This is a genomic window from Pseudomonas sp. GW823-FHT02C02 (assembly GCF_058797635.1).
The window spans coordinates 172,337-287,406 of the sequence record NZ_JBXAJV010000002.1; the positions used below are offsets into that span (position 1 = coordinate 172,337).

At 59.8% G+C, this 115,070-nt stretch carries 94 protein-coding genes, 4 tRNA genes and 2 pseudogenes (2 of these 100 running past the window's edge); 52 read left to right on the top strand and 48 right to left on the bottom strand.

What is annotated here, in order from left to right; all coding sequences use genetic code 11:
* The 7 genes and pseudogenes from AC1ROI_RS03510 to AC1ROI_RS03540 form a co-directional block, all read left to right on the top strand.
* On the top strand, positions 1-4,751 hold the final stretch of the coding sequence (locus tag AC1ROI_RS03510; RefSeq protein WP_102593392.1) for a peroxidase family protein. It extends 6,235 nt beyond the left edge of the window; the window shows 4,751 of its 10,986 coding nt (coding positions 6,236-10,986); the start codon falls outside the window, past its left edge; it ends in the stop codon at positions 4,749-4,751.
* A gap of 214 nt (positions 4,752-4,965) precedes the next feature.
* Positions 4,966-5,370 (top strand): hypothetical protein, encoded by a 405-nt coding sequence (locus tag AC1ROI_RS03515; protein WP_156375902.1) that lies wholly within the window; start codon positions 4,966-4,968, stop codon positions 5,368-5,370.
* An 86-nt stretch (positions 5,371-5,456) separates the two neighbouring features.
* Positions 5,457-5,616 (top strand): annotated as a pseudogene (locus tag AC1ROI_RS03520) (two-component sensor histidine kinase); the annotation flags it as partial.
* A gap of 182 nt (positions 5,617-5,798) precedes the next feature.
* Positions 5,799-8,606, top strand: a complete 2,808-nt coding sequence (locus tag AC1ROI_RS03525) for a multicopper oxidase domain-containing protein (protein WP_102593393.1) — start codon at positions 5,799-5,801, stop codon at positions 8,604-8,606.
* A 17-nt stretch (positions 8,607-8,623) separates the two neighbouring features.
* A complete protein-coding gene (locus tag AC1ROI_RS03530; RefSeq protein ID WP_102593394.1) occupies positions 8,624-9,634 on the top strand; it encodes an SCO family protein in 1,011 nt (336 codons plus the stop codon).
* Positions 9,635-9,726: 92 nt separating this feature from the next.
* A complete protein-coding gene (locus AC1ROI_RS03535; RefSeq protein WP_102593395.1) occupies positions 9,727-11,223 on the top strand; it encodes a sensor histidine kinase in 1,497 nt (498 codons plus the stop codon).
* Positions 11,224-11,414: 191 nt separating this feature from the next.
* Positions 11,415-11,978 carry a DUF4174 domain-containing protein gene (locus tag AC1ROI_RS03540; RefSeq protein WP_083377207.1) on the top strand — a complete coding sequence of 188 codons (564 nt, stop codon included), beginning with the start codon at positions 11,415-11,417 and terminating at the stop codon, positions 11,976-11,978.
* A gap of 177 nt (positions 11,979-12,155) precedes the next feature.
* Here AC1ROI_RS03540 and AC1ROI_RS03545 read toward each other — a convergent pair whose 3' ends face one another.
* The 3 genes from AC1ROI_RS03545 to AC1ROI_RS03555 form a co-directional block, all read right to left on the bottom strand.
* On the bottom strand, positions 12,156-14,393 hold the full coding sequence (locus AC1ROI_RS03545) for an autotransporter outer membrane beta-barrel domain-containing protein (RefSeq protein ID WP_102593396.1): 2,238 nt from the start codon (positions 14,391-14,393) through the stop codon (positions 12,156-12,158).
* Positions 14,394-14,489: 96 nt separating this feature from the next.
* A complete protein-coding gene (locus AC1ROI_RS03550; protein ID WP_102593397.1) occupies positions 14,490-18,065 on the bottom strand; it encodes an ATP-binding protein in 3,576 nt (1,191 codons plus the stop codon).
* 3 nt (positions 18,066-18,068) lie between these two features.
* Positions 18,069-18,692, bottom strand: coding sequence for a response regulator transcription factor (locus AC1ROI_RS03555; protein ID WP_083377204.1), 624 nt, complete (start codon positions 18,690-18,692; stop codon positions 18,069-18,071).
* Positions 18,693-19,106: 414 nt separating this feature from the next.
* On the opposite strand from AC1ROI_RS03555, the gene AC1ROI_RS03560 reads away from it, so the two are divergent.
* A complete protein-coding gene (locus AC1ROI_RS03560) occupies positions 19,107-19,484 on the top strand; it encodes a DUF6124 family protein (protein ID WP_042932867.1) in 378 nt (125 codons plus the stop codon).
* Between the two features lie 78 nt (positions 19,485-19,562).
* Here the strand turns inward: AC1ROI_RS03560 and ampC are convergent, their stop codons facing one another.
* Positions 19,563-20,729, bottom strand: a complete 1,167-nt coding sequence (gene ampC / locus AC1ROI_RS03565) for a class C beta-lactamase (protein ID WP_102593398.1) — start codon at positions 20,727-20,729, stop codon at positions 19,563-19,565.
* A 160-nt stretch (positions 20,730-20,889) separates the two neighbouring features.
* Between ampC and AC1ROI_RS03570 the strand changes: the two genes are divergently transcribed.
* Positions 20,890-21,768, top strand: a complete 879-nt coding sequence (locus AC1ROI_RS03570) for a LysR family transcriptional regulator (RefSeq protein ID WP_102593399.1) — start codon at positions 20,890-20,892, stop codon at positions 21,766-21,768.
* A 130-nt stretch (positions 21,769-21,898) separates the two neighbouring features.
* Here AC1ROI_RS03570 and gudD read toward each other — a convergent pair whose 3' ends face one another.
* The gene (gene gudD / locus AC1ROI_RS03575) at positions 21,899-23,242 is read right to left on the bottom strand and encodes a glucarate dehydratase (RefSeq protein ID WP_010458646.1); all 1,344 of its coding nucleotides are present in this window, start codon (positions 23,240-23,242) and stop codon (positions 21,899-21,901) included.
* A gap of 24 nt (positions 23,243-23,266) precedes the next feature.
* Positions 23,267-24,613, bottom strand: coding sequence for an MFS transporter (locus AC1ROI_RS03580; RefSeq protein WP_042932191.1), 1,347 nt, complete (start codon positions 24,611-24,613; stop codon positions 23,267-23,269).
* A gap of 281 nt (positions 24,614-24,894) precedes the next feature.
* Here AC1ROI_RS03580 and AC1ROI_RS03585 point away from each other — a divergent pair, with 281 nt between their 5' ends.
* A complete protein-coding gene (locus AC1ROI_RS03585; protein ID WP_102593400.1) occupies positions 24,895-25,608 on the top strand; it encodes a FadR/GntR family transcriptional regulator in 714 nt (237 codons plus the stop codon).
* A gap of 92 nt (positions 25,609-25,700) precedes the next feature.
* Complete coding sequence (locus tag AC1ROI_RS03590) at positions 25,701-25,931, top strand: hypothetical protein (RefSeq protein ID WP_010458652.1); 231 nt, start codon at positions 25,701-25,703, stop codon at positions 25,929-25,931.
* Positions 25,932-25,962: 31 nt separating this feature from the next.
* On the opposite strand, the gene AC1ROI_RS03595 is transcribed toward AC1ROI_RS03590, so the two are convergent.
* Positions 25,963-27,396 carry a hypothetical protein gene (locus AC1ROI_RS03595; RefSeq protein WP_146012952.1) on the bottom strand — a complete coding sequence of 478 codons (1,434 nt, stop codon included), beginning with the start codon at positions 27,394-27,396 and terminating at the stop codon, positions 25,963-25,965.
* A gap of 86 nt (positions 27,397-27,482) precedes the next feature.
* Positions 27,483-28,388 (bottom strand): DMT family transporter, encoded by a 906-nt coding sequence (locus AC1ROI_RS03600; protein ID WP_102593402.1) that lies wholly within the window; start codon positions 28,386-28,388, stop codon positions 27,483-27,485.
* 96 nt (positions 28,389-28,484) lie between these two features.
* Here AC1ROI_RS03600 and AC1ROI_RS03605 point away from each other — a divergent pair, with 96 nt between their 5' ends.
* On the top strand, positions 28,485-29,348 hold the full coding sequence (locus tag AC1ROI_RS03605) for a LysR substrate-binding domain-containing protein (RefSeq protein ID WP_077749988.1): 864 nt from the start codon (positions 28,485-28,487) through the stop codon (positions 29,346-29,348).
* A gap of 33 nt (positions 29,349-29,381) precedes the next feature.
* On the opposite strand, the gene trhP is transcribed toward AC1ROI_RS03605, so the two are convergent.
* Entirely contained in the window at positions 29,382-30,704 is a 1,323-nt protein-coding gene (gene trhP / locus AC1ROI_RS03610; RefSeq protein ID WP_010458660.1) for a prephenate-dependent tRNA uridine(34) hydroxylase TrhP, read from the bottom strand.
* 164 nt (positions 30,705-30,868) lie between these two features.
* On the opposite strand from trhP, the gene AC1ROI_RS03615 reads away from it, so the two are divergent.
* Complete coding sequence (locus tag AC1ROI_RS03615) at positions 30,869-31,930, top strand: AI-2E family transporter (protein WP_077749986.1); 1,062 nt, start codon at positions 30,869-30,871, stop codon at positions 31,928-31,930.
* Here the strand turns inward: AC1ROI_RS03615 and AC1ROI_RS03620 are convergent.
* The 3 genes from AC1ROI_RS03620 to AC1ROI_RS03630 form a co-directional block, all read right to left on the bottom strand.
* Complete coding sequence (locus AC1ROI_RS03620) at positions 31,927-32,109, bottom strand: hypothetical protein (protein ID WP_010458664.1); 183 nt, start codon at positions 32,107-32,109, stop codon at positions 31,927-31,929. The genes AC1ROI_RS03615 and AC1ROI_RS03620 overlap by 4 nt on opposite strands.
* Before the next feature lie 100 nt (positions 32,110-32,209).
* A complete protein-coding gene (locus AC1ROI_RS03625) occupies positions 32,210-32,404 on the bottom strand; it encodes a hypothetical protein (RefSeq protein WP_003179723.1) in 195 nt (64 codons plus the stop codon).
* A gap of 235 nt (positions 32,405-32,639) precedes the next feature.
* Positions 32,640-33,005, bottom strand: a complete 366-nt coding sequence (locus AC1ROI_RS03630; RefSeq protein ID WP_010458670.1) for a hypothetical protein — start codon at positions 33,003-33,005, stop codon at positions 32,640-32,642.
* Positions 33,006-33,250: 245 nt separating this feature from the next.
* Between AC1ROI_RS03630 and AC1ROI_RS03635 the strand changes: the two genes are divergently transcribed.
* Together AC1ROI_RS03635 and AC1ROI_RS03640 are read left to right on the top strand one after the other, a co-directional pair.
* Entirely contained in the window at positions 33,251-34,069 is an 819-nt protein-coding gene (locus tag AC1ROI_RS03635; protein ID WP_102599597.1) for a shikimate 5-dehydrogenase, read from the top strand.
* Between the two features lie 219 nt (positions 34,070-34,288).
* Positions 34,289-34,807: a cupin domain-containing protein gene (locus AC1ROI_RS03640; protein WP_010458675.1), complete on the top strand. Its 519-nt coding sequence runs from the start codon at positions 34,289-34,291 to the stop codon at positions 34,805-34,807.
* A 111-nt stretch (positions 34,808-34,918) separates the two neighbouring features.
* On the opposite strand, the gene AC1ROI_RS03645 is transcribed toward AC1ROI_RS03640, so the two are convergent.
* Positions 34,919-35,566: a YceH family protein gene (locus AC1ROI_RS03645; RefSeq protein ID WP_010458677.1), complete on the bottom strand. Its 648-nt coding sequence runs from the start codon at positions 35,564-35,566 to the stop codon at positions 34,919-34,921.
* A 139-nt stretch (positions 35,567-35,705) separates the two neighbouring features.
* On the opposite strand from AC1ROI_RS03645, the gene AC1ROI_RS03650 reads away from it, so the two are divergent.
* On the top strand, positions 35,706-36,215 hold the full coding sequence (locus AC1ROI_RS03650; RefSeq protein WP_010458678.1) for a DUF1993 domain-containing protein: 510 nt from the start codon (positions 35,706-35,708) through the stop codon (positions 36,213-36,215).
* Between the two features lie 186 nt (positions 36,216-36,401).
* Here AC1ROI_RS03650 and sstT read toward each other — a convergent pair whose 3' ends face one another.
* Positions 36,402-37,634 carry a serine/threonine transporter SstT gene (sstT, locus tag AC1ROI_RS03655; protein ID WP_102593403.1) on the bottom strand — a complete coding sequence of 411 codons (1,233 nt, stop codon included), beginning with the start codon at positions 37,632-37,634 and terminating at the stop codon, positions 36,402-36,404.
* A gap of 279 nt (positions 37,635-37,913) precedes the next feature.
* Between sstT and AC1ROI_RS03660 the strand changes: the two genes are divergently transcribed.
* Positions 37,914-39,068 carry an MFS transporter gene (locus tag AC1ROI_RS03660; protein ID WP_010458683.1) on the top strand — a complete coding sequence of 385 codons (1,155 nt, stop codon included), beginning with the start codon at positions 37,914-37,916 and terminating at the stop codon, positions 39,066-39,068.
* A 3-nt stretch (positions 39,069-39,071) separates the two neighbouring features.
* Here the strand turns inward: AC1ROI_RS03660 and nhaR are convergent, their stop codons facing one another.
* On the bottom strand, positions 39,072-39,971 hold the full coding sequence (gene nhaR, locus AC1ROI_RS03665; RefSeq protein ID WP_102593404.1) for a transcriptional activator NhaR: 900 nt from the start codon (positions 39,969-39,971) through the stop codon (positions 39,072-39,074).
* 135 nt (positions 39,972-40,106) lie between these two features.
* Between nhaR and AC1ROI_RS03670 the strand changes: the two genes are divergently transcribed.
* Both AC1ROI_RS03670 and AC1ROI_RS03675 read left to right on the top strand, forming a co-directional pair.
* On the top strand, positions 40,107-40,349 hold the full coding sequence (locus AC1ROI_RS03670; RefSeq protein ID WP_102593405.1) for a hypothetical protein: 243 nt from the start codon (positions 40,107-40,109) through the stop codon (positions 40,347-40,349).
* Positions 40,350-40,377: 28 nt separating this feature from the next.
* Positions 40,378-41,127 (top strand): TerC family protein, encoded by a 750-nt coding sequence (locus AC1ROI_RS03675; RefSeq protein WP_010458689.1) that lies wholly within the window; start codon positions 40,378-40,380, stop codon positions 41,125-41,127.
* 74 nt (positions 41,128-41,201) lie between these two features.
* On the opposite strand, the gene AC1ROI_RS03680 is transcribed toward AC1ROI_RS03675, so the two are convergent.
* A complete protein-coding gene (locus AC1ROI_RS03680) occupies positions 41,202-41,372 on the bottom strand; it encodes a hypothetical protein (RefSeq protein ID WP_178082292.1) in 171 nt (56 codons plus the stop codon).
* Positions 41,373-41,539: 167 nt separating this feature from the next.
* Between AC1ROI_RS03680 and AC1ROI_RS03685 the strand changes: the two are divergent.
* From AC1ROI_RS03685 to AC1ROI_RS03695, 3 genes and pseudogenes are all read left to right on the top strand, one after another.
* Positions 41,540-42,267: pseudogene (locus tag AC1ROI_RS03685) on the top strand (cysteine peptidase family C39 domain-containing protein).
* Positions 42,268-42,361: 94 nt separating this feature from the next.
* Positions 42,362-42,568 carry a DUF6021 family protein gene (locus tag AC1ROI_RS03690; RefSeq protein ID WP_010458694.1) on the top strand — a complete coding sequence of 69 codons (207 nt, stop codon included), beginning with the start codon at positions 42,362-42,364 and terminating at the stop codon, positions 42,566-42,568.
* 17 nt (positions 42,569-42,585) lie between these two features.
* Positions 42,586-42,801, top strand: a complete 216-nt coding sequence (locus AC1ROI_RS03695; protein WP_010458697.1) for a hypothetical protein — start codon at positions 42,586-42,588, stop codon at positions 42,799-42,801.
* A gap of 55 nt (positions 42,802-42,856) precedes the next feature.
* Here AC1ROI_RS03695 and pbpG read toward each other — a convergent pair whose 3' ends face one another.
* Positions 42,857-43,795, bottom strand: a complete 939-nt coding sequence (gene pbpG, locus AC1ROI_RS03700; protein WP_010458699.1) for a D-alanyl-D-alanine endopeptidase — start codon at positions 43,793-43,795, stop codon at positions 42,857-42,859.
* Positions 43,796-44,032: 237 nt separating this feature from the next.
* Positions 44,033-44,887 carry a bifunctional methylenetetrahydrofolate dehydrogenase/methenyltetrahydrofolate cyclohydrolase FolD gene (folD, locus tag AC1ROI_RS03705; protein WP_010458702.1) on the bottom strand — a complete coding sequence of 285 codons (855 nt, stop codon included), beginning with the start codon at positions 44,885-44,887 and terminating at the stop codon, positions 44,033-44,035.
* A 275-nt stretch (positions 44,888-45,162) separates the two neighbouring features.
* Between folD and AC1ROI_RS03710 the strand changes: the two genes are divergently transcribed.
* From AC1ROI_RS03710 to AC1ROI_RS03760, 11 genes are all read left to right on the top strand, one after another.
* Positions 45,163-45,239 (top strand) — tRNA-Arg (locus AC1ROI_RS03710).
* Between the two features lie 32 nt (positions 45,240-45,271).
* A tRNA-His gene (locus AC1ROI_RS03715) sits at positions 45,272-45,347 on the top strand.
* Positions 45,348-45,403: 56 nt separating this feature from the next.
* Positions 45,404-45,488 (top strand) — tRNA-Leu (locus tag AC1ROI_RS03720).
* Positions 45,489-45,566: 78 nt separating this feature from the next.
* Positions 45,567-45,639 (top strand) — tRNA-His (locus AC1ROI_RS03725).
* A 406-nt stretch (positions 45,640-46,045) separates the two neighbouring features.
* Entirely contained in the window at positions 46,046-47,356 is a 1,311-nt protein-coding gene (tig, locus tag AC1ROI_RS03730) for a trigger factor (RefSeq protein ID WP_010458704.1), read from the top strand.
* Between the two features lie 93 nt (positions 47,357-47,449).
* Entirely contained in the window at positions 47,450-48,085 is a 636-nt protein-coding gene (gene clpP, locus AC1ROI_RS03735) for an ATP-dependent Clp endopeptidase proteolytic subunit ClpP (protein WP_010458706.1), read from the top strand.
* 112 nt (positions 48,086-48,197) lie between these two features.
* Positions 48,198-49,481 carry an ATP-dependent Clp protease ATP-binding subunit ClpX gene (gene clpX, locus AC1ROI_RS03740; protein WP_007946893.1) on the top strand — a complete coding sequence of 428 codons (1,284 nt, stop codon included), beginning with the start codon at positions 48,198-48,200 and terminating at the stop codon, positions 49,479-49,481.
* 162 nt (positions 49,482-49,643) lie between these two features.
* Positions 49,644-52,040, top strand: a complete 2,397-nt coding sequence (gene lon, locus AC1ROI_RS03745) for an endopeptidase La (protein WP_010458711.1) — start codon at positions 49,644-49,646, stop codon at positions 52,038-52,040.
* Positions 52,041-52,187: 147 nt separating this feature from the next.
* Positions 52,188-52,460: an HU family DNA-binding protein gene (locus AC1ROI_RS03750; RefSeq protein WP_002552737.1), complete on the top strand. Its 273-nt coding sequence runs from the start codon at positions 52,188-52,190 to the stop codon at positions 52,458-52,460.
* A 233-nt stretch (positions 52,461-52,693) separates the two neighbouring features.
* A complete protein-coding gene (locus AC1ROI_RS03755; RefSeq protein WP_083377196.1) occupies positions 52,694-54,565 on the top strand; it encodes a SurA N-terminal domain-containing protein in 1,872 nt (623 codons plus the stop codon).
* A gap of 229 nt (positions 54,566-54,794) precedes the next feature.
* Positions 54,795-55,631, top strand: coding sequence for a DUF2242 domain-containing protein (locus AC1ROI_RS03760; protein ID WP_010458715.1), 837 nt, complete (start codon positions 54,795-54,797; stop codon positions 55,629-55,631).
* Between the two features lie 345 nt (positions 55,632-55,976).
* Here AC1ROI_RS03760 and AC1ROI_RS03765 read toward each other — a convergent pair whose 3' ends face one another.
* Both AC1ROI_RS03765 and AC1ROI_RS03770 read right to left on the bottom strand, forming a co-directional pair.
* Entirely contained in the window at positions 55,977-57,017 is a 1,041-nt protein-coding gene (locus AC1ROI_RS03765; RefSeq protein ID WP_102593407.1) for an AraC family transcriptional regulator, read from the bottom strand.
* 3 nt (positions 57,018-57,020) lie between these two features.
* The gene (locus AC1ROI_RS03770) at positions 57,021-58,151 is read right to left on the bottom strand and encodes a carbon-nitrogen hydrolase family protein (RefSeq protein WP_102593408.1); all 1,131 of its coding nucleotides are present in this window, start codon (positions 58,149-58,151) and stop codon (positions 57,021-57,023) included.
* A 208-nt stretch (positions 58,152-58,359) separates the two neighbouring features.
* Between AC1ROI_RS03770 and AC1ROI_RS03775 the strand changes: the two genes are divergently transcribed.
* Positions 58,360-60,399: an oxidoreductase gene (locus AC1ROI_RS03775; protein ID WP_077749744.1), complete on the top strand. Its 2,040-nt coding sequence runs from the start codon at positions 58,360-58,362 to the stop codon at positions 60,397-60,399.
* A gap of 190 nt (positions 60,400-60,589) precedes the next feature.
* Positions 60,590-61,516, top strand: coding sequence for a 1-aminocyclopropane-1-carboxylate deaminase/D-cysteine desulfhydrase (locus AC1ROI_RS03780; protein ID WP_102593409.1), 927 nt, complete (start codon positions 60,590-60,592; stop codon positions 61,514-61,516).
* A gap of 29 nt (positions 61,517-61,545) precedes the next feature.
* Here AC1ROI_RS03780 and AC1ROI_RS03785 read toward each other — a convergent pair whose 3' ends face one another.
* The 3 genes from AC1ROI_RS03785 to AC1ROI_RS03795 form a co-directional block, all read right to left on the bottom strand.
* Positions 61,546-62,094, bottom strand: a complete 549-nt coding sequence (locus AC1ROI_RS03785) for a cytochrome b (protein ID WP_010458728.1) — start codon at positions 62,092-62,094, stop codon at positions 61,546-61,548.
* Positions 62,095-62,282: 188 nt separating this feature from the next.
* Positions 62,283-63,110, bottom strand: coding sequence for a phosphonoacetaldehyde hydrolase (phnX, locus tag AC1ROI_RS03790; RefSeq protein ID WP_102593410.1), 828 nt, complete (start codon positions 63,108-63,110; stop codon positions 62,283-62,285).
* A gap of 125 nt (positions 63,111-63,235) precedes the next feature.
* Entirely contained in the window at positions 63,236-64,345 is a 1,110-nt protein-coding gene (locus tag AC1ROI_RS03795; RefSeq protein WP_102593411.1) for a 2-aminoethylphosphonate--pyruvate transaminase, read from the bottom strand.
* A gap of 115 nt (positions 64,346-64,460) precedes the next feature.
* Between AC1ROI_RS03795 and AC1ROI_RS03800 the strand changes: the two genes are divergently transcribed.
* Positions 64,461-65,324 (top strand): LysR substrate-binding domain-containing protein, encoded by an 864-nt coding sequence (locus tag AC1ROI_RS03800; RefSeq protein WP_010458735.1) that lies wholly within the window; start codon positions 64,461-64,463, stop codon positions 65,322-65,324.
* 120 nt (positions 65,325-65,444) lie between these two features.
* Here the strand turns inward: AC1ROI_RS03800 and AC1ROI_RS03805 are convergent, their stop codons facing one another.
* The gene (locus tag AC1ROI_RS03805; protein ID WP_077749747.1) at positions 65,445-66,317 is read right to left on the bottom strand and encodes a LysR family transcriptional regulator; all 873 of its coding nucleotides are present in this window, start codon (positions 66,315-66,317) and stop codon (positions 65,445-65,447) included.
* Between the two features lie 268 nt (positions 66,318-66,585).
* Between AC1ROI_RS03805 and AC1ROI_RS03810 the strand changes: the two genes are divergently transcribed.
* Entirely contained in the window at positions 66,586-67,905 is a 1,320-nt protein-coding gene (locus tag AC1ROI_RS03810) for an MFS transporter (protein ID WP_083377191.1), read from the top strand.
* 164 nt (positions 67,906-68,069) lie between these two features.
* Here the strand turns inward: AC1ROI_RS03810 and AC1ROI_RS03815 are convergent, their stop codons facing one another.
* Entirely contained in the window at positions 68,070-69,380 is a 1,311-nt protein-coding gene (locus AC1ROI_RS03815) for a type VI secretion system Vgr family protein (protein ID WP_102593412.1), read from the bottom strand.
* A 231-nt stretch (positions 69,381-69,611) separates the two neighbouring features.
* On the opposite strand from AC1ROI_RS03815, the gene AC1ROI_RS03820 reads away from it, so the two are divergent.
* On the top strand, positions 69,612-70,319 hold the full coding sequence (locus AC1ROI_RS03820) for a YebC/PmpR family DNA-binding transcriptional regulator (RefSeq protein WP_010458744.1): 708 nt from the start codon (positions 69,612-69,614) through the stop codon (positions 70,317-70,319).
* Positions 70,320-70,427: 108 nt separating this feature from the next.
* On the opposite strand, the gene AC1ROI_RS03825 is transcribed toward AC1ROI_RS03820, so the two are convergent.
* The 8 genes from AC1ROI_RS03825 to AC1ROI_RS03860 form a co-directional block, all read right to left on the bottom strand.
* Complete coding sequence (locus AC1ROI_RS03825; protein ID WP_083377189.1) at positions 70,428-71,744, bottom strand: leucine-rich repeat-containing protein kinase family protein; 1,317 nt, start codon at positions 71,742-71,744, stop codon at positions 70,428-70,430.
* A gap of 224 nt (positions 71,745-71,968) precedes the next feature.
* The gene (locus tag AC1ROI_RS03830; RefSeq protein WP_010458748.1) at positions 71,969-73,015 is read right to left on the bottom strand and encodes an ABC transporter substrate-binding protein; all 1,047 of its coding nucleotides are present in this window, start codon (positions 73,013-73,015) and stop codon (positions 71,969-71,971) included.
* Between the two features lie 18 nt (positions 73,016-73,033).
* Positions 73,034-74,149: an NAD(P)/FAD-dependent oxidoreductase gene (locus AC1ROI_RS03835; protein ID WP_010458750.1), complete on the bottom strand. Its 1,116-nt coding sequence runs from the start codon at positions 74,147-74,149 to the stop codon at positions 73,034-73,036.
* Positions 74,146-75,501: an FAD/NAD(P)-dependent oxidoreductase gene (locus tag AC1ROI_RS03840; protein ID WP_077749752.1), complete on the bottom strand. Its 1,356-nt coding sequence runs from the start codon at positions 75,499-75,501 to the stop codon at positions 74,146-74,148. Before AC1ROI_RS03840 ends, AC1ROI_RS03835 begins: the two co-directional genes overlap by 4 nt.
* Positions 75,502-75,655: 154 nt before the next feature.
* Positions 75,656-75,946: a (2Fe-2S)-binding protein gene (locus AC1ROI_RS03845; RefSeq protein ID WP_083377186.1), complete on the bottom strand. Its 291-nt coding sequence runs from the start codon at positions 75,944-75,946 to the stop codon at positions 75,656-75,658.
* 7 nt (positions 75,947-75,953) lie between these two features.
* Positions 75,954-76,748: an ABC transporter permease gene (locus AC1ROI_RS03850; protein ID WP_077749753.1), complete on the bottom strand. Its 795-nt coding sequence runs from the start codon at positions 76,746-76,748 to the stop codon at positions 75,954-75,956.
* A gap of 6 nt (positions 76,749-76,754) precedes the next feature.
* Positions 76,755-77,624, bottom strand: a complete 870-nt coding sequence (locus AC1ROI_RS03855; protein WP_010458758.1) for an ABC transporter permease — start codon at positions 77,622-77,624, stop codon at positions 76,755-76,757.
* On the bottom strand, positions 77,621-78,640 hold the full coding sequence (locus AC1ROI_RS03860; RefSeq protein ID WP_010458760.1) for an ABC transporter ATP-binding protein: 1,020 nt from the start codon (positions 78,638-78,640) through the stop codon (positions 77,621-77,623). Before AC1ROI_RS03860 ends, AC1ROI_RS03855 begins: the two co-directional genes overlap by 4 nt.
* A 244-nt stretch (positions 78,641-78,884) precedes the next feature.
* Between AC1ROI_RS03860 and AC1ROI_RS03865 the strand changes: the two genes are divergently transcribed.
* Entirely contained in the window at positions 78,885-79,721 is an 837-nt protein-coding gene (locus AC1ROI_RS03865) for an IclR family transcriptional regulator (protein ID WP_102595254.1), read from the top strand.
* 64 nt (positions 79,722-79,785) lie between these two features.
* On the opposite strand, the gene AC1ROI_RS03870 is transcribed toward AC1ROI_RS03865, so the two are convergent.
* Together AC1ROI_RS03870 and AC1ROI_RS03875 are read right to left on the bottom strand one after the other, a co-directional pair.
* Positions 79,786-80,538, bottom strand: a complete 753-nt coding sequence (locus AC1ROI_RS03870) for an anti-sigma factor family protein (protein WP_102595255.1) — start codon at positions 80,536-80,538, stop codon at positions 79,786-79,788.
* Positions 80,535-81,041 carry an RNA polymerase sigma factor gene (locus AC1ROI_RS03875; RefSeq protein WP_010458766.1) on the bottom strand — a complete coding sequence of 169 codons (507 nt, stop codon included), beginning with the start codon at positions 81,039-81,041 and terminating at the stop codon, positions 80,535-80,537. The genes AC1ROI_RS03870 and AC1ROI_RS03875 overlap by 4 nt, the downstream gene beginning before the upstream one ends.
* A 158-nt stretch (positions 81,042-81,199) precedes the next feature.
* Here AC1ROI_RS03875 and AC1ROI_RS03880 point away from each other — a divergent pair, with 158 nt between their 5' ends.
* Positions 81,200-82,291: a catalase family peroxidase gene (locus tag AC1ROI_RS03880; RefSeq protein ID WP_077749755.1), complete on the top strand. Its 1,092-nt coding sequence runs from the start codon at positions 81,200-81,202 to the stop codon at positions 82,289-82,291.
* Complete coding sequence (locus tag AC1ROI_RS03885) at positions 82,288-82,833, top strand: cytochrome b (RefSeq protein ID WP_010458769.1); 546 nt, start codon at positions 82,288-82,290, stop codon at positions 82,831-82,833. Before AC1ROI_RS03880 ends, AC1ROI_RS03885 begins: the two co-directional genes overlap by 4 nt.
* A gap of 43 nt (positions 82,834-82,876) precedes the next feature.
* On the opposite strand, the gene AC1ROI_RS03890 is transcribed toward AC1ROI_RS03885, so the two are convergent.
* Both AC1ROI_RS03890 and AC1ROI_RS03895 read right to left on the bottom strand, forming a co-directional pair.
* The gene (locus AC1ROI_RS03890) at positions 82,877-84,028 is read right to left on the bottom strand and encodes a M14 family metallopeptidase (RefSeq protein WP_102595256.1); all 1,152 of its coding nucleotides are present in this window, start codon (positions 84,026-84,028) and stop codon (positions 82,877-82,879) included.
* Positions 84,029-84,511: 483 nt separating this feature from the next.
* The gene (locus tag AC1ROI_RS03895; protein WP_010458773.1) at positions 84,512-84,850 is read right to left on the bottom strand and encodes a DUF6124 family protein; all 339 of its coding nucleotides are present in this window, start codon (positions 84,848-84,850) and stop codon (positions 84,512-84,514) included.
* Between the two features lie 129 nt (positions 84,851-84,979).
* Between AC1ROI_RS03895 and AC1ROI_RS03900 the strand changes: the two genes are divergently transcribed.
* Positions 84,980-85,627, top strand: coding sequence for a LexA family protein (locus AC1ROI_RS03900; RefSeq protein WP_077749758.1), 648 nt, complete (start codon positions 84,980-84,982; stop codon positions 85,625-85,627).
* Positions 85,628-85,666: 39 nt separating this feature from the next.
* Here the strand turns inward: AC1ROI_RS03900 and AC1ROI_RS03905 are convergent, their stop codons facing one another.
* The 4 genes from AC1ROI_RS03905 to AC1ROI_RS03920 form a co-directional block, all read right to left on the bottom strand.
* Positions 85,667-87,622 (bottom strand): acetyl/propionyl/methylcrotonyl-CoA carboxylase subunit alpha, encoded by a 1,956-nt coding sequence (locus AC1ROI_RS03905; RefSeq protein WP_102595257.1) that lies wholly within the window; start codon positions 87,620-87,622, stop codon positions 85,667-85,669.
* On the bottom strand, positions 87,622-88,437 hold the full coding sequence (locus AC1ROI_RS03910; protein ID WP_102595258.1) for a gamma-carboxygeranoyl-CoA hydratase: 816 nt from the start codon (positions 88,435-88,437) through the stop codon (positions 87,622-87,624). The genes AC1ROI_RS03905 and AC1ROI_RS03910 overlap by 1 nt, the downstream gene beginning before the upstream one ends.
* Positions 88,438-88,562: 125 nt before the next feature.
* Complete coding sequence (locus AC1ROI_RS03915) at positions 88,563-90,167, bottom strand: carboxyl transferase domain-containing protein (protein ID WP_010458780.1); 1,605 nt, start codon at positions 90,165-90,167, stop codon at positions 88,563-88,565.
* 105 nt (positions 90,168-90,272) lie between these two features.
* The gene (locus AC1ROI_RS03920; protein WP_077749759.1) at positions 90,273-91,436 is read right to left on the bottom strand and encodes an isovaleryl-CoA dehydrogenase; all 1,164 of its coding nucleotides are present in this window, start codon (positions 91,434-91,436) and stop codon (positions 90,273-90,275) included.
* Positions 91,437-91,729: 293 nt separating this feature from the next.
* Here AC1ROI_RS03920 and AC1ROI_RS03925 point away from each other — a divergent pair, with 293 nt between their 5' ends.
* Positions 91,730-93,427 (top strand): AMP-binding protein, encoded by a 1,698-nt coding sequence (locus tag AC1ROI_RS03925; protein WP_102595259.1) that lies wholly within the window; start codon positions 91,730-91,732, stop codon positions 93,425-93,427.
* Positions 93,428-94,037: 610 nt separating this feature from the next.
* Here the strand turns inward: AC1ROI_RS03925 and AC1ROI_RS03930 are convergent.
* From AC1ROI_RS03930 to AC1ROI_RS03940, 3 genes are all read right to left on the bottom strand, one after another.
* Positions 94,038-94,937, bottom strand: coding sequence for a hydroxymethylglutaryl-CoA lyase (locus AC1ROI_RS03930; protein ID WP_077749761.1), 900 nt, complete (start codon positions 94,935-94,937; stop codon positions 94,038-94,040).
* A 149-nt stretch (positions 94,938-95,086) separates the two neighbouring features.
* A complete protein-coding gene (locus AC1ROI_RS03935; RefSeq protein WP_010458788.1) occupies positions 95,087-95,488 on the bottom strand; it encodes a MerR family transcriptional regulator in 402 nt (133 codons plus the stop codon).
* Positions 95,489-95,691: 203 nt separating this feature from the next.
* Positions 95,692-96,621 carry a LysR family transcriptional regulator gene (locus AC1ROI_RS03940; protein ID WP_008148497.1) on the bottom strand — a complete coding sequence of 310 codons (930 nt, stop codon included), beginning with the start codon at positions 96,619-96,621 and terminating at the stop codon, positions 95,692-95,694.
* Between the two features lie 153 nt (positions 96,622-96,774).
* On the opposite strand from AC1ROI_RS03940, the gene AC1ROI_RS03945 reads away from it, so the two are divergent.
* Positions 96,775-98,004, top strand: a complete 1,230-nt coding sequence (locus tag AC1ROI_RS03945) for an acyl-CoA dehydrogenase (RefSeq protein WP_102595260.1) — start codon at positions 96,775-96,777, stop codon at positions 98,002-98,004.
* 114 nt (positions 98,005-98,118) lie between these two features.
* Here the strand turns inward: AC1ROI_RS03945 and AC1ROI_RS03950 are convergent, their stop codons facing one another.
* Positions 98,119-99,459: a substrate-binding domain-containing protein gene (locus AC1ROI_RS03950; RefSeq protein ID WP_102595261.1), complete on the bottom strand. Its 1,341-nt coding sequence runs from the start codon at positions 99,457-99,459 to the stop codon at positions 98,119-98,121.
* Positions 99,460-99,652: 193 nt separating this feature from the next.
* Positions 99,653-100,465: an exodeoxyribonuclease III gene (xthA, locus tag AC1ROI_RS03955; RefSeq protein WP_010458795.1), complete on the bottom strand. Its 813-nt coding sequence runs from the start codon at positions 100,463-100,465 to the stop codon at positions 99,653-99,655.
* A gap of 331 nt (positions 100,466-100,796) precedes the next feature.
* Between xthA and AC1ROI_RS03960 the strand changes: the two genes are divergently transcribed.
* The 7 genes from AC1ROI_RS03960 (at position 100,797) to AC1ROI_RS03990 (ending at position 111,980) form a co-directional block, all read left to right on the top strand.
* Positions 100,797-101,447: a GNAT family N-acetyltransferase gene (locus AC1ROI_RS03960; protein ID WP_010458800.1), complete on the top strand. Its 651-nt coding sequence runs from the start codon at positions 100,797-100,799 to the stop codon at positions 101,445-101,447.
* A 76-nt stretch (positions 101,448-101,523) separates the two neighbouring features.
* Entirely contained in the window at positions 101,524-103,251 is a 1,728-nt protein-coding gene (locus tag AC1ROI_RS03965; RefSeq protein WP_102595262.1) for an autotransporter assembly complex protein TamA, read from the top strand.
* Positions 103,248-106,916: a translocation/assembly module TamB domain-containing protein gene (locus AC1ROI_RS03970; RefSeq protein ID WP_102595263.1), complete on the top strand. Its 3,669-nt coding sequence runs from the start codon at positions 103,248-103,250 to the stop codon at positions 106,914-106,916. Before AC1ROI_RS03965 ends, AC1ROI_RS03970 begins: the two co-directional genes overlap by 4 nt.
* A gap of 249 nt (positions 106,917-107,165) precedes the next feature.
* Positions 107,166-107,639: a MarR family winged helix-turn-helix transcriptional regulator gene (locus tag AC1ROI_RS03975; protein WP_010458806.1), complete on the top strand. Its 474-nt coding sequence runs from the start codon at positions 107,166-107,168 to the stop codon at positions 107,637-107,639.
* A complete protein-coding gene (locus AC1ROI_RS03980) occupies positions 107,636-109,105 on the top strand; it encodes an efflux transporter outer membrane subunit (protein WP_083377177.1) in 1,470 nt (489 codons plus the stop codon). Before AC1ROI_RS03975 ends, AC1ROI_RS03980 begins: the two co-directional genes overlap by 4 nt.
* A 15-nt stretch (positions 109,106-109,120) precedes the next feature.
* On the top strand, positions 109,121-110,323 hold the full coding sequence (locus AC1ROI_RS03985; protein ID WP_102595264.1) for an HlyD family secretion protein: 1,203 nt from the start codon (positions 109,121-109,123) through the stop codon (positions 110,321-110,323).
* Positions 110,324-110,450: 127 nt separating this feature from the next.
* The gene (locus AC1ROI_RS03990) at positions 110,451-111,980 is read left to right on the top strand and encodes a DHA2 family efflux MFS transporter permease subunit (RefSeq protein ID WP_077749769.1); all 1,530 of its coding nucleotides are present in this window, start codon (positions 110,451-110,453) and stop codon (positions 111,978-111,980) included.
* Positions 111,981-112,378: 398 nt separating this feature from the next.
* Here the strand turns inward: AC1ROI_RS03990 and lpxH are convergent, their stop codons facing one another.
* Both lpxH and AC1ROI_RS04000 read right to left on the bottom strand, forming a co-directional pair.
* On the bottom strand, positions 112,379-113,131 hold the full coding sequence (gene lpxH, locus AC1ROI_RS03995) for a UDP-2,3-diacylglucosamine diphosphatase (protein ID WP_102595561.1): 753 nt from the start codon (positions 113,129-113,131) through the stop codon (positions 112,379-112,381).
* Positions 113,128-113,634, bottom strand: coding sequence for a peptidylprolyl isomerase (locus AC1ROI_RS04000; RefSeq protein WP_010458815.1), 507 nt, complete (start codon positions 113,632-113,634; stop codon positions 113,128-113,130). The genes lpxH and AC1ROI_RS04000 overlap by 4 nt, the downstream gene beginning before the upstream one ends.
* 260 nt (positions 113,635-113,894) lie before the next feature.
* On the opposite strand from AC1ROI_RS04000, the gene AC1ROI_RS04005 reads away from it, so the two are divergent.
* On the top strand, positions 113,895-115,070 hold the 5' portion of the coding sequence (locus AC1ROI_RS04005) for a glutamine--tRNA ligase/YqeY domain fusion protein (protein WP_102595562.1). Its footprint extends 522 nt past the window's final position; 1,176 of the gene's 1,698 nt are visible here — the first part of the coding sequence; it begins with the start codon at positions 113,895-113,897; its stop codon lies off the right edge, out of view.

The following is a 115,070-nucleotide window of genomic DNA, read 5'->3' on the forward strand; positions in this document are numbered from 1 at the left end:
ACCGGTTTGGCCACTCGATGCTGACCGAGACCGTCGATCGCTTCGACGTCGACTTCAACGTGATCGGCGATCCGAACAGCGCTGATCCTGATCAGCAACTCGGCCTGATCGCGGCGTTCCTCAACCCGTTGGCGTATGCCGCCAGTGGCGTGACGCCCGAAGATGCGACCAGTGCGATCGTGCGTGGGATGACTCGGCAAGCCGGTAACGAAATCGACGAGTTCGTCACCGAGGCGCTGCGCAACAACCTGCTCGGCCTGCCGCTCGACCTGCCGGCGATCAACATTGCCCGTGGCCGCGACGTGGGGATTCCTTCGCTCAATGCGGTCCGCCGCGACATCTACAGCCAAACCGGTGATACCCAACTCAAGCCTTACATCAGCTGGGTCGACCTGGTGCAGCACCTCAAGCATCCAGAGTCGTTGATCAACTTCATCGCAGCCTATGGCACGCATAGCACGATCACGGAGGCGACCACACTGGAAGCCAAACGCGCTGCAGCCATGGCGCTGGTATTTGGTGGTGATGATGCGCCGGCTGACCGCTTGGACTTCCTCAACGGAACCGGTACCTGGGCCAACGTCACGCTGGCCGGCAAAGATGGGGTGATGGGGACTGCCGACGATCTGAAGGGAGTGACGATCACGGGCGTAGATGCCATCGATCTCTGGATCGGCGGCCTGGCCGAAGAGAAAACCCCGTTCGGCGGCATGCTCGGCTCGACCTTCAACTTCGTGTTCGAGAACCAGCTGGAAAAACTGCAGGACGGTGACCGCTTCTACTATCTGGAGCGTACGGCTGGCCTGTCGATGAATGCCGAACTGGAAAGCAATTCGTTCGCCAAGCTGATCATGGCCAACACCTCGGCTACGCACTTGCCGGGCCTGGTGTTCTCGGACCCTGGTTTCTATCTTGAAAGGGACCAGAGCAAGCAGTACAACGATGGCTTGGGCAACGCTGATCCGCTTGGCGAGAACGGCGAGCAGGTCGTGTTCCGCGACAACCCGCTGACCGCAGGACCGGACACCAACTACATCAAGTACACGGGTGATCAGCACATCGTGCTGGGCGGCACCAACAATGCCGACATCCTCATCGCCAGTGAAGGCGATGACACGGTCTGGGGTGACGGCGGCAACGATGTCATCGAAGGCGGTGACGGCAACGACCAACTGCGCGGTGGCGCCGGCGACGACATCATCACCGACCGCGGCGGCGACGATAACATCCAGGGGGGCGACGGCAACGACGTGCTGCACGGTGGCAATGGCGTCAACCTGATCATCGGCGGGTTCGGCAATGACTTCATCGTGACCGGCGAGGACGCCTCCGAGGCTATTGGTGGCCACGGCAACGACTTCATTCTGGGCAGCAAAGCCAACGAGCAGGACATGGGTAACGAAGGCGACGACTGGATCGAGAAGGGCACGTCGGACGGTGCGCCTGGCGACAACTTCGACCCGCTCGGCAACGACCCGATAATCGGCCACGATGTGTTCATCGGCGCTAGCGAAAACGACAAGTTCAACGGCGAGGGCGGCGACGACATCATGGTCGGCAGTCTCGGCCTGGGTGACCGCTATATCGGTGGCTCCGGCTATGACTGGGCAACCTTCAAGGGGCTCGCCCAGGGCGTGACCATCGACTTCACCGATCGCTTTTTCGATGTTCCGCCGGTGCCGGGTTCGGGGGCTTCGGCGCTGGTGCGGTTCGACATCATGGAAGGTTTGTCGGGTTCATCACACGGGGACTACCTGCGCGGTGATAACGAAGATGCCACAACACTGCCCGGCGCCGGAGCAACTGGCAGTGTGCTGACCAACATCAACCTGATCGACGGCCTGGTTGATCTTCTGCCCGCCGGAGCAACGTTCTTCGACGGCGGCAACATCATCCTCGGCGGCAGCGGCAGCGACCTGATCGAAGGTCGCGGTGGTGACGACATCATCGATGGTGACAAGTGGCTGAACGTGCGTATAAGCGTGCGGGAAAATGTCGATGGTACTGGCGAGGAAATCGCCACGTTCGACAGCATGGAGCCGCTGGTGCCGTTTATGTTGAACGGTACTTACAACCCGGGCCAGTTGGTCATCGTGCGGGAGATTCTGACCGGCAATGACAGCTACGACACTGCATTGTTCTCCGGTAATTTGGGGGAATACGGCATCGAGATCGATGGCGACACTGTCATCGTGACCGACTCGGTGGCAGGGCGTGATGGCGTCGATCGCCTGACAGGCATCGAGCGTCTGCAGTTCGCTGACGTGGCGCAATCGTCCGGAGTGGGCACCGCTCAAAACAACGACCCATCGGGTCATCTGGCAATCCTCGATGCTGCAACCGGTGTGCGTGACGAAACGCCTGTTGCCGGCCAGTTGCTGCGAGTCAGTGATCGGGCGGTACACGACGCGGACAACCAAAGCGGGACCAACCCGACCGGTGCGGTGACTGGCGGGGTGGCTTACTACTGGCAGGTCGAAACCATTGCCGGCACGGGCGTTTATGATGACATCACCTCCCTCGCTGCGGGCGAGGCAACGCGGGCGATCGGCACCACCTACCGGGTGACGGACGATGTGGCAGGTCTGAACATCCGCGTCCGGGCGGTGTACCAGGATGCGAAGGGCACGCTGGAGATCGTCGATTCGTCCGGGAACAGCACACCGACCGAAGGGCCGACCGTTACCGGGCTTGCCGTGCAGAACCAGCTGTTGACCGCTGACCCGTCGAGCATCATCGACCTCGATGGCCTGAGCAATCCGCAGTTCACCTATCAGTGGCAGGCGAACGACGGGCTTGGCTTCGTCAACATCGCCGGCGCTACCGGTAGCACGTTCGCGCTTGGCCAGGCTCAGGTCGATCAGGAAGTGCGCGTGGTCATCGGTTACGTAGATGCTTTCGGTGTGGCCGAAAGCGTTTCGTCCAACATCCTGGGGCCGGTGGAAAACGTCAACGATGCACCGACTGCAGGGCCAACCTTAACCGGGCTTGCAGTGCAGAACCAGGTGTTGACCGCTGACCCGGCGAGCATCATCGACGTCGATGGCTTGAGCAATCCGCAGTTCACCTACCAATGGCAGGCGAACAACGGGTCTGGCTTCGTCGACATCAACGGCGCTACCGGTAGCACGTTCGCGCTTGGCCAGGCTCAGGTCGGGCAGGCAGTGCGCGTGGTCATCGGTTACGTGGATGACTTCGGTGCGGCCGAAAGCGTTTCATCCAACACCCTGGGGCCGGTGGCCAACGCCAATGATGCACCGACAGGCGCATTGCTGATCAGCGATACGACACCGAATCAAGGGCAGGTGCTAACCGCGCTGACGGGCGAGATTGTCGATGCGGATGGGCTGGGCACCTTCAGCTTCCAGTGGCAGCAAGGTGTCGGTGTGTCCTTCACTGACATCAACGGTGCGACTGCTGCGACCTTCACCCCGGGTGCGGCGCAAGGCAATCTGCAACTGCGAGTGATCGTGCGCTACACCGATGGCTTCGGCACGCTGGAGTCGGTGACCTCTGCGGCGACGGCGGCAGTAACGGTACTGAGTGGCGTGGTCCTGCAGGGCAATGCGTTTGCGAACACCCTCACCGGCACTGCGGGTAACGATGTGCTGATTGGCCTGGGCGGGAGCGATACGCTGAATGGCCTGGCCGGTATCGACCAGTTGTTTGGCGGCACGGGCAACGACATCCTCAACGGCGGAGACGACAACGACGTCCTCAATGGCGAGGACGGCACCGACACCCTCAACGGTGGGCTCGGCGCGGATACCATGAACGGCGGTGCCGGCAACGACACGTTTGTGGTCGACAACGTCGGTGACCTTGTCACCGAGGCGCTGGGTGGTGGTACCGATCTGGTGCGAACCAGTCTGACGAGCTACCAGCTCGGTGCCAACGTCGAGAACCTGACCTATACGGGAACCGCAAACTTCACCGGTACCGGTAACGCGCTAGCCAACATCATCACCGGCGGGGTGGGTAGCGACCTCCTCAATGGCGGTGCAGGTGCTGACCGGTTGGTGGGGGGCGCCGGCAACGATACCTATGTCGTCGACGCAGCCTTGGACGTGGTGGTCGAGGTGTTAGGTGGCGGTACGGACACCGTGCAGACCTCGCTGGCCAGCTACACGCTTGGCGCTAATGTCGAGAATCTGACCTACACCGGAGTCGGCAACTTCGTCGGCAACGGCAACGGGTTGAACAACGTCATCACCGCCGGAGCGGGTAATGACACCCTCAATGGTAACGACGGCAACGACCAACTGTTCGGTGGCATTGGCACCGATACCCTGAACGGCGGCAATGGCGATGACAGCCTCGACGGCGGTGATGGGGCGGATGTCTTGAATGGTGGATCAGGCAACGACACGCTGCTCGGTGGTGACGCTAACGACATATTGTTGGGTGGAACCGGCATTGACTTTATCGATGGCGGAATTGGCAACGATACGGTCACTGGCGGTGCCGGTAACGACATGATGGTTGCCAGCAGTGGCAACGATATCTTCATGTTCGCAGCGGGCTTCGGGGCCGATCAGATCATCGGCTTCGATGCCGACGCGGTGGGAGGCCAGGACCGGCTCGATATTTCCTCGTTCGGCGTCACTGCTGCGACCTTTGCCGGCATCGTTATCATCACCGATATCGGTGCGGATACCTTGATCAGCTCCGCAGGGCCTGAATCCATCCGCCTGGTCGGTGTGGCCGATGCAACAACCGTCACTGCCGCAGACTTCATTCTGGCCACTTGAGGTTCTGATCAGCAATGTCGCAGGGAGCGTGGACATCGGAGGGGAGGGCAATGGATGCCCTCCGTTTTTTTAAAACTCTGGCCGTTTGTTCGGCCGAAAATGCGTGAACCACTCTGCCACGCCGTATGTCGGTTCGTGGGAAACGCTCGATCAACATTTGACCAGGGAATGGAAATAGGGGAGCCCGACCTTGAACATTTCAACGACCTGCGCCATGAGCAGCCTGTTGGTTTCGCTCACCGCTTCTGCTACCGGGATCATTCCGGTCTTCGAGCTGGACTTCACCCGATCCGCAACAGAAACGCTGCAAAAAATGGGCATCAACGACGCTTGTATTATCGCCGCTTCACATCCCGCTGAATTTACCTACTGCCGAGAAGGATCTTCAACGCTCTGGAAGTATCAGGCGTTGGATCTAGAGCAACAGGCGGCGATCCAAGTTGGCCAAACGCGGTCTTCTATGGATCATCAGCGAATTACTGTCGCGCAATTCAATAGCACTGCCTGCGAAGAAGATCACCTTGAGCCAGTGGTAAATCCGGCGATTAGTCTTGGGTTTGTCCTCGGCTTGTTCACCCTGTTTCTGTTGATCGGTTTTCGACGCGCCCGCCACCTGTAATCCAAACGTGATGAATGCTTCCCACGGACTCTTGACTGCTGAACAAGCTGATAAGACGCCAGGCTGTTCCTGTCGCAAAAATCCTGGAGCAACGCAGCCTGGCGTTCCGGCCTTTTTTCACCACCAGGCAAGGTGGCCTGGTGCAGGTCAAGCGGATGATGGAGCGGTGCGGCGGGGTGTTCAGTCGGGAAAGTCGCGAGGGCGACGGCACGGTGTGTCCGTCTGTTGTTCAAGCGAATTCCCTGAATATGGGGAGGAACTTTACCCAGTAGCGGGTGCCATGCCCCAGTCGCTTTTTGGGCATGGCAAATTGATGTTGATAAGCCATTGTTCTGCTGGGTATTGATGCTTTGTATAGAACATTACGAATCTGGCGAACTCCTTGCACTCCTCCCATTACCCCCTTCACGATTTAGAGGCGGCTGGTGATGGACAGAAAAGCGCGGCACCCCTGCAAATGGTTTGGTCTCCTGACGCCCCTGAGCGTCCTTCTGACAATGACGCTCGGCACAACAAACCTTCGCGCCAGCCCGATCGACGACGAACGACAGCCCGAACCCTCCGACCCTTCAGCGTACTACGACGAACCGACTGACAAAGTAGGCGCCTTGAACGCCATTTTGACCATGCCCCCGGCTAACCTCGATTCCTTCGACTTGCCGGGTGGCGTCAAAGGCAGCAAAGACACCACGCGCAAGGAAAACATCCTGCCGCCAGCGCTGCAGACCAGTTTCAATTACCCCACCAACGGAAAACCCAGTCCGCTGTATGGTGCTCTGCCGTTCACTCAACCACTGGCGCTGTTCGAAGAATTCGGTGTGGAAAAACTCGACCCCACCACCCCGGCGGCACTGTTGCCGTTTCCACCCGCCGCCATTGGCCCGCTGCCACAACAAGATCCCACCAGCGTCGCACGCAGCGCTCCGCCGAGTGCGGCGCTCGACGCGTTCTTGCGTCAACCAGGCCTGACTCCGTTCCCCAGCCAGTATTCCAACGTGGTCGACCGCAACCCTTGGCAGAAGCAGATTGAATTTTTCCTCAACCGCCGTATCGGCTCGTCGGCTGAAGGCCGTCCGCCAGGAAAAGGCTGGTCGCACCAGCGCTGGAACGAGTTTTACCCGCAGGTGGCCTACAAGACCGTGCAAGCCGGCGCACGGGTGAATACCGGTTTGCGTGACAGTCGCCAGATGCACCGCTATGCCGTGGGTGAGTTCGGTCCCAGTGGTCTCTATTACAATGTGGCGGGCGTGCCAGCGACAGCAGGCACCTCCAAAGGATCTGAACCGCGTTTTCATCCGAAAATGCCGGTGCAGAAACTCAACTCGCTATGGACCTTCGACGGCACCTTGCCGCCAAAATTGCTCATGGTGCGGTACGGGCAACCCGTGTTGATGCGTCATTACAACGGCTTGCCGATCGACCCGTCGGCGAACATGGGTTTTGGTCTGCACACCATCACCACCCACGAACACAACGGCCACGCACCGGCGGAAAGCGACGGTTACACCAATGCGTTTTTCTTCCCTGGGCAATTCTACGACTATCGCTGGCCGATCCAGTTGGCCGGTTACGACAGCATCAACACCAAGGCTGAAGACCCGCGTGCAGCGTTTCCGTGCTCGCCGGGCGAAACCCTGTGGACTAACGACCTCGCCCCCGGCCGCAAAACCTGCGACAACGGGATGATCAAAATCCGCGGTGACTGGCGCGAAACCATGAGCACCCACTGGTTCCACGACCACATGCTCGATTTCACCGCGCAGAACGTCTACAAGGGCAACGCGGCGATGATGAACTACTACAGCGCCCTGGACCGCGCCAATGAATCGGTGAATGACGGCGTCAACCTGCGCCTCCCCAGCGGCAGCGCCTTGCCCTGGGGTAACCGCGACTACGACGTCAACCTGATGTTTGCCGACAAGGCGTGGGATAAGAACGGTCAACTGTGGTTCAACCCCTTCAACACTGCCGGCTTCCTCGGTGACCAGGTGCTGGTCAACTGGAAGTGGAAACCAACCTTGGACGTCCGTGCCCGCAGCTATCGGTTCCGTATGCTCAACGGCTCCGTGTCGCGCTACTTCAAGATGGCGCTGGTGCGCGAGATCAAGGGCACCAGCGGCGAGTTCCAAGGGCCTGTCGGGTCGGGCGTGTCGTATGCCCGGGTGCCGTTCCACCTGATCGCCAACGACGGCAATATCATGGAACACGCCGTGCCGTTCGACGGCACCATGGACCTGGATGCCGACGGTGACAAACAGAACCACAACGCGATCCTGCCAACCCTGGGCATCGCCGAGCGTTTCGACATCATCGTTAACTTCTCGAAAAACGGGATCAAACCAGGCGACAAGCTGTTCTTCGTCAACCTGCTGGTGCACCAAGACGGCAAGGGTCCGGAAGAACCCGTCGCCCTGGCTGACGTGCTGTCCGAGAAGTACCGGGCGATCATCAAGCAAACCAGCAAGGGGCCAAAGTGGGAGGACGGTGATCCGGCGGTAGGCAAGGTGTTGCAACTCAACGTCAAGGCTTACACCGGTCAGGACCTGGCCATGGACCCGGCCGCTTATGAGCCGGCCAAACCGGGCAAGGCTGAAGGCCTGTTTATGATCCCGCTGAAAATCCATCGCGACAATGCGGCCGACAAGGCGCTGCTGGCTCAGGCTCGTCACCGCACCTTTACTTTCGGCCGTTCTGATGGCACCGATGAAGCACCCTGGACGGTCAAGACCGACGGCGGTTTCGGGTTTCGCATGGACCCACGTCGGCTGAACACCTCGACCAAACTGGCCAGCGGTCCGACCGATGCCGGCGCCACGGGCTTCGGCACGCTGGAAGTGTGGCACATCAAGGGTAATGACACGGGCTGGGGCCACCCGGTGCACGTGCACTTCGAGGAAGGGATCATCCTCAGCCGTGGCGGCAAGCCACCACCGGAATGGGAAAAATGGGCACGCAAGGACGTGTATCGCGTCGGTTCGGAAAAGGATGGTACGGACAATGTCGAGATTGCGATCCAATTTCGCGAATTCGCCGGCACCTACATGGAGCACTGCCACAACACTCAGCATGAGGACAACTCAATGCTGTTGCGTTGGGACGTTGAAAAACCCGGGCAAGTGCAGTTGATGCCGACTCCGTTGCCGAGCTGGGATGGCGTGCGCTACGTGAACTCCGCTGCGCTGCCAACCTTCCGCACCGGCGACGGCTACGGTACCAAAGCAGCGGTCACACCATGATCCGCAGGGGAGCCGACATGACATCAACTACGCCGCGCTCCCGCGCCCTGGGCATGCACCTGATTTTGCTGCTGGTCACCGGCGTGCTGGCCGCTTGGCTGCTGCTCGCTCATGAAGGTGCACCGTCGCCCACGGAATCGGCGACACCCTGGGGCGGCGATTACTTCCCCAACACCTTGCTGACCGATCAGGACGGTCGGCAGGTGCGTTTTTTCGAGGACCTGATCAAGGGCAAAGTGGTGGTGATCAACTTCATCTTCACCACGTGCAGCGACTCCTGTCCGCTGGAAACCGCGCGCCTGCGCCAAATGCAACAGTTGCTCGGGGACCGGGTCGGGAAGGATATCTTTTTCTACTCGATCAGCATCGACCCGCTGAGCGATACCCCCGAGGTGCTTAAAGCCTACGCCCAGCGCTTCAAGGTGGGACCGGGCTGGCAGTTTCTCACCGGCGAATTCGAGGCCGTTACCGACCTGCGAAAAAAACTCGGGCTGTTTATCGAAGGCGTCGACAACGGACGCAGCAAGGATCACAACCTGAGCCTGATCGTTGGCAACCAGAGCACCGGTCGCTGGATGAAAGCCTCGCCGTTCGAGAACCCGTGGATCCTCGCCGATCAGTTGGCCAATACCTTGCAGAACTGGAAGCAGGCCAGTGCCGAAGGGAGCTACGCCAATGCGCCCGAGATTCGTCCGCCGAGCAACGGAGAAGAATTGTTTCGCACCCGTTGCGCGTCGTGTCACAGCCTCGGGCCGCAAGACGGGCAGGGCATCGGCATGCGCAGCATCGGCCCGGACCTGATCGGCGTGACCCGTCAGCGAGACCCCGCCTGGCTCAATCGCTGGATCCGCGAACCGGACCGCATGCTTGCCGAGAAGGACCCGATTGCGCTGGAACTGTTTGAGCGCTTTGACAAGATTCCGATGCCCAACCTGCGCCTGGATGAAGACGCAGCGCAGTCCATCATGGATTTTTTGCAGGAAGAAACTGACCGTCAACAATCGTTGCAGGCGGCGCAGCTGCAATAGCAGCTGAATACAATCATTGAGCCGTCGGGCTCGATCAATGCCACCTGCACTGATCTGATGAAAAGGCTTCGTCCAGTACTCAGGAGCCACCCATGCAGATACTCCAGCGCCAAAAAGTACCTGCGCTGCCGCACACGGCGGCAGGAGAAGGCACGGGCTTGCGTGGTCAGTTCAATCTGCTGCGCTGGTTTTCCCTGGGCAGTTTTTTCATCATCGCCGCCGTGGCGCTGGGGCTGGGTTATATATCTACGCGCTTCGTCGTCGAGGAAAGCATCGAGCGCGACTCCATGCTGACCGCGCAATTCATTCAGGCCATTGGTGATGCCGAAATCCGCCACGCCTCGATTACCCCGAACAGAACCATGGGCGAAATGCTCGATCCTCGAGGTGACAATGCCTATTCCGACGTCGATCCGGGCTCTCGTGCGGCTGCCCGCACAGAGTTTCTCGATCATGTCGCACACTTGCCGGACACGCTGTTGGCGGTGGTGTACGCTCTGGATCGCACGGTGGTCTGGTCGACCAACCCGGAGTTGGTCGGCGTGCGCATTGAAAATGATAAGGAGCTGGACGAATCCTTTGAGATGAAGGAAACCGTGTCCACCAGCTACCACCAGATCGATGAAGAACGTCCCGAACAGATGCTGCTGCGCGAACCCAAGTACTTGTTCATCGAGAACTACATCCCGATGTTCAATGCCGACAAAAGCAAAGTGATCGCCATGGTGGAGATCTACAAAGAACCTGCGGACCTGGTGGCGCGCATCCAGCGTGGTTTCAAGTCGATCTGGCTGGCGACCCTGCTTGGTGGTGCCGTCATTTACCTCGGGCTATTCTGGATTGTCTGGCGTGCGTCCGAGCTGCTCGAGAGCCAGCAGAAACAGTTGATCGCCAACGAAACCTTCGTGGCGCTGGGTGAAATGTCCTCGGCCGTGGCCCACAGTTTGCGCAATCCGCTGGCGAACATTCGCTCGAGCGCCGAACTGGCCCAGGAAATCGCCAGCCAGAATACGCAAAAGAACATCGGCGACATCATCAATCAGGTCGATCGCATGTCGCGTTGGGTTCGTGAATTGCTGATGTCGTTGCGGCCGATGAATGACGACTATGAGGCGGTGGATCTGGTCTTGATCATTGATGACACCCTGGGTGCCTTCGACGCGCTGATCAAACGCTCCGGCGTTGAAGTCCGTTTCACACCCAAGGTCTGCCCGCCAGTGGTTAGTCAGCAGGTGTTGCTGACGCAAATTCTCAATAGCCTGATTGCCAACGCCCTGGAAGCCATGCCCAGGGGCGGCGTGCTGAGTATCGAGATTGAATCGCCGCAGACCGGCCATGTGTGCATGATCCTGAGCGATACCGGCAAGGGCATGACCAAGCAACAGCAACAAATGGTCTTCAAGCCTTTTTTTACCACCAAACAAGGCGGGTTGGGCGTAGGCCTGGCCCTGGTCAAAAGGATAATGGAACGCTTAGAGGGCTCGGTCGAGCTGACCAGCCAGGAGCAGGCAGGAACCCGCGTTTGTCTCAACTTTAAAGTGGCAACGGGGGGAGAGTACGGAGCACAGCATACCGCTGGTCGAGGATGATGGAGCGCTCATGGCGGGTTCTCACGGCGGATCAGGTGTATCGTCATAAGGGATGAGATTAGCTCAGCCTGTTGCGCAATGACCGCCCTGACCTAAGCTTTGGTCAAGGCGGAACACAATTGCGGTGCGTCACCCGGAACGATCACCGCGATGCGCAATCATTAGAGCGTGGATATCAAAAGGAGATGCGCATGCTCATCAGGTCTTTGACCCTGACTACCTTGCTGGCTTTCGCCGGCCCCTTGCTCGCCGCCGAAGACGGCTCACCGCTGGACAATGACAAAGGCAGATCCCGGCCACTGATTGTGATTGCTTCGAGTACCGTTGACCCGGTCTGGGTGAGCCTGAAAAAGGCGATGGACGATCCGGCCAACAAGGATGGCGTCAAGCAACGCAATATCAGGGTGTACACCGTGCTGAACATGTTCGGTCAGCTCGACGGCAAGGATCTCGGCCAGCAGGACACCATGGCGCTGATCCGCTCGCTGAAACTCGGCGCGGGGGCGTTTCCCAAAGTCATCCTGGTGGGCAAGGATGGTGAGAAGAAGTTCGAGAGTTCGGGGGATGAATCGAAGTCGGTCGACTTGAAGAAGATTTTCGACACCATCGACGCCTTGCCAGCCGCCGAAAAAGAAGCCGCACCGCCGACAGTCGCAACGCCCGTCGTCGCCGAACCGGCCGCTAAAGGCGCCAAGGGTGCAAAACCGGGAAAACCGGCGAAACCGGCCAAGCCTCCTGAAATGCCGGATGATTGAATCCCTATTGACCCCGGGTGAGCAGACTCCGATTCTTGTAAACGTCGCCACCCACTGTGGGCGCGAGCGTGCTCGCGAAAGCGGTCTGGCAGGCAACCTTGATGTTGGATGTGCCAGCTCCTTCGCGGGTAAGCCCGCTCCCACAGGGATGCCCTTTTGGCACAAGGGTTGGGGGCGTTACCAGTTGTAGCGATAGCCGACCGTCAGCGCCCAAGGCTGTTCGATATCGTTGCCTTTGGTGTAGCCCGCTTCGGCGAAGAAGTTGTGTTTTTCAACCGCCGTCACAGTGACGCCACCCGCTACCTCGGCTCGTGAACCCGGCAAGCGGCTGTCGAGTTTTGCCCCGTTGACGTTCACTGTGCTGTCACCTGCATGTTCGGTGATCCAGGCGGCCTTGACGTAAGGTTTCACCGCAACGCCATTGCCTGGCTGCAGATTTCGCCCGAACGCCCCGCCAACACGGCTTTGCAGCGAAACCATCGAATCCTGTTTAACGCTCAGGCCATTGCTCGCCGTGTAGCTGCCGCCACTGATGCGCGCTACCTGCAGCCCCGCTTGGGGTTCAACGAACCAGCCCTGGCTTAGGTCGATAGTCTTGCCGAGTTGAACGTCAGCACTCACGGCGTGGTTCTTGTAGCGCGCCTTGACCTTGTCGCCGAGGTTGCTGGTGATGTCGACGTCATTGTTCAGGTGGCTGTATTTCAGCGCGCCATCGACATACATCCCGCTGCGGTCCAGATAGGCGGCATAACCCCCCAGCGTCGCGCTGTCGATCGTGCCATTGCTGGCCTCGCCAAAGTGTTGCCGCGCCTGACCCTTGCCAAGCAAGCCGCCCACATACAGCGTACCGTCGGCAAAGGACAGGGCCGTGTCGGCGCCGATTTCCAGGCCGTTGACCTGTTGCTGGAACGCGCGACTGGCACCTGTGTCCAGGCGTTGTTCAGTGCCATAGCCACGGATCCACAGACCTCCCTGATCCTTACCCGAACGAAGATCGCCCAAATGCTGGGTCGTCGCATTCATCTGCGCGCCGATCAGCGCAGCGGAGGCGGCGTGGCTGGCGACCGCCGCGTTGGCGCCTTTGCTGAGAACTTTTGCCTGAGGAACAGGGTGAGTCTGGATCGGTTGCGGCGTTTGCGGTGGCGGGGCGATGACTGGCTTGTCTGGCTGTTCAGTGACGGGTGGGGTCACCGGGTTGACTGGATCGACCGTATCGATCGGATCTACGGGATCTGCCGGATCTACCGGATCTACGGGATCTGCCGGATCTATGGGATCTACCGGATCAACCGGATCCAGATCAGGTGTGTTTTCGCCTGGTTTGGCCAGGAACCAATCGTCGTCGTGCTGTTGCAGGGTGTAGCGGTAGGCGCCGGCATCGACGGTCCCGCCATGGAGTTTAAAATCACCGCTGCCACCGTTGCCATCCACCAGCATCAGTTGCTGCTGCTCGCCGCTCGGCGCGTTCCCGGAGTCGGCAACCACCAGGGTGTGGCTGTCGCTGATCGGCCCTTGCACCTTGATCAGGTCGCCTTGCAGTGAGGCCAGGTCCGTGCTCATCAGGAAGCTGCCATTGCCGGTCAACGGGCCTTTAATCGTCAGCGTGTGAAAACCGTTGATGGCCGGATCGGCGAACGTGACTTGACCGGCGATATGGTTCGCGCCGCCCAGCACTGCATCACCCTTGAGTCGCAGAACACCACCCGAATTGATCGTTGTGTCACTGGCTTCGGCCAGGTCGCCGAGCACCATGAGGCCACCCTGATTGACGGTGGTGAAGTGGATATGCGGGCCAGCCCCACTATCCATCATCCCGCCCTGATTGACCACGGTGTTGATGACCGAGGCGTTCTCGCTGAGGGAAAGTTCGCCACCGTCATTGACCGTCGTGCGGTCGGCATTGCCGTTTTCGTAAACGGTCATCTGACTGTTGTTGACGAAAGTGTTCTTGGCGGTGGCATCGGTATACACCCACATAGTGCCGCCTTTGAGCTGGGTATCACTGACCACCGCGTTCTGCGCCACCTCCAGGTTGCCGTCGTTGACGATGGTGCGCAGGGCTGTGGCTGAACCGACGACGACCATGGTGCCGTTTTCAACGACGGTGCTGAATGCCGCCGCAGAGTCATAGACACTCAGCCTTCCACTGCCATCGACTGTGGTGCCGTTCGCGCGCCCGCCGTCCAGAAGTTGGATGAACCCATTGCTCACGGTGCTATCGGTCAGAGTGCCGCCCGTACCGACGTAAATCGTCGAGCCATCGTTCACCGCTACATTGGCCTGAGGCGTTGTCAGGCAGTTGAGCGAGTCGCAGCTGGCAGCAAAGGCGCCGGCAGGCGCGCAGCCCAGCATCAACAATGCCCCGGACAGGCCGGACAGGGAGACACGAGAAAACGGTACACCAAAAGTAAACATAACGATCCGCCGACTGCATGGAAATGAGCCGCGGATTCTCCGGGTGTGGGCGAGGCGGATAACGCAGGCGCTTCCTATCTTTTTGTAGGACGCGTCCTACAAAAGTCGACCGTTGAGGTGCTCTTGAAGGCTGTTTTGCAGGCGTTGCATCTGCTCGGCAAAGGCCTGATGCAGGCGACTCAGGGCGTCTAGCGGAATCGACTGGCCACACGCCTGCTCCAGTTCCTCGCAAGCGCTGATCAGCGGCGCCGCGTGGATGATCCGCGCGCTGCCGAGGATCTTGTGACTGCGCCGCCCCATGGCGCTGTAATCGCCAGCGGCATACAGCGCCTGCATGGCGTCGAAGTCTTCCTGATTAGTGCGCAGCACCGTGGCCAGCAACTGGCGAGTCATGGCCGCATCACCCGCCGTAATATCGCTGACCTTCGAGATATCGAAGCAGGGGGCCGCCGCCTGTTGCACTTGTTCGACCTGGCGAAGATAGCGCTCAAGCGCCGAGCGGGTGACGGGTTTGAACAGGCAGTCGTTCATGCCGGCATCCAGGCAGCGCTGGATTTCCTGAGGCTGAGCATTGGCCGTCAGTCCGACCACATGGGTTGCAGTTCGTCCTTCCCGGGCCTCGACCGACCTGAGTTGGCGGGTCATCTGGTCGCCGCTCATTTGCGGCATGTTGCAGTCGGTGATCACGTAGTCGAAGATTTCCCGGTCCCACACCCGCAATCCCTCGAGCCCGTTCTCGGCGCACGTCACGCGCATGCCCAGCGACTCCAGTTGACGTTGCAGCACCACGCGGTTGAACTCGTGATCTTCGACGATCAGGATATCGCGCGCCGGCAGCGGTGCCAGGTGTTCAGTGCTGTCCAAAGGCACCGGGGCGTCGTCAGGCGCCAGGTCCGCGTCGAGTTCCAGGGTAAAACGCGAGCCTTGTCCCGGCGCGCTGACGCAGCTCAGTCGCCCGCCCATCAACTGCGTCAACTGCTGACAGATCGCCAGGCCCAGCCCCGTACCGATCTGCAACTCGCTGTCGTTGGATGCGAACTGGGTATAGGGCTGGAATAGCCGCTCGCGCTGTTTATCATCCATGCCGACACCGGTGTCTTGAACACTCAGGCGCACGTGGGCGAGGTCGCCTTGCGGTTCAATCAACAGCTGCACCATCACCGAACCTTGCGGAGTGAATTTGATCGCGTTGCTGATCAGGTTGGACGCAATCTGGCGGAACCGCAGCGAGTCCAGCTCCACCGCGGTATCGAGCCCTTGGTTGATGAATTCCAGCGCGACGTTTTTCTGCTGCGCAAGGCTGGCGAAACTCTGAATCACCGTGCTGACCAATCGCTCGGGATGGCAGGTGCCGCTGCGCAGCTCGAACTTGCCGGATTCGATTTTCGACAGATCAAGAATTTCGCCGATCAGCTCCATCATGCCGCTCGCGGACTTTTGTGCGATGTCGATCAGCTGCGCGTCGGAGCGATGGTCGCGCATCAGTTCGAGCACGCCGATCAAGGCGCTCATCGGCGTGCGGATCTCATGGCTCATCACCGCGAGGAAGTGACTCTTGCCCCGGTTGGCTGCTTCTGCCAGGTCCTTGGCCTGATGCAGTGCGTGCTGCAAATGCTGCTGTTCGGTAAGGTCGATCCAGCCGCCGATCACCCCGGTCATGGTGCCGTCGGAATCGCGGTAGGGCAGTGCCCAGTGGTAAATGTGGTACGTCTTGCCGTTGACGGTCATGGTGAAGTTGTCGAAGGACGGCTCGCCGCTGTCGAGCGTCGCGCGATGAATGCGCTTGTAGCTCCAGGCGTCGTCGGGGGCAAGAATGTTTGTTTCGATCAGGCCTTTGCCCTGCACCTGCTCCAGTTCGATTTCCATCACTTGCAGGTAGGCGCGGTTGCAGGTCAGCAGCAAGCCTTGGCGGTCGCGCACGTAAATCGGATGCGGCGTGCCGTCCACCAGCACTTTCATGAACTCCAGTTGGTCATTCAGGGCTTTTTGCGCTTTCTGACGTTCGGCGATTTGCCGGCGCAAGCCGCGGTTCCATGCCAGGATCGCCAGCACTACCACCAGTAGCCCCAGCACCGCTTTATAGAACCAGCTTTTGTAAGCGCTCCAGCCGCCCTGACTCTCCTGCGGGTTCTGCCAGCGGTTGGCCAGGTCGCTGAACTTCTCGGGACGGATATCGAGCAGGGCCTTGTTGAGGATCGAGACCAGTTCGGTATTCTGATGCCCGGTGGCAAAGCCGATCAGCGCGGGTTGGGAGCCGATCACCGAGTCGATTTGCAGTCGGCCACGGAAAAAACGGTCGATCAGGTACGTCGCGCCCAGTTGCGGCTGGATGACGCCCTCGACCCGGCCTTCAGCGAGCAATTCATACGTCTCGATGGGCGCGTCCACTGCGACCTGTTGAATGTCCGGCCACTCGCGTTCCAGCCAGTTGGCGGCGGCCGAGCCTTTGACGAGCGCGACTGGCCGGCCTTTCATGCCCGTCAGGCCCGAATGCTCGGGTTGCGTGCGTGTCACCAGCACAAAGGGGTTGATCACGTAGGGGCGGGAGAACATCAGGCCGGGTTCGCGGCGTTCACTGTAGGTCAGCGCGGCAATGATGCTGACCGGGTCCCGTTGTGCCCGGCTGGTCATGGCATCGACGGAGGTGATTTTGCTCGGACGGAACACCAGCCCCGTTCGGTCATTGATCAGTTCGAGCAAGTCCGCCGCCATGCCGCGGAGTCGACCTTCCGCGTCGAAAAAGCTGAAGGGCGAATACAAGTCGTTGGCCAGCACATCGATCTGCGGGTGATCCTTGATCCATTGCTGTTCCACCGGCGTCAATTGCAGACGGCTGTAACCCAGCCTTGGATTGGCGCCGATGCCCCAGCGCCGGGCAATCACGCCGCGTTCCTGGGGGGAAATGTTCGCCAGGGCACTGTTGAGCAGCGTGCGCAACGGCGTGTTCCCGCGCTGTACCGCAAAGCTGAAGCCCAGGCCTTCGGAGTCGCGCTGGATCGTCTGCTTAAGGCTTTGCTGATAGCTGCGCTCCACCAGGTACTGCGCGGAAATGGCGTCGGTGAGCAGCACCATTCCTTCGCCATAGGCAACCCGGCCCAAACCTTCATCGGTCGAGTGCACCGACTCGACCTGCAACTGCGGGAACAATGAGGCAACCCGTTCCCGCTGAATCCAGTCGGGATCGAACAATACGGTAGTGCCGGCCGGGGGGTGGTCTGCGGGCCAGTGCGTACCGAACTTGCTGATCAACACCGCCTGGTCGTAGGCGTAAGGTGCACTCAGCAGCAGATCGGCACGGACGGCTTCGAGGTGATTGATTCGCGGCACCAGATCGACTTCGCCCTGTTGCAGCGCGGCCAGCGCCTGTTCCTGGCTGGCATAGCGATTAACCTGCAAACGTACACCGAGCCCACGGGCCAGCACGTCGAGGTAATCGGCGGAGAGGCCTTCGTAATCCTTTTGATTGGCGGTGATATCCAGCGGCGGCCGGTCGGGCAGATACACGCCAACCCGCAGCACGGCATTTTGATGGAGCCACTGGCGTTGCGCGGCCGTGAGTGTGAGCGCGACGCTGCTGTCCGCGGCGCGGCTGAGCAATGAAAGCGGTTCTGCGCACGCGCTATAGGACAGGAGCATCAGCACGCCCAGCAGCACTCGGCGGATCGCGGTCATGAGTCAGACCAGATCATTGCGTTTGGCAAATTCGATCAGCTCCAGCAGCGTCGAGACGTTGAGCTTTTCCATCAGGCGGGTTTTATAGGTGCTGACCGTCTTGTTGCTGAGCAGCATGTCGTCGGCGATTTCCTTGTTGCTCTTGCCCAGTGCCAGACCGTGCAGCACTTTGAGTTCACGGCGGGTAACGGCGCTCAGGAGCTGCGCATCGTTGTGGGCGAAATCGCTTTTGCGCACCGAATCGAACGTGCTGACCGGAAACCACGTCTTGCCGCTGGCCACGGCTTTGAGCGCGGCGACGATTTCTGCCGGATCATCGATTTTCGACAAAAAGCCCGATGCGCCGGCCCGCAGGCACTGCGCCGCGTAGGCCTGGCTTTTCAGCCCGGTGTGCACCAGCACATGGGCCTGGCTGCCGCCGATGCGCAGCCGGTCAATGACTGCCATGCCGTCGAGTCGCGGGATGTCGAGGTCCAGCACAATGGCATCCGGCTTCAGCTCGAATGCCTTGCTGAGGGCGTCTACACCGTTGTCGCACTCACCGACAATCTCATGGCCCTCACGGGCCAGAATCATCCCGATTGCCATGCGCACCACAGCGTGATCATCGACCAACAGTACTTTCATGGGTCAGCCCTTAATGCTCTGATTCAGCATAGTCCTGTCGCAGATAAGCGGTATGGAGGGCTGATGCGTGGTGGTGGGGTGAGAAAAAAGAGGGCGATGCTACTTGGTTTGGGTGGGGTATGTAATCTTTAACGAGGGGGCCATTGTGCAGCACCACAGGTTTTGCATTGGTCGACAATCGGGTTCAAATCGATCCTCCACAGCGGCTATAAAAACCGCGTGTACCGCTGGGGGCCTGATTTCATTGGTCTCGGAAATTTCCTGCAAGTCCTGTCGGACTTCATGAACTGGTTTCTGTCAGAGCGCGCCGTTAGCCTTCGTCAGCCACCGCAACCATCGCGGTCGGACGTGGGAGTCCGCAACACTGAGGGATCCAGGGACGAAATAACCAATGGCCAGAAAGGAGCCTCGTCTATGAAGAAGTTCGGCAAAAATGATCCGCAACGCCCAACCGATGCCACTCACCTGAAGCTTGTCCGGGCGGGCGACACGACCGAGCACGACACCCGCATTCGAGTGCGCAAGCCCAGACGTTCCGTCCCGATCAACCAGATCTTGTCTGTTGCCCCGGGCGTCGACACCCTCACTCTCTTGCATCAGGCCAGCGAAACCCTTGCGTCGCTGAATGCGGTGCTTGTGAATTTTGCCGTCAAGCTGGATGGCTCGAACAGGGTGATGCTGGGGGCGATTCAGCAGTTGGCGGGGATTGCAGAGTTGTTGGTGGCTCAGGCTCGGGACAATCTTGATCCGAGGAACGATGCGCCTGACGCTCCAGCGCCGACTCGGCATTGAGCCGACGTAATAACGACAATGGGCGACCCCAAAGAGGTCGCCCATTTTTATTGCCAGCATTGACCCCTGTGGCGAGGATTACTCGGTAAGGGCACTCAATATGTTGTGAGCGATCTTGATTCGCTCGGCGTTCGGGTAATTCTTGTTCGCCAGAATCACGATACCGATGTCTTCCGAAGGCACGAACGCGACATACGCGCCGAAACCACCCGTCGACCCGGTCTTGTTGAACCATGCCGCGTCTTGCGCAGGTTGTGGCGGGTTCAGCCACTGGACTTTTTGCGCCTCCATCGCCATCTCCGTCGAGTTGCCACTCAGTAACGTTTCGAGGCTGGCCGGATAGTGGTAGTGCTCCCAGCCCAAGCCTTGCGTCATCTCGCCCACGGTGTAGTAACCGCTGTGAGTGAGGGCGATCGCTTGTTGCAATGGCTTCTCCAGCGTCGCCGGTTTCAGGTTCGCTTCAACATAACGAAGCAAATCCGCCGCGCTGGTTTTCACCCCATACGCCTCCGAATCCAGCGCTCCCGGGCTCACCCGCACCGGTTTGCCATCCTTGCCGTAACCCTGGGCGTAAAGCCCCATCTGATCCTGCGGCACCTTGAGATAGGTGTGCTTGAGGCCGAGTTTGGGCAGCAGGTTTTTTTCCATCAGCTCATCGAACGGCTGGCCCATGCTTTTGGCCGCCAGATAACCGGACAGCCCAAGGCTGGGGTTCGAATACTGGCGGTGGGTGCCTGCGGCATAAACGGGCTTCCACTGTTTGAAGTAGGCGAGCATTTTGTCTGGATGATCGGCCTCGTCAGGAAACTGCAGCGGCAACCCGCCAGCGGTGTAAGTGGCGAGTTGCAACACGCTGATGGTGTCGAATGCACTGCCGCGCAGATCAGGCCACACCTGGCTGGCCCGGTCAGACAAAGACAGTTTGCCGCTCGCCTGGGCGTAAGCCGTCAACGTGGTGGCAAAGGTTTTACTCACGGAGCCGATTTCGAACAGCGTGTCTTTGCTGACGGGTTTACCGTCCTCTTTCGACGCCATGCCGTAATTAAAGTAATGCTGCTGACCCTTTAAGGTGATCGCGACCGCGACGCCAGGGATATTCTGTTGTTGCATGACCGGCCCGATGGCGGCTTTCACCAGGGCGTCGAGCTGATCGTCGGATTTTGTTGCGGCCATACAGTGACTTGCGCCGAGGAACAGGGCGAAAGCGCTGAGGGACGCCAGTCTTGGCAGTTGAAATTTGAACATGATTGGAATCACTCTCCATGAGTTGCCATTACTTTAACCGCTACACTCCGTCCGGATCCAACACCGGACGGCTGATGGGCGCGCCAAATCTAGGCAGTCGGGCGAAAATCGACAAACGACGATATTTCGGGTTAGCCATTAGAAAAATTTGGGAGTGGGCATGATTCGTCCTCATCTGCCGCTGAACGCATTGCGGGCCTTCGAGGCTTCCGCACGCCATTTGAGCTTTACTCGGGCAGCGGTGGAGTTGTTCGTCACGCCGGCGGCGGTCAGCCATCAAGTCAAAAGCCTTGAAGCCCAGCTTAACGTAACGCTGTTCAAACGCTTGCCCCGCGGCCTGATGCTGACCAGTGAAGGCGAAACCTTGCTGCCGGTGTTGCGCGAGTCCTTTGACCGGATTGCCGAAACCCTTGAACGTTTCGAGGGCGGGCATTTTCGTGAAGTGTTGACCGTGGGTGCCGTGGGGACCTTTGCGGTGGGTTGGCTGTTGCCGCGACTGGCGGACTTCCAGTCGAAACATCCATTCATAGATTTGCGCCTGTCGACTAACAACAATCGGGTGGATGTGGCTGCCGAGGGCCTGGATTACGCCATCCGGTTTGGCGCCGGCGCATGGCACGGGATCGAGGCGTCAAAGCTGATCGAGGCGCCGTTGTCGGTGCTCTGCGTCCCGGAAATAGCCGGGCAGTTGCAAGAACCTGCGGACTTGCTCAAGCAGACGCTGTTGCGTTCCTATCGCACGGACGAGTGGCCCGAGTGGTTTCTGGCCGCCGGGTTACCGGCCAATACGCCGGCGCCTAGGAGCATCGTCTTCGACTCCTCGCTGGCCATGATGGAGGCGGCGCTACAAGGCGCCGGCATTGCCTTGGCGCCGCCGCTGATGTTCGCCCGGCAACTGGCGGCGGGGGCGATCGAGCAACCGTTCGACATCGGTATCACCACCGGCTGCTATTGGCTGACCCGCTTGCAGTCGCGTCCTGAAACGTCGGCGATGACGATGTTCAAGGAGTGGCTGCTGCAAGCGGCCAGGACACACTGACGAATACCATTTCCCCTGGAGGCGTGAGCCTGCTCGCGATGGCGGTGTAACAGTCAACGATGAGGTTGAATGTTATGGCCTCATCGCGAGCAGGCTCGCTCCCACAGGGGATTCTTGGTGCTGCGAGGGTTTAGCGCACCAGGCACGGCCGCTTGTTATCGAACTTCCACCCCGGAATCAGAAATTGCATCGCCACGCTGTCATCCCGGGCGCCCAGTCCCATGCCTTTGTACAACTCATGAGCCTTGGCCAGTTGATCCAGATCCAGCTCAACCCCTAACCCGGGCTTCTTCGGCACCTGCACGCACCCCCCGACGATTTGCAGCGCAGCCTTGGTCAGGCGCTGACCGTCCTGCCAGATCCAGTGGGTGTCGATGGCCGTGATTTCACCCGGCGCAGCTGCGGCGACATGGGTGAACATGGCCAGGGAAATGTCGAAGTGGTTATTGGAGTGCGAACCCCAGGTCAGGCCCCATTCGTGGCACATCTGCGCCACGCGAACCGAACCCTGCATCGTCCAGAAATGCGGGTCGGCCAGCGGAATATCCACCGATTGCAACTGGATGGCGTGGCCCATTTCCCGCCAGTCGGTGGCGATCATGTTGGTCGCGGTTTTCAGGCCTGTGGCACGGCGGAACTCAGCCATGACTTCTCGACCCGAATACCCGTTTTCCGCCCCGCACGGGTCTTCGGCATAAGCGAGTACGTGATGCTGGTCGCGGCACAGTCGAATGGCTTCCTTGAGTGACCACGCACCATTCGGGTCGAGGGTAATGCGCGCATCGGGAAAGCGTTCGGCCAGCGCGGTGACGGCTTCGATTTCCGCGTCGCCGCTGAGCACGCCACCCTTGAGTTTGAAGTCCTTGAAGCCGTAACGGGCGTGCGCGGCCTCGGCCAGGCGCACCACGGCATCGGCGGTCATGGCTTTGTCGTGGCGCACGCGAAACCAGTCATTGTCGGCCTCCGGTTCGCTGCGATAGGGCAGGTCGGTTTCATTGCGGTCACCGACATAAAACAGATAACCGAGCATCTTCACTTCGTCACGTTGCTGGCCTTCACCGAGCAGGGCCGCAACCGGCACGTCCAGATGCTGGCCGAGCAAGTCGAGGAGGGCGGCTTCCAGGCCCGTGACCGCGTGAATGGTGATGCGCAGGTCAAACGTCTGCAAACCGCGACCGCCAGCATCACGGTCAGCAAAGGTCTGGCGCACCTGATTGAGGATCTTCTGATACGTGCCAATCGGACTGCCGACCACCAGCGAACGTGCATCTTCCAGCGTCTGGCGAATGCGCTCGCCCCCCGGCACTTCGCCGACCCCGGTGTGCCCGGCGTTGTCCTTGAGAATCACGATATTGCGGGTGAAAAACGGGCCGTGGGCGCCGCTCAGATTGAGCAACATGCCGTCATGACCGGCCACCGGCACCACTTGCATGCTGGTGATGATCGGGGCTTTGGCGGTGTCTTGTGGGTTCATAGTCTTGTCCTTCAACACAGAGATTCAGGCGTGATTGGGCGCTGGTTTGCCCAAGGCAACGGCGGGTGCGGTTTTCGGTGTGTTGCGCGCGGCGAAGACGATGATCGCGGCGATGATCGATGTCGCGGCCAGGCCATACAGCCCGCCCTGAATCGACCCGGTATGTTCTTCCAGCAGACCGAACGTGGTCGGTGCCACGAAGCCGCCAAGGTTGCCCACCGAGTTGATCAGCGCGATGACGCCCGCCGCGATTCGCGCATCCAGATAAGCCTGAGGAATCGGCCAGAACAGCGACGAGGCCGACTTGAAGCCCAGCGCCGCGAAGCAGATCGCCACGAAGGCAAAGATCGGCCCGCCCGTGGTGGACATGAACATCCCGGCTGCCGCGATCAGCAGGGCAGCGGCGACCCAGGCCTGCTGGTGTTTCCATTTCGCCGACAGCGAAGCGAAGGCGTACATGCCGACGATCGACAGCAACCACGGGATCGAGTTGAAGAGCCCGACCTGAATGTCGCTGAGGTCGCCCATCTTTTTGATGATGCTCGGCAGCCAGAAGGTCGCGGCATAAATGGTCAATTGGATGAAGAAGTAGATCAGGCAGAACAGGATGATCTGGCGATCTTTGAGCAACGTGCCCAACGACGGCTTGATCGGTGTCGCTGCTTCCCGGGCCAGTTGTTCGTCATCGATGGCCTTGACCAGCGCATCTTGCTCGGCGCGGGTCAGCCATTTGGCGTCGTGGGGTTTGGAGTCCAGCCAGAACCACACGAACACGCACAGCCCGACTGAAAACATCCCCTCGATGAAATACATCCACTGCCAGCCATGCATCCCGAATCCGCTGATCTGCAACAGCAAACCGGACAGCGGGCCGGAGATCAGCGAGGCAATGGCCGAACCGCTGAGGAAAATGGCAATCGCCTTGCCACGCTCGACGCCAGGCAACCAGCGTGTGAAGTAATAGATCACCCCGGGAAAGAACCCGGCTTCAGCCACGCCCAGCAGGAACCGCAGGATGTAGAAGTGGGTTTCGTTCTGGATGAAGGCCATGCCGGCGGCGACCAGGCCCCAGGTCAGCATGATGCGGGTCAGCCAGATGCGGGCACCGACTTTTTGCAGAAGCATGTTGGAGGGGACTTCGAACAGCGCATAGCCGATGAAGAACAGGCCGGCGCCGAGGCCGTAGGCGGCAGCTCCGATGCCCAGGTCCTGCTCCATGTGGGCGCGGACGAAGCCGATGTTCACGCGGTCAATGTAATTGACGATGAACATGATGACGAATAGCGGCAGGACATGGCGTTTCACTTTCGAGATGGCGGACTTCAGGACCGAATCGGCGCCCTCGTGCATCCCGGATATGGAGGTATTCACTTGGTTTTCTCCCACTGATTATTTTTATGCGGGGTGTGGCTGGATGTTGCTGTGTTGATAGACATCATACAACTACATTTTTTTGTCCTGCAAGCAGTCTGACCTAATAAAATGGCGTTTATCTTTGCTGTACTCACTTTTTTGCTGATGGGTGGCACCTTAAATAGCGGTCTTTTTTAGCCGATTGTTGAGTGTTGTCATACAAGCTGGCCGTGGTTTTCTTGGGATTCCAGCTGAACGCAGTGCTACGATTCCGGTAGCCCTGCTTCCGGATGATCGCCATGCAAGAAGACCTCGACGCGCCTGCCCGCAAGCGCACCCACAACCTGGCCCATGACCTGGTGGCCAAACTGAGCCAGAGCATCTTGCTCGGGCAGATGTTGCCGGGAGACAAGCTGCCGTCGGAGAACACGATTGTTCAGGAGCACGGGGTCAGCCGCACGGTGGTGCGTGAGGCGATCTCGAAGTTGCAGGCCTCAGGCCTGGTGGAAACCCGTCACGGCATCGGCACCTTCGTGCTGGAGCGCGCACCGGAGCAGGGGCTGCGATTGAATGTCGATACCGCGCTGGGAGTGCGCAGCATTCTGGAGTTGCGCATGGGCCTGGAAACCCAGGCTGCTGCGCTGGCGGCGAGCCGTCGTACCGATCAGCAGTTGATGCAGATGCGCGAAGCGCTCGACGACTATCAGAGCCTGCTCGCCAACAATGACAGCTGCGTCGAGGCCGACAAGCGCTTCCACCTGCTGATCGCCGAAGCCACCGGCAATGTGTGCTTCACCGAAATCATGCAGCACCTGGGCAACGCCATGATTCCCCGGACCCGGGTCAATGCCGCCGAACGTGGCGCGGCGGATTTGAGTAAGTTGGGGCAATTGGCGAACCTCGAGCACGAGGCAATTCTCAACGCGATCAAACGCCAGGATCCGGACGCTGCACGGGCCGCCATGTGGCTGCACCTGACCAACAGCCGCGACCGGTTTTCGGCCGGTGCCTGACAACCGTTTGTCCAGTTGATAGCACGCTATTCCCGCACCCGCTTCCAACCAGTACGGCCCGGATTTTCTGGACCTCATCAGTGAGGTGCGTCATGGCAAACGACTCAATGCTCCAGGGTGGAACACCCAATACCGACCCCACCAGGCCCATGCCCGGCACTGACGAGCCGACGCTGGATGACGATGCTCCGCCTGGTAGGGACCCTTCACTGGACCCGGCGGCCGCAGACGCCGATCGACCTGAAGACTGGAAGGATCCGGCTGCTGACGAGGACGTACCGCCGGCGGATGAGCCAACCCCTTTGTCCGATGACAGGCGATAAAAAGAACCCGGCCACTGTGCCGGGTTTTTCTTTACTGTTCGACCTTGACCAGCCTGACTCGACTCTCGGTGCCCCCTAACTTGGACGAGGACACAAAGAAGTAAGCGTAGTCTTCAAGGTAGAAAATCTTGCTGTCACGTTTGAGCTTCTGGCCAAGGTCAAACTGACAGCGCAGTTCTTTGGCGGGGCCTTTCAGTTCGCTGTTGACCTGGGCTGCGTCGAGCACACGCTGCACGGTGCACTGCACACTTTCCCGTTTCATTGTTTCGCCGTCGAGGGTGCTTCGTTCCCGTTTGCTGGCACGCATTTCCAGTGACGCACCCACCGGCATGCGTTGCCAATCGCCGGTGAAACTCAATTGCTGAGTGTCGGTGACGGTGGATAACGGTGGTCTGTTTCGCTTGCTCTCTGTCAGCGAGTATTGTTCTGCCAGTGGCAACAAGCCCCTGAAACTGACGATGTACCGGCCGACGGGAGCCTGTTCCCGGCGCTCGCGCAATTGTCCGCTCTGAGCGTCGGTGTCGAACACCAGCGCATTTTCCGTGCTTGAGTTTGAAAAATAAAAGTGCGTGTTATTGATCTTCGACACCGTGCGCTTGAGTGTCCGGGTGGGCGGCGCAAGCTTTAAATCGGTGATGGCTTTCAATACCTGAGCGGACACAGGTTCTATCTGGTAGCTCAGCGGAAGTTTGGCGCGGGCGACATACGCAGGCAGTGTCGAGCGCTGCGAGGGTGCGGTGCACGCAGCGCTCAACAAGGTCTGGGTGTCCGCGCTGCCTTGGGCGAAGGCCTGCGACGGGTTGTTCAGTACCCCGCCCATGGACACCCGATCATTCGGGCCAAGCTGGAATGAGCTCAACACTCGATAGGTCTTGCGTGCGCAATCGACTTCGTAGCGCTCGCGAGTCTGTCCGAACAGTTGCAGGTTGGGCTTGTCGGTGAGCAGCACGGGTTCGTCGAGTCCGCCCCAGAACCGCCTGACGTTGCCCTCGATTTTCAGGCTGTTGACGTCGATCATCACCCAGCGAGCGGCTTCAGTGCGATGGACAATGCGCCAGTCCGACGCTGCGGTGCGCGTACAGGCTTCGCTGAAGTGCGGCTTGCTGGCCAGTTCGGTTGCCAGTTCCTTGGGAATCAGTACGGTCAGCGGTGTGTGTTGGTGGCTGCCATCCGTCGTCGCGATGGGGAAGTTGTCGAGGAACAGTAGTTTGACATCGGGCACCTTGCAGTCCGCTTGCAGCTGTACAACGCTCGGTAAACCATCGCGAGTGTAAGCCGGTGTGTGGACCTGAAAGCTGAGGGTATCGCCGTTACGCATCACCGAGTTTTCCAGTGGCGTTTTCTTGAACACTTCTTGCACCGTCAGTACCGGCTGCCGGTAGGGAGGTGTGGCGGGAGTCGCGGGTGGCGGGCTGGCGCAACCGGACAATATCCCTAGCACACAGGCAGCAGCGAAACGGTTCATAAGCATTTCCAGGCGATGGCGTCACGTTCATGTGAACAGAGGACGTCGGCATCGCCAGGCGATTCTTTAATTCGCATGGCGTGCAGTCATGGCCGGGCGGGCGGCGCCGCGATGACGGCGGAACGCCGCTCCAGATTCAACGCCAGCACGCTGATCAGCACCACCATCGCACCTATCCCGACCATCAACGTTGGCTGCTCGCCCAAGGCAAACGCTGCAATCGCCATGGCGGTGGGCGGAATCAGATACAGCGTCATGGTCGCGCGACTCAAATCGATGTGGGCCAGTACAAATGCCCAGGCCAGGTAGGCGAGGGCGCTGGGAAACACGCCCAAGGCAACCACGGTCATTTGCACCTGCATCGGCGCGCTGGCGACTTTGCCGGCCAGCCCCGGCAGGTAAATCAGCAACAGCGCCGTGCCCGACCAGACCGTGTAGCAGACCAGCGTCAACCCGTCGTAGCGAGCGCAATGATGCTTTTGCAAGGCGAAGTAGAAACTCCACGACACCGCCGCCAGCAAGATCAGCAACCCGTGCGCATCCATGCTGCCCAGCCCTCGATCACCGGCCACCACAATCACCACGCCGATCAATCCCAACAAGACACACCCCCAGCGCCAGGCGCTGACCCGGTCCTTGAACACGAAACGCGCCAGCAAGGTACTGAACAGCGGGGTCGATTGCGCCAGCACACTGGAGGCGCCAGCGCTGACATTTTGCTGGCCGATATTCAAGGCGACGTGGTGAAGGCTCACGGCAAAAAAACCAAGGACGAACAGTAACGGCAGATCGCCAAGCTTCGGCAGACTGATGCCTTTGAAGGCGGCGACGACCGCCATGAACACCGAAGCGATCAGAAAGCGCAGCAGCGCCAAGTGGCCGGGGTCGTAGGCCTGCAAGCCGATGTGGATGCCGGTCGGTGAGAAGCCCCAGCAGGCGACGACAAACGCCATGGCCAAGAGAATTTTCAGGGTGTGCGTGGAGAGCTTCATGGTCGATTACCGGTGGGTTGATGCACCGAGTATCAGAAGTCTGACCATTCGCAACAACTGACTTATACTGCGACAACTGTTCACTTTGGGTGATGTATGGAGTTGGCGCAGATTCGCATGTTCAAGACCGTTGCCGAGGTCGGCAGCATCGCCCGGGCGGCGGAGCTGTTGCATTGCGTGCCGTCGAACATCACGGCACGCATCAAGTCGCTGGAAGCCGAGTTGGGGGTGGCGCTGTTTCTACGCGAGGGCCGAGGCTTGCGTATCAGCCCGGCGGGCCAGACGTTTCTGTCATACGCCTCGAAAATTCTGGCGCTGACTGTTGAAGCCAAACGGGCGGTGGACCCTTCGGCCGAACCGTCCGGCCCGCTACGCATCGGCGCCATCGAATCCTCGGCCACCGGTCGCCTGCCGCGTCTGCTGGCCAAGTTTCACAAGCGATATCCTGGCGTCGCGTTGGAACTGACCACCGGCACCTGGAGCCAACTGCTCGATGACACCCTCAATCATCGGCTCGACGGCGCGATCGTCGCGGTGGATGTCGAGCGCTCGCTGCTCAAGCGCACGCCGATGTACCGCGAAGAGCTGCTGCTTATAGCCTCGACATCCCTGGGGCCGGTGCGCGATATCGCCGACTTGCAGGACAAGACCGTATTCATGTGGCCGCAAGGCTGTCCTTACCGGGCGGCGCTGGAGCACTGGTTGTTGCGGCAGGGGCAGGCGCTGCCGATTGTCAGTCTGGCCAGTTATGGCGCGATAGTCGGGTGTGTCAGCGCCGGGGCCGGCGTCGCGCTGGTGCCCAAAGGGGTGTTTGACCAGTACGCCAAAGGGGCGGGGTGCGCGGGGTTTGAGTTCCCTGAGCTGACGGCGATCGACAACCTGTTTTACTGGCATGAAAACGCCGGGGTTCACCCGGCGCGGGAAGCGTTTGTGGCGATGTTGCGTGAGGAGTTTGCGTAGGCGCGGGCGCAGACGGCGATCTTTGGTACGGATCTACACGCCCACATCCCGCATCAACAACCCGAACTTCAAATCCACCGCATCCGGAATCGGCACATACACCGTGTGCCCATCCCCCGGCGCCACTTCGATCGCTTCACCTTTGATGTTCTGCAACTGATGCAAATCGAAGTGGAAATTACCCTGGGGCGTCATCAGTTCCATGTGATCGCCCAGGCTGAACCGGTTCTTGACCTTCACTTGCGCCAGGCGATCACGGCGCTCGCCGGTCAACTCGCCGACAAACTGCTGGCGCTCTGAAACCGAGCTGCCGTGCTGATAGTTCTGGTATTCGTCATGCACATGCCGACGCAGGAAGCCTTCGGTGTAGCCGCGCTGGGCCAGGGACTCCAGATCCGTCATCAGGCTGCGATCAAATTCGCGGCCGGCCACGGCATCATCAATCGCCCGGCGATAGACCTGCGTGGTGCGTGCGCAATAGAAGTGCGATTTGGTCCGGCCTTCGATCTTCAGCGAGTGCACGCCCATCTGCGTCAGCCGCCCGACATGCTGCACGGCGCGCAGGTCCTTGGCGTTCATGATGTAGGTGCCGTGCTCGTCCTCGAAGGCCGGCATCAATTCGTCCGGGCGATTGGCTTCCTGCAACAGGAACACCTGATCGGTCGGCGCGCCGATGCCCAGGGTCGGCTCGGGCTGGAATTGCTGAACGATTTCACCGAGCTGATTTTCCGTGGCTTGCGTCGCCGAATACTTCCAGCGACAGGCGTTAGTGCAACTGCCCTGATTGGCGTCGCGCTTGTTCATGTAGCCCGATAACAGGCAGCGGCCGGAATAGGCCATGCACAACGCGCCATGGACAAAGACCTCCAGCTCCATCGCCGGGACGTGCTGGCGGATCTCGGCGATTTCTTCCAGCGACAGTTCCCGGGACAGGATGATCCGGCTCAAGCCCTGTTGCTGCCAGAACTCGACACTGGCCCAGTTCACCGTGTTGGCTTGTACCGACAGGTGAATCGGCATCTGCGGGAAGTGTCGGCGTACCAGCATGATCAGGCCCGGGTCGGACATGATCAGCGCGTCCGGGGCCATGGCAATCACGGGGGCCAGGTCGTTGAGGAAGGTCTTGAGCTTGGCGTTGTGCGGCGCAATGTTCACCACCACATAGAAGCGCTTGCCTTGGGCCTGTGCCTCTTTGATGCCGAGCGCGAGATTGGCGTGGTCAAATTCGTTGTTGCGCACCCGCAGGCTGTAACGCGGCTGGCCGGCGTAGACCGCATCGGCACCGTAGGCGAAGGCGTATCGCATGTTTTTCAAGGTGCCGGCGGGAGCGAGCAGTTCTGGGGCAAGGAGCGTCATGGCAGTGTCGATCGCAAAAGTCCGGGAGGGTAATCGCCTTGCCCGCGAGGTTCATTGATCTGGATCTATGCTTGATGAACAAACGGATGGCACTCGCGCGAACCGTGGCGGACTAAGCATCAGCACGGCTCTTCAATACGAGAGCGCACTGACATGGATCGGACATGAACGAACAGACGGTACACAACAAATCGCTGGTGATCTTGCTCGGGGTGGTCACCGCCGCCTTTATCTGGATTTTGCTGCCGTTCTACGGCGCGGTGTTCTGGGCGGTGATCCTCGGGATTCTGTTCGCGCCGCTGCAACGCCGGATACAACTGAAGTTCAGCTGGCCGCGCAACCTGACGTCGTTGCTCACCCTGAGCATCTGCCTGGTGATCGCGATCCTGCCGGTGATTATCCTCAGCATCTTGCTGGTTCAGGAAGGGGCTGCGCTGTACAAGAGCATCGAAAGCGGCGAGCTGGACATCGCGGGGTATGTGACGCATTTCAAACACAGCCTGCCGCCGTACTTCCAGCATTTGCTGGATCGGGCCGGGCTCGGCGAGCTGGACGGGCTGCGGGAGAAAATCATCAAGAGCGCGGTGACGGGCAATGAGTTTGTCGCCACGCAAGTCTTCAGTTTCGGTCAGGGCACGTTCGATTTTGTGGTGGGTTTTTTCATCATGCTCTACCTGCTGTTCTTCTTCCTGCGAGACGGTGCGGAACTGGCGCGTAAAGTTCGCTCCGCCGTCCCGTTGCAGGAGCACCAGAAACGCCGTTTGCAGCTGAAGTTCAACCGTGTGGTGCGGGCGACCGTAAAGGGCAACCTGCTGGTGGCGATTACGCAGGGCGCATTGGGCGGTTTGATTTTCTGGTTTCTGGACATCCCGAGCGCGTTGCTCTGGGCGGTATTGATGGCGTTTCTATCGCTGTTGCCAGCCGTGGGGGCGGGGATTGTCTGGGCACCGGTAGCGGCGTTCTTCCTGTTCACCGGGGCAATCTGGCAAGGGGTGGTGCTGGGGTTGTTCGGGGTTTTTGTGATCGGCCTGGTGGATAACGTGCTGCGCCCGATCCTGGTGGGCAAGGATACGAAGATGCCGGACTATCTGATCCTCATCTCGACCCTCGGCGGTCTGGCCATTTTCGGCCTGAACGGCTTTGTCATCGGGCCGCTGATTGCAGCGCTGTTCATGTCGAGCTGGGCGATCTTCATCGAAACCAAACCAAGGGTGCAGCTGCCTTAAGCGCTGAGTTGCCCCTGGCCGATTTGTTGCGACAGTGCCTTGGCGGCCGGCAGCGAAGTGAGCGGTCCGCTGATCGGTTCGCCGTCCTGCACCAGATACCAACAGGCGAGCAATCCTAGCTCTCTGAGCGGTGCGGGAACGGCGCTGCCAATTACGGACATGATCTGAACCTGGGACATAAATACCTCCATCAATCGATGGAGCTACCTTACGGACCTGCCTCGCGAACGGACAATCAACACTTTCGATAGTCGTCATTGACGCCAGTGAGTGTTGAGTTCAGTCGACCACCAGGTCAAGCATATGGACCACTTCCTGCTCGTTGAGCAGGCCTTTGCGCACCAGGTTTTCGGCCAGCAGCGAAAGAAACTTGGCGCTGCGATGGCCTTCCAGGTGCTTGAGTTCGGTCAAAGCGTTGTACACCTTGCTGGAAGTGCACAAGCCGACAATGCGGTGCGGGTTTTGCGTGGGCATGAGGTCGTCCTTGTTTTTATCAACCTGTTGTTTACGCACAGATCCAAGCTTGCGGACCTGACATGACATAAATATGACCGTTTTTCCCAAGTCGGGGGAAGGGCGGTCGAGTCAATCTTGCCAACTTGAACCGTCCACACTGTCTCCACAGCGACATTGGCGCGATTTTTCCAGACCTTCGCCGACGAACGGTCACAAAAAAGCCCCGCTGATTAGGCGGGACCTGATGAGTCTGTTACCAGCGGCCATAACCGTGGGGATGGCCGTAGTAACCGCGCGGTGGACCGTAATAACCACGGGGCGGGCCGTAGTAAACCGGCGGTGGTGCGTAGTAGACCGGTTGCTGCACGTAGACTGGCGCAGGCTGGTAATAAACCGGTGGTGGCTGTTGTATGTAAACCGGCTGAGGCTGGGCGTAGACCGGTTGCTGTACATACACCGGTCGGTTGCTGTTGATGATGGCCGAGCCGACGATTGCCGAACCAACGATCGCGCCAAATACCGCTGGACCCTGCCAACCGTGACCGCCGCCAGCCTCTGCCTGCCCTGTGATAGCAAGAGCACCGAGCAGCAAGGCAACTGTGGGGATTTTACGGATCATGATAATTCCTCGGTTCTTCGACCCGGCGCTTGCGTCTGCAATAGACCCAAGGATCGTCGCGGGGATACCTCTAAGACAGCGTTTTTTTGAAAATCAGCACAGCCGTTGGGTAAATTTTGTGTAAGGTCTGTACCGGCTTCTTTACGGCCGCTGCCACCCTGCGCGGGCACGCCGTTATGATCGATCAGAATTCGATGGAATGGCTCATCCCGTCCATCTGAAAGTGCTTATGAAGGAGATATTTCATGCAGATGAACCCCAACCGAGACACCCAGCTGTGCATGTCGCTTTCCGGGCGTCCCGGCAATTTCGGCCTGCGGTTTCACAATCATCTGTATGAACAGTTGGGCCTGAATTTTTACTATAAGGCGTTCAGCAGTCAGGATCTGCCGGGTGCCGTTGGCGGCATTCGTGCGCTGGGTATTCGTGGCTGCGGCGTGTCGATGCCGTTCAAGGAGGCCTGCATTGCGCTGGTCGATGAGCTGGACGCGTCCGCAGCGGCCATTCAATCGATCAATACCATCGTCAACACCCATGGCCATCTCAAAGCCTACAACACCGATTACATCGCCATCGCCCAGCTGCTTGAAACCCATCAGGTGCCGAAGGAATCGACCTTTGCCCTGCGCGGCAGCGGCGGCATGGCCAAAGCCGTGGCCAGTGCCTTGCGTGATGGCGGCTATCAAAACGGCGTGATCGTGGCCCGTAACGAACAGGCCGGGCGGGCGTTGGCTGAATCACTGGGCTATCAGTGGCAGGTGGAACTGGGCTCTCAGCGTCCGCAGATGTTGATCAACGTCACGCCGATCGGCATGAGCGGCGGTCCCGAGGCCGATCAACTGGCGTTCGACGCTGAAACCATCGCGGCTGCCGAAACTGTCTTCGATGTGGTGGCGATTCCCTCGGAAACACCGCTGATCGTGCGCGGTCGCGCCGAGGGCAAACGCGTCATTACCGGGTTGGAAGTGATCGCGATCCAGGCGCTGGAGCAGTTTGTCCTGTACACCGGCGTGCGGCCGACGGATGAGCAGTTCAAGAAAGCGGTGGAGTTTGCTCGCGGTTGATCCTTCAGATTATTGGTTGGCTGTATCGGCCTCATCGCGAGCAGGCTCGCTCCTACAGTGGATTGGCGTCGTACACATTTTTTGTGTCCGACAGAAAACCCTGTGGGAGCGAGCCTGCTCGCGATGGGCGCAACTCGGTCTCTCAAGTGCATCTGCCGCCTATACTCCCCGCCAGCAATGACTTGCCGCCCCAACCAACAAACCGTGCCCGAGGTTCCCATGCATCCCCCCATTCTCAACCTGAATCAGGTCGAACTCGAACCGTTGCCCGAAGCCCTGGCGCCCACCGGTGATACCGCCGGCCGCTACCAACAGAGAATGGCCCGCGTCGGCCAGCAGTTGGGGTCGCAAAAGCTCGGTTATCGGTTATACGTGCTGGAACCAGGCATGCGTGGCAGCCCGTTTCACAGTCATCGGGTCAACGAGGAGATGTTTTACGTCGTGGCCGGGGAAGGGGAGGTGCGCCTCGGTGCCGAACGGTTTCCGATCCGCGCCGGCGACGTGATCGCCTGCCCGCCGGGCGGTCCTGAAGCGGCGCACCAGATCATCAACACCAGCAAGGGAGAACTGCGCTACCTGGCGGTCAGCACCCAGCAATCGCCGGAGATTTGCGAGTACCCGGATTCCGGCAAATACGTGGTGATGGACCACTTCAAGGTCGACGCCGAAGGTAATCCCTCAGGCTTCGTCGCCATCGCCCGACCGGGCGATGGCGTGGATTACTGGGACGGCGAGTAGCACTCCCTTTAGTAGGCGCGAGGCTTGCCCGCGAAGGCGATTTTCAGTTCGACGATAATGTTGGATGTTGAATCGCTTTCGCGGGCAAGCTCCTACAAATCACAACGTTGGTTATTCGAGGCGCGCCAGGCGCTCTTCGAGTGCGGCAATCCGCGCTTCGAGCTCTTCGATTCGTTCAACCGACACACCGCTACCGGCACTGCGTTCGGCCGGGTTTTGCCGGGCGGCGAGGATGACTTCGATATCCGCCGGATCCCCCAGCGCATGCATATAGCGGTCTTCCCGCTGGCCGGCCTGACGCGGAATCAGCAGTGCCAATCCGCGAGCAATCAGACGTTCCAGTTGATGCACAACCTGCTCGGCATCTTCAAACTCATGCATGCGTGCGCTGCGGGTCAGCAGTTCATTGACCGTCTGCGGACCGCGCAAAAACAACAGCCCCGTCAGAATCACCTGGGCCGGCACCAGTTCCAGCGCCTTGTCGACCTTATGTTCCCAGCGATCGGCACGGCTGCCCATCACCAGTTTGGTAAACCCGCGGCCTTCAAGGGCGCGCAGGCTCTGGCCGACCTGACCCTGAGTGAGGTTCATCACCGGTTCGCGACTGGTTTTCTGGTTGCAGGCAATCACCAGCGCATTGAGGGTCAGCGGATAGGTTTCCGGGCTGGTGGCCTGCTTCTCGATCAACGAGCCCAGGATGCGGATTTCCGTGCTGTTGAGGCGCGGCTCGTCGAAGGTCGTTTCTTGCTCAGTGCTCATCGCGCTTTTCCCTATGCAATCGAAGCATGCAGTCGAAGCCGCCTAGCCTAATCCTTGCTGGATAAAAGACAAGCCGCAGGAGGGGCGGGCATGGCTATAATCGGCCCACGTTTTCCTCCTGTCACCACACGAGACTGTCATGACTATTTCCCTGTATGCCGCTTCCGTTCCTGTTTTCAAACAAATGCTCAACGCCCTGAGCGACGTTCTGAACAAGGCCGAAGCCCACGCCACCGCCAAGAACATCGACCCGAACGCATTCCTGCAAGCCCGCCTGTACCCGGACATGTTCCCGCTGGTGCGTCAGGTGCAGATCGCCGTTGATTTCGCCAAAGGCGTGTCCTCGCGCCTGGCCGAGATCGAAGTGCCGAAGTACGACGACACCGAAACCACCTTCGCTGAACTGCAAGCCCTGATCACCAAGGTTCTGGCCTACATCGGCGAGATCAAGCCAGAGCAGATCGACGGCAAGGAAGGTATCGAGATCGTGACGCGTCCAGGCACGCCGAAAGAGAAGCGCTTCAGTGGCCAGGCTTACCTGCTGACCTACGGCCTGCCGCAGTTCTTCTTCCACGTCACCACCGCTTACGCATTGCTGCGTCACAACGGTGTGGAAGTGGGCAAGCGTGATTACATGGGCGCGTTCTAAACCGCCCAGGTACAAAAAAGCCCCCGCAGCCTGACGTTGCGGGGGCTTTTTCATGGGTAAGTATTATTCAACGATGCCGCAGATCCTGTGGGAGCGAGCCTGCTCGCGAAGGCGGTACATCAGCCAACATCATCGTTAAGTGTTGGTCGGCATTCGCGAGCAGGCTCGCTCCCACAGAGATGTGGGTCAGGCCAGGCGTTCTGCTTTTGCTTCTTCACCCAGGCAAGCCGCGGCGGTGAACAGCACATCCGTGGAGGAGTTCAGCGCCGTCTCCGCAGAATCCTGCAACACACCAATAATGAAACCCACCGCTACCACCTGCATGGCGATTTCACTCGGAATGCCAAACAGGCTGCACGCCAGCGGGATCAGCAACAACGAACCACCGGCCACGCCCGAAGCACCACACGCACAGATCGCCGCCACCACACTGAGCAGAATGGCTGTCGGGATATCCACGGCGATGCCCAGGGTATGCACGGCCGCGAGCGTCAGCACGGTAATGGTAATCGCCGCGCCGGCCATGTTGATGGTCGCACCCAGCGGAATCGATACCGAGTAAGTGTCTTCATGCAGGCCCAGGCGCTTGCTCAATTCCAGGTTGACCGGAATGTTCGCCGCCGAGCTGCGGGTAAAGAACGCGGTGATGCCGCTTTCTCGCAAGCACATCAGCACCAGAGGATACGGGTTGCGGCGCAGTTTCCAGAACACGATCAGTGGATTCATCACCAGCGCGACAAACAACATGCAGCCCAGCAGCACGGCCAGCAGATGCACATAGCCGATCAACGCCCCGAAGCCAGACGTGGCCAAGGTCGACGCGACCAGGCCGAAGATCCCCAGCGGTGCGAAACGAATCACCAGGCGCACGATCAGGGTCACGCCATTGGACAGGTCGCCGAGCACTTCGCGAGTGGTGTCACCGGCATGGCGAATCGCAACGCCCATGCCGATCGCCCAGGCCAGAATGCCGATGAAGTTGGCGTTCATCAGCGCACTGACCGGGTTGTCGACCACACTGAGCAGCAGACTTTGCAGTACTTCGCTGATGCCGCCCGGCGCAGTCACGGCGACGTCATGACTGGACAGCACCAGACTGGACGGGAACATCATGCTGGCAACCACCGCGACCACCGCGGCGGCAAACGTCCCCAGCAAGTACAAAAACAGAATTGGCCGGATGTGGGTTTCCTGGCCGTGCTTATGGTTGGCGATCGACGCCATCACCAGCACGAACACCAGAATCGGCGCGACGGCTTTGAGTGCCGAAACGAAGACCTTGCCGATGAATGCCGTGGATTTCGCCACCTCAGGCGCGATCAGCGCCAGGGCAATCCCGGCGATCAGGCCGATGACGATTTGCGAGACCAGGCTCAAGCGTTTCAAGCGTTGCAATAGCGAAGGGGATGAAGCAGTCATAAAACGGCATCTCTGATTATTAGGTGCGGGGGTGTCGCGACATCAATGCCAGTGAATGGCCGATGAACAAGGTGTACGTATCGCAGGGCGCGGACTTTATCACAGCGTGGTCTTGATCCTTCAGACCTGTGACGATCTGCCGCCCGCACGTTCAACGAGATCGGCAGGTTCGTGCAACCCTGATCGGAAACACTCTGTTAAGATTGCGCATCCTCATTTTCAAGTCATGCCAGTGGGCCTTCGGGTTATCGCTGGTGTCGTCGTTTTCTGGAGTTCTGCATGCTGTTGCCCATCCTTCTGTTGTCGGCCGCCGGTTTTACCGTGCTGACCACGGAATTCGTCATCGTCGGCCTGTTGCCGGCGATTGCCCGAGACCTTGAAGTCAGCATCCCCCAAGCAGGTTTGCTGGTGACCCTGTTCGCCTTTACCGTCGCCGCGTTCGGGCCGTTCCTGACCGCGTACTTCGCCAGGTTCGAGCGGCGCAAGCTGTTCATCTCGGTGCTGATCATGTTCGGCCTGGCCAACACCCTCGCGGCGTTTGCGCCGAACATCTGGGTGATGGCCATCGCCCGCTTGATCCCCGCGTTGGGGTTGCCGGTGTTCTGGGCGCTGGCCAGTGAAACCGCCGTGGACATCGTCGGGCCGGATTACGCCGGGCGGGCAATTGCCAAAATCGGTTTCGGCATTGTCTGCGCCACGGTGTTCGGTATTCCGGTGGGCACGTTGATTTCCGATGCGTTCGGCTGGCGCAGTGCCTTCGGCATTCTGGCGGTGATCGCGTTTGCCAAGGCGTTGCTGCTGTTTATCTACCTGCCGAAAACCAACCTGCATCAGCATCAGGTGAGCTTCCGTTCGCAGTTCAAGATCTTGCGCAGCCCGTTGATGCTGGGCCATGTGCTCCTGTCGATCCTGGTGTTCAGCGGCATGTTTACCGCTTACACCTACCTGGCGGACATCCTTGAACGCCTCGCCGGTTTCAACGGTACGGTGGTCGGCTGGTGCCTGATGGGCTTCGGCGCAGTCGGTCTGATCGGCAACTCGTTGGGCGGTCGCGCGGTGGATCGTCATCCGTTGATGGCTTCGATGATGTTCTGCACGTTCATGATCGCTGGCATGGTGGCGTTGGTACCGAACATTCATTCGCCGCTCGGTCTGGCGGCGGCGATGGGCATCTGGGGCGTGACTCAGGCGGCGTTGTTCCTGGTCAGTCATGTGCGATTGATGAAGGCCGCGCCCGAGGCGCCGGCCTTCGCCGCGTCGCTGAACATCGCCGGGGCCAACCTCGGGATCGGCCTGGGTGCGATGGTCGGCGGGCGTGTGATCGACAGCGTTGGCCTGGGCGGGCTGGGTTTTGCGGCTGCCGCGTTTATCCTGGTTTCGATTCTCCTGGCCATGGCGCTGATGACCATGAAACCTCGCGAGATCTGCGCCTGACCTTCACAGCTCGGTAAACAGCTCGCGTCGGGCACCTTCGGTAATCGCCACAATGCCGGGGTGCTTGACCTTGCGTTCCACGGAAATGGCGTAGAACGACTCCGTCACAGCGTCGGTCTGGCCAATCAACTCCACGCCGTATTGGCGTTTCACTTCGTCGGCAATCACGCTCGGGCCGATGAAAATCCCGCTGCCCGATTGACCGAAAGCCTGCATCAGCGCGCTGTCGTCGAACTCGCCGACAATGCGCGGCTGGATTTGCTGTTCGGCAAACCAGCGCTGCAAGCGACTGCGCACCACGGTTTCCGGCCCGGGAATCAGCAGTGGTGCGCCGTGCAGGCTGCGTGGGAAATCCTGACCGTACTGTGCTGCCAGCTCGGCGGTGGCGAAGAAGCTGATCCCGCATTCACCGAGTTTCTGGCTGTAACCCTTGATGTCCAGGTGCGAGGGCATCGGGCTGTCGGAAATCACCAGGTCCAGGCGCTGGATCGCCAGGTCGGCGAGCAGCCGTTCCAGTTTGTCTTCGCGGCAGGTGATGCGCAGCGGTTCACTCAACTCCATGGTCGGTGCGATCAGGCGATAGACGATGGATTTGGGCACCACATCGGCGACGCCCACCCGAAACAGGATCTGTTGTTCATTGGGTTGCGCCCGCAGCATCAACTCCAGTTCGCCGCCCAGCTGAAACATTTGCTCGGCGTAGGTCAGGGTCTGACGCCCGGCCTCCGTCAGCTCAAGCTGGCGACCGACCCGCCGGAACAGCTCGATGCCATAGGTTTGTTCGAGCAGGGAAATCTGCCCGCTGATGGTCTGGGGCGTCAGGTTCAGCTGCTCGCAGGCGCGCACGATGCTGCCTGTCTTGGCCACCACCCAGAAGTAATGCAATTGGCGATAGTTGAGCATGATGGTCTACAGTTCGTGAAAATCGAAGTATAACCGCTAAAAATACGAATTTTCCTGAAGTGTTTGCCTCCCTAGAATGCCTCGCTATCAACGGGCCATCGTTTCGGCCCGTTTTGTTCTATCGAGGAAAGCATGATGAAGCTTAAAACCACGGCGCTGTTGATTGCGTCTTTACTGGTATTGGCCGGTTGCGACCAGGCCGAGAAAAGCGCGCAGCAATTGATGGGCAAGGCTGCCGAAACAGCCAAACAGGCGATCGACGACACCCACAAAGCCGCCGAACAAGCGATCAGTGATGCCACCGGCGGCCTGATCAGCAAGAAAGAACCATCGGCCGAAGACCAGCGCAAAACCGAATCTTCGTCCCAGGAAATCTAAACCGTCTACAACGAGTCAGGACTGACCCATGGAATACCTTTTAGAACTTGCTGCAAGCCCCACCGCCTGGGTCGCCCTGGCCACGTTGATCGTCATGGAAATCGTGCTCGGCATCGATAACCTGATCTTCATCTCGATCCTGACCAACAAGCTGCCCGAGCAGCATCGGCAGAAAGCACGCCGCATCGGTATCGGCATGGCGCTGATTCTGCGACTGGGCCTGCTGAGCACTATCGCGTTCATCGTCCAGTTGACCGAGCCTGTGATCGATATTCTCGGCCATGCGTTCTCCTGGAAGGACATGATCCTGATCGCCGGTGGCCTGTTCCTGTTGTGGAAGGCGACTACCGAGATCCATCACAGCATGGACCCGGCCCCGGATGATCCGATGTCGGCGACCTCGACCGTGACCCTGGGCTTTGCTGCCGCGATCGGGCAGATCCTGATGCTGGACATGGTGTTTTCCATCGACAGCATCATTACCGCTGTGGGCATGACCGAGCATTTGCCGATCATGATCATCGCCGTAGTGGTGTCGGTGCTGGTGATGTTGCTGGCGGCTGATCCTCTGGCCAAATTCATCAACGACAACCCGACCGTGGTGATGCTGGCGCTGGGCTTCCTGATCATGATCGGTATGACACTGATCGCTGAAGGTTTCGGGGCTCACGTGCCTAAAGGATACGTCTATGCGGCCATGGCTTTCTCGGCGACCATCGAGGGCTTGAACATGATGTCGCGTCGGGCCAAGCAGAAGAAAATAGCGGCTGAAGCTTAACCCGCGGAAAAACGAAACGGCCGCCTGCGCTCGAAAGAGCCCAGGCGGCCGTTTTTGTTGGCGAATCCGAAGGATCAGTGCGCGGTCGCGTGGTGGACCGGTGGTTTATCGGTCTTCGCCAAAGGCGCCGATTGAACGGGGTGGTGATGGTGCCGACGGGTAATCCGCAAAACGCCCCACAGCATGGCGGCGGCCACGGCCAGCCAGCCGGAAATCAACATCACGATTGTCATTGTCAGGCTCATCAGTGCCTCCTCTTTGCCCTGCATCGGGCACACACTCTTTGCAAATGACAGTCTAGTCGCTGCTGTGTTTCAGGCTATTGACCAAAGGTCGGCTGTCATCAACCAGTTCGCTCTATCGAATGCACTCAACTGTAGGTTAAGGCTATACCGCCGCCGCGTGGCGTCCTATGATCGACGGCCAAGCCGGGAGCGTATTGACTGGCGTCTGAACAAGAGAGTGATGATCGTGCGGGTATTTTCTCGAATTCGAGCGGCGGCGCTGATTGTCGGCTGCGTTGCAGGTTTGGCCGGATGCGCAGGGAGTGTGGCGCCGGAGATCAAGCGGTTGCCCGAGCGGGTAGAACTCAGCGGCACGTTCTACCGTGGCCAGGACTATCAGAGCGGACCACAGGTATTGGCCAGCATGCTGGCACAGCAGGGCATCGTGATTACGCCCGGGTTGCTGCAAAAACCCCTGCACTTGCCCGGCGCCGAAGCACAACTGCAACAGAATATGCAAAACCTGGCGCGTGAGTACGGGATGGTGGTGTATCCCCTCGACAGCCAATTGCCGGCACTGTTGACCCAGGTCGCGGCCGGTTATCCGGTGATGGTGCGCTTCACTGAAGGCTCGGCGCTCTGGGCTGAGCCGCGTTATGCCATTCTCGCCGGATACAATCGCCAGAAGCAGACGGTGTTGTTGCGTGCCGGGATGAATCGCCGGAACTTGATGAGCTTCAGTTCGTTTGAGTCCTCTTTCAAGGATGCTGGCGGCTGGGCCGTATTGATTCAGAAACCCAATCAGATCCCTGCCAACGTTGATCAGCAGCGCTGGCTGAAGGCGGCGAGCGATCTTGGCCAGGCCGGTCAGGAACAGGCCGCTGCCCGCGCGAAGAAGGCGTTGACCGCACAATAAGCTTCCGTTCGTCATGTGCCCGGCACCGTCGGGCATGCCTGGCCTCTAAAGGACAAGACCCGGTTTCTCCGGGCCAGATCCCAGGAGGCGCCCCATGGCACATTCCAATACCCCCGACGGCCCGCATTCATCCGAACATTCTTCGGGCGACGAATTGGGATTCGACCCCGATTCGCCGGACCTCGCCGACCCTCAGGTCGATCCCATCGGTCCTGCCAAGGCGCCGAGGGATGTAAAGCCGGGCGACAATCCCAAGGCTCCGGCGAAGCCTTACGACCCACTCGCTGATCTGAAACCCTAACCCTTGGTGAGGTGCGTATGTCTACTGATTCGAGTTTCAACGACAAACGTCCGGACAGTGTTCCAACGACCCCTGAAGAGGGTGTTGATCCGGTGATGGATCCGAACGATCCGTTAAGGGATCCGTTGGCCCGTCCGATGGTGGTCCCGACGGAGCATCCCCATGGCATGAAAGATCCAAGCGCCGGGGATGGCATTCCGGATGACGATCAGATGCCGCTGCCCAACGATTAACGCCAGACGAAAAAAAGCCCCGAATGATCGGGGCTTTGTTTTTTCTGTCGCTGACTTATTTCGAGGCTTCAACCACACCGCTCTGGCGGTGCTTGAGGTTCTTGTCCGACTTGTACTGCAAGGCTACCGACGGCACGTCTGCGCCTTTGCCGGTTTCCACCCAGCTGCGGATGCGGGCGGCATCGGCAAAATGCGTGTACTTGCCGAAGGCGTCGAGAATCACCAGCGCCACTTGGCGATTGCCCATGCTGGTCACCAACACCAGGCAGTGACCGGCTTCGTTGGTGAACCCGGTTTTGGTCAGCTTGATGTCCCAGTTTGGCTTGCGGACCAAATGGTCGGTGTTACGGAAACCCAGGCTGTAGTTGGGTTTGCGGAAGGTGACGGTTTTTTCCTTGGTGGTGCTCAACTCGGTCAATAACGGGTATTTGTGTGCGGCGATCAGCAATTTGCTCAGGTCGCGGGCGGTAGAGACGTTACGCGGGGAGAGGCCCGTCGGCTCGACGAAGTGGGTGCTGGTCATGCCCAGCGCCTTTGCCTTGGCGTTCATCGCGGCAATGAATGCGACGTAGCCACCCGGATAATGATGAGCCAGGCTCGCCGCTGCACGGTTTTCCGAGGACATCAGGGCGATCAGCAGCATTTCCCTGCGCGGCAATTCGCTTTTGAGTTTGACCCGGGAAAACACGCCTTTCATTTCTGGCGTGTCGCTGATGTTGATATTGATGTACTCGTCCATGTTCTGCCTGGCTTCGACCACAACCAGACCGGTCATCAATTTGCTGACCGAGGCGATAGGGACAACCACATCGGGGTTGCTGGCATAGATGACTTTGTTGGTCTGCATATCCAGCAGCAAAGAGCTGCCGGAAGCGAGCTTGAGTTGTTTCGTGTCTCGGGGGGCTGCGGTGGTCTCCGCGGCGCTGGCGATTGGCGTGATGAACGTCCCTGTAAATACAAAAAATAGGCTCAGGATGGAAAGACGGATTTTCACGCTGGCGGACTCATAAGGTGTTGATAAGCCGTTATGTAACGGGTTATTTCGTAAAAAGCGCGACATTCTGGAGTATGGCTGAATAACTGTCGATGGTTGTTCAAGGAGGAGGTTAAAGTCCTTGGAAACATGAAAAAAAAGTCATTTTCCGGCGGATGGTCGATCTTTCACCCCAGGCAAAAAGAACCCCGCCATTGGCGGGGTTCTTTTGTACATCGCTTATTTCGAAGCAGGCACTCAGCTGTGCAGTGTTTCTGCCGCGTACAGCGTGTTTTCCAGCAGGCAGGCACGCGTCATCGGGCCAACACCGCCCGGTACCGGCGTGATCCAGCCAGCGCGGGGCAGGGCGGTTTCGTAGATGACGTCACCGACCAGTTTGCCGTCTTCCTGGCGGTTGATGCCGACGTCGATCACGATCGCGCCTTCCTTGATCCACTCACCTTTGACCAGGCCCGGTTTGCCGGCGGCGACGACAACCAGGTCGGCACGGCCGACGTGGCCGGCCAGATCCTTGGTGAAGCGGTGGGTGACGGTCACGGTGCAACCGGCGAGCAGCAATTCCATCGCCATCGGACGGCCAACGATGTTGGAGGCTCCGACGACCACCGCGTCCATCCCGTAAAGGTCGACACCGGTGCTTTCCAGCAAGGTCATAATGCCTTTGGGGGTGCACGGACGCAGCAACGGGATGCGCTGGGCCAGGCGGCCGACGTTATAAGGATGGAAGCCGTCGACGTCTTTATCTGGACGAATGCGCTCCAGCAATTTGGAGGCATCCAGGTGCTCAGGTAAAGGAAGCTGAAGCAGAACGCCGTCAATTGCCGGATCGTCGTTCAGGCGATCGATCAGGTCGGTCAGTGCTTCTTGAGTGGTTTCGGAAGGCAGGTCGTAGGCTTGGGAAATGAAGCCGACCTCTTCACAGTCTTTACGCTTGTGCGAGACATAAACCTGAGAGGCGGGATCGCTGCCGACCAGGATCACCGCGAGGCCCGGGGTGCGCAGGCCTTGCTCGCGACGCTCGGTGACTCGTTTGGCGATCTGCTGGCGCAGGCTGGCGGCGATCGATTTGCCGTCGATTAGTTGTGCAGTCATTGCGCGTGATTAACCATCGAGAGGGGAAAAAAAGAGAACGCATTCTCGCATGTCATGAGGTGAGGGCAAAGGCGCTTGGTCTGCAAATTCCTCTAAGCCCTTTAATTAAATGAATTTTTTATAAAAAGCATTTGACGGCCTTCGGGGCGCTCTATACTATTCGTCGCACTTGTCGGGCACAGCCTAGCACTGGATGAGAAGGTCAAGCGGAATTACGGTTCTGCGAGACTGGAAAGCTCTTAGTTTGTAGTCCTCCAAGAGTACAGATTAATAAGGCGCCCGTAGCTCAGCTGGATAGAGCATCCGCCTTCTAAGCGGATGGTCGCAGGTTCGAGTCCTGCCGGGTGCGCCATTAGGCAGCTTTGGCACAAGTAGCGCGATATGGTGGGCGTAGCTCAGTTGGTAGAGCACGGGATTGTGACTCCCGTTGTCGAGGGTTCGATCCCCTTCGTCCACCCCATATTTCAAAAGGCGCCAGATTAACAGTCTGGCGCCTTTGCTTTAACAGCTTCAAACGCGGATGTGGTGGAATTGGTAGACACACTGGATTTAGGTTCCAGCGCCGCAAGGTGTAAGAGTTCGAGTCTCTTCATCCGCACCAAATAAAGCTTCACTCAAGCCGGTTGGCCTGGTTGGGGCGCAGCAAGGGAGTTGATTGGCTTCTTTGCAAGGCAATATGGTGGGCGTAGCTCAGTTGGTAGAGCACGGGATTGTGACTCCCGTTGTCGAGGGTTCGATCCCCTTCGTCCACACCCCATATTTCGAGAGGCGCCAGATTTAACAGTCTGGCGCCTTTTTTGTTTTAGCGGTTCGAGTGTCAAGCGGCTGCATGTCCTGGGTCGCAGGGGTGGGGTGTTTCGTCGTATTTATGTTTCTCGATGATGCCGCGCCGCCCGCCGGCTTGCTCGCAAGACCGGCTGTCAGGGAGATGATTGGCAACTTCTTCTATATATAGAAGGATTGGTGCAGAGCCCTGGCGTGACTGGCTGTAATTGCTAACAGGGCGAGGCACAACCGTTTGTCCCCGCCTATAAATTGCCTGCTGCTTTTTTACCCGTTTTCAGTAGGGTGACTTCTTGAGTTTGACCCACTAGAATGCATGCCCTTGATTCTGGGGTCGGAAACGGCCGGCTAACGTCTGTGCAACGAGGAATATCCATGCAAGTTTCTGTTGAAAATACTTCTGCTCTTGAGCGCCGCATGAGCATCACCGTGCCGGCTGAGCGCATCGAGACTCAGGTCAACAAGCGTCTGCAGCAGACTGCCCAAAAGGCCAAGATTGCTGGCTTCCGTCCAGGCAAAGTGCCAATGAGCGAAATCAAGCGCCGTTTCGGCGCTGATGCGCGTCAGGAAGCTGTAGGCGACGTGATCCAGTCTTCGTTCTACGAAGCTGTTGTCGAGCAAAAGCTGAACCCGGCTGGCGCTCCTTCGATCGAGCCTAAATCGATGGAAGCTGGCAAAGATCTGGAATACGTTGCAGTTTTCGAAGTGTTCCCTGAGTTCACCGTTGCTGGCTTCGACGGCATCACCGTAGAGCGCCTGAGCGCTGACGTGGCTGACGCCGATCTGGACAAGATGCTGGACGTGCTGCGCAAGCAGAACACCCGTTTCGAAGTGGCTGAGCGCGCCGCTCAGAACGAAGACCAACTGAACATCGATTTCGTTGGCAAGGTTGACGGTGAAGTGTTCGCTGGCGGTTCTGCCAAGGGTACACAGCTGGTGCTGGGTTCCGGCCGCATGATCCCTGGTTTCGAAGACGGCCTGGTCGGCGCTAAAGCCGGCGAAGAGCGCGTGCTGAACCTGACCTTCCCAGAGGACTATCAGAACCTCGACCTGGCTGGCAAAACCGCTGAGTTCACCGTGACCGTGAACACTGTTTCCGAGCCGAAACTGCCAGAACTGAACGAAGAATTCTTCGCTCAATTCGGCATCAAGGAAACGGGCCTGGAAGGCTTCCGCACCGAAGTTCGCAAGAACATGGAGCGTGAACTGCGTCAGGCGATCAAATCCAAGGTCAAGAATCAGGTAATGGACGGTCTGCTGGCCACCAACCCGATCGAAGTGCCTAAGGCGCTGCTGTCCAACGAAGTTGACCGTCTGCGCGTGCAGGCTGTTCAGCAGTTCGGCGGCAACATCAAGCCTGACCAACTGCCGGCCGAGCTGTTCGAAGAACAAGCCAAGCGCCGTGTTGTTCTGGGTCTGATCGTGGCTGAAGTGGTCAAGCAATTCGACCTCAAGCCTGACGAAGCTCGCGTTCGTGAAATGATTCAGGAAATGGCTTCGGCCTACCAAGAGCCTGAGCAGGTTGTGTCCTGGTACTACAAGAACGACCAGCAACTGAACGAAGTTCGTTCGGTTGTGCTGGAAGAACAAGTTGTGGATACTGTTCTGCAGAAAGCTAGCGTGACCGACAAATCGGTCTCTTACGAAGAAGCAGTCAAGCCGGTAGAAGCTCCACAAGCCGACTGATCGTTTTTGCGGTAAGAAGCACACACCATAAGCCAGCCTTCGTGCTGGCTTATGCGTATTCAAGACATAACTATTTGGGAGTGACTGCAGAGCATGTTCCGTAATTCGTATATTCAGCAGAACTCTGATATCCAGGCCGCTGGCGGCCTGGTCCCGATGGTTGTCGAGCAGTCTGCTCGTGGCGAGCGCGCCTATGACATCTACTCGCGCCTTCTCAAGGAACGAGTGATTTTTCTGGTTGGCCCGGTAGAGGACTACATGGCCAACCTGATTTGTGCGCAATTGCTGTTCCTTGAAGCGGAAAACCCGGACAAGGACATCCATCTCTATATCAACTCCCCGGGCGGTTCGGTGACAGCGGGCATGTCGATCTATGACACCATGCAGTTCATCAAACCCAATGTATCGACCACCTGTATTGGTCAGGCCTGCAGCATGGGCGCCTTCCTTTTGACGGCCGGTGCCGCCGGCAAGCGTTATTGCCTGCCGAATTCGCGCGTGATGATTCACCAGCCACTGGGCGGTTTCCAAGGCCAGGCTTCGGATATCGAAATCCATGCCAAGGAAATTCTCTTCATTCGTGAGCGTCTCAACACGCTGATGGCCAAGCACAGCGGCCACACACTTGAAGAAATCGAGCGCGATACCAACCGCGATAACTTCATGAGTGCAGAAGCCGCGCGTGAGTACGGGTTGATCGATGAAGTGATCAACCAGCGCCCCGCTTAAATTAAGCAGCTCAAAATAGGGTGGGTCGGCTGGTCCGATCACCGGCGGGCTTGAAAAAGCCCGCAATAGCCTTCATCTTGTGTTGCAAGCCTATCGGATTTGGATCGAACGAATGACTGACACCCGCAACGGCGAGGACAACGGCAAGCTGCTCTATTGCTCCTTCTGTGGCAAAAGCCAGCATGAAGTACGCAAATTGATTGCCGGCCCCTCGGTCTTTATCTGCGACGAGTGCGTCGACCTGTGCAATGACATCATCCGAGAGGAGGTGCAGGAAGCCCAGGCCGAAAGCAGCGCGCATAAATTGCCTTCGCCTAAAGAAATCAGCGGCATCCTTGATCAGTACGTGATTGGTCAGGAGCGTGCGAAAAAGGTTCTGGCCGTAGCGGTGTACAACCACTACAAGCGTCTGAACCAGCGCGACAAAAAGAATGACGACGTCGAACTTGGCAAAAGCAACATCTTGCTGATCGGCCCGACAGGCTCGGGTAAAACCCTGCTTGCCGAAACACTGGCCCGCTTGCTGAACGTTCCGTTCACCATCGCCGATGCAACCACCCTCACCGAGGCGGGTTACGTGGGTGAAGATGTCGAGAACATCATTCAGAAGCTGTTGCAGAAGTGCGATTACGACGTGGAAAAAGCCCAGATGGGCATTGTCTACATCGACGAAATCGACAAGATCTCGCGCAAGTCTGACAACCCGTCGATCACCCGGGACGTTTCCGGTGAAGGCGTGCAGCAGGCCCTGCTCAAGTTGATCGAAGGCACGGTCGCTTCCGTTCCGCCGCAAGGTGGTCGCAAGCATCCGCAGCAGGAATTCCTTCAGGTCGACACCCGTAACATCCTGTTCATCTGCGGTGGTGCGTTCTCCGGTCTGGAAAAGGTTATTCAAAACCGTTCCACCAAGGGCGGCATCGGTTTCAACGCGGAAGTTCGCAGCAAGGAAGAAGGCAAGAAGGTGGGTGAATCCCTGCGTGAAGTCGAGCCTGACGATCTGGTCAAGTTCGGTCTGATCCCGGAGTTCGTCGGTCGTCTGCCGGTCCTTGCCACGCTGGACGAGCTTGATGAGGCTGCGTTAATGCAGATTCTCACCGAGCCGAAAAATGCTTTGACCAAGCAGTATGCCAAGCTGTTCGAGATGGAAGGTGTAGACCTTGAATTCCGGGCCGACGCACTGAAATCGGTCGCCAAACGTGCCCTGGAACGCAAGACCGGTGCCCGTGGACTGCGTTCGATTCTCGAAGGTGTATTGCTCGACACTATGTATGAAATCCCCTCGCAGTCCGAGGTGAGTAAAGTAGTGATCGACGAAAGCGTTATAGAAGGCAAGTCCAAGCCACTGTATATCTACGAAAACAGTGAGCCGGCTGCCAAGGCTGCGCCAGACGCTTAAGCGTCCGGCAGCTGGAGCAAAGAAGGGGCCTTCGGGCCCCTTTTCTTTTAAAGCGTTTTTAACACCCTCTTTGCGCTTGTTTTTTTTCAAAGCAGCCCCCATCTTGGTTTCAAGCTTACTTCCATCTGTTTACGGCCATATGGCCGCCGTAGAGGCGAAATCATGAAGACAACCATCGAATTGCCTCTCCTGCCATTGCGTGATGTTGTGGTTTATCCGCACATGGTTATCCCGCTGTTCGTGGGGCGCGAGAAATCCATCGAAGCCCTCGAGGCTGCGATGACGGGCGACAAGCAGATTCTTCTGCTGGCTCAGAGAAACCCTGCTGACGACGATCCCGGTGAAGATGCACTTTATCGCGTAGGCACCATTGCGACCGTTCTGCAGCTGCTCAAGCTGCCTGACGGCACGGTCAAGGTTCTGGTCGAAGGCGAGCAGCGGGGCGCCGTGGAGCGCTTCAGCGAAGTGGACGGCCACTGCCGTGCCGAAGTCTCGCTGATCGACGAAGTCGACGCGCCTGAGCGCGAGTCGGAAGTGTTCGTCCGCAGCCTTTTGGCTCAGTTCGAACAATATGTGCAGCTGGGCAAGAAAGTCCCGGCTGAAGTCCTCTCGTCGCTCAACAGCATCGACGAGCCGGGTCGCCTGGTCGACACCATGGCCGCTCACATGGCCCTGAAGATCGAGCAGAAGCAGGAAATCCTCGAAATCATCGATTTGTCGGCCCGGGTCGAGCACGTTCTGGCGTTGCTGGATGCCGAGATCGATCTGCTGCAAGTCGAAAAACGCATTCGCGGTCGCGTCAAGAAACAAATGGAGCGCAGCCAGCGCGAGTACTACCTGAATGAGCAGATGAAGGCCATTCAGAAAGAGCTCGGTGACAGCGACGAAGGCCACAACGAAATCGAAGAGCTGAAAAAGCGCATCGATGCCGCGGGCCTGCCCAAAGATGCCTTGGCCAAGGCCCAGGGTGAACTGAACAAGTTGAAACAAATGTCGCCAATGTCCGCGGAAGCGACCGTGGTGCGTTCGTACATCGACTGGCTGGTTCAGGTGCCGTGGAAGGCCCAGAGCAAAGTGCGCCTGGACCTTGCGCGCGCAGAAGACATTCTTGATGCAGACCACTACGGTCTGGAAGAAGTCAAAGAGCGGATCCTCGAATACCTCGCCGTGCAAAAGCGCGTGAAGAAAATTCGTGGTCCGGTGTTGTGCCTGGTCGGTCCTCCAGGGGTGGGTAAAACCTCTCTGGCAGAGTCGATCGCCCACGCCACCAACCGCAAATTTGTCCGTATGGCCCTCGGTGGCGTGCGTGACGAAGCGGAAATTCGTGGTCATCGCCGGACTTACATCGGTTCGATGCCAGGAAGATTGATTCAAAAGATGACGAAGGTGGGCGTCCGCAACCCGCTGTTCCTGCTCGATGAAATCGACAAAATGGGCAGCGACATGCGTGGCGATCCGGCGTCGGCGTTGCTGGAAGTGCTCGATCCGGAGCAGAACCACAACTTCAACGATCACTATCTGGAAGTCGACTACGACTTGTCCGATGTGATGTTCCTGTGCACCTCGAACTCCATGAATATTCCGCCGGCGCTGCTCGACCGGATGGAAGTGATTCGTCTGCCTGGCTACACCGAAGACGAAAAGATCAACATCGCCGTCAAATACCTCTCGCCCAAGCAGATTACTGCCAACGGCTTGAAGAAAGGCGAGCTGGAATTCGACGCCGAAGCGATCCGCGACATCATCCGCTACTACACCCGCGAAGCCGGTGTGCGTGGGCTGGAACGCCAGATTGCGAAGGTTTGCCGCAAGGCGGTCAAAGAGCACGCACTGGAAAAACGCTTCTCGGTGAAGGTCACTGCCGAGATGCTGGAACACTTCCTGGGTGTGCGCAAATTCCGCTACGGTCTGGCTGAGTCGCAGGATCAGATCGGTCAGGTCACCGGTCTGGCATGGACTCAGGTGGGTGGTGAATTGCTGACCATCGAAGCTGCTGTCGTGCCGGGTAAAGGCCAGCTGATCAAGACCGGTTCGCTGGGTGATGTGATGGTCGAATCGATCACGGCCGCGCTGACCGTTGTGCGCAGCCGTGCGAAGAGCCTGGGGATTCCCCTGGACTTCCACGAGAAGCGCGACACGCACATCCACATGCCGGAAGGGGCTACCCCGAAAGACGGCCCTAGCGCCGGCGTAGGCATGTGCACGGCCCTGGTGTCGGCATTGACCGGGATTCCAGTACGTGCGGATGTTGCCATGACAGGCGAAATCACCTTGCGTGGCCAGGTGTTGGCGATTGGCGGATTGAAGGAAAAGCTGCTGGCTGCTCACCGTGGCGGGATCAAGACCGTGATCATTCCTGAAGAGAACGTGCGCGATCTGAAGGAAATTCCTGACAATATCAAGCAAGATCTGCAGATTAAACCGGTTAAATGGATTGACGAGGTCCTGCAAATTGCGCTGCAATACGCGCCGGAGCCGCTGCCAGATGTGGTTCCAGAGATAGTTGCAAAGGATGAAAAACGCGAGTCTGACTCTAAGGAAAGAATTAGCACGCATTAGTACGCATTTGCCTGAGTGGCTTGTTGACAGCTTTTTAGAGCCCTTGTTATAAAGCGGCTCTTAAGTGTCTGTAGGCCATTCAGCACTCGTTTTTGCTTTCACCAAAAAACTTAGAATCATACTCAAATAGATATAAGGGGACTTAGAGTGAACAAGTCGGAACTGATTGATGCTATCGCTGCATCCGCTGATATCCCGAAAGCTGCTGCTGGCCGTGCGCTGGACGCTGTAATCGAATCCGTCACTGGCGCTCTCAAGGCTGGCGACTCTGTTGTTCTGGTTGGTTTCGGTACGTTCTCCGTTACCGATCGTCCAGCTCGCATTGGTCGTAACCCACAGACCGGTAAGACGCTGGAAATCGCAGCAGCCAAAAAACCAGGTTTCAAAGCCGGTAAAGCACTGAAAGAAGCTGTCAACTAAGTTCGTTTCAGGTTTTTGCCTATCCGGGTCGGGGTCATGCCTGACCTGGCAGCGGAGCGGTAGTCCAGTCGGCAAGTTGCCGGTCCGAGACGCCGAGGGTCGCAAGTTCGAACCCTTGGTCCGCTCCGCCAGTTACGAGAAGGCGCATCCTCGGATGCGCCTTTCTTCTATCCGGATTCTACCCACGCTCCACGGTTGCCTAATTTTGAAGTTCAACCGTTTCTGGGGGACGCATGCTGCAGAATATCAGGGACAATTCACAAGGCTGGATTGCCAAGACCATTATCGGGGTCATCGTTGCACTGATGGCTTTGACCGGTTTCGACGCCATTTTTCAGGCCACCACCAGTCGTAATGATGCGGCCAAGGTTAACGGCGAAGAAATCAGCCAGAACGAGCTGAGCCAGGCGGTCGATATGCAACGCCGTCAGCTGATGCAACAGCTGGGCAAGGATTTCGACGCTTCCTTGCTCGACGAAAAAATGCTGCGCGAATCGGCTCTCAAAGGCTTGATCGACCGCAAACTGCTGCTGCAAGGCGCAGAAGAATCGAAATTCGCTTTCTCCGAAGCGGCCTTGGACCAAGTGATCCTGCAAACACCTGAGTTTCAGGTGGATGGCAAGTTCAGTGCTGAGCGCTTCGATCAGGTGATTCGTCAACTGGGCTACAGCCGCATGCAATTCCGCCAGATGCTGGCTCAGGAAATGCTGATCGGTCAGCTGCGCGCTGGCCTGGCGGGTAGCGGTTTCGTCACCGACGCACAGGTTCTGGCCTTCGCCCGTCTGGAAAAACAGACCCGCGATTTCGCTTCCCTGAACGTCAAGGTTGACCCGGCAGCGGTGAAGCTGACCGACGATGAGGTCAAGGCCTACTACGACGAACATGCCAAGGAATTCATGACCCCGGATCAGGTTGTCATCGATTACCTGGAATTGAAGAAGTCTTCCTTCTTCGATCAGGTCAGCGTCAAGGACGAAGACCTGCAAGCGGCGTATCAGAAAGAAATCGCGAACCTGTCCGAGCAACGCCGGGCTGCGCACATTCTGATTGAAGTGAACGATAAAGTGACCGAGGCGCAAGCCAAGGCCAAGATCGAAGACATTCAGGCGCGTCTGGCCAAAGGCGAGAAATTCGAGGCGCTGGCCAAGGAATTCTCCCAGGACCCGGGTTCGGCGAACAACGGCGGTGACCTGGGCTACGCAGGCCCTGGTGTATACGACCCTGCATTTGAAACCGCGCTGTATGCGTTGGCCAAGGATCAAGTGTCGGCACCGATTCGCACTGACTTCGGTTTCCACCTGATCAAACTGTTGGGCGTTGAAGCACCGGAAGTGCCGACGCTGGCCAGCCTGAAAGACAAGCTGACCCGTGAGCTGAAAACCCAGCAGGTCGAGCAGCGTTTTGTCGAGGCGACCAAGCAACTGGAAGATTCTTCGTTCGAGTCCTCCGATCTGGCCCAGCCGGCGCAAGACCTGAAGCTGACTGTCCACACCTCCAAGCCGTTTGGCCGCGAGGGTGGCGAAGGTGTGGCGGCTAACCGTGCCGTGATCACCGCGGCGTTCAGTCCTGAAGTGCTGGATGAAGGTGCCAACAGCACCGCCATCGAGCTGGACCCGGAAACCGTGATCGTGCTGCGCGCCAAGGAACACTTGAAGCCTGCGCAACTGCCGCTGGAAAGCGTCAATGCCAGCATTCGTGCGCAGTTGGCCAAGGAGCACGCCAGTGCTGCCGCCAAGACCAAGGCTGATGAGTTGATCGCCAGCCTGCGCGATGGCAAGACTCCGCTGGACAAGGCGATTGACGGTCAGAACTGGAAAGTGACTGAAGCGGCAACTCGCGCTCAGGAAGGGATTGACCCAACCGTGCTGCAAGCGCTGTTCCGCATGCCAAAACCTGTCGCCAAGGACAAACCGACCTACAGCAGCGTGACCCTGACGGATGGTAGCCTGGTGATCGTGCGCCTGAACGGTGTGAACGAAGCCGCCGCGCCGACCGAAGAAGAGAAGGCCCAATACCGTCGCTTCCTCGCCTCGCGCATTGGCCAGCAGGACTTTGCGGCCTACCGCAAACAGCTGGAAAGCCAGGCCGAGATCAAGCGTTTCTGATGCTTGACTGAGTTGCCCGTTCCACAAAGACCCCGGCCGAAAGGCCGGGGTTTTTTATGTGTGCGATCCAGACCGCGACTTCCGAGGGGCCCTTCGGTCACTCAGACGGGACTTTTTCCCATAGCTGACAGTCAGTAGCCTTGTAAATGTTTTAAGACACTAATCGATGCTCCGCTAAGCATCGATCTGTTGCACAATACGCCCCGGACCGTTTCCCTCAGGATGTTCAATGTTTAAATCAATTCCCATGCGTGTTGCCGGGCTGGCGTTGTTGCTGGCCGCCGCTGCCGGCTGCTCGTCGAAGAAAGCCCCCATCTACGAGCATGAGAACTTCGATGACTCCGGGACGTTTTCGCGCAATTACCCGGTGACGGATGCGCAGACCTGCGAAGCCGCCCGTCGGGCGTTGCTGAGCCAGGGCTATATCATCACCAGCGCCGACCCGAAGCTGGTCAGCGGACACAAAAGCTTCCAGCAGACCGGCGAGACCCACATGGAGATCAGCTTCAGTGTGGTGTGTGCCGATGATGGCAGTGAGGGCCATCATGCGACCATGTTCGCCAACGCCCTGCAGGACCGTTATGCGCTGAAGAAAACCAATAACTCCGCCAGTGTGGGCGTGGGTGTGTTGGGTTCGGTGTCGATGCCGATCGGTTCCTCCGACGATTCGATGGTCAAGGTTGCCAGCGAAACCGTCTCGTCGGCCAAGTTCTACGAGCGTTTCTTTGCGCTGGTGGAGTTGTTCCTGCCGCCGGAAGCGAAAAAGGCTGCACACATCCCCGAGAAACCCAAGACCGACCTGGGCATGCCGGAAGCCAAGGCTGCTCCGGCGCCTTTGGCCCCAACGCCGGCCCCTGCTGCGGAGCCAGCGCCAGTGCCTGCGGTTGAACCTGCTCCAGCCCCCGCGGCCTCGGAACCCGTCGCACCACCGCCTGAAACAGCGCCGATCACCCCGGTTGAAAACCCGGAGCCGGTTCCGTCCCCGGAAACCGTTACGCCACCGCCGCAATCCAGCCTGCCGCCACCGAGCGAGCCTATTTCGGCCATGCCGGCTGCCAGCCAGTAATCGATGTACATTTCGGGATCGTGTCAGATGGCACCGTTCCCGAAATGGCTGTTAGTTTGATCCGCGTCAACCAGGCTGCAGTCCTACAGCCTTTATCGAAAAAATCCTGTGATAAATTCCTGACCGCCTGCTACGTTTTATAAGTAGCCGCTGAGCGGTGCGCCCGCGTCATTTTTCTTTCACGCGGGCACTTTATGCTCGGGGCGTTGGTCATTTATTCAGGCATTTTTAAACGAGCGGTAGGGGGATTTCACAATGGACGATTATCAAGAAGAGCTGCTCGAGTATCAGGCATTTGAACTGGACCCATTGGAGCCAGCGGAAGACGCTACAGAGCTTTAAGCATCACGCGGATTGGCGATGGCTGCGGCGAAACTCGCCGGGTGTCTGGCCGTTCCAGCGTTTGAAGGCGCGTTGGAAAGCTTCGGCTGAGGCAAAACCCAGCAGGTAGGCGATTTCACCGAACGCCAGTTCCGTGTCGCGAATGTAGGTCATGGCCAGGTCGCGGCGCGTGTCATTGAGAATGGCGCGAAATTGCGTGCCCTCCTCGGCGAGTTTGCGACGCAAGGTCCAGGTCGGCAGCTTCAAGCGTGCCGCCACTTCTTCCAGGTCGGGTTCCCGGCCACCATTGAGCAATGGCCCCAGTAACTGAGTGATGCGTTCACGCAGGCTGCGGGTGCGTGTCAGTTGCTCCAGTTCCCGCTCACAGAGTTGCAGCAAGTGTCGCCAGGTACTCGGGCAGTGCTCCGGGTTGCGCTGGGCGAGGCTGGCCAGGCTCAGGCGCAGTTGATTCTGTTCGGCACCGAACTGAATCGGACAATCGCCCAGCGCGGCATATGCTTCACGATAATCCGGTTCGGCAAACTCAATCTCGATCCGTTCGGCGCGAAGGGGGGCAGGGCTCACGCTGGACAATTGCTGCAACCACCCGGCGATGATCGAATCCACCACGAAGCGGTTGTAGGCGTTGTAGGGACTGATGGAATAGAACCGCAGCCACGCGCCCTGAGCGTCTTCATGAAAGCTCGATTGACCACGGTAGTTGGAGCCATACAGGGCTTCAAAACGAATCAGGCAGCGCGCCGCTTCGCGAACCGTCGGCGCCTGGGCGGCGGTGACTCCGGCCAGGCCGGCCTGACTCAGACGACTGAGCTGGCCCATGCGCAAACCCAGCGCCGGATCATCGGTCAGTTGAATGGCTCCGTGGCCCAGGCGCATGTAGCGCGGGATCGACAGCCGGGCCCCCGCTTCGGCCAGGCGCGCGGCATCGAGGCCGTATTGCTCAAGCAACGGTTGCGGGTCCACACCGTGGCTGCGCACGGCGTCGGCCAGGCTGTGAACAAAGCCCACCGACAGATCCCCAAGGCGCATCGGCAGCGGTTTCATGGGTTACAACCAGAGGTTCAGCAAACGCGCGCCACGGGCGTTGCCGTCGGCGAACTGCTGCCCGTTGTTGCTGAGAAAACTTTGACCCGCGCTGCCCTTGTCCCAGAATTGACCGCGCAGGAACACGCTCATGCCGGCAATGGCCCGGCTGCTGGGCGGCTGGCCGGTCAATGTCAGACGATGCCAGGCCTGGCCTTCACTGAGTTCACCGGCCTTGAGGCTGACCGAGCTGGGCGTCGACAGCCCCTTGTAACCCCGCCACGGTTTGTCCCAGGTGTCGCGGCCAACGACATACGCCGGAACAGCCACCAAATGGGCGCCCTGAGCGTCGAGTTTGCGGTAGTTGTCCGGGTACCAGCTGTCGCTGCCGATCAGTACGCCCAAGCGTCCAGCCGGTGTGTCGACAACGTTGAGCGTATGCTCGCCATTGGCCTGGATGACGTCATGGTCAGCAAAGACCGGATGCATCTGGCGTTGCGGCTGGCCGATCGGCACACCGTCGCGACCGAACACCACGCTGCTGTTGTACAACGCACCGCGGCCGACTTTCAGTGTTCCGTCGATGATGCTCGGTTCGGGCAGCACGATAGTGCCGGCCACCAGGGTCACGTTGAACGCCTTCGCCAGCCCCCCGAACAGTGCCTGATAATCCTTGGCCATGCTTTTGGCCTTCATCCGCAAGTGAGCGTCATCGAGACGACTGTCGCCCTTGGCGCTGATCAACGCACGGACGAACTGCACAGGATTGCTCACCGCCAGCCAGTTCATGGCTTCCTCAAGTGTGGTCGCCTGGTACAGCTCATCTTTCTCGCCGCTGACCATCAGCCAGGTGCCGATATGTTCAGGCATCACGACGATGGTCTTTTCATTGAGCAAGCCCTGGTCCTGGGCCTGCTGCAAATAGGCGGCGAGCTTGCGGTGCAGGCGTTCGGGGCTTTGATAGTCGGTGGGAAACAGCTCGGGCTGGATACCCAGCAGATTGCCGCGATCGGCGGGTGTGCCTTGATCGACCGCGAGTTGGATGCGCAGGTCCGACAGGTAATGACCCACCGGACGGTCCGCGGCCCACATGGCGTAGGTCGTGAGGGCGGCAATCAATGCCATGGAGAAAGTCAGGTACAGAAGTTTGCGCATGGAAAACAGTCGACAGCCGTGTGCAGGGTTCGCGACTAGGGTAGGGCCCATGCCGACGCTTGCCAAGGGGCGCTGCACATTTGGATCAATAAGTTGTCAGTTTCGGTCATTGAGTGACGGGGGCGCGACTCTTAGTCTGTCCAACATGACTGACGGGGGCCGAAGAGCTCCTGCATTTTTTCCGTGATCGCTCGATGTGGAGTTACAAATGGCCGCCGCTCATTACCCGCACCTGTTGGCCCCGCTGGACCTGGGTTTCACCACGCTGCGCAACCGCACCCTGATGGGTTCGATGCACACCGGTCTTGAGGAAAAGCCTGGTGGTTTCGAACGCATGGCGGCGTACTTCGCCGAGCGTGCTCGCGGCGGTGTCGGCCTGATGGTCACCGGCGGCATTGGTCCGAACGATGAGGGCGGGGTGTATTCCGGCGCGGCCAAACTGACCACCGAGGAAGAAGCGCTCAAGCACCAGATCGTGACCCGTGCAGTGCACGAGGCGGGCGGCAAGATCTGCATGCAGATCCTCCACGCCGGTCGTTATGCCTACAGCCCGAAACAGGTCGCGCCGAGTGCCATTCAGGCGCCGATCAACCCGTTCAAGCCTAAAGAGCTGGACGAGGAAGGTATCGAGAAGCAGATCAGCGATTTCGTCACGTGCTCGACCCTGGCGCAAAAAGCCGAGTACGACGGCGTCGAGATCATGGGTTCGGAAGGTTATTTCATTAACCAGTTCCTCGCCGCCCACACCAACCACCGCACCGACCGTTGGGGGGGCAGCTACGAAAACCGTATGCGCCTGCCGGTGGAAATCGTCCGCCGTGTACGCGAAGCGGTCGGCCCGAACTTCATCATCATCTTCCGCCTGTCGATGCTCGACCTGGTGGAAGGCGGCAGCAGCTGGGAAGAGATCGTGACCCTGGCCAAAGCCATCGAGCAGGCCGGCGCGACCATCATCAACACCGGCATCGGCTGGCACGAAGCGCGGATTCCGACCATCGCCACCAAAGTGCCGCGTGCGGCGTTCAGCAAAGTCACGGCCAAGCTGCGTGGTTCGGTGAGCATTCCGTTGATCACCACCAACCGCATCAATACGCCAGAAGTGGCCGAGCAGATTCTGGCCGAAGGCGATGCCGACATGGTGTCCATGGCGCGGCCGTTCCTCGCCGACCCGGACTTCGTCAACAAGGCGGCCGCTGGCCGTGGCGACGAAATCAATACCTGCATCGGTTGCAACCAGGCATGCCTGGATCACACCTTCGGCGGCAAGTTGACCAGCTGCCTGGTGAACCCCCGTGCTTGCCATGAAACCGAGCTTAACTACCTGCCGGTGCAGCAGATCAAGAAAATCGCCGTGGTGGGTGCCGGTCCTGCGGGCCTGTCCGCGGCCACTGTGGCGGCCGAGCGTGGGCACTCGGTGACGCTGTTTGATTCGGCCAGCGAGATTGGTGGTCAGTTCAACATTGCCAAGCGTGTGCCGGGCAAGGAAGAGTTCGTCGAAACCCTGCGCTATTTCAACCGCAAACTGCAAACTACCAACGTCGAGGTGTGCCTGAACACCCGTGTCGACGTGGCGAAACTGGTTGAGGGCGGTTACGACGAAATCATCCTGGCCACCGGCATCGCCCCAAGAACCCCGGCGATTCCCGGCGTTGAAAACGCCAAGGTGCTGAGCTACCTGGACGTGATTCTCGAGCGTAAACCGGTGGGCAAGCGTGTCGCGGTAATTGGCGCAGGCGGTATCGGTTTCGACGTGTCGGAATTCCTGGTTCACCAAGGCGTTTCCACCAGTCTGGACCGCGATGCGTTCTGGAAGGAGTGGGGCATCGACACGCATCTTGAAGCGCGCGGCGGTGTTGCCGGCATCAAGGCTGAACCCCATGCGCCGGCTCGCGAGGTGTTCCTGCTGCAACGCAAGAAATCCAAAGTCGGCGACGGCCTGGGCAAAACCACGGGCTGGATTCATCGCACCGGTCTGAAGAACAAGCAGGTGCAGATGCTCAACAGCGTCGAATACTTGAAGATTGATGATGAAGGCCTGCACATCCGCATCGGCGAAACCGGTGAGCCGCAGGTGCTGCCGGTGGACAACATCGTGATCTGCGCCGGGCAGGATCCGCTGCGTGAATTGCAGGAGGGGCTGGTGGCTGCCGGGCAGAACGTGCATTTGATTGGTGGCGCGGACGTGGCGGCGGAGTTGGATGCCAAGCGCGCGATCAATCAGGGGTCGCGGTTGGCTGCTGAGTTGTAAGCAACTCAATCCCTGTGGCGAGGGAGCTTGCTCCCGTTGGAGTCCGAAGGACTCCCTCTATCAGCGATCGTGGTGTGTCAGGTTAATCACTGTCACCAGTTTTGCGGCCGCTGCGCAGCCGAGCGGGAGCAAGCTCCCTCGCCACACATTGGCTGCTAAGATGCCGACTCTTCACCCAGAGCCGGCATTGATGCTTCTCCCTCCCAACGACTGGCTACCCCAAGCCCCGCTCCAGCCCCTTGACCTCGACTGGCTCACCACGGCCAGCATCGAAGTCGCCATCCTGCGTCTCGACCGGATCGATCCACTGATCAGCGGCAACAAGTGGTTCAAACTCATCGAACACCTCAACGCCGCTGACCGGATCGGCGCCCAAGGCATCATCAGCCTCGGCGGTGCCCACTCCAATCATCTGCATGCACTGGCAGCTGCCGGCAAACGTTTCGATTTCAAAACGGTCGGCCTGCTGCGCGGTCATCCGCTGGAAACACCGACGGTGAAAGACTTGCAAGCGTTCGGCATGCAGTTGCACTGGTTGGGTTATGGCGGTTATCGAGCGCGGCATGAAGCGGGTTTCTGGCTGCCCTGGCAGGTGCATTATCCCGACCTGTATCCGGTGCCTGAAGGGGGCGGCGGTCTTCGGGGGGCGTGGGGTTGCAGGCAGTTGAAGGCGATGGTCCTCGATCAACTCGGCGACCTGGGCTGGAGCGATTACGACGGTTGGTGGCTGGCTTGCGGAACCGGCACGACCCTGGCCGGCCTGACGCTGGCGGAGGCGGGCGAACACCCGGTGTATGGCGCGCTCGCGGTGCCCGACGATCATGGTGTGGCACAGCAGGTTGAATCGATTGTCCGAGAGGCGGGTAGTCATGACGTGGCTTACGAACTGTTCGATGCCAGCCGTGGTGGCTTTGCCAAAGTCGATCCGCTGCTGCTCAGTTTCATCGACCAGGCGGAACAGGCTTCGGGAGTTCCCCTCGAACCGCTGTACACCGGCAAGGCGCTGCTGATGCTCAAGCAGCAAGTCGAGGCTGGAACATTTGAAAAGGGCACACGGCTGATCTTCGTCCACACGGGCGGATTGCAGGGCTGCCGGGGGGGCAGCTTGAAAACCTGAAACCCCCTCGCCACAGGGATCAGTGTTTTTCACCCGCGCTTGGGCATCATCCGCAGCAGCGTGTTATCGCGCACCACGTAGTGGTGATAAATCCCCGCCGCCGCGTGCAGGCCGATCAGCCAATAGCCGATGGTGCCGCCGAGTTCATGCCATTCCTCGATTTGCTTGGCCAGCGTCTTGTCCTCCGGGATCAGCAGCGGTAGGTCAACGCCATAGAACATCACCTGATGCCCCTTGGCGCTGGTCACCAGCCAACCGAGTACCGGCATCGCGATCATGAAAATGTACAGCGCCCAGTGCATCAGTCTGGCCAGCACGGTCTGCCAGCGGGGCGAGGCCGGGAAAATCTGTGGTGCCGGGCCCAGGCTGCGCGCGAACAACCGCAGCCAAACCAATACGAACACCGTCAAGCCGAGCATGAAGTGCGATTCGGTGATCAGCGTCCGGCCACCGCTGCCTTTGGGAAAGATCCCGCGAAATTCGATACAGGCGTAAACCAGCGCCAGCAGGACCAGCATCAACCAATGCAGCGTGATCGATACAGTGCTGTAGCGTGATTCGGAGTTCTTCCAGGGCATACGGTGTTCCTCACAGTCTGGTCAAAAAGCCCACCGTTCTTGTTCGACGGTGTTTTTTAACTGTAAACCGCTTTGGTCGATTTGCCTGTGGCTGTTTGGGCATTCAATGCTCTGGCTCAAGTGATCGCCCAAAAAAAGCGCCAGTTCCGAAACGGAGCTGGCGCTTTTTTATGAATCAGTAAACGTTATCAACTGCTTTGTGGCATCTCACCCTTGGCCAGACGCTTGTTGATGTCGGCGATCACTTGCGGCAAGTCGGTGATGGTATCGATCATGTAGTGCGGCCGCGAACCTTCGAACATCGCGTGGATGCGTTTGCGTTCACTGTCGAGTTGCTCGCTGCCCAAGGCGCGGAAACCTTTGTAATCCAGCCCCAGCGCGTTACCGGAGCAGATCAGCGCCACGGTCCACATGCCGGCGCGACGTCCTTCGAGAATACCCGGCACGGTGTCATCGATCTTCACGCAGGCCGCGACGTCGTCGATGCCCAGCGCAATCACGTTGGCCAAGGCCTGTGCCGGCCATGGACGGCCGTTAGGCACTTCGTCGGTGGCGACCACGTGATCGGCAACGTAACCGTTGGTGGCGGCCAGTTCGACCACCTTGTCCATGACCTGTTTCGGGTAGCCGGAGCAGGAGCCGATCTTGATCCCTTGCTGACGCAGGTTGGCGATGGTGTCGAGTGCACCCGGAATCAGCGCCGAGTGCTCGGCGATTTTCTCGATCTGCAGCGGCATGAAACGCTTGTAGATGGCGGTGACATCATCGTCGGTCGGGGTGCGGCCGAACACGGCGCGATAACGCTCGGCAACTTCCGGCTGATCACACAGGGTGCGAATGTGGTCCCACTTGCCCATGCCCATCGGCCCGCGGGCTTCTTCGATGGAGACCTGGACGTCGAACTCGGCGAAGGCTTCGACAAAAATCTGCGTCGGCGCGAACGAGCCGAAGTCGACCACGGTGCCGGCCCAGTCAAGGATGGCGGCCTGGAGTTTGGTTGGGTTGTTGTAGTTCATGTGTTGTGTCCCTTGTAGGAGCGAGGCTTGCCCGCGAAGAACGATAATTCGGTGTGTTCGAAGAACCGCGTCGTCTGCATTCGCGGGCAAGCCTCGCTCCTACAGGATCAGCGGTGCCTGCTCATTCAGATTTCGAGGACTTCCATCTCGCGCAGTACTTCGGCGACCGCCGCTACCGCTGCGTGCATCTCGGCCTGGTTGACGTGTCCGATGCAGCCGACGCGGAAGGTTTCGACCTGGGTCAATTTGCCGGGGTAGAGGATGAAACCCTTGGCCTTGACGCGTTCGTAGAACTCCTTGAACTGATAGCGCGGGTCTTTCGGCGCGTGGAACGTGACAATGATCGGGGCCTGGATCGCGGCGGGCAGGAAGCTGCGCAAGCCGAGTTTGGCCATGTCATCGAGCAGCACCTGGCAGTTGTTGGCATAGCGCTGATGCCGCGCCGGCAAACCACCTTCTTCGTTGTATTGCAGCAAGGCTTCGTGCAGCGCGGCGACCACATGGGTGGGCGGCGTAAAGCGCCATTGGCCGGTCTTGGCCATGTAGGTGTGCTGGTCGAACAAATCCATCGCCAGCGAGTGCGAATTGCCAGCCGCGTTGGCCAGTGCGTCTTTGCGGGCAAAGACGAAACCCATGCCCGGCACGCCTTCCAGGCATTTGCCCGAGGCGGCGATCAGCGCGTCGAACGGCACCTGTTGCGCATCGATTGGCAGCGCGCCAAAGGAGCTCATGGCGTCGATGATCAGGCGTTTGCCGTGTTGCGCAATGACGTGGGCAATCTCCGGCAGCGGATTGAGGATGCCGGTGCTGGTTTCGCAGTGAATCAGCGCAACGTGGGTAATGCTGGCATCGGCGTGCAGCAGACGGTCGACGTCGGCGGCGGTGGTCGGTTCGTCTTCGGCGGTTTCGAAGGTGCTGAAGGAGCGCCCGAGCACTTCGCAGATTTTCGCCAGGCGTTTGCCGTAGGCGCCGTTGATCAGCACCAGCACTTTGCCGTCGCGAGGCACCAGCGTGCCGATGGCCGCTTCGACCGCGAACGTACCGCTGCCTTGCAAGGGCACGCAGTGGTGGCTGTCGCCGCCGTTGATGATTACCAGCAATTGCTCGCACAGGCTGGCGGTCAGTTGATTGAAGCGGTCATCCCATGAACCCCAGTCGACCATCATCGCCTGACGGGTGCGGGCCGAGGTGGTCAGTGGGCCGGGGGTGAGCAGGATTGGCTCGGCAGTGCTCATTCTTGTGTCCTCGCAAAAGCTCTCTGTGGGATGAAGCTACGGGGCATAAATTGCAATTTCGGGTGCTATCAATCAAATTGTTTGTTGTTATGCCAGCCATCAGTGAGAGTTATTCATGAACCTGTTCCAGCTTCGAGCCTTCGACGCCGTGGCCCGCGAAGGCAGCTTCACCCGTGCGGCCGAGCGGCTGTTCATCAGCCAACCGGCGGTCACCGGGCACATCAAGGCGTTGGAGGAGCACTATCAAATCACCTTGCTGCGCCGCACCGCGCGACGCGTGGAGCTGACGGAGGAGGGCACCAAGCTGGCGGCGATCACCCGAGCGATGTTTGGCCTGGCCGAAGAAGCGCAAGTGCTGCTGGAAGCGAATCGACAGTTGCTGACCGGGCGCCTGGAAGTCGCAGCGGACGGGCCGCACATGGTGATGCCGATGCTCGCCAGTCTGCGCGCGCGATACCCCGGAATTACCGTGAATCTGCGCTTGGGCAATGCTCAGGAAACCCTGGCAGCGTTGTTGTCCGAGCATGCCGACGTGGCGGTGTTGACTGAAGTCGAGCCGCGCAAAGGCCTGCATCTGCAAGCGTTGAGCGAATCACGGATTTGCGCGCTGGTGCCTGACAGTCATCCCTGGGCCAAGGCGTCCAAGGGCGTGAAGCTCAAGGAGCTGGATCAGGTGATCATGGTGTTGCGTGAGCCGAGTTCGATTACCCGGCGGACATTCGATGAAGCTTGCGCGTCGGCATCGGTCAACCCGAGGGTGTTGCTGGAGTTGGACAGTCGCGAGGCGGTGACCGAGGCCGTGGCGGCCGAGTTGGGGGTTGGCGTGGTGTCTTCGGTTGAGGTCAGTCATGACCCGCGGGTGGCGGCAGTGCCGATTTTGGGTGAAGGGCTGGTTAACCGGCACATGATCGGGTGCATGGAACGGCGGCGGGATTTGCGTTTGATTCGGGCGTTTTTTGAATTGGCGCCTATTCGATAAACCGAGGCGCGGCCTTCGCGGGCAAGCCTCGCTCCCACAGGGGTTTATGCTGGCCGCAGGTCTTGTATACGACGCATAACCTGTGGGAGCGAGGCTTGCCCGCGAAGAGGCCAGACCTGCCTACACCAGACTCTCGCGCACCATCTCCAGAAACGTCGCCACCACCCGCCGCGAACTCTGCTCGCGCAAGCACACCAGCGTTTCGGTCAATCGCCGTGTGCAATCGGTAATCGGCAACGCACACACCCGCGAGTCCGCGCCAAACTCGGCGGCGGACACCACGCCCACCCCGATCCCCACGACCACCGCCTCACGCGCCGCTTCCCGGCCTTCAACCTGGATCGCCGGGCGGATGGAAAACCCGGCCTGGGCCATTTCCTCTTCCAGTGTCTGACGCGTCACCGAACCGATTTCCCGCAGCACCAGGGGCGTGTCGTGCAAATCCGCCAGGCAAATCGATTCGCGATCCGCCCACGGATGATTGTGTGAAACGAAGGCCACCATCGGGTCATTGCGCAGCGGCAGCGAGATCAGCCGCTCGTCACTCACATCCCGGCCGAGCAACGCCAGGTCGGCCTGATAGTTGAACAGGCGAAACAGCGATTCGTCGGTGTTGCCGGTTTCGATTTTTACGCTGATGCCGGGGTAGCGTTCACAGAAACGCGCAATCTGCGGCAGTACGTGCACCGGCGCATCCACCGCGAGAATCAGGCTGCCGGTCTGCAAGGCCCGGGAGTCATGCAAGAGCTCCTGCGCCTCGTCCTCGATGACGAACAGGCGCTGGGTAATGCTCAACAACCGCTCGCCCAGATCCGTCAGGCGCACCGAGCGTTTGTTGCGGTGAAACAGCAACACCCCGAAGCGCTCTTCGAGCTTGCGCACTTGGTCGGAAATCGCCGGTTGCGTAAGAAAAAGCCGCTCGGCGGCTTTGGTAAAGCTTCCGTGGACGGCCACGGCGTGGAAGGCTTTGAGTTGGGCGTGGGAAACCGACATCGAAACCTCCAGTAACAAGTCGAGCCTATATTGGAAATACGATAAATCGATTTCACTTATTAATCAGTAATTGTTTTTATCGAACTGAGCCCCGGTGACTGGTCAGTCGAACAGCGTCGGTGGCCATGAGCCTGCGCGTGCAGTTACAGGCCTCATCTGACCGGTATCGCCTCAGGGAAGCAGCGGTATCGAAGTGCTCAACAATAAAAAAACAGGCGTTATTTCTCAATTCTGCCGGCACACTCACACCCTGAGGTCAGAAATCACAATGAACAACTCCATCGGCACCATCAAGCGGTGGCGCGTGCAGATCTTCGCGATCACCTGGCTCGCCTACGCCGCTTTCTACTTCACCCGCAAAGCCTTTTCCGTGGCCAAACTGGGGATCGCCGAAGACCCCACCTTCATGCTCGACAAAATGGCCATGGCCAACCTCGACGCCCTCTACCTGACCGCCTACGCCTTCGGTCAATTCACCTGGGGCATCCTCGCCGACCGCTTTGGCCCTCGGGTCGTGGTGCTTGGCGGATTGCTCATTTCCGCAGCGGCCGCCCTGGTGATGGGCAGTTTCGCGACGTTACCGATCTTTGCCACCTGCATGCTGATTCAAGGCCTGGCGCAGTCCACCGGATGGTCGGGGCTGTGCAAGAACATGGGCAGTTTTTTCCCTGCCCGGCAGCGCGGAAGGGTGCTGGGGCTGTGGAGTTCCTGCTACGCCTTTGGCGGTCTGGTGGCCTCGCCGTTTGCCGGCTGGTGGGCGTATACGCTCATCGGCAGTTGGCACGCGGCGTTCATTTCCAGTGCGGCGGTGGTTGGGCTGGTCGCCGTGCTGTTTTTTATTTTCCAACGCAATAAACCGCAAGACGTCGGCTTGCCCGCAGTGGAGCCGGAACTGACAACGAAAGAGGCCTGCGCGCAAAGCAAGACCAGCGTGCTTGAACCGTTAAAGGAAATCCTGCGCAACCGCACGGTGCTGGTATTGGGCCTGGCGTATTTCCTGTTGAAACCGGCGCGCTACGCGATTCTGCTCTGGGGGCCGGTGATCGTCTTCGAGCAGATGCCCTCGGTGGGCAAAGTGGGCGCGGCAATCATTCCTACCGCGTTTGAACTGGCCGGGCTGCTGGGGCCGATCCTGCTCGGGCTGGCTTCGGACAAACTGTTCGGCGCCCGGCGCATGCCGGCCTGCGTGATCAGTCTGTTGGCATTGACCGTTTCCCTGGCGCTGTTCATGGGCGCTCTGCACACCGGCAGCGTGTTGTGGGTGGTGGCGCTGCTGTTTGTCATGGGCCTGACCTTGTACGGGCCGGATTCGATGATCAGCGGGGCGGCAGCGATTGATTTCGGCACCGCCAAGGCGGGCGCCACGGCCGCCGGGTTCGTCAACGGTTGCGGCTCGGTCGGGGCGATTCTCGGCGGATTGCTGCCGGGTTACTTCGACTCGGTCACCGTGTTCATCGTCTTCGCCGGCTGCGCATTGTTCTCCGCCCTGGTGCTGATCCCCCACTGGAACAGCCGTCCGACTGGCCTGCGTGTCGAAAGCGCTTCCGTGCCTAACCAGGCGATGACCGTAAAACCCCTGCGTACCTGAGGAAAAACCGATGAGTCCTTTCTGGCTGAAACAGGCGCTGGAGGCCTGGTCCTGCGTGCCGTAAAAACATACAGGAACCTGCAGGAGCGAAGCTTGCTCGCGAAAGCGCTGTGGATGTGCGCCTGACCAGGTTCGCGGCGGCTGGCGAGGCTGACAAGGGCTGATCAGTCCCGACGGTTGACCAGCCAATCGAGCAACAGAAGGCCATCGCTGCGTGGCTGGCGAGTGGGTCGAGGCGCTGGCGGGTTGCTCGCCGCCGCACACAACACAGGACGATCCGGGTCGCTGTCGAGAAAACTGATGAGCACGTCGGTACCGGCGAGCGGCAGCCTGGACGGATCGATCCGACCGTCCGGCGCGGCGAGGGCCACGGGTAGCCAGAGACCGGTGGATTCCTTGTCGTCGGCTTGCGCGGTGGGCCACAATCGGACCTCAATCCGCCCTTGAGCATCCAGCACCGCGGGTTGCCCGACAGCGCCCAGCACTCGCGCCTCCTGATAGCCCGGAATGCTCGGTCTGGCCTGTGTGAGCGCTGGCCGGAACACCGTGGACCACGGAATCGCGCTGAACTGATTGCTGTAACGCCGGAGCTTGTCGGCGGTGTCCTCGGCGAGAATCGACGGCTGTCGGCCCTGATGCCGGATCTCGGTCAGCAGCCATTGATCGTTGAAGTTCGCGATGGGATGTTCCGACACTTGCACGATGCATCCGCCGCGCAAATCACTGTGATTGCTTTGCCCCTGAATCTGCCGATGCCGGCAGCGCAGCCGTTCCAGTGATCGACGGCTCGATTGCTCGCGCTGGAGCTGTTGCGGTGCAGGCGAGGCATGGCGCTGGAACAACTCAGTGATCACCGGCACGCTGGCGGGTTCGGCCGTCTCGCCGTGAAAGGGCATCAGCAGCGGTTCCTGGGGAAAGCTCAGGCTGTCATCCGCCAACACCAGCACATGGCCGTCGTGCTGATGTTCGAAGTGATAGTGGATGCCTTCTTCTTCGCAGAGCCGTTGCAGGAACGCCAGGTCGGTCTCATCAAACTGAATGCAGAACGGTCGCACCGCATAGCGTCCGTTGGGCAGTTCAAAACGGAAGCTGTCTTCGGCGATCGCGTTTTCGCTGAGCAACTGACGCAGGATGGCGGGCGCGTCGAGTTGATGAAAAACCCGACGGCAAGGGTGTCGGTCCAGTTGCTGCAACCAAGGCACCAGCACCAGATGGTAGCCGATTCGGTGCGGGCCACGGTGCTCGCGACTGGCGCTGTGCAAGATGCCGTGAATGCCGCTGTCACCCCTCAGGCTCAGGAACGCCGGTTGCTGCAGCAACTGCTCGAGGTTCATGGCGGGTGCCAGGCCGATTACTTCGATCTCGAAACGATAGGGCTGGTTGAGACTTTCTCGGCCACTGAACTGCAACACCTGCAGAGTCAATCCACTGTCCAGGAGGGTCAGGGTGTAGGGACTTTCCTTGTCGTTGTGCATCGAACGCGCTTCTGCCATGGAATATGGGCGCAGAGGGTACGAAACCACGGACCTTTATGGTCACCGCAAGTGAACATTTCAGAATCGCCCTACAACCGCCGGTGAAGAAGTCGATTGGTCATGCCGGTGAGCCGGGTGGATTTTTTGGTCGATTGCCAACTTTAGGCCGTATAAACTTGCGCAAAGCGTCGGCCAATAGATGTCTCGGCGCCACAGATAAGAGAGTGAGTAATGGGCGCACAGTGGAAGGTTAAACACAAAGAAGCGGCATCTAACGCCAAGGGCAAGATCTTCGGCAAACTGGTGAAAGAAATCACTATTGCTGCCCGCAACGGTGCCGATACCGCCACCAACGCACACCTGCGTCTGGTGGTCGAACAGGCGAAAAAAGCCTCGATGCCCAAGGAAACCCTGGATCGTGCGATCAAGAAAGGCGCGGGTCTGTTGGGCGAAACCGTGCAATACCATCGTGTGACGTATGAAGGTTTCGCTCCGCATCAGGTGCCGCTGATCGTTGAATGCGTCACCGACAACATCAACCGCACCGTCGCGGAAATCCGCGTGGCTTTCCGCAAGGGCCAGTTGGGCGCTTCCGGTTCGGTATCGTGGGACTTCAACCATGTGGGCATGATCGAAGCGTCTCCGGACAGCCCTGACGCCGATCCGGAAATGGCTGCGATTGAAGCCGGAGCCCAGGATTTCGAGCCAGGAGACGAAGAGGGCACGACCCTGTTCCTGACCGACCCTGCGGACCTGGACGCCGTTCAGAAAGCGCTGCCTGAGCAAGGTTTTACCGTGTTGTCGGCCAAATTGGGGTATCAGCCAAAAAACCCGGTAAGCGGTTTGAGCGATGAGCAGATGGCTGAAGTCGAGGCGTTCCTGGAAGGCCTCGATAACCATGATGATGTGCAGGATATGTTTGTGGGTTTGGCGGGTTAAGCCGAACCGGTTGTAATTCTATTTGTGGCGAGGGAGCTTGCTCCCGCTCGGCTGCGCCGTCCAGCGGGAGCAAGCTCCCTCGCCACAGGTTTTGTACTTGCCTTTAGCTCAGTTGAACGCGGCTAACGCCTGTCCTATCTCACTGAACCCCGGCCGCGCCAGCACCTGCGGCTGGCAGCAGCGCTGCTGCAACGCCTCCAGCTGCAAACGCCTTTCATCACTCAACCCCGAGTCGATCCGCTCCAGCAATTCCCCCAGCAACACCCCGAATGCCCGCACTTCGATCCGTTGCAGCGCACGGCTTTCAAGGCTGTCGCACGTCGCATGGAAAGACGCCGCGCCAAAGTCCCCCAACAGACAATTACCGTGCTCGTTGCACAAAATATTGTGGCCATAGAGATCGCCATGGGTGATGCCCTGGTGATGCAGATGCTCGGCCACCGAGGCGATTGCGCGGGCCATGCGCAGTGCTACGTGCGCACTGAAACGGGTGCCATCGGCATAGACGTCACGGGTACAGGACGCCAGGCTCGGCAGCCCGGCCAGGTTGCGATAACTCGGATCAATCAGTTGCATCACCAGCCCGGCCTGCTCTTCGGGATGCCCGACGATTCGGCCTTCGACCCGGATCAGATTGGGGTGAAGACCGGCGGTAATGCAGGCGTTCATTTCGTGCAGCGGTGAACCGTCGCTGGTCATTTCGCCTTTGTAGAGTTTGACCGCAACCTGGGTGGCCGGTTGACCCGGTTGCTCCCACGCCGCCCGATGAATCACTCCCGAAGCACCTTCGCCCAGCTGTTGCTCCAGGCGCAACTCAGACCACGCAATACTCGCCGTGGCATCGAGGGCTGCGGCATCGGCTTCGGTTTCCAGCGGATTACCGGCATAGGCCAGCCAGGTCAGGCTTGGCAGGGTCAGCAGCCACTCGGGCAGCTCAGTCAGTTGATTGGCGGCGATGCGGATCAGTTCGAGTCGATGGCATTGGCTCAGGCTTTCGGGCAGGCGCTGCAAGCGATTGCCGGCAAGCATGAGTTTTTGCAGGTGTGGGCGCTGGCCCAACTCGGCGGGCAATTCACTGAGGCGGTTATCGGTCAGGATCAACCAACGCAGCAATGGCGGCAGCGCAGCGGCGGGCACCGTCTCGATGGCATTGGCCTTGAAGCCGATCATCGTCAATGCGGTGCATTGGCCGAGGCACGCGGGCAGTTCGGTGAACAGGTTGTCCGAGCAAAACAGCACGCGCAAGCGGGTCAGGCGGTGCAGATCATCTGGCAGCCGGCTCAAGGCGTTGCCGCTGAGGTTGAGCACTTCGAGCGAGTCCGCCAGGTCGAAGATTTCTCGCGGAAATTCAGTCAGGCCGCAGGCCAGGTCCAGGCGGGTGATACCTGTCAGTTGACCGGCGCGCAGTTGGGCAAGGGTATCCATGGGCGGGTTCGCTATTGATCGAGGGGAGGGCGCGGGGGCTTGGAAATGGGCGACATGATAGCGGTAAAGGTGTGCAGCCGGTGCTGCAACACACAATTTACGGCGGCCCGACTTTCACCAACCGTGTGCAACAAACCTTCCGACGGATAATGGGCGCTCGCCCTCAGCAGAATGCCCCGTTGGGCTGCTTCGCAGTCCAACGGGGTGATGCGGCGTGTCAGTCACTACCGCTCGATACTGCGATTCCACCGTGCATTCCACGCCGGGCGCTGTTCATTGACCTGATCCCAGTCAACGGCAATCGCGGTGGTCAGATACTGTTTCATCGCCTCGACCTGACCCCGGGTTTTGTCGGTGGTCGGCGTATTCGGGTTGGACGGGATCTGGTCGCCATCCTCCAGCGCCGTGGCCTGGGCTTGCGGCGTCAGCAAAAACGCCGCGAGTTTCTGTGCCAGTTCCGGCTGCGTGTTGTTGGCGATGGCGCACTCGGCCACGTTGAGCACCACGGCGCCTTCCTTGGGCTGCGCGTATTCCACCGGCATGCCTTTGAGTTTCAGCGCAGTGACTTGGGTCGGGGTCAGCGGGAACAGCGCGGCTTCGTCGGTCTGGAGCATTTCGGAAATCTTCGCCGAGCTCGGAATGTATTCCAGCACGTTGCGGCCGACGGTGTTCGGCCAGGCCTTGAAGCCTGGCTCGACGTCGGTTTCGCTGCCGCCCTGAATCCGGTTGAACATCAGGAAGCCATGCAGGCCGAAGGTCGAGGAGGCCATCGACTGGAACACCAGCTTGTCCTTGAAGCGCGGGTCGGCCATGTCCATCCAAGAGGTCGGCGCCGCCCAGCCTTTTTCCTTGAACAGACGCGTGTTGTACGCCAGCCCGGTCACGCCGAGGCTGACCGCCACCGCTTGATCCTTGATGCGACCCTTGGCCGGAATCTGCGCCAGCGGTGCGCTGTCTTCGAGTTTGTCGCACAAGCCCATGGCGATGGCGCGGTACATGATGCCGTCGTCGAGGAACATCACGTGCATCTGCGGGTTGCCTTTGCTGGCCTGGACCTTGGCCAGGATATCGGCGGAAGTCCCCGGTACGATCACCACTTTGACGTTGTTGGCTTTCTCGAACGCCGGCAGCACCTTGTCGGCGTAGAGCCGCTCCATGGTCCCGCCGTTCATGCCGAGATAAAGCGTGGGTTCGGCCTGTGCCTGGGTGACCGTGAGCAGGGCAGTCAGACAGGAGAAACCGAGCAGTGCAGTGCGTTTGACGTTATTCATTGGCGCGACCTTCCTCTATCAAGCAACGGAGATGGAGTGAAACCGGGTGATGGAAAACGCATCCAGTGGCGTCTTGGAGGCGCCACTGCAGATGATCTCGGTGAGCGCCTGGCCCACCGCAGGACCGATCTGGAAACCCGCACCGGCAAAGCCGAAGGCGTGCAACAGACCGGGTTGAGTGCTGCTATGACCGATCACCGGTTGGCGATCAGGCAAGTAGCCTTCGGTACCGCTCCAGGTGCGAATCGCCTGGGCGCCTTGAAGAAACGGGTAGAGTTCGACGGCCTGGCGCAGGATCTCGATCACGGCGTGTTGGCCGGGGCGTGCGCGAGCGTCATCGAGGGCAAAACCCTGGCCGCCACCGAGCACGCAATTGCCACGTGCCACCTGACGCGCATAGATGCCGCCACCCTCGACGCCGGTGCTGGCATTCATCACCCATGGCAACGGCTCGGTGACCAGCATCGCCGGGTGGCCGGCGTGCATCGGCACCGCTTCGCCGAATTGTTCAGCCAGGCGTCCGGCCCAGGCCCCGGCGCAGTTCAGCAGCCAGGGCGCGTGCAATTCGAGGCCGGTTTGCGTGCGGACGCGAAAGCGCTGACCGTCGTGTTCTACCGCTGTGACGGCGCATTGTTCATGGACTTGCGCGCCGTGCCGACGGGCCGTTTGAGCAAAGGCGGGGGACACCAGGCGCGGGTTGGCGTGGCCGTCGTCCGGGCAAAACGATGCGCCGGCCGCGACGTCGCCGACCCACGGAAACCGCGCGCGCAATTGATGGCGGTCGAGCAGCTGCAAATCGAGGCCGAAGCCTTGGCTGCTGACGGCATAGTGCTGCAAGGCGTTCAGGTCGTTGAGGCTGCGGGCCAGTTTCAAGTGACCGCTGCGTTGATATTCGCCGTCGATGCCGATCAGTTGCGGCAACTGTCCCCAGAGCTCGTGGGCCCGTTGCGACAGCGGCAATTGCGACAGTGGGCGCCCCTGACGCCGAACACCGCCGTAGTTCACGCCGCTGGAATGCGAGCCGCAAAAGTCACGCTCCAGCAGTGCAACACGCCGGCCGGCCTTGCTCAGGAACAGCGCGGCCGAGGCCCCGACAATGCCGCCGCCAATGATCACTGCATCGACTTCGATCATGCCTCGACCTCCAGGCCAAACGGCAGTGGTTTGATCGGCGCCTGCGCCCGCAAGCGACCGATGTCCGAGACCGGGCGCCGGCTTTCGCAGGCGATGATTTCCGCCGCTGCGGCGCCGCACATGCGCCCCTGACAACGGCCCATGCCAATGCGGCAATGCGCCTTGACCCGATTGATTTCCCAGTGACCTTCGCGCACCACCTGGCGGATGTCGCCGGCCAGCACTTCTTCGCAACGGCAGACGATCACCTCATCGGCGGTTTCGCTGGCCCAGTGCTCGGGGAAGGCGAAGGCGCGCTCCAGTCCGTTGCGGAATTCGCCGATGCGCTGCAGGGCGCGTTCAAGGTGGTCGGGATGTTTTGGCGGAATCAGGTAACCGATGTCTTCGAGCAACGCCAGCGCCGCCCGTTCGCCCGCCATTTCAGCGGCGTCGGCGCCCATGATGCCGGCGCCATCACCGGCCAGATAAACCTCGGCGACACTGCTGCGACCGGCGGGGTCACGTTGCGGTAGCCAGGCGCGGTTGAGTGGGTTCCAGGCGAATTCACAGCCGAGCAAATCGGCGAGTTGGGTTTCACTGCGCAGGCCGTGGGCGAAAGCAACGGCGTCGCAATCGAGCAGATGTTCGCCTTTGGCGTTGGACCAATCCACTGATTGCACGCGCTGTTCGCCATTGATGCGTTTGAGGGTTGCGCCCTGATGCACCGGGATGCCGTGGGCGGTCAGCCAGCTGCGGTAATAAATGCCTTTGGCGAGTGTGGCCGGTTGCGACAGCAGGCCGGGCAGGGCGCGGGCCTGAGCGCTGAAGGGTGAGCTGTCGAGCACCGCGAGCACTTTCGCACCGGCCTTGGCGTATTGATACGCCACCAGGTACAGCAATGGGCCGCTGCCAGCGAACACCACCCGCTCACCGATGGCGCAGCCCTGAAACTTGAGCGCGATCTGCGCTGCGCCAAGGCTGTAGACACCCGGTAGCGTCCAGCCTGACACCGGCAGAATCCGGTCGGTGGCCCCCGTGGCGACGATCACTCGGGAGAATTCCAGTCGTGAGGCTCGGCCCTCATGCACCGTGTCCAGCGCACCGTCTTCGGCGTTCCACACCAGCGTCTCGGGGCGGTAGTCGAGTTGCCCGCGTAGCGTGTCGATCGTTTGATGCAAGGCACTGGCCTTGCGCGCTTCAAAGCCGTACAGCTTGACCGCCGAGCGCTTGAAATTCTCCGGCTGACGTCGATAAATCTGCCCGCCACCGCGCGCCGCTTCGTCCAGCAGCACCGGACGAACACCATGCGCCACCAACGTCTGCGCCGCACGAATCCCGGCCGGGCCTGCACCAATGATGACCACAGCCTTCATACCCACCTCATCCATGAGCACTGCAAATCCCCTGTGGGAGCGAGCCTGCTCGCGATGGTGGCGGCACATTCAACAGATGTGTTGGCGGACAAACCGCTTTCGCGAGCAGGCTCGCTCCCACAGAGGATTCCGGTTCTGCGGGTAGTCAATGTATTCATAGGGTGCGTCCCGGTTCGCGGCTTATTTGTTGGCCTGCTTCGAGCAGCGTCGAGCAGGCCCGCACGCGGCGGCCGTCGCCCATGCGGACCCAACAGTCCTGACAGGCGCCCATCAGGCAGAAACCGGCGCGGGGTTCGGCGCTGAAGTCGCTGCCGCGCAGGTGTTCGCTGCAAGTCAGCACTGCGGTCAGCAAGGTATCGCCGAGCAGGCCGCTGGCCGGTTCGCCGTCCAGGGTAAATTCCACAGCCGGGCGATCGCCTTCGGCCAGTCGTTTCAGCAGAGCCATGGCGCCCTCATTGTTTACCCACCAGAACCCGATCCAGGCCGTACACCCGATCGAGCAGAATCATGGTCAGCGCGGTCAGGCCGATCACCAATGCCGACACCGCCGCCATCATCGGGTCGATGGACTCGGTGGCGTAGACGTACATGCGCACCGGCAGGGTTTGCGTGGCCGGCGAGGTGACGAAGATCGACAGCGTGACCTCGTCAAAACTGTTGATGAACGCCAGCAGCCAGCCCCCGGCAACCCCCGGCAGAATCATCGGCAAGGTGATTTCCCGGAACAGCGTGAAGCGTCCGGCACCCAGCGACTGCGCGGCGTGTTCGGCGCTGCGGTCCAGGCCAATGGCCGACGCCAACACCAGGCGCAGCACATACGGCGTGATCACCAGCACATGGGCGAAGATCAGCCAGGCGAAACTGCCGTTGACGCCCATCAGCGCAAACAGACGCAACAACGCCACGCCCAATACCAGGTGCGGAATGATGATCGGTGACAGAAACAGGCCGTTGAGAAAGTCCCGTCCGGGGAACTCGAAACGCGTGATCGCCAGCGCCGCCGGCACCGCAATCAGCGTGGCAATACTGGCCGCGCAGAACGCCAGGATCAGGCTGTTGTAGAACGCATCGACAAAGTCGGCACGCTCGAACACCGCACGAAACCATCGCAACGAAAACTCGGTGGTCGGCAGGCTCAGGGTGTTTTCCGGGGTGAAGGCAACGAGGCACACCACCACCAGCGGCGCGAGCATGAACAGCACCACCAGGGCATGGAACAGCAGGGCGAAAGGACCGTTCTTGGACATGACGAGTTATCCCAATGACTTCTTGTAGCGGCCTTCGATCATCCGGTTCCACGACAGCATGATCAGCAGGTTGAGCAACAGCAGCGCGACCGCGATGGCCGCGCCCATCGGCCAGTTGAGCTCCGACAGGTATTGGTCGTAGATCAACGTGGCGACCATCTTCAAGCGACGTCCGCCGAGCAGGCCGGGAATGGCGAACGAACTGGCGGCCAGACCAAACACAATCAAGGTGCCCGAGAGCACGCCGGGCATGATCTGCGGCAACACCACCTGGCGCATCACCGTGAAGTGGCTGGCCCCCAGCGACAGCGCGGCCTGCTCGGCGGCGGGGTCGAGCTTCTGCAGTGAGGTCCACACCGGAATGATCATGAACGGCAGCATCACGTGCACCAGCGCAATCACCACCGCGAACGGCGTGTACAGCAACTTCATCGGCGAACCGCCGAAGGCTTGCAGCGTCTGATTGACCAGCCCGTCGGCACCCAGCAGCAGGCTCCAGCCGAAGGCACGCACCACCACCGAAATCAGCAACGGCGTGAGGATCAGAATCAGGAAGATCGAGCGCCAGGGTGCGCCCATGCGGCTGAGGATGTAGGCCTCGGGCACGCCGATCACCACGCAGAGCAGGGTGGTCAGGGCGCTGATCCACATCGTGCGCAGGAAGATCTCGTAGAAGTACGGATCGCCCAGCAAGCTGCTGTAGTGGTCGAGGGTGAAGGCGTCGCCGTTGATCCCCGAGCTGTAATCGAAGACGTTGAACGACAGCACCAGAGTCAGCAGCAGCGGGATGATCAGCAGGCCGAGGTACAACGCCAGGGCCGGTGCCGACAGCCAATACCCCTGGCGTCCCTGGCGGATGGCAGCAAGCGTACTCATGCCGGCACCTCATCCACGCTCAGTACCCGCAGCAGGGTCGCGTCCCAATCGAGTCCGACTGCTGTGCCTTCGGTCAAGGGTGCCGAGCCGTCGTTGCGGCGCACCACGCTGAGTTCGCCCAAGTTCGTCGAGACGCCGTACAACCATTGGCTGCCAAGGAAGAAACGGCTGACGATCTGGCCTTGCAGCCGACCTTGGCCGTGCTCCCGCAGATCGATTTTTTCCGGGCGCAGACTCAGGGTCAGTTCACCGCCCCTTTGCACCTGGACCACGCCCGCGCCATCACGCTCGCCGGGCAGCAAATTGGCTTTGCCGACGAACCCGGAAATGAACTCGGTGCGTGGGTGTTCATAAAGGGTGTAGGGCGCGTCGATCTGGGTGATGCGCCCGGCCTGCATCACCACCACGCGGTCGCTGATGGACAGTGCTTCGGACTGATCGTGGGTGACCATCAACGTGGTGATCCCGACTTCACGCTGGATGCGGCGGATCTCGAACTGCATCTCTTCGCGCAGGTTGGCGTCGAGGTTGGACAGCGGTTCATCGAGCAGCAGCACGGGAGGCTCGATCACCAGCGCCCGGGCCAGCGCGACACGCTGACGCTGGCCACCGGAGAGTTCCCGTGGGTAACGCTCGGCGTGCTGATTCAGGCGCACCAGTTTCAACACCCGATCCACTCGTTGCTGCAACTCGGCGCCTGGCACTTTGCGCATCCGCAGGCCGAAGGCGACGTTGTCTTTGACAGTCATGTGCGGGAACAGCGCGTAACTCTGGAACACCACGCCCAAGCCGCGGCTGGCGGGTTTGGCGTGGGTGATGTCGCGACCGTCGAGCAGGATGCGTCCGCTGCTGACTTCGACGAAGCCGGCGATCATTTGCAGGGTGGTGGTTTTGCCGCAGCCGGAGGGGCCGAGCAGGGACACGAACTCGCCTTTCTCGACCGAGAGGTTGGTGGCGACGACGGCGTCGATCTCGCCGTAACGTTTGCCGAGTCCTTCAAGTTGCACAAAAGCCATGACTGCGCTCCACCTGAGATTGTTATGCGTCGCCCGAAGGCGCGCTTTTTTGTATGGGCAGATACGAAAAGATGTTGCGGGGTGCGTTGGCGCTCGACTTCAGTCGGCTGCCGCTGTTGTTCGAATCGCCCCTGTCTGGACGCAGAGTAGGACGAAGAATAGGATGGGCTCAATGGCCTATTTCACTGAAGCGATGACTATTTTCAGTTTCATTCAGTGAGTAAATTTTTTGTCGAGTAATCACATGTCTGATTCCACTGAACGGAACGAAAACAAAAATGAAGTCGGTGTCGGGGCTGTGTCCAGACTGTTTGCCGTGTTGCGCAGTCTGGGTGACGCCGTCGAGGGCGGGGAGCGTGTGACCCAACTGGCCCAGCGTATCGGCTTGTCGCAACCGACCACGCATCGTTTGTTGCGCAGCCTGATGGACGAAGGCATGGTCGAACAGGACGCTCGCAGCAAACGCTATCGCCTGAGCCTGGATTTTTTTGCGTTGGCGGCGCGGGCCGGCAACACCGGGAATCTGCGCGAACTGGTGCGACCGTCGTTGCTGCGACTGTCGGCTTCGTTGGGGGATTCGTTGTTTTTACTGGCGCGCAGCGGGTTTGATGCAATCTGCCTGGACCGCAGTGAAGGGCCGTTCCCGATCCGCACCTTTACCGGTGATATCGGCGGGCGGGTGGCGCTGGGCGTCGGCCAGGGCAGTCTGGCGATTCTGGCGTTTCTGCCGGAAGAAGAGCGCGATACGGTGATCCATTACAACTTGCCGCGGCTCAAGGATTTTCACCTGTACGACGAGGTGTTCCTGCGTTCGGAAGTCGAGAACGTGCGCGCGCTGGGTTACGCCGGGCGCAACACTGGCGTACTGCAAGGCATGGCCGGCGTGGCGGTGCCGATTCTCGATCGGGAAGGACGGGCCGTGGCGGCGTTGAGCGTGGCCACGGTGAGTGATCGCCTGGGGCCGGATCGTTTGCCGACGGTGGTGGAGATGCTCAAGCGCGAAGCGGCGCTGATCGGGCCGCGGATCAATCCGTTTGATCCGCTGCTGCGTAGGCCTTCGCAGGTGTTCGGGCAGGGCTGAGCGCATTCTCCAAATAACCGCCGCTCCCCTGTATGAGTGAGCCTCAAGGGGAATGCGGTGGTGGTCAGAATTGGGTGGTTTGCTTGAGCTTCTGCGCCGCCGGCGTATCGCTCGGGCTGACCATCGCATAGTTGTAGCCGGCGCCGGACCAATACTCGGCCTGCAACTCGCCATCGCTGCGACTGCCCCGAGGCAGCAGGTTGTTTTTCGGTCCTGGTGGTCGCACGTAGAAGCTGATCTTGTGACCGCCCTGGTCTTCGTAAACCACCATCGCTGCCGGCCCTTGCTCGGTGCTGAGCAAGCGACCACTGACCGGCTTGTACCCCGAATCCGTCAGGTCCGGCAGTCGATTGGCGCGGGTGAAATAACGGTCGAGCCAGGCCTGCATGTCACCGTCGTCGCTGACCTTGAAGTCGGCCGGCAGAATGCCTTGCTGGGCGATCAAGCGGTACGCCTGCAGGGCATCGGTCATCGGCGGTTGCGCGCTGACCAGTGTCATTTCCCGCGCCTGCCAGCCGCTCAGTCCACCGACGCTGACGGCGATCAAGAGCACCGCGGCGCTGGCCAGATGACGGCGCGACTGGCGTTTGATCCGCTGGCGAATCAGCGCCGGGTCGAGGTCCGGGTTGGCCGTATGGTGCAACGCGCCGCTCATGGCCGCGCGCAGGTGCTGGGCGTCCTGCTGCCAGGCGCGCACTTGCGCGGCGGTTTGAGGGTTGCTGGCCAGGTAAGTCTCGACCAGGCGTCGGTCGGCGTCATTGAGTTGATGATCGACGTAGGCGTGCAGGTCGCGTTCGCTCGGGGGCATGCTGATCATTTGAGTATCCGCAGAGAAGGGCTGGTGATTTCGCCGTCGCTGAGTTGGCGCAGGGCCTGACGGGCGCGGGACAGGCGGGACATCACGGTGCCGGTGGGGACGTCGAGAATCTCGGCGACCTCTTTATAACTCAAACCTTCCACCGACACCCAGAGCAGCAGCGCGCGCTGTTCGGTGGTGAGTTGGTCGAAGGCTTGCAGAGTCGATTGGGCGAGCACGGTACGTTCTACCGACGGTTGCGCATCGTCACGACCGGTAAAGAATTCGAGCATCCGCGCATAACGCCGGGAGCGCCGGTGGGCGTCGAGAAACTGCCGATAAAGGATCGAAAACAACCACGCGCGCAAGTCGCCCTCTGGGCGTTTGTCGCCCCAGCTCGACAGGGCGCGCTCCAGGCTCGACTGCACCAGATCGTCGGCGCTGCTGGGATTGCGGGTCAGCGACACGGCAAACCGTCGCAACCTGGGAATGATTTCTCTGAGTTGTTCGTCGATATCGTTCATGAAGTTCTGACTAGTCACTACGCTGTGGACTAGGAAGACGCCCGGCATTGGAGGTTATTCCACGTCCGGAAAAATAAATACCGGGCGATGGAATAAAGCGCTGTGGCGTACGTCTGCTTGGTTCTTCTCACTTGTGGCCGATGGCCCTGGAGTCATTCATGGTAGATCGTTCATCACCGCCCACCCGGCCACCGCTGAGTGCTGCAAGCCTGACGTTACGCCTGGGCGGCATTGCCGTGGTAGTCGCGGCGCTGGCCGGTGCTTTTGCCTACGTCAACGGCACGCTCGACCCACACCGCCTGACGCCGAAAAAGCTGATCAATGTGCTGGAAACCAACAACGGCGTGCACCCCGGATTTCGCCGTAACCACTCAAAAGGGGTGTGCGTGATCGGGCATTTCGAAAGCAGTGGCGAGGCGCGCAGCTATTCCAGCGCCCAGGTCTTCAACGAGGCGCAGACCCCAGTGGTCGGGCGTTTCGCGTTGCCCGCCGGCAATCCCTATGCACCTGACAGCAGCGTCCCGATCCGCAGCATGGCGTTGCGTTTTACCCAGGCCAACGGCCAGCAATGGCGCACCGGGATGAACAGCATGCCGGTGTTCCCGGTGGGTACGCCTGAAGCGTTCTATCAATTGCAGCAAGCACAATCGCCGGATCCGGCCACCGGCAAGCCCAATCCTGCGGCAGTTCCGGCGTTCTTTGGCGCTCACCCGGAAGCCGCGCCATTCCTGGCCTGGATCAAGACGGCCAAGCCTTCGGCCAGCTATGCGACGGAGACGTACAACAGCGTCAACGCGTTTTACCTGGTGAACGCGGCCGGCCAGCGCCAAGCGGTGCGCTGGAGCATGACGCCGGTTGCCCAGGATGCTGCGGGTGCCACGGCGCCTGAAGGGGCTGACTTTCTTGAAAAAGACCTGGTTCAGCGTTTATCCGCCGGGCCGCTGCGTTGGCAGTTGAACATCACCCTGGCTAACCCCGGTGATCCGGTCAACGACGCCAGCAAGGCCTGGCCTGACGGTCGCAAAGTGGTGAATGCCGGCACCTTGGTGCTGGAACGCACCCAGCCGCAACTCGATGGCGAATGCCGCGACATCAACTATGACCCGCTCGTATTGCCGGCCGGTATCGAAGGCTCCGACGACCCATTGCTCGCCGCTCGCTCGGCGGGGTACGCCAGTTCCTATCTGCGCCGCACCAGTGAAGTCAAACAGTTGCCTGCCGCCAACGCTAAACAGGAGGCTCATCAATGAGTGCTCAACCGAATCATTTCGCGCCGTTGGCGCGGCTGCTGCATTGGCTGATGGCGCTGATGGTCATTGCAATGCTGTTTATCGGCGCAGGCATGGTGGCCTCGGTGTCCGAGCGGCATGAGTGGCTGATCCATCTGCACAAACCGTTGGGGATTGCGATTCTGCTGCTGGTGATCGTGCGCCTGGTCGTTCGTTTTTCCACTCGGCAACCACCGTTGCCGGCGGATTTGCCCGGATGGCAGGCACTGGCGGCGAAGGCTTCGCATGTCTTGTTGTACGCGTTGATGTTCATTTTGCCGCTGCTGGGCTGGGCGATGATTTCAGCGGCCGGGGATCCGGTGATGCTCAGCAATTCGTTCCAGTTGCCGTCGATCCTGCCCGCCAATGCGCAGATGTTTGCGTTTTTGCGCAAGGCTCACGGGTATCTGGCGTATTTGCTGTTTCTGACCGTGTTGCTGCATCTGGCGGCAGCGTTGTTTCACGGTTGGGTGCGGCGTGATGATGTGCTGGACAGCATGTTGCGCGGGAAGGATCGCGGCTGAAGGCATCATGGCTGCATGCCGGGCATGCAGCCATCGAGGGCGATCAGCGCAGGGTATCGATCATATCGGCAACGGTCGTCAGCACGTCCTTGCCCAACTGCTTGGAGCGCTTGCCCGACCAGCCGGTCAAGGCGTTCGGCGCATCGTTGTTGTCCTTGAAGGGCATCTCCAGGGTCAGCGACAGGCAGTCGAATTTCTGACCGACACTGTTACAGGCCAGCGTCATGTTGGCTTTGGCCGGTTCGTCGCGGGTATAGCCGTGCTTGGTCTGGAAGTCCTTGGTCAAGTGTTTCAGATGGCTGCGGAAATGCTCTTCGAGTTTTTCGATCCGCGGCGTGTAGCCCGGGTTGCCTTCGCAACCGGCGGTGAATACGTAGGGGATTTCTTCATCGCCATGGATGTCGAGGAACAAGTCGACGCCGTACTTTTCCATCTGCTGCTGAACGAACAGCACTTCCGGGCTGATGTCCTGGCTGGCGCTCTGCCAGGCGCGATTGAGGTCCTGGCCCATGGCGTTGGTGCGCAAGTGACCGTGAAAGGCGCCGTCCGGGTTCATGTTCGGCACCAGGTACAGGTCGGCGCTGGCCAGCAGTTTGTTCAGTACCGGGTCGTCGTGCTTTTCCAGGCGTTCGATCACGCCTTCCATAAACCATTCGGCCATGTGTTCGCCGGGGTGTTGCTGGGCAATCATCCAGACTTTGCGCTGACCTTCGGCGCCGCTGCCTTTACGCAGTAACTGGATGTCACGACCTTCCACGCTTTTGCCGGTGGCGAGCAGTTCGGTGCCAGCCTTGGTCAGCGCCTGTTCGATCAACCAGTCGTGACGGCCACGGCTGTAGGGTTCGAAGTAGGCAAACCAGGCGTGGGTGGCCGTCGCTTCGAGGCTGAAGCGCAGGCAATCGCCTTCGAAGATGGTCGGTACGCGGAACCAGTTGACGTGGTCGTAGGACGCCACCGCCTGATAACCGTCCCAAGCCTTGTTGTACGAGGATTTGCTGGCATTGTTCAGACGAAACCAGTGCTCCTGACCGACATGCAGACCGCTGGCCTTGAAATGAAACCACTGGAAATGCTGGCTGCGGGTGTCCGGTTTGATGGCCAGCAGGGCTTGAAGTGGATTACTGATGTCCAGCACTTCAATGTTGCCGCTGTCGAAATTTGCGCTGATGTCGAATGAGGATTTAGCCACGGTCATAGTCGATTCCTGAATATGATTTTTATGGCTGCTACTTTACACGCTGGGAAGGGAAGAACCGGGGGAAATTGCGGGGTAAAAGGGGGGCGTCTTCCTTGACGCAGACGCAGCTTAGAGACTGTGTGATTGATTCTCAAGCGCTATTTTTCATTAGTTTGGGCCAATGATGCCGGGCTTCTCTTGCCAATGGATATTCTTTTGATATCATCCGCGCCAATCGAATTCGCAACACCTGAAGACTTCATTAGCCTGAAGCCAAAGCCAGAATAACTGGCAAAAAAAGACCCGGCAAAAAGCCGGGTCAAAAACCGTGATTAGCCTGATGAGGAGATAGTCCAGGAGACCGACCTAAGGTCTCTTGGTCCATCGACTGATCTCGCGACCAGCCGCATGCAATAATAATCATTCTCGTTTGCAAGTCAAATGATTTTATCTGCTCGATTGGAAAATTCTTTCCCGTCTTTCCTCAAAAGTGCGTCCGGCTCAAACGCGCTGACCCTGTAAAGAACGATCAATCATCGCCTTGGCCATATCGATCATATGCACTGTCGAAAAGGCCAGGTCCCGACTTGCGCCGTGCAAGTTGCTGGCCGACTCGTAGGCGGTCGCTGCGGCACAGCGCAACAGATCCGACGCATGCACCAGCGCTTCTTCACCGCTGACCGCAGGGTTCACATCAAAAAATCGCTCCTCGACCACCGCTTCTGACACAGTTGGTTTCAAGTAATAGTCCAAGGCTTTTTGCGCGGCGGCGTTGCCTTTGGGCGAGGTGAGGGTGGTGTCCATTTGCATATCCGACAGGTCATTGCGGGGTAACGTCATGGCGATGGCAAGCTCCGTGATAGATTCAGATCCGTGAACCAATCCTAGTACTAACTGTATTTGTGACGAGAATTTAAATACTACAATTTGTGTTTTGTTGCCCGGAGTCCGCCACGTATCGTGCCGCCCATGGATAAATGGATTGAGTTGGTCAAAGCCAAGATGAGTGAGTTGAAAGTCACTCAGGAAGTACTCGCCGATCGCCTCGGGATGTCCCAGGGCGGTGTGGGTCACTGGCTGAATAAGCGCCGTCAGCCGAGCATCGAAGACATGAATCGTGTCTTGCGGGCGCTCGGGATGGATTTTCTGGAAGTGGCGATGGTCATTCGGGAGCCTTTGGTCGTACCGGACGACGAGATGCCCCTGACGCAAAAGTACAACCCGTACTTCCGTTACCCGGTCAGTGACTGGCGCGAGCCTGCGCAGCTGCGTGACGGTGAGCTATCGGTCTACGGCAAGCCGCGTTTCGAACTGACCGATTACCACGCTCAGGGCGCGGCCTTCTGGCTCGAGGTGGTCGGCGACGCGATGACCGCGCCCAGCGGAATCAGCATTGCCGAAGGCATGATGATCCTGGTGGACCCGGCCATTGTGCCGGAACCCGGAAAGCTGGTGATCGCGCAATGGGCGGGCAGTGTTGAAGCGATCTTTCGCAAGCTGATCGAAGAGGGCGGGCAGCGTTACCTGGTCCCGCTCAATCCGACATATCCGAAAGCCCTTTTCACCGAAGAGTGTCGAATCCTCGGCGTGGTGGTTCAGGCAACGGCCAAATTCTAATCAGATCGGTCCTCGCAATGCGTAGGACCGATCTTCATTTCACGCTTCTTCCAGTTCGACCAACGCACTGCCTTCGCTGACCATCTCGCCTTCCTGGCAGTACAGCGCCTTGATCACCCCAGCATGGGGCGCGCGAATGCTGTGCTCCATCTTCATCGCTTCCAGCACCACCAGTTGCGCACCGGCCTCAACCGTTTGCCCAGCCTCGACCAGCACGCGCACGATGCTGCCGTTCATGGGTGCGGTGAGCCCACCCTGATGACTGTGACTGGCTTCGACGGCGCTGATCGGGTCGTAAGCCTCGATGCGGCGCAATTCCCCTTCCCACTGCAGATACACAACCTCGCCACGGCGAATGACCCGGTGCTGGCGGCGCACGCCGTTGTGCTCGGTCAGCAGCTGTTCGCCCTTGAGCTGTGCGGTGTGGGCATCAACGTTACCCAGCGTCAGCGCCCGGTCCTGTCCTTCACAACTGAGGTGGAGGGTGATTTCCCTCGGCAGTCCAGCACGAAAACCATTGCCCACAGCCCAAGGCGAGCTCAGGTCATCAGCACGCGGAGAACCTGCCTGGCTCTGGGCAAACGCCTGAGCGGCGGCTTGCCAGAACTCATCACTGAGGTCCGCAGGCTCTGGCAACAATTGCTCCTGATAACGCGGAATAAACCCGGTATCCAGTTCTGCCGCAGCGAATGCCGGGTGAGCGATGATCCGGCGCAGGAAGTTGATGTTGGTCTTCAGCCCGCCGATCGCAAACTCATCGAGCATGCTCAACAATCTCAGCCGCGCCTGCTCACGGTCCTCGCCCCAGGCAATCAGCTTGCCGAGCATCGGGTCGTAGAACGGCGAGATCTCGTCGCCTTCTTCCACACCGCTGTCGACCCGACGTCCCGGACCTTCGGCCGATTCGCGATACAACGCCAGGCGCCCGGTGGCCGGCAGGAAATCATGGCTCGGGTCTTCGGCGTACAGCCGCACTTCAATCGCATGGCCGATCAACGGAACCTGCTCTTGAGTCATCGGCAACGCTTCACCGCGCGCCACACGAATCTGCCACGCCACCAGATCGAGGCCGGTGATCGCTTCGGTGACCGGGTGCTCGACCTGCAGACGCGTGTTCATCTCCATGAAGAAAAACTCGCCGCGCGAATCCAGCAAAAACTCCACGGTGCCGGCGCCGACATAGCCGATGGCCTGTGCCGAACGCACGGCAGCTTCGCCCATGGCGCGACGCAGTTCCGGACTCAAGCCGGGAGCGGGCGCTTCTTCGACGACTTTCTGATGGCGACGCTGAATCGAGCAGTCACGTTCATTGAGGTACAGGCAGTTACCGTGCTGATCGGCGAACACCTGGATTTCCACGTGACGCGGCTTGAGCAGGTATTTCTCCACCAGCATCCGCGAATCGCCAAACGAGGATTTTGCTTCACGCTGCGCCGAGGCCAGGGCTTCGGCCAGCTGGCTGACGTCCTCAACCACTTTCATGCCTTTGCCGCCGCCACCCGCTGTCGCCTTGAGCAACACCGGATAACCGATGCGTTCGCAGGCATCGCGGAAGGTATCGAAGTCCTGGGCTTCGCCGTGGTAGCCGGGCACCAGGGGCACGCCGGCGGTTTCCATCAAGGCTTTGGCGGCCGACTTGCTGCCCATCGCGTCAATGGCCGAGGCGGGCGGGCCGAGGAAGATCAGGCCAGCGTCTTCAATGGCGCGGGCGAAACCGGCGTTCTCGGACAAAAAGCCATAACCGGGGTGAATCGCCTGAGCGCCGCTGGCCTTGGCCGCAGCGATCAATTTATCGATTTGCAGATAGCTGTCAGCGGCTTTGCTGCCGCCGAGGTCGACGCGGATATCCGCTTCGCGGCTGTGCCGGGCGTCGCGGTCAGTGGCGCTGTGCACGGCCACGGTGGTCAGGCCCAACGCCTTGGCGGTGCGCATCACCCGGCAGGCGATTTCGCCACGGTTGGCCACCAGCAGAGAGTTAATCACAGGTGCGCTCATCAACGCGGCTCCTTGGGGGTGGTCGGTGCTTGCCAGCTCGGCGGACGTTTTTGCAGAAAAGCCCGAAGACCTTCCTGGCCTTCGGGGCTGACGCGGATGCGGGCGATGGCATTCTCGGTGTAACGGCGCAGCGCCGGGGTCAGCGCGCCGTTGCCGACTTCACGCAGCAAGTCCTTGCTGACGCGCATGGCGGCCGGGCTGTTGAGTAGCAGGTTGTCGATCCACTTCTCCACGTTCTGCTCCAGCTCAGCGACCGGATAGCTCTCCGACAACAGGCCGATTTCCCGCGCCCGTTGCCCGCCGAAACGGTCAGCCGTCAGGGCATAGCGGCGTGCTGCGCGCTCGCCGATGGCTTGCACCACGAACGGGCTGATCACCGCCGGTGCCAGGCCGATGCGCACTTCTGACAGACAGAACTGCGCGTCATCGGTGCCAATCGCCATGTCGCAGCAACTGATCAGGCCCAGCGCGCCGCCGTAGGCCGCGCCTTGCACCACGGCCAGGGTTGGGATTTTCAGCTTGGCGAGGTTGTACATCAATTCCGCCAGTTCCCGGGCGTCGTCGAGGTTGGTGTGGTAATCGAGCTCGGCCGATTGCTGCATCCAGGCCAGGTCGGCACCGGCGCTGAAATGCTTGCCGCGGCCGCGCACCAGCAGAAACCGCAGGCTGGCATCGGTTGATACTTTGTCCAGTGCGAGGATCAGTTCGCGGATCATCTCGGCGTTGAATGCGTTGTTCTTTTCTTCACGGCTGAGCCACAGGGTCGCGAAACCTCGTGGGTCGGTCAGCAGTTCGAGGGTGTTGAAGTCGCTCATGTTTGTCCGTCTCCACAACTCTATTCTGTGGGAGCGAGGCTTGCCCGCGAAGGTGGTTTGTCAGTCACATCGATGCTGGATGTGCCAATGCCTTCGCGGAAAAGCCTCGCCCCTACAGGGTCGGATCACATCCGGAACACGCCGAAGCGGCTCGGTTCGATTGGCGCGTTCAGCGACGCGGACAAGGCCAGGGCCAGCACATCGCGGGTCTGCGCCGGGTCGATGACGCCGTCGTCCCACAGCCGTGCACTGGAGTAATAAGGGTGGCCCTGTTCTTCGTATTGATCGAGGATCGGTTGCTTGATCTCGGCTTCCTGCTCGGCGCTGAAACCCTGGCCACTGCGCTCGGCCTGCTCGCGCTTGACCTGCACCAATACGCCAGCCGCTTGCTCGGCGCCCATCACGCCGATGCGCGCGTTCGGCCACATCCACAGGAAGCGCGGGTCGTAGGCGCGTCCGCACATGCCGTAGTTACCGGCGCCAAAACTGCCGCCGATGATCACGGTGAATTTCGGCACCTTGGCACACGCCACGGCGGTCACCAGTTTTGCGCCGTGCTTGGCGATGCCGCCGGCCTCGTATTTCTGGCCGACCATGAAGCCGGTGATGTTTTGCAGGAACAGTAAAGGAATGCCGCGCTGGCAAGCCAGTTCGATAAAGTGCGCGCCTTTCTGCGCGGCTTCGGCGAACAGGATGCCGTTGTTGGCGAGGATCGCGATAGGGTAACCGTGCAGATGCGCGAAGCCGCACACCAGCGTGGTCCCGAACAGCGCCTTGAATTCGTCGAACACTGAACCGTCGACCAGCCGCGAGATCACCTCGCGCACATCGAACGGTTGCTTGGCGTCGGCCGACACCACGCCGTACAGCTCATCGCTGGCGTAGAGCGGGGCGATGGGTGTGCGCTGCTGCAGTTCGCCGAGCTTGCGCCAGTTGAGGTTGGCGACGCTGCGCCGCGCAATGGCCAGCGCGTGTTCATCGCTCTCGGCGTAGTGGTCGGCGACACCGGAAATCTTGCAATGCACATCAGCCCCGCCGAGGTCTTCGGCGCTGACCACTTCGCCGGTCGCGGCTTTCACCAACGGCGGACCGGCGAGGAAAATGGTGGCCTGCTGGCGCACCATGATCGCTTCGTCAGCCATCGCTGGCACATAAGCACCACCCGCCGTGCAGGAGCCCATGACCACGGCAATTTGCGGGATGCCCATGGCGCTCATGTTGGCCTGGTTGAAGAAGATCCGTCCGAAGTGCTCGCGGTCTGGAAACACTTCATCCTGACGCGGCAGGTTGGCACCGCCCGAATCCACCAGATAGATGCACGGCAGGCGATTCTGCTGGGCGATGGTCTGGGCACGCAGGTGTTTTTTCACCGTCAGCGGGTAATACGAGCCACCTTTGACTGTGGCGTCGTTGGCGACGATCATGCACTCGACGCCTTCGACACGGCCGATCCCGGCAATCACGCCCGCCGCCGGAACGTCTTCGCCGTAGACCGCGTAGGCCGCCAGTTGGCTGATCTCTAAAAACGGTGAGCCCGGATCGAGCAGGCGATTGATCCGTTCACGCGGCAGCAATTTGCCCCGCGAGGTGTGACGTTCTTGCGCCTTCGGACCGCCACCTTGCTGCACTTGGGCGAGCAGGGTGTGCAGGGCGTCGACCTGTTTGAGCATCGCCGCGCTGTTGGCCGCGAACTCCGCCGAACGGGGGTTGAGCTGGGTATGCAGAATCATGGGGCTACTCCGTAGCAGCTTCGAGTTGCAAGCGACAAGCTACAAGTTGAAGCAAGAGCACGGTCCTCTTGCAGCTTGAAACTTGCCGCCTGCCGCTGACGAAATTTATTTCGTTTCGTTGAACAGTTCGCGACCGATCAGCATGCGACGGATCTCACTGGTGCCAGCGCCGATTTCGTACAGCTTGGCGTCACGCAGCAGACGACCGGCCGGGAATTCGTTGATGTAGCCGTTGCCGCCAAGAATCTGGATCGCGTCGAGGGCCATTTGCGTGGCGCGTTCGGCGCTGTAGAGGATCACGCCGGCGGCGTCCTTGCGGGTGGTTTCGCCACGCTCGCAGGCTTGGGCCACGGCATACAAATAAGCGCGGCTGGCATTGAGTTGGGTATACATGTCGGCGACTTTGCCCTGGATCAGCTGGAACTCACCGATGCTTTGGCCGAACTGCTTGCGGTCGTGGATGTAGGGAACGATCAGGTCCATGCAGGCCTGCATGATCCCGGTCGGGCCGCCGGACAGCACGACGCGTTCGTAGTCGAGGCCGCTCATCAGCACTTTCACGCCGCCGTTGAGCACGCCGAGGATGTTTTCTTCCGGCACTTCGACGTCATCGAAGAACAGCTCGCAGGTGTTGGAACCGCGCATGCCGAGCTTGTCGAATTTATTGCTGCGGCTGAAGCCTTTCGAATCACGTTCGACGATGAACGCGGTAATGCCGTGGGGGCCTTTTTCCAGGTCGGTCTTGGCGTAGATCACGTAGGTGTTGGCGTCGGGGCCGTTGGTGATCCAGGTCTTGCTGCCGTTGAGCACGTAGTGATCGCCACGCTTGTCGGCACGCAGCTTCATCGACACCACGTCGGAACCGGCATTCGGTTCGCTCATGGCCAGGGCGCCAATGTGTTCGCCGCTGATCAGCTTCGGCAGGTACTTGGTTTTCTGTTCGTGATTGCCGTTGCGGTTGATCTGGTTGACGCAGAGGTTGGAGTGCGCGCCGTAGGACAAGGCGACTGACGCCGAGCCGCGACTGATTTCTTCCATGGCAACCACGTGGGCCAGGTAGCCCAGGCCAGCACCGCCATATTCTTCCGCGACGGTAATGCCCAGCAGGCCCATGTCGCCGAATTTGCGCCACAGGTCAGCCGGGAACAGGTTGTCGATGTCGATCTGAGCGGCGCGCGGGGCGATCTCTTTGGCGACGAAGGACTGAACCTGATCGCGCAGCATGTCGATGGTTTCACCGAGGGCAAAGTTCAGGGATGGGTAGCTCATGGGTCACCTTTTGGCTTTTTTGTCGGTTGGTGAGGCCGTCAATTGGCTCTCACCTTTACGTTAACGTAAGCCTGTGACGAATGGCTGTCAATCACCCTTTACGTTAACGTCAACTTGAGCGACAGTAGGGCCAGTTCAAGATCGAACAGCGGCAAATCCTGTAGGAGCGAAGCGTGCTCGCGAAAGCGTCAGATCAGTCGACATCAGTGTTGAATGTACTGGCCTTTTCGCGAGCACGCTTCGCTCCTACAGGTTTGGTCGCCCACCCGCAAATAAAGACAATAGGGGTCGTCATGGATCAACCCAGTGCAAGCCCGCAGCTCAGCTATACCCGTGGTTCCCAGGAAAAAGCCTTACTGGCGATGACCATCGGTCAAGCATTCGACAATACTGTCGCGCAATACCCGGCCGGGGAGGCGCTGGTCGTGCGCCATCAACAGTTGCGCTACACCTGGCAGCAATTGGCCGAGGCTGTCGACCTGCACGCCAGAGCTCTGTTGGCGCTCGGCTTGCAGACCGGTGACCGCCTCGGTATCTGGGCACCGAATTGCGCGCAGTGGTGCATCAGCCAATTTGCCAGCGCGAAAATCGGTGTGATCCTGGTCAACATCAACCCGGCCTACCGCAGCTCCGAACTTGAATACGTGTTGAAGCAATCCGGCTGCCAATGGCTGGTCTGCGCCGGTGCGTTCAAGACCTCCGACTACCACGGGATGCTGCAGGGCCTGGTGCCTGAGCTGGCGGAGCAATCCATCGGAAAGCTGCACAGCGAACGCCTGCCAGACTTGCGCGGCGTCATCAGTCTGGATGCACAACCCCCGTCGGGCTTCCTGCCGTGGTCGCAACTGGGCGATCTCGCCGCCAGCGTGTCCGCCGAACAATTGCGTGAGCGCCAGGACAGCCTGCATTTCGATCAGGCGGTGAACATCCAGTACACCTCCGGCACCACCGGTTTCCCGAAAGGCGCGACCCTCAGTCACTACAACATTCTCAACAACGGGTACATGGTCGGCGAAAGCCTCGGGCTGACGGCCCATGACCGCCTGGTGATCCCGGTGCCGTTGTATCACTGCTTCGGCATGGTCATGGGCAATCTCGGCTGCATCACCCACGGCAGCACCATGATCTACCCCAACGATGCGTTCGACCCGCTGCTGACCCTGACCACGGTGGCCGAAGAAAAAGCCACCGCACTCTACGGCGTGCCGACCATGTTCATCGCCATGCTCGATCACCCTCAACGCGCCGACTTCGATCTGTCGAGCCTGCGCACCGGGATCATGGCCGGGGCGACCTGTCCGATCGAGGTCATGCGCCGGGTCATCAATGAAATGCACATGAGCGAAGTGCAGATTGCCTACGGCATGACGGAAACCAGCCCCGTGTCGTTGCAGACCGGTCCATCGGACGAGTTGGAACTGCGCGTCACCACCGTCGGCCGGACTCAGCCGCAGCTGGAAAGCAAGATCATCGACGAGGCCGGCAACCTGGTGCCGCGTGGCACCATCGGCGAACTCTGCACCCGCGGTTACAGCGTGATGCTCGGTTACTGGAACAACCCGCAAGGCACCGCTGAAGCCATCGATCAGGCGGGCTGGATGCACACCGGCGACCTGGCGAGCATGAACGACGAGGGTTACGTGTGCATCGCCGGGCGCAACAAGGACATGATCATCCGCGGCGGTGAGAATGTTTACCCCCGTGAGCTGGAAGAGTTCTTTTTCACCCATCCGGCGGTGGCGGACGTGCAAGTGATCGGAATTCCGTGTTCGCGCTATGGCGAAGAGATTGTCGCCTGGATCAAATTCCACCCGGGCCACAGTGCGACAGAACAAGAGCTGCAAGCGTGGTGCAAGGAACGCATCGCGCACTTCAAGACGCCGCGTTACTTCAAGTTCGTGGAAGAGTTTCCGATGACCGTGACCGGCAAGATCCAGAAATTCCGGATGCGCGAGATCAGTATCGAAGAATTGCGCGAAAAGCAGGTCTGACAAATTCGCCCTTGTGGGAGCCAGCAGGCTGGCTCCCACAAGGGCGGTGGTGAAAACCTGGATTGCAGAAAGCACAAAGGGGAGCCGAAGCTCCCCTTTAATTTTCGTCGCACGTGCTCTTTTTTTATTATTGAGGGGCGGTCTGTTGTTGTTTTTAGTGACCGTGACCCTTTACCGCTGTTTTTGTCGATCCCCATCCGGGATCAAGAGCAAACGTATTTTTTTGAGCGCTGATCTACTTTTTCGCTGAGCGATCCAACCAGTTCGGGAGCTACCTGAAGGTAGTTTTATTGTTCTCTGCCCGGTTGCGGGTTACTCCGAAAAGCACCCTGAAAAGCACATCCTCTCCAAAAAAATCTGTTAGCTGCGTCTCTGCCGTGTTGTTTTTGTTATGTCAGAGTCGTTACGTCTTATTTTTATTGGGTTTGCCGCTTTTTTTGTTCTTGTTATGCAGTAGAGATAGCAGAAGCCGTGCCAACTTTAAAAAATCCTTACAAATCAACTATTTAACTTTTTGTGAGATTTTTCCTTCGGATGAAACCAGACAATTTGTTTCCGTGTTACTCGCTTGTGCCCCACGTTTCAGACACAGCGGTAACACCCGCACGCCTCACTGTGCGCTGCGAGCCTTGGCCACGCGCGAACCGGTCGGTCGCCCCAGCACGGAGCAAATCTGCTGGCCGGCCAAAATCAGAGCGTCCAGATCAATGCCGGTCTCAATACCGAGGCCGTTGAGCAGGTAAACCACGTCTTCGGTGGCGACGTTACCGCTGGCGCCCTTGGCGTAAGGGCAGCCGCCGAGGCCGGCGATGGAGCTGTCGAACACCGCGATACCTTCCAGCAGGCTGGCATAGATGTTGGCCATGGCCTGGCCATAAGTGTCGTGGAAGTGCCCGGCCAGTTTTTCACGCGGCACTTGGGCCGAAACCACCTCGAACATCTTGCGGGTCGCGCCGGCGGTGCCGGTGCCGATGGTGTCACCCAGGGAGACTTCATAGCAGCCCATCGCGTAAAGCTCGCGGGCGACGTGGGCGACTTGTTCGGGAGCGACGTTACCTTCGTAAGGACAGCCCAGCACGCAGGACACGTAGCCACGCACACTGACGCCGTGTTGCCTGGCCGCATCCATGATCGGCACGAAGCGCGCCAGGCTTTCGCTGATCGAGCAATTGATGTTGCGTTGCGAAAACGCTTCGGAGGCCGCGGCGAACACCGCGACTTCCTTGACCCCGGCCGCGATTGCATCCTCAAACCCGCGCAGGTTGGGGGCGAGTGCGCCATAGGTCACACCCGGTTTGCGCTGGATTTGCGCAAAGACGTCGGCGGAGCCGGCCATTTGCGGCACCCACTTGGGTGAAACGAAACTGCCGACTTCGATATAGCCAAGGCCCGCAGCGGTCAGCGCGTCGACCAGTTGCACCTTGTCCGCAACGCTGATGGGTTGGGCTTCGTTCTGCAGGCCATCACGGGGACCGACTTCGACCAAACGTACATAAGAGGGTAGGGACATGGGAATCGACCTGCTGTAATTGTCTGAATGTTCAGCGAATCCCGTAGGAGCGAAGCTTGCTCGCGAACGCGGTTATGTCATTCAACGTTGGTGTCGACTGATGTGGCGCTTTCGCGAGCAAGCTTCGCTCCTACAAGTATCCGGAATGTTTATTGAGCGGGTTGCTGGCTCTTGATCGTCTGCTCCAGCGCCTGGGTGCAGCGCTCCTGCGCGGTGTCCAGTTCCAGTTTCATCTGCTCGATGTCGAGCATCTGCTGCTCCAGCTGTTCGCGGCGCTCGGCGATCTTGCTCAGCATGGTTTGCAGCTGTTTCTGGTTGCCGCCGGTGGGGTCGTAAAGTTCGATCAGCTCGCGGCATTCAGCCAAGGAAAAGCCAATGCGCTTGCCCCGCAGGATCAGCTTCAGACTGACCTTGTCACGGGGCGTATACACGCGTTCCTGGCCACGGCGCTCCGGGCTGAGCAGGCCTTGCTCTTCATAGAAGCGAATGGCCCGGGTGGTGATGTCGAGCTCGCGGGCGAGGTCTGAAATGCTATAGGTCTGGCTGCTCATGGAAGCGCTCGAAGAAGGTCATGGCGCTAAGCTAATGGCAGGTTGACGTTTACGTCAAGGGGCGTGAATTGTTGGTGTCCTTGCTGGCCTCTTTGCGAGCAGGCTCGCTCCCACATTGGATCTGCAAGGAACACAACATCTGTGTGTGCAGAGATCCCTGTGGGAGCGAGGCTTGCCCGCGAACGATAACGCGGTCCAAAGCCTTACACCTTATCGAGCTTCTTCTCATGCGCCGTCACTTGCTGGCACAACTCGATCATCTGTTCGCGCATCCAGCGGTTGGCCGGGTCCTGGTCAGTGCTTTCGTGCCAGTAGAGGTGCGTTTCCACCGGCGGCACGTCGTTGACCGGCAGGTTCACCGAATACAGGTCATGACGACGGGCGAAGCGCTCCGGCACGGTCATGACCATGTCGGTCTGCTGCAACACCTGGGACGCCATCAGATAATGCTGGGAGCGCAGGGCAATCTTGCGCTGGATGCCCATTTTCCCCAGGGCCAGGTCGACGTGACCCAGACCGCTGCGGCGGCTGGAAATATGAATGTGCGTCAGCGACAGATAATCATCGAGGGTGAATTTCTCCTTGCCCGCCAGCGGATGGCCCTTGCGCATGGCGCAGACGTAGCGGTCTTCCATCAACTTGACGTGACGCACCTGCGGGTCAGTGTTGAGTGGCGCATCCACGGCGAAATCGAGACGCCCGGCCGCCAGTTCCTTGGTGGTCTCGCGGCGCTTGGACAGAAAGCTTTCGATGATCACCGTCGGCGCCAGGCGGCGCAGGCGCTGGAACAGCGGTGGCAGAATCACCGCTTCGGTCAGGTCGGTCATGCTGATGCGATACGTCTTGACCGCTTGCAGCGGGTTGAAAATCCGGCTTTCCTGCACCGACACCCGCAGCAGGGAGAGGGCGTTACGCACCGGTCCGATGATGTTTTGCGCCATCGGTGTCGGCACCATGCCTTGCGCCGTACGCACGAACAATGGGTCGTTGAAGGTCTCGCGCAGGCGGGCCAGAGCGTTCGAGACGGCTGGCTGAGTAATGCCGACAATCTGCCCGGCTCGGGTCAAATTGGCTTCGGTGTAGATCGCGTCGAAGACGATGAAAAGGTTGAGGTCGACCTTGCTCAGATTCATTGCGCTGCACTCTTATTGTTGGTTCTCAATCAGCCGATCATATATCGGTGATGAATGTTAATACACGCCGAGAATAGGCTAGGTAAATTATCAACGCTGTTCTAGCATCGATGCATGACCTAAAACAACCTCTGCCCAAGAAGGTAATTGCTCATGGATTTCGCTTATTCGCCCAAGGTTCAGGAACTGCGTGAGCGCGTGACCGCGTTCATGGACACTTACGTTTATCCCGCCGAAGCCGTGTTCGAGCGCCAGGTCGCCGAAGGCGATCGCTGGCAGCCGACCGCGATCATGGAAGAGCTCAAACTCAAGGCCAAGGCCGAAGGGTTGTGGAATCTGTTTCTGCCTGAGTCCGAACTCGGTGCCGGCCTGACCAACCTCGAATACGCGCCATTGGCGGAAATCATGGGCCGCTCGCTGCTCGGTCCTGAGCCCTTCAACTGCTCCGCACCGGATACCGGCAACATGGAAGTTCTGGTGCGTTACGCCAACGAAGAACAGAAACAACGCTGGCTCGAACCGCTGCTGCGCGGCGAGATCCGCTCCGCGTTCGCCATGACCGAACCGGACGTTGCTTCATCCGACGCCACCAACATGGCTGCCCGCGCTGTGCGTGACGGCGACGAGTGGGTGATCAACGGTAAAAAGTGGTGGACCTCAGGCGCCTGCGACCCGCGCTGCAAGATTCTGATCTTCATGGGCCTGAGCAATCCTGACGCGCCACGCCACGCCCAGCACTCGATGATCCTGGTGCCGGTGGATGCCCCGGGTGTGAAGATCGTTCGTCCGTTGCCGGTGTTCGGCTACGACGACGCGCCTCACGGTCACGCCGAAGTGCTGTTTGAAAACGTTCGCGTGCCGTATGAAAACGTCCTGCTGGGCGAGGGACGCGGCTTCGAAATCGCCCAGGGTCGCCTTGGCCCGGGTCGGATTCACCACTGCATGCGCTCGATCGGCATGGCCGAGCGTGCGCTGGAGTTGATGTGCAAACGTGCAGTGAGCCGCACCGCGTTCGGTAAACCGTTGGCACGCCTGGGCGGCAACATCGACAAGATCGCCGACTCGCGGATGGAAATCGACATGGCACGCCTGCTGACATTGAAAGCGGCGTACATGATGGACACCGTCGGTAACAAGGTGGCGAAGAGCGAGATCGCGCAGATCAAAGTCGTCGCGCCGAACGTGGCCCTGCGGGTGATCGATCGGGCCATCCAGATGCACGGCGGGGCAGGGGTTTCCAACGATTTCCCGCTGGCCTATATGTATGCGATGCAACGCACCCTGCGCCTGGCCGATGGCCCGGACGAAGTGCACCGCGCGGCAATCGGCAAGTTCGAGATCGGCAAGTACGTGTCGAAAGAGATGATGCGTAGCGGGCAGTAAAACAGCGTCATCGTTCTTCGCGGGCAAGCCTCGCTCCTACAGGGATCACTATTCTCTGCAGGAGCGAGGTTTGCCCGCGAAGACGTCGACCCATTCAACACAGCAACATCTGACTCAATAAACCCAAACCTCAACCCGCCGATTCTTGATCCGCCCCTCATCCGCGCTATTCGCCGCCACCGGCATTTCGGCGCCAAAGCCGCGAATCTCGCGAAACACCACGCCGCTTTTCACCAGTTCCCGCCGCACCGCCATGGCCCGCAGTTTCGATAACAGATCGGCACGCGCCGGATCGCTCTTGGCATCACCAAATCCCACCAGCGTCACCTGCCGATTGGTTTTATCGTGCTGCTTTATATAGTCGAGCACCCGCGACAAGTCTTGTCGGGCCTTGTTGTCCAGCGTCGCGCTGCCTTCCTCGAAACGGAAATTCACCGACAGCCGCTGGGCGTGGCGACTTAGCGCCTGATATCCCTCGGGCATCAGTGCATTCGGCGTAACCGTCATGGCCTGGACGGTCTGCGCGATAAAACCATTGGCTGCGACGATTTCCTGCCCTTTGCTGCTTTGCGCGAACGCCACCAGCGCTTGTGCCCAAGGATTTTTCCCGGTGGGCGGCAGGTAAAAGAACAGCCGCCGGGACAGCGGATAGTCTTCCGTGGCAATAAGGTTGTTGAGCGGCAGCATGGCCTGGGATTGGCCATCGGCAATCGCCACGGCTTTGGCCTGGCGCACGTAGGGCAAACCGATAAAACCGATGCCTTGCCGATCCAGACTGACGGCGTCGGACAATTGCTCGCTGGATTCGAAGCGTTTCGCGGCGCTGTTGAGCGTTTTCCCGCGGCGGCTGAGGACCAATTCCTTGAAGGTGTCGTAGGTGCCCGATTGGTCATCCCGCGCATACAGGTGAATTGTCCCGCCGCTGCCACCGAGCTCTTCCCAGGTTTTTGCCTCACCGCTGAAAATTCGCGCCAATTGGTCGGTGCTAAGCTGGTTCAGCGGATTTTGCGGATGGAGGATGATCGCCAGGCCATCGATGGCGATGACTTGTTCGGCGCCGGGGCTTTTGAAGTCGCCCAGGGTTTTGAGCTCGACTCGTTCGCTGTCCTTGATCGGGCGTGACGAGGCGGCGAGGTCGGCGGATGCTGTTTTGAGGGCGCTGAACCCGGTGCTGGAACCATGAGCCGCGACGTCCACTATCACCCGTCGTCCCTGAATCGTTTCGCCGACGATACGTTGTTCGTTGGCTTTGTCCGGGACTTCACTGCGGACCTTGAGCAAGCCTTGTTCGCGCATCAGTCCTTCGACCAGCGCCGGCCCCAACGCGGCGCCGATGGTGTTGGAACCCTGGATGCGCAGGACGGGGCTGTTTTCGGGCATCGGCAGATCGCCCGCTGAGGTGGTGAAGGGCAAACAGGCACACAGCATCAACAGGAACGATCTGCGCAGCGTCATGCCGGCACCTTGTTTGGCCAAAGGAAGTGCCGGGAGAATAAGTCAGTTAGATTTCTAAAAGATGACAGTCACTAGATGCGGGAGCGAGCCTGCTCGCGATGAGGGCTTAACAGTCAACACTTGTATTGAATGTAAGTCCGCTATCGCGAGCAGGCTCGCTCCCACAATTTGACCTGTGTGCAGCCTGGGGGAATCAGCTCAACTCAAGCCAGATCGGCGCATGATCCGATGGTTTTTCCATCCCACGCAGTTCGTAGTCCACTCCCGCATCCTTGACGCGCGGCAACAACCCATGGGACGCCATGATCAGGTCAATCCGCAGCCCGCGCTTGGGTTCGTCTTCAAAACCGCGGCTGCGGTAGTCGAACCAGCTGAAACGGTCGGCCACGTCCGGGTTCAAGTGACGGAAACTGTCGACCAGGCCCCAGTTCTTCAAGCGGGCCATCCACTCGCGTTCTTCCGGCAGAAAGCTGCATTTTCCGGTTTTCAGCCAGCGTTTCATGTTGTCCGGGCCGATGCCGATGTCGCAGTCTTCCGGAGAAATGTTCACGTCGCCCATCACCACCACCGGCTGTTCATTGCTGAACTGGCTTTCCAGCAACTGCTGCAGGTCGCCGTAGAAACGCTCCTTGGCCGGGAACTTGGTGGGGTGATCGCGGCTTTCGCCCTGTGGGAAATAGCCGTTCATGATGGTCACCGGCACGCCATTGGCGTCGGCGAACGTACCCCAGATGAAGCGTCGTTGGGCCTCTTCGTCGTCGGTGGCGAAGCCTTTATGCAGGGCAATCGGTTCTTTACGCGAGAGCAGGGCGACGCCGTAATGGCCTTTCTGCCCGTGGAAATACACGTGATAACCCAGCGCCTGTACCTCGGCCAGCGGGAACTGGTCGTCGTGAACCTTGGTTTCCTGCAGCCCGATCACGTCCGGCTGGTGCTTGTCGATCAGCGCCGCCAGCTGATGCGGGCGAGCGCGCAGCCCGTTGATGTTGAAGGAGACGATCTTCATGGTCGGCAGTCCTGGCAAAAGGGCGATGCTAGCTGACCTGTGGGAATCGGGCCAGTGTTGGGGTGAGGGGATTCACTGTGTTCTGTCAGATCTGTATTGGCAGTCAGGGCCTCATCGCGGGCAAGCCACGCTCCTGCAAGGTTTCGAGCGGACACAGATTTTGTGTACGCCACAGAACCTGTGGGCGCGTGGCTTGCCCGCGATGAGGCCCGTCCAGTCGATGAAGAGCCCGCCTTGGTCTATACCTGTGGGGGAACTGTATTGCCACCCAAAGGCTCGTACCAATAAGAGCGCCGCCATTTTGAGCAGCGCCCCGGGGAGATCTACCGTTATGCCCGAAACCTCGACCGCCATTGCCGATATCCACATGCTCGACAGCGGCTACGCCCACGAAGCGCGCTCCCTGCTTTACCACGCTTACCGGCACGAACCGACCTTCGGCTATTTGTTCGAGGCCGAACGTCCCGGCTATGAGCATCGTGTGCGAGCGACCGTGCGGGAACTGGTCAAACAACACTTTCTTCAGGATCTGCCGGCCATCGGCCTGCTGGTCAACGACCGCCTGATCGGCATCGCCCTGATCGCTCCACCGCAACGTCGATTGGGTATCACCGAAAGCTGGGCCTGGCGCCTGCGCATGGTGCTCAGCGCCGGTTTTCGTTGTACCCGTCGTTACCTCGATTACCACGCTGCCGTTGCCGCTTGTGTGCCGTCCGACTCGGTGCATGTCCTGCCGTTGCTGGGGATTCACCCGCAGTTCCAGGGCAAACACTTCGGCGAGCAACTGCTGCAAGCGGTGCATAACTGGTGTGCCGTGGATGAAACCTCCCAGGGTGTGATTCTGGACACTGGGAATCCTCGTTATCTGGAGTTCTATAAGCGTCAGGGCTACGAGGAAATCGGCGAGGTAGCGGTAGGACCGATCCGCGAACACGTATTTTTCCACGCCAATCCCCAGGTGTTACAAACAGCAACGGCATAAACGTAAACTTTCGGTAGAACTTTCACTGCATGCCAGGCTCTATCACGCTCCCAAGCTCGTGATAGCATCCGCGCCTATGAAGTTTCCAGGAAGAATTACCAGTGGCGTGCTGATGCTGTTCACCAGCTGCGCGGCACTGGCGCAAAGTGAATTGGATGTGCGGATCAAACCGTCCAACGATGAACTGAAAGCCAATATAGAGGGCTATATCGGCAGCCTCGGCGATCGTGACGAAGAAGCCTTGCTGCGCTTCAGTCGTGGCGCCGAGGAACAGGCGCGCAAGGCCGCCCAGGCGTTGGGGTATTACCAGCCGCAGATCGACAGCGACGTGAAGGGCGGCGAGACGCCGCGCCTGATCCTCAACATCGATCCTGGCGAGCCGGTGCATTTGCGCAATGTCACGATTCGCGTCGACGGCCCGGCGGCCTCGCTCAAATCCTTTCGTGTCCCCAAAAGCGCTGCGCTGAAAACCGGCGCGGTGCTGAACCATGGCCGTTATGAAGACGCCAAGAAACTGATCCAGAATCAGGCCTTGCGTTACGGTTTCTTCAGCGGCCACTTCACGCATCAGACGTTGTCGGTGGACCCACGCGCCGGTGTCGCCGACATCGACCTCGTCTATGACAGCGGCCCGCGTTATGCCCTGGGCAAGGTCAGTTTCGAGGGAGACACGCCGTTCGACGAAGACTTGTTGCGGCGCATGGTGCCGTTCAAGGAAGGCGCACCCTATGACTCTGAACTGATTGCCGAACTCAATCAGGCGATGCAATCGAGCGGCTATTTCGAAAGCGTGCGGGTGGACGCGGCGCCGACGGCGTCCAAGAACGATGTGATCCCGGTCGACGTCAAACTCGAAACCCGCAAACCACGGACCATGGGCCTGGGGCTGGGTTATTCCACCGACGTCGGCCCCCGGGTCAAGGCCAACTGGACCCGGCACTGGGTCAACCCGCAAGGGCACAGCTATGGCTGGGAGACCGAAATATCGGCGCCACGGCAGAACGTCGGGGTGTTCTACGACATCCCCCTGGACCCGCCGCTGACCGACAAATTGCGTTTTGCCGGCGGTTATCAAAACGAAGAAATCGCCGACAAGGACTCCCTGAGCAAACTCCTGACGGTTGGCCCCGAATGGCACAGCAAGTTGCCCAGTGGCTGGCAGCGCGTGGTGTCGCTCAAGTGGCAACGCGAGGAATACCGGCTCGGGGATGACTCCGGACTCAGTACCCTGCTGATGCCCGGCGTCAGTTATTCCTACCTGAAAAGCGACAACCGCATCGACCCGCACAATGGCTATCGCCTGGAATTCGAGAGCAAAGTGGCGAAGGAAGGCTTGGGGTCCGACAACAACCTGATCTACGGCACGGCGCTGGTCAAAGGCTTGACCACGGTCTTCGATAAACACCGTTTCCTCGGTCGGGTTCAGGTCGGCGGCAGCGCCACCAACGGCTACAAATCGATACCGCCGTCGTTGCGCTTTTTTGCCGGTGGCGATCAGAGCGTGCGCGGCTATGACTATCAAAGCCTGTCCCCGGAAAACTCTGACGGCGACCGCATCGGTGGCCGCTACATGATCACCGGCAGCGTCGAATATCAGTACTCTGTCGCCGAAAAATGGCGGGTCGCAACCTTCGTTGACCAGGGCAACTCCTTCAATACACTCGAACTGCCGAACCTCAAGACCGGCGTGGGCATCGGCGTGCGCTGGGTGTCCCCGGTGGGGCCGATTCGTCTCGACCTGGCCCACGCGATGGACGACGACGGCGGCATTCGACTGCACTTTTCCATGGGGCCCGAGCTGTGAAGCGTGGTTTGAAAATAACGCTGCTGGCGATTCCGGCGCTGCTGATGCTGGTCGTTCTGGCCGTGACCACGGTGCTGGGCACTGCGGCGGGCAGTCGCTGGGCGCTCGGCTGGGTGCCGGGCCTGACCGTGGAGAATTTCCAGGGCCGATTGGGCGGGCAGTGGAGTGCCGATCATCTGGTGTGGCAGCAGGACACCAGTCGGGTTGAGCTGAGCAAACCGATCTTCGCCTGGTCGCCGTTGTGCCTGATGCGCATGACCTTGTGCATCGAGCAATTGAAGGCCGATCAGGTCAGCCTGCAATTCCCGCCGGGCAACGAAGAAGACATCGGCGGGCCAATCACGCTCCCGGATCTGGATTTGCCCCTGGCGATCGAATTGGGTGATGTGCAAGTCGGCAGTCTGCTGTTCAACGGCAGCGAAGAACTCAAAGGCCTGCAGCTGGCCGCGCACTGGACGGTGCAAGGCTTGCAGATCGATTCGGTGAAGTTGCAGCGTGACGAACTCAGCCTGAATCTGTCCGGCCTGCTGCAACCCAGCGGCAACTGGCCGCTCAAGGCTGAAGGTACGTTGACCCTGCCGGCCCCCGAGCCTTGGAGCCTGGCGTTGAAGGTGGACGGCGACCTGCTGAAAACCCTGAACCTGAAAGCCGACAGCAGCGGTTACTTGAATGGCCAACTGACCGGCGAGCTGCAACCGTTGGTCGACAACCTTCCGGCCAAAGTACGGATCACCGCCGACGGCTTCAAACCCAGCGCCGACCTGCCGGACACCTTGCAACTCAATCAACTCGAGCTCACCGGTGACGGCGACCTGAAAAACGGTTACCAGTTGCTCGGCAAAGCCACGCTGCCCGCTGAAAAAGACCCGGTGGCGCTGGTGCTGCAAGGCAAGGTCGATGCCAGCGGCGCGCAGATTGCTGCCCTCGACCTGACGGCCAACGACAAGCAATCACTCAAGCTCACCGGCAACCTCGACTGGAGCAAAGGCCTGAGCGCCGACGCGAAGATCGACTGGCTGGATTTCCCGTGGCACCGTCTCTATCCGTTGATCGACGAGCCAGAAGTGGCGTTGCGCCGCTTCAACGGTGAAGTCTCCTACACCGATGGAAAATACATCGGTCACTTCAAATCGGCCCTCGATGGCCCGGCAGGTGCGTTCAGCCTCGAAAGCCCGTTCAGCGGCGACCTGACGAAAATCTATCTGCAACAGATTCAACTCGAAGCCGGGCAGGGCAAAGCCATCGGGCATCTGAACCTGCAGTTTGCCGATGGCATCGGCTGGGACACCGCGCTCGATCTGTCGGCGATCAACCCGGCGTATTGGGTCGCGGAGTTACCGGGTACGTTGGCCGGGCCGTTGCGTAGCAAAGGCGAGATGAAGAATGAAAAACTCAGCCTGGACGCCGACCTCGACCTCAAAGGCAAACTGCGCGGCCAACCGGCGGTGATCCAGGCCAAGGCCGACGGCGGCGGTGAACAATGGAACCTCAACGCGCTGCAAATCCGCCTCGGTGACAACAGCATCACCGGCAAGGGCAGTCTGCAACAGAAGCTCGCCGGGCAGATCGACATCAAGCTGCCACGTCTGGCCCAACTCTGGCCGCAACTGCGCGGACAGCTCAACGGGCGCATTGATGTCTCCGGCACGCTCAAGGCACCGCAAGGCAAGCTCGGGCTGCAAGGCACGCAGCTGGCTTTCGAAGACAATCGCCTGCAAAGCCTGAACCTGGACGCGACCCTCGATGGCGCGCAGCGGGCGAAAATCGACCTCAAAGGCAGCGGCATCCAGGCCGGCGACACCTCGCTGGGCACGCTGACCGCCAGCGGCCAGGGCGATATCAAGAACCAGAAACTCACCCTCGATCTGCAAGGTCCGAAACTGAAACTGGCGCTCGGGCTGGACGGTAATCTGGACAAGGGCAATTGGCGCGGACGCCTGGCCAGCGGAGATATCCAGGCCGGCGGTCAGGACTGGAAGCTGCAAGGCCCGGCGAAACTTGAACGGCTGGCGGACGGCAAGATCAACTTCGGCGCCCATTGCTGGATGTCCGGCCCCGCCAGTCTGTGTGGCGAAGACCAGCGCCTGATGCCGGAACCGAAGCTGCGTTATCACCTCAAGCAATTCCCGATCGAAAGCCTCGCGCAATGGTTGCCGAAAGATTTCGCCTGGAAGGGCCGGCTCAATGCCGACCTGCAACTGGACCTGCCGGCCAGCGGCCCAAACGGCCAGATCAGCGTCGATGCCAGCGGCGGTACGTTGCGCATCAAGGAAAAGGATCAGTGGCTGGACTTCCCGTACCAGACCCTGAAGCTCACCAGCAAACTCACGCCTAAACGCATCGACACCGACCTCAATTTCGTCGGCGGCAAGCTCGGCGAACTGAGGGTGCAGGCGCAGATCAATCCGCTGCTGAAAAACAAACCGCTCACCGGCTCGTTCCGTCTCAGTGGCCTGGATCTGTCGGTGGCGCGGCCATTTGTGCCAATGGTCGAGAAACTCACCGGGCGCTTGAACGGCAGTGGCACGCTGTCCGGCGATCTGCTGGCGCCGCAGGTGAACGGCAATCTGCTGCTCAGCGATGGCGAAGTGTCCGGGCCTGAATTGCCGATGGAGTTGCAGGGCTTGCAGCTTCAAGCGCAGATCGCCGGCGAAACGGTGCAGTTGAACGGCGGCTGGAAAAGCGGCAAGGCCGGGCAGGGCAGTCTCAACGGCCACATCGCCTGGGGCCAGGCGCTGGTGGTGGACCTGACGCTCAAGGGCTCACAGTTGCCCGTCACCGTCGAACCCTATGCCAAGCTCGAAGTGGCGCCGGACCTGAAGATCTCGATAAAAGACGAGCAACTGGCGATCGCCGGCAAAGTGCGGGTGCCCAAGGGTGAAATCACCGTGCGCGAGTTGCCGCCGTCGACGGTCAAGGTTTCCGATGACACGGTGATCGTCGGCCAGCAGACCGAAGAGGGCAAACCGCCGCTGGCCATGAAAATGGACATCGACGTGGTGGTGGGTGAGGACAAACTCAGCTTCGCCGGGTTTGGCCTGACCGCCAACCTGCAAGGGCATGTGCACATTGGCGACAACATGGACACCCGAGGCGAACTCTGGCTCAACGACGGGCGTTACCGGGCGTACGGACAGCGGCTGACGGTGCGCCGTGCGCGGCTGCTGTTCGCCGGCCCGATTGACCAGCCGTACCTGGACATCGAAGCCATTCGCCGGACCGACGACGTGATCGCCGGTATTCGCCTCAGCGGCAGCGCCGAGCAGCCGACCACGCAGATCTTCTCCGAGCCGGCCATGAGTCAGGAGCAGGCGTTGTCCTATCTGGTGCTGGGGCGTCCGCTAAGCACCAACGGTGAAGACAACAACATGCTGGCCCAGGCTGCGCTCGGGTTGGGGTTGATGGGCAGTTCGGGAGTGACCGGCAAACTGGCCAACGACCTGGGGATTCAGGATTTCCAGCTCGACACCCAGGGCAGCGGCAATACCACCAGCGTCGTGGCCAGCGGCAATATCTCCGAGAAGCTCAGTCTGCGCTATGGCGTGGGTGTGTTCGAGCCGGCCAACACCATTGCCTTGCGCTACAAACTGAGCAAAAAGGTCTACCTCGAAGCCGCCGGCGGCGTGGCCAGTTCGCTGGACATCTTCTACAAGCGGGATTTCTAAAACCCCGTCTTCTCCCAAACCGAGTCGCTGCCATCGCGAGCAGGCTCGCTCCCACAGAGATCACACCGAACTCTGTGGGAGCGAGCCTGCTCGCGATGGGCGTGCTGCGGTCATCGATCCGAAGCAATTTTTTTCGTAAGCCATTTATCGACTAAATAGAAAGCTTCCTAACTATTACGTTGACATTCGCTGCCTAGGCAGTAACATCTCGTCATACATTCTCTGCCTAGGCAGCTAATTGGTGGCCAGATGAAACACTTCACCCCAGACGAATTCCACACGTGCCATCTCGGCCTCCTGCTCGGGCGCGCTGCGCTGCTCAAGGACCGGATCATCGACACGCACATGGAGCCCCACGGCATCACCGCCGCGCAGTTCAAAGTGCTGATCATCATGGCCCAGTTCGGCGTCGATACCCCGGCCGAGCTGTGCCGTCACCTGTCGCTGGACAGCGGTTCGATGACTCGCATGCTCGATCGTCTGGAACAGAAAGGTTTCCTCGCCCGCCAACGTTCCGAAGCAGATCGCCGTCAGGTGCAACTGGTGCTCACCGAGCAAGGCCAGCAATTGACCGACCGTCTGCCGGAGATCGGCGCCGACGCCATGAATGAACTGGCCGGCGCGATCACCCCGGATGAGCTGAAAACCCTGGAGCAGATCCTCAAGAAAATCCTTGTGGCAGCCGGTGACTCGATCACCTTGCTGCGGGTAGGTGACAAATGAGCAGTAAAACGCTGCGTGCCGGCCTGAGCCTGGTGCTGGCGGCCATGACCCTGGCCGGTTGCGCCAGTTACAGCGGCCTGAACACCGAAGGCGTCAGCCTTGATGCGAAAAACCTCAAGGCCGGGCAATCCCTCAGCGGCGTGACTCTGTCGCCCGCGGCCTGGCCGAAAAGCGATTGGTGGAAAAGCCTCGGTGACCCGCAACTCGATGGCCTGATCCGCGAAGCCCTGCACGACAGCCCCGACATGCAGATCGCCGACGCCCGCGCCCACCAGGCCAGCGCCGCCGCGTATGCCGCCGATGCCGCGCGGATGCCGACCCTCGATGCCAGCGCCGGAGTCAGCCGTTCGCGCCTGGCACGAGATCAAGACCCGAGCGGGCAGGGCGGTACGTATTCCACCGTGCGCAACATCGGCGCCAGTTTCAATTACAACTTCGACCTCTGGGGCGGTCAGCGGGATGCCTGGGAAGCTGCATTGGGCGAGGCCCGTGCGGCGGAAGTCGATCAGCAGGCCGCGCAGCTGACCTTGTCCGCCGACGTCGCCCGAGCCTATAGCGACCTGGGGCAGGCGCACATCGTCTATGACCTGGCCAATGAAGACCTCAAGCGCACCAAACAAATGCTTGAACTGAGCCAGCGCCGCCTGAGCTCGGGGATCGACAGCCAATACCAGTTCCAGCAAACCGAAAGCCTGGAAGCCAGCTCCGAAGCGAGCCTGATCGACGCCGAAAAACGCCTGCAAAGCGCAAAAATCGCCTTGGCCGTGCTGCTCGGCAAAGGCCCGGATCGCGGCAATGAAATCGCCCGGCCGAAGATCCTGCAAGCCAGCGCCGTGGCGTTGCCGTCGGTGTTGCCGGCCGAGCTGCTCGGTCGTCGTCCAGACCTGGTCGCCGCGCGCTGGCGGGTCGAGGCCGCGAGCAAGAACATCGCCGCCGGCAAGACCCAGTTCTACCCCAACCTCAACCTGAGCGCCGCGGCCGGTGCCGAGTCGTTGCTGGGGGATGCGATGTTTGGTTCGGCCAGCCGTTTCTTTAACGTTGCGCCGACTGTCTCCGTGCCGATTTTCGACGGCGGCCGCTTGCGTGCCGACCTCGATTCCCGCGACGCCGATTACGACCTCGCGGTGGCGCAGTACAACAAAAGCCTGGTGAAAGCCTTGGGTGATGTCAGTGACACCATCAACCAGTTGCGCGACATCGGCCGGCAGATCGGGGCGCAGCAACACGCCACCGACATTGCCCAGGATTCTTACAACACCGTGGTCCAGCGGTACGGTTCCGGCATCGGAAACTACCTGGACGTGCTCAGCATTGAGCAGCAATTGCTCCAGGCCCAGCGCCAGCTGGCCAACCTGAATGCCGAGCAGATCGACCTGTCGATCCAACTGATGCAGGCGCTGGGCGGCGGCTTCCAGGGCGAAACCCTGACCGCAGCCAACGCACTCCCAGCCACGCAGCACAATTAATTCAAGGTATTGGTCATGGCCACTGCAGAACACACACAAACCCCTGACAACGCTCCTGACACCAGCAACCCGCGCAAACGCAAAGTCATGCTGGTGGTGCTCGCGATCGTGGTGATCCTCGCCGGTGTCGCCGTCTGGGGATATCACGAATTCTACGGGCGCTGGAACGAAAGCACCGACGACGCCTATGTGAACGGTAACGTGGTGGAAATCACCCCGCTGGTCACCGGCACCGTGGTCAGTATCGGCGCGGATGATGGCGACCTGGTCCATGAAGGCCAGGTGCTGATCAATTTCGACCCGAACGACGCCCAGGTCGGTCTGCAAAGTGCACAGGCCAACCTGGCCCGCACCGTGCGTCAGGTGCGCGGTTTGTACAGCAACGTCGACGGCATGAAAGCCCAGGTCAACGCCCAGCAGGCGGAAGTGCAGAAGGCTCAGGACAACTTCAATCGCCGGAAAAACCTCGCCGCTGGCGGGGCGATTTCCCAGGAAGAGCTGTCCCACGCTCGCGACGACCTGACCTCGGCGCAAAACGCCTTGGCCAACGCCAGACAGCAACTGAAAACCACCAGCGCCTTGGTGGATGACACCGTGGTCTCGTCGCACCCGGACGTGATGGCGGCGGCCGCGCAATTGCGTCAGGCCTACTTGAACAATTCCCGCAGCACCTTGATCGCGCCGGTCACCGGGTACGTGGCCAAACGCTCGGTACAACTGGGCCAGCGCGTCCAGCCGGGCACGGCGCTGATGGCGGTCATTCCGCTGGATCAGCTGTGGATCGACGCCAACTTCAAGGAAACCCAGCTGCGTGACATGCGCATCGGGCAACCGGTGGATATCGAAGCTGACCTCTACGGCAGCGACGTGAAGTTCAGCGGCACCATCGACAGCCTCGGCGCCGGTACTGGCAGTGCATTTGCCCTGCTGCCGGCGCAGAACGCCACTGGTAACTGGATCAAGATCGTGCAGCGGGTGCCGGTGCGGATTCACATCAACGCCGAAGAACTGGCCAAGCATCCATTGCGGGTCGGCCTGTCGACTCAGGTCGATGTGAACCTGCGCGATCAGAGCGGCCCGGTGCTGGCGCAACAGCCGCCGCAAAAGGCGTCCTTCAGCACCAACGTCTACGACCGTCAGTTGGCCGAGGCCGACGCGATGATCACTCAGTTGATCCACGACAACAACGCGGCGGCCAGTAAAACCGTCCAGCGCTGATACCTCCCCTGTGGGAGCGAGCTTTTGTGGCGAGGGAGCAAGCTCCCTCGCCACAAAAGCTCGCACCCACAGGGTCAGCGGCGCCCTTTGAAAGGCGCCGCGCCTGCCCAGCTTCAAGGGATTCACGATGAGCAATAACGCGTCTTTCACGCCGCCCAGCCTGCTGCTCAGCACCATCGGCCTGTCGCTGGCGACTTTCATGCAGGTGCTCGACACCACCATCGCCAACGTGGCGCTGCCGACGATTTCCGGCAACCTGGGCGTGAGTTCGGAGCAGGGCACCTGGGTGATCACTTCGTTTGCGGTGAGCAATGCGATTGCGCTGCCGCTGACCGGCTGGCTCAGCCGCCGGTTCGGTGAGGTGAAGCTGTTTCTCTGGGCGACCATTTTGTTTGTGCTGGCCTCGTTTCTCTGCGGTATCTCGACCTCGATGCCAGAGCTGATTGGCTTCCGGGTGTTGCAAGGCCTGGTCGCCGGTCCGTTGTACCCGATGACCCAGACGCTGCTGATCGCGGTCTATCCGCCGGCCAGGCGCGGCATGGCCCTGGCATTGCTGGCGATGGTCACGGTGGTGGCGCCGATTGCCGGTCCCATCCTCGGCGGGTGGATTACCGACAGTTACAGCTGGCCGTGGATCTTCTTTATCAACGTGCCGATTGGCATTTTCGCGGTGATGGTGGTGCGCCAGCAACTCAAGGCGCGTCCGGTGGAAACCAGCCGCCAGCCGATGGACTACGTCGGGCTGATCACCTTGATCATCGGCGTCGGGGCGTTGCAGGTGATCCTCGACAAGGGCAATGATCTGGACTGGTTCGAGTCGAACTTCATTCTCATCGGCGCGGCGATTTCAGTGGTTGCACTGGCGGTGTTCGTGATCTGGGAAATGACCGACAAGCACCCGGTGGTCAATCTGCGGCTGTTTGCGTATCGCAACTTCCGAATCGGCACCATCGTGTTGGTGCTGGGTTACGCCGGGTTCTTTGGCATTAACCTGATCCTGCCGCAATGGCTGCAAACCCAGATGGGTTACACGGCAACGTGGGCGGGGCTGGCGGTGGCGCCAATCGGGATTCTGCCGGTGTTGATGTCACCGTTTGTCGGCAAGTACGCGCACAAGTTCGACCTGCGGCTGCTGGCCGGACTGGCGTTCCTGGCGATTGGCCTGAGCTGCTTCATGCGCGCCGGGTTTACCAACGAAGTGGACTTCCAGCACATCGCGCTGGTGCAATTGTTCATGGGCATTGGCGTGGCGCTGTTCTTCATGCCGACCTTGAGCATTCTGATGTCCGACTTGCCACCGAGCCAGATCGCCGATGGCGCGGGCCTGGCAACGTTCCTGCGGACCTTGGGCGGCAGTTTTGCGGCGTCGCTGACCACGTGGATCTGGATTCGTCGGGCGGATCAGCATCATGCCTATATGAGCGAAAGCATCAGCACTTATGAGCCCGCGACCCGCGAGGCACTGAATGCGCTGGGCGGGCCGAGCAACCCTGCGTATGCGCAGCTGGATCATGTGCTGACCAGTCAGGCGTACATGCTCTCCACCGTGGATTACTTCACGTTGCTGGGTTGGGCATTCATGGGCTTGATCGTGATTGTGTGGCTGGCGAAACCGCCGTTTGCGGCGAAAGCGGGGCCGGCGGCCTCCGGCCACTAAGCCAAACATATTCCCCTGTGGGAGCGAGCCTGCTCGCGATGGCGGTGGGTCAGTCAATAAAAGTGTTGAATGTGAATCCGCCATCGCGAGCAGGCTCGCTCCCACAGGGTATGGTCGGTGACACAGAGTTTGCGTCTCATGAAGATCAAAAATGTGGGAGCGAGCCTGCTCGCGATAGCGTCCTGTCAGTCAACATCTATCTCAACTGACACACCGCCATCGCGAGCAGGCTCGCTCCCACAGGGTATTGTCGGCGACACAGGATTTGCGTCTCATGAAGATCAAAAATGTAGGAGTGAGCCTGCTCGCGATAGCGTCCTCTCAGTCAACATCTATCTCAGCTGACACACCGCCTTCGCGAGCAGGCTCGCTCCCACAATGGGGTCTGTGGTGGCCTTTTAGTTCGTGGGGGCTGCGAGTTGTGGCGGCGGGGCGAAGTTGAAGGGGGCGAGGGCAAACCCTTGCTCATCCACTTGCAACGCCCAGCCCTGACGGTCCCAATCCCCCAGCACAATGCGCTTGGCCGCTTGCTCGCCAATCTGCAACTTGTGGATGGCCGGGCGATGGGTGTGCCCATGGATCAAGGTTTTTACGCCAAATTCCTGCATGATCCGCGGCACTTCGTCCGGCGTGACATCGACGATGTCATTGGCCTTCATCCGCGTCTGCGCCCGGCTTTCACTGCGCAGTTTGCGCGCCAGTTTATGCCGCGTGCGCAACGGCAGGTGCCGCAGGATGAACAGGGTGATCGGGTTGCGCAGGTAGCGACGCAGCTTCATATAAGCTTCGTCGCGGGTGCAGAGGCTGTCGCCGTGCATCAAAAGCACCGGCTCGCCGTTGAACTGCACGACACTCGGGTCCTTCAGCAACGTGCAGCCGGCCTGTTTGCAGAAGGCCTGGCCGAGCATGAAGTCGCGATTGCCGTGCATCAGAAATATGGCCGTGCCGCTGTCGCTAAGGGTGCGCAGGGCCTGGCAGATGGAACGCTGGAACGGCGTCATGGCATCGTCGCCAATCCACGCCTCGAAAAAGTCGCCCAGAATGTACAACGCACTCGCCGAGCGGGCGCGTCCGGCGAGCAAATCCAGAAACGCCCGGGTGATGTCCGGGCGCTCCTCTTCCAGATGCAAGTCTGAAATCAGCAGTATCACGCTTCGATGATCTCGGCTTTCTCGATGATCACGTCTTCTGCTGGCACGTCCTGGTGGCCGGATTTCATGGTGGTGGAAACACCTTTGATCTTGTCGACAACGTCGGTGCCTTCAACGACTTTGGCGAATACCGCGTAGCCCCAGCCCTGAGTGGTCTTGGCGCTGTGGTTCAGGAAGCTGTTGTCAGCCACGTTGATGAAGAACTGGGCGGATGCCGAATGCGGCTCCATGGTGCGGGCCATGGCGACGGTGTACTTGTCGTTCGGCAGGCCGTTGTCGGCTTCGTTCTGGATGCTTGGGCGCTTGTCTTTCTTTTCTTTCATGCCTGGCTCGAAACCGCCGCCCTGGATCATGAAGTTACCGATGACGCGGTGGAAAACGGTATTTTCGTAGTGACCGGCTTTGACGTACTCGATGAAGTTGGCAACGGTCAGCGGTGCCTTTTCAGCGTTCAGTTCCAGGACGATGTCGCCATGGTTGGTGGTCAGTTTGATTTTGGTCATGATTACTACTCATTCAATGAATTCGTGGGTTTCGGGGCATTTAAGCCCTCAACCGGTCCGGCCAATGTCGGCCAAGGTGCGCAGTTTAGCGTGCCGGGCGCGAATTTCGAGGCTGTTTTTCATTTGCATCCGATTAAATGCAGCCGTTTTCGGGCCTGCTCTGTCAGCGACTTGACGGCATCGGCTATGATAAGCCCCTTTGTTTTAACAGCCGCTTTGATTTGGCCAACTGGCCGCGCACTTGTACGTTCAAGGATCCTATGAGCAAGCCCACTGTCGACCCTACCTCGAATTCCAAGACCGGCCCTGCCGTGCCGGTCAATTTCCTGCGCCCGATCATCCAGGCGGACCTGGACTCGGGTAAGCACACGCAGATCGTCACCCGTTTCCCGCCTGAGCCCAACGGCTACCTGCACATCGGTCACGCCAAGTCGATTTGCGTGAACTTCGGCCTGGCCCAGGAATTTGGCGGCGTCACGCACCTGCGTTTCGACGACACCAACCCGGCCAAGGAAGACCAGGAATACATCGACGCGATTGAAAGCGACGTCAAATGGCTGGGCTTTGAATGGTCCGGCGAAGTGCGCTATGCCTCGCAGTATTTCGACCAGTTGCACGACTGGGCCGTCGAGCTGATCAAGGCCGGCAAGGCCTACGTCGATGACCTGAGCCCTGAACAGGCCAAGGAATACCGCGGCACCCTGACCGAACCGGGCAAGAACAGCCCGTTCCGTGATCGCTCCGTGGAAGAAAACCTCGACTGGTTCGCCCGCATGCGTGCCGGCGAATTCCCGGACGGCGCACGCGTGCTGCGGGCCAAGATCGACATGGCCTCGCCGAACATGAACCTGCGCGACCCGATCATGTACCGCATCCGTCACGCCCATCACCACCAGACCGGCGACAAGTGGTGCATCTACCCGAACTATGACTTCACCCATGGTCAGTCGGACGCCATCGAAGGCATCACTCACTCGATCTGCACCCTGGAGTTCGAAAGCCACCGTCCGCTGTACGAGTGGTTCCTCGAGAACCTGCCGGTCCCGGTAAAACCGCGCCAGTACGAGTTCAGCCGTCTGAACCTGAACTACACCATCACCAGCAAGCGCAAGCTCAAGCAACTGGTCGATGAAAAGCACGTCTTCGGTTGGGACGATCCGCGCATGTCCACGCTGTCGGGCTTCCGTCGCCGTGGCTACACGCCGAAATCGATCCGCAACTTCTGCGAAATGGTCGGCACCAACCGTTCCGACGGCGTGGTCGACTTCGGCATGCTCGAATTCAGCATCCGTGACGACCTCGACCACAGCGCCCCGCGCGCCATGTGCGTGTTGCGTCCGCTGAAAGTCGTGATCACCAACTACCCGGAAGGCCAGGTCGAGAACCTCGAACTGCCGTGCCACCCGAAAGAAGACATGGGCATGCGCGTTCTGCCG

Excerpts from the sequence above, each read along its gene's own strand:
- AC1ROI_RS03960 (WP_010458800.1), top strand. The coding sequence starts at position 100,797 with ATGCCCGAAACCTCGACCGCCATTGCCGATATCCACATGCTCGACAGC.
- AC1ROI_RS03620 (WP_010458664.1), bottom strand. The coding sequence starts at position 32,109 with ATGTCCCAGGTTCAGATCATGTCCGTAATTGGCAGCGCCGTTCCCGCA.
- sstT (WP_102593403.1), bottom strand. The coding sequence starts at position 37,634 with ATGACTGCTTCATCCCCTTCGCTATTGCAACGCTTGAAACGCTTGAGC.
- AC1ROI_RS03980 (WP_083377177.1), top strand. The coding sequence starts at position 107,636 with ATGAGCAGTAAAACGCTGCGTGCCGGCCTGAGCCTGGTGCTGGCGGCC.
- AC1ROI_RS03595 (WP_146012952.1), bottom strand. The coding sequence starts at position 27,396 with ATGAACCGTTTCGCTGCTGCCTGTGTGCTAGGGATATTGTCCGGTTGC.
- AC1ROI_RS03815 (WP_102593412.1), bottom strand. The coding sequence starts at position 69,380 with ATGCACAACGACAAGGAAAGTCCCTACACCCTGACCCTCCTGGACAGT.
- AC1ROI_RS03935 (WP_010458788.1), bottom strand. The coding sequence starts at position 95,488 with ATGAGCAGCCAGACCTATAGCATTTCAGACCTCGCCCGCGAGCTCGAC.
- AC1ROI_RS03975 (WP_010458806.1), top strand. The coding sequence starts at position 107,166 with ATGAAACACTTCACCCCAGACGAATTCCACACGTGCCATCTCGGCCTC.
- AC1ROI_RS03895 (WP_010458773.1), bottom strand. The coding sequence starts at position 84,850 with ATGACGTTACCCCGCAATGACCTGTCGGATATGCAAATGGACACCACC.
- AC1ROI_RS03515 (WP_156375902.1), top strand. The coding sequence starts at position 4,966 with ATGAGCAGCCTGTTGGTTTCGCTCACCGCTTCTGCTACCGGGATCATT.
- AC1ROI_RS03860 (WP_010458760.1), bottom strand. The coding sequence starts at position 78,640 with ATGGCTTTTGTGCAACTTGAAGGACTCGGCAAACGTTACGGCGAGATC.
- AC1ROI_RS03985 (WP_102595264.1), top strand. The coding sequence starts at position 109,121 with ATGGCCACTGCAGAACACACACAAACCCCTGACAACGCTCCTGACACC.
- AC1ROI_RS03820 (WP_010458744.1), top strand. The coding sequence starts at position 69,612 with ATGGGCGCACAGTGGAAGGTTAAACACAAAGAAGCGGCATCTAACGCC.
- AC1ROI_RS03785 (WP_010458728.1), bottom strand. The coding sequence starts at position 62,094 with ATGCCCTGGAAGAACTCCGAATCACGCTACAGCACTGTATCGATCACG.
- AC1ROI_RS03770 (WP_102593408.1), bottom strand. The coding sequence starts at position 58,151 with ATGCGCAAACTTCTGTACCTGACTTTCTCCATGGCATTGATTGCCGCC.
- AC1ROI_RS03850 (WP_077749753.1), bottom strand. The coding sequence starts at position 76,748 with ATGTCCAAGAACGGTCCTTTCGCCCTGCTGTTCCATGCCCTGGTGGTG.
- AC1ROI_RS03625 (WP_003179723.1), bottom strand. The coding sequence starts at position 32,404 with ATGCCCACGCAAAACCCGCACCGCATTGTCGGCTTGTGCACTTCCAGC.
- AC1ROI_RS03650 (WP_010458678.1), top strand. The coding sequence starts at position 35,706 with ATGACTATTTCCCTGTATGCCGCTTCCGTTCCTGTTTTCAAACAAATG.
- AC1ROI_RS03755 (WP_083377196.1), top strand. The coding sequence starts at position 52,694 with ATGCTGCAGAATATCAGGGACAATTCACAAGGCTGGATTGCCAAGACC.
- AC1ROI_RS03645 (WP_010458677.1), bottom strand. The coding sequence starts at position 35,566 with ATGAGCACTGAGCAAGAAACGACCTTCGACGAGCCGCGCCTCAACAGC.
- AC1ROI_RS03690 (WP_010458694.1), top strand. The coding sequence starts at position 42,362 with ATGGCACATTCCAATACCCCCGACGGCCCGCATTCATCCGAACATTCT.
- lon (WP_010458711.1), top strand. The coding sequence starts at position 49,644 with ATGAAGACAACCATCGAATTGCCTCTCCTGCCATTGCGTGATGTTGTG.
- AC1ROI_RS03905 (WP_102595257.1), bottom strand. The coding sequence starts at position 87,622 with ATGAGCGCACCTGTGATTAACTCTCTGCTGGTGGCCAACCGTGGCGAA.
- AC1ROI_RS03890 (WP_102595256.1), bottom strand. The coding sequence starts at position 84,028 with ATGACCGTGGCTAAATCCTCATTCGACATCAGCGCAAATTTCGACAGC.
- AC1ROI_RS03915 (WP_010458780.1), bottom strand. The coding sequence starts at position 90,167 with ATGATTCTGCATACCCAGCTCAACCCCCGTTCGGCGGAGTTCGCGGCC.
- AC1ROI_RS03800 (WP_010458735.1), top strand. The coding sequence starts at position 64,461 with ATGAACCTGTTCCAGCTTCGAGCCTTCGACGCCGTGGCCCGCGAAGGC.
- AC1ROI_RS03635 (WP_102599597.1), top strand. The coding sequence starts at position 33,251 with ATGCAGATGAACCCCAACCGAGACACCCAGCTGTGCATGTCGCTTTCC.
- AC1ROI_RS03930 (WP_077749761.1), bottom strand. The coding sequence starts at position 94,937 with ATGTCCCTACCCTCTTATGTACGTTTGGTCGAAGTCGGTCCCCGTGAT.
- AC1ROI_RS03535 (WP_102593395.1), top strand. The coding sequence starts at position 9,727 with ATGCAGATACTCCAGCGCCAAAAAGTACCTGCGCTGCCGCACACGGCG.
- AC1ROI_RS03780 (WP_102593409.1), top strand. The coding sequence starts at position 60,590 with ATGCTTCTCCCTCCCAACGACTGGCTACCCCAAGCCCCGCTCCAGCCC.
- AC1ROI_RS03540 (WP_083377207.1), top strand. The coding sequence starts at position 11,415 with ATGCTCATCAGGTCTTTGACCCTGACTACCTTGCTGGCTTTCGCCGGC.
- AC1ROI_RS03855 (WP_010458758.1), bottom strand. The coding sequence starts at position 77,624 with ATGAGTACGCTTGCTGCCATCCGCCAGGGACGCCAGGGGTATTGGCTG.
- AC1ROI_RS03870 (WP_102595255.1), bottom strand. The coding sequence starts at position 80,538 with ATGATCAGCATGCCCCCGAGCGAACGCGACCTGCACGCCTACGTCGAT.
- AC1ROI_RS03925 (WP_102595259.1), top strand. The coding sequence starts at position 91,730 with ATGGATCAACCCAGTGCAAGCCCGCAGCTCAGCTATACCCGTGGTTCC.
- AC1ROI_RS03590 (WP_010458652.1), top strand. The coding sequence starts at position 25,701 with ATGGCAAACGACTCAATGCTCCAGGGTGGAACACCCAATACCGACCCC.
- AC1ROI_RS03865 (WP_102595254.1), top strand. The coding sequence starts at position 78,885 with ATGTCTGATTCCACTGAACGGAACGAAAACAAAAATGAAGTCGGTGTC.
- nhaR (WP_102593404.1), bottom strand. The coding sequence starts at position 39,971 with ATGCTCAACTATCGCCAATTGCATTACTTCTGGGTGGTGGCCAAGACA.
- AC1ROI_RS03880 (WP_077749755.1), top strand. The coding sequence starts at position 81,200 with ATGGTAGATCGTTCATCACCGCCCACCCGGCCACCGCTGAGTGCTGCA.
- AC1ROI_RS03795 (WP_102593411.1), bottom strand. The coding sequence starts at position 64,345 with ATGAGCACTGCCGAGCCAATCCTGCTCACCCCCGGCCCACTGACCACC.
- AC1ROI_RS04000 (WP_010458815.1), bottom strand. The coding sequence starts at position 113,634 with ATGACCAAAATCAAACTGACCACCAACCATGGCGACATCGTCCTGGAA.
- trhP (WP_010458660.1), bottom strand. The coding sequence starts at position 30,704 with ATGACGCTCCTTGCCCCAGAACTGCTCGCTCCCGCCGGCACCTTGAAA.
- AC1ROI_RS03695 (WP_010458697.1), top strand. The coding sequence starts at position 42,586 with ATGTCTACTGATTCGAGTTTCAACGACAAACGTCCGGACAGTGTTCCA.
- folD (WP_010458702.1), bottom strand. The coding sequence starts at position 44,887 with ATGACTGCACAACTAATCGACGGCAAATCGATCGCCGCCAGCCTGCGC.
- AC1ROI_RS03530 (WP_102593394.1), top strand. The coding sequence starts at position 8,624 with ATGACATCAACTACGCCGCGCTCCCGCGCCCTGGGCATGCACCTGATT.
- AC1ROI_RS03875 (WP_010458766.1), bottom strand. The coding sequence starts at position 81,041 with ATGAACGATATCGACGAACAACTCAGAGAAATCATTCCCAGGTTGCGA.
- AC1ROI_RS03920 (WP_077749759.1), bottom strand. The coding sequence starts at position 91,436 with ATGAGCTACCCATCCCTGAACTTTGCCCTCGGTGAAACCATCGACATG.
- AC1ROI_RS03605 (WP_077749988.1), top strand. The coding sequence starts at position 28,485 with ATGGAGTTGGCGCAGATTCGCATGTTCAAGACCGTTGCCGAGGTCGGC.
- AC1ROI_RS03560 (WP_042932867.1), top strand. The coding sequence starts at position 19,107 with ATGAAGAAGTTCGGCAAAAATGATCCGCAACGCCCAACCGATGCCACT.
- AC1ROI_RS03555 (WP_083377204.1), bottom strand. The coding sequence starts at position 18,692 with ATGAAAGTACTGTTGGTCGATGATCACGCTGTGGTGCGCATGGCAATC.
- AC1ROI_RS03670 (WP_102593405.1), top strand. The coding sequence starts at position 40,107 with ATGAAGCTTAAAACCACGGCGCTGTTGATTGCGTCTTTACTGGTATTG.
- AC1ROI_RS03950 (WP_102595261.1), bottom strand. The coding sequence starts at position 99,459 with ATGACGCTGCGCAGATCGTTCCTGTTGATGCTGTGTGCCTGTTTGCCC.
- AC1ROI_RS03630 (WP_010458670.1), bottom strand. The coding sequence starts at position 33,005 with ATGATCCGTAAAATCCCCACAGTTGCCTTGCTGCTCGGTGCTCTTGCT.
- AC1ROI_RS03810 (WP_083377191.1), top strand. The coding sequence starts at position 66,586 with ATGAACAACTCCATCGGCACCATCAAGCGGTGGCGCGTGCAGATCTTC.
- AC1ROI_RS03570 (WP_102593399.1), top strand. The coding sequence starts at position 20,890 with ATGATTCGTCCTCATCTGCCGCTGAACGCATTGCGGGCCTTCGAGGCT.
- AC1ROI_RS03830 (WP_010458748.1), bottom strand. The coding sequence starts at position 73,015 with ATGAATAACGTCAAACGCACTGCACTGCTCGGTTTCTCCTGTCTGACT.
- AC1ROI_RS03775 (WP_077749744.1), top strand. The coding sequence starts at position 58,360 with ATGGCCGCCGCTCATTACCCGCACCTGTTGGCCCCGCTGGACCTGGGT.
- AC1ROI_RS03600 (WP_102593402.1), bottom strand. The coding sequence starts at position 28,388 with ATGAAGCTCTCCACGCACACCCTGAAAATTCTCTTGGCCATGGCGTTT.
- AC1ROI_RS03680 (WP_178082292.1), bottom strand. The coding sequence starts at position 41,372 with ATGAGCCTGACAATGACAATCGTGATGTTGATTTCCGGCTGGCTGGCC.
- AC1ROI_RS03965 (WP_102595262.1), top strand. The coding sequence starts at position 101,524 with ATGAAGTTTCCAGGAAGAATTACCAGTGGCGTGCTGATGCTGTTCACC.
- AC1ROI_RS03840 (WP_077749752.1), bottom strand. The coding sequence starts at position 75,501 with ATGAAGGCTGTGGTCATCATTGGTGCAGGCCCGGCCGGGATTCGTGCG.
- AC1ROI_RS03825 (WP_083377189.1), bottom strand. The coding sequence starts at position 71,744 with ATGGATACCCTTGCCCAACTGCGCGCCGGTCAACTGACAGGTATCACC.
- AC1ROI_RS03845 (WP_083377186.1), bottom strand. The coding sequence starts at position 75,946 with ATGGCTCTGCTGAAACGACTGGCCGAAGGCGATCGCCCGGCTGTGGAA.
- clpX (WP_007946893.1), top strand. The coding sequence starts at position 48,198 with ATGACTGACACCCGCAACGGCGAGGACAACGGCAAGCTGCTCTATTGC.
- tig (WP_010458704.1), top strand. The coding sequence starts at position 46,046 with ATGCAAGTTTCTGTTGAAAATACTTCTGCTCTTGAGCGCCGCATGAGC.
- AC1ROI_RS03660 (WP_010458683.1), top strand. The coding sequence starts at position 37,914 with ATGCTGTTGCCCATCCTTCTGTTGTCGGCCGCCGGTTTTACCGTGCTG.
- AC1ROI_RS03615 (WP_077749986.1), top strand. The coding sequence starts at position 30,869 with ATGAACGAACAGACGGTACACAACAAATCGCTGGTGATCTTGCTCGGG.
- AC1ROI_RS03585 (WP_102593400.1), top strand. The coding sequence starts at position 24,895 with ATGCAAGAAGACCTCGACGCGCCTGCCCGCAAGCGCACCCACAACCTG.
- AC1ROI_RS03765 (WP_102593407.1), bottom strand. The coding sequence starts at position 57,017 with ATGAAACCGCTGCCGATGCGCCTTGGGGATCTGTCGGTGGGCTTTGTT.
- AC1ROI_RS03945 (WP_102595260.1), top strand. The coding sequence starts at position 96,775 with ATGGATTTCGCTTATTCGCCCAAGGTTCAGGAACTGCGTGAGCGCGTG.
- xthA (WP_010458795.1), bottom strand. The coding sequence starts at position 100,465 with ATGAAGATCGTCTCCTTCAACATCAACGGGCTGCGCGCTCGCCCGCAT.
- AC1ROI_RS03675 (WP_010458689.1), top strand. The coding sequence starts at position 40,378 with ATGGAATACCTTTTAGAACTTGCTGCAAGCCCCACCGCCTGGGTCGCC.
- clpP (WP_010458706.1), top strand. The coding sequence starts at position 47,450 with ATGTTCCGTAATTCGTATATTCAGCAGAACTCTGATATCCAGGCCGCT.
- AC1ROI_RS03545 (WP_102593396.1), bottom strand. The coding sequence starts at position 14,393 with ATGTTTACTTTTGGTGTACCGTTTTCTCGTGTCTCCCTGTCCGGCCTG.
- AC1ROI_RS03910 (WP_102595258.1), bottom strand. The coding sequence starts at position 88,437 with ATGAGCGACTTCAACACCCTCGAACTGCTGACCGACCCACGAGGTTTC.
- AC1ROI_RS03990 (WP_077749769.1), top strand. The coding sequence starts at position 110,451 with ATGAGCAATAACGCGTCTTTCACGCCGCCCAGCCTGCTGCTCAGCACC.
- AC1ROI_RS03640 (WP_010458675.1), top strand. The coding sequence starts at position 34,289 with ATGCATCCCCCCATTCTCAACCTGAATCAGGTCGAACTCGAACCGTTG.
- AC1ROI_RS03885 (WP_010458769.1), top strand. The coding sequence starts at position 82,288 with ATGAGTGCTCAACCGAATCATTTCGCGCCGTTGGCGCGGCTGCTGCAT.
- AC1ROI_RS03805 (WP_077749747.1), bottom strand. The coding sequence starts at position 66,317 with ATGTCGGTTTCCCACGCCCAACTCAAAGCCTTCCACGCCGTGGCCGTC.
- AC1ROI_RS03525 (WP_102593393.1), top strand. The coding sequence starts at position 5,799 with ATGGACAGAAAAGCGCGGCACCCCTGCAAATGGTTTGGTCTCCTGACG.
- AC1ROI_RS03900 (WP_077749758.1), top strand. The coding sequence starts at position 84,980 with ATGGATAAATGGATTGAGTTGGTCAAAGCCAAGATGAGTGAGTTGAAA.
- ampC (WP_102593398.1), bottom strand. The coding sequence starts at position 20,729 with ATGTTCAAATTTCAACTGCCAAGACTGGCGTCCCTCAGCGCTTTCGCC.
- AC1ROI_RS03940 (WP_008148497.1), bottom strand. The coding sequence starts at position 96,621 with ATGAATCTGAGCAAGGTCGACCTCAACCTTTTCATCGTCTTCGACGCG.
- AC1ROI_RS03760 (WP_010458715.1), top strand. The coding sequence starts at position 54,795 with ATGTTTAAATCAATTCCCATGCGTGTTGCCGGGCTGGCGTTGTTGCTG.
- gudD (WP_010458646.1), bottom strand. The coding sequence starts at position 23,242 with ATGAACCCACAAGACACCGCCAAAGCCCCGATCATCACCAGCATGCAA.
- phnX (WP_102593410.1), bottom strand. The coding sequence starts at position 63,110 with ATGAACTACAACAACCCAACCAAACTCCAGGCCGCCATCCTTGACTGG.
- AC1ROI_RS03550 (WP_102593397.1), bottom strand. The coding sequence starts at position 18,065 with ATGACCGCGATCCGCCGAGTGCTGCTGGGCGTGCTGATGCTCCTGTCC.
- AC1ROI_RS03835 (WP_010458750.1), bottom strand. The coding sequence starts at position 74,149 with ATGATCGAAGTCGATGCAGTGATCATTGGCGGCGGCATTGTCGGGGCC.